At 67.2% G+C, this 113,209-nt stretch carries 107 protein-coding genes and 1 tRNA gene (1 of these 108 cut by a window edge); 68 read left to right on the forward strand and 40 right to left on the reverse strand.

All coding sequences use genetic code 11. The annotated features are described in order from the left end of the window. Positions 1-37 precede the first annotated feature (37 nt). Positions 38-114 (forward strand) — tRNA-Met (locus HZY97_RS16055). 150 nt (positions 115-264) lie between these two features. On the opposite strand, the gene HZY97_RS16060 is transcribed toward HZY97_RS16055, so the two are convergent. Beyond that, positions 265-531, reverse strand: coding sequence for a hypothetical protein (locus tag HZY97_RS16060; protein ID WP_180146011.1), 267 nt, complete (start codon positions 529-531; stop codon positions 265-267). Between the two features lie 290 nt (positions 532-821). Between HZY97_RS16060 and HZY97_RS16065 the strand changes: the two genes are divergently transcribed. Further along, complete coding sequence (locus HZY97_RS16065; RefSeq protein ID WP_180146013.1) at positions 822-1,661, forward strand: sialate O-acetylesterase; 840 nt, start codon at positions 822-824, stop codon at positions 1,659-1,661. A gap of 187 nt (positions 1,662-1,848) precedes the next feature. On the opposite strand, the gene HZY97_RS16070 is transcribed toward HZY97_RS16065, so the two are convergent. The 14 genes from HZY97_RS16070 to HZY97_RS16135 form a co-directional block, all read right to left on the reverse strand. Beyond that, positions 1,849-2,184, reverse strand: coding sequence for a hypothetical protein (locus HZY97_RS16070; RefSeq protein WP_180146016.1), 336 nt, complete (start codon positions 2,182-2,184; stop codon positions 1,849-1,851). Next, the gene (locus HZY97_RS16075; RefSeq protein ID WP_180146020.1) at positions 2,181-2,357 is read right to left on the reverse strand and encodes a hypothetical protein; all 177 of its coding nucleotides are present in this window, start codon (positions 2,355-2,357) and stop codon (positions 2,181-2,183) included. The genes HZY97_RS16070 and HZY97_RS16075 overlap by 4 nt, the downstream gene beginning before the upstream one ends. Next, on the reverse strand, positions 2,354-3,802 hold the full coding sequence (locus HZY97_RS16080; protein WP_180146022.1) for a hypothetical protein: 1,449 nt from the start codon (positions 3,800-3,802) through the stop codon (positions 2,354-2,356). The genes HZY97_RS16075 and HZY97_RS16080 overlap by 4 nt, the downstream gene beginning before the upstream one ends. A gap of 32 nt (positions 3,803-3,834) precedes the next feature. Then, entirely contained in the window at positions 3,835-4,578 is a 744-nt protein-coding gene (locus HZY97_RS21140) for a DUF4326 domain-containing protein (RefSeq protein ID WP_218943123.1), read from the reverse strand. Positions 4,579-4,599: 21 nt separating this feature from the next. After that, entirely contained in the window at positions 4,600-4,899 is a 300-nt protein-coding gene (locus HZY97_RS16090; protein WP_180146025.1) for a hypothetical protein, read from the reverse strand. A gap of 38 nt (positions 4,900-4,937) precedes the next feature. After that, positions 4,938-5,090: a hypothetical protein gene (locus tag HZY97_RS16095; RefSeq protein ID WP_180146028.1), complete on the reverse strand. Its 153-nt coding sequence runs from the start codon at positions 5,088-5,090 to the stop codon at positions 4,938-4,940. An 11-nt stretch (positions 5,091-5,101) separates the two neighbouring features. Further along, a complete protein-coding gene (locus HZY97_RS16100) occupies positions 5,102-5,596 on the reverse strand; it encodes a hypothetical protein (protein WP_180146030.1) in 495 nt (164 codons plus the stop codon). Beyond that, on the reverse strand, positions 5,596-6,045 hold the full coding sequence (locus HZY97_RS16105; RefSeq protein WP_180146033.1) for a hypothetical protein: 450 nt from the start codon (positions 6,043-6,045) through the stop codon (positions 5,596-5,598). The genes HZY97_RS16100 and HZY97_RS16105 overlap by 1 nt, the downstream gene beginning before the upstream one ends. Next, positions 6,042-6,917, reverse strand: a complete 876-nt coding sequence (locus tag HZY97_RS16110) for a hypothetical protein (RefSeq protein WP_180146036.1) — start codon at positions 6,915-6,917, stop codon at positions 6,042-6,044. Before HZY97_RS16110 ends, HZY97_RS16105 begins: the two co-directional genes overlap by 4 nt. Further along, entirely contained in the window at positions 6,914-7,093 is a 180-nt protein-coding gene (locus HZY97_RS16115) for a hypothetical protein (protein WP_180146039.1), read from the reverse strand. Before HZY97_RS16115 ends, HZY97_RS16110 begins: the two co-directional genes overlap by 4 nt. Then, positions 7,090-7,416, reverse strand: a complete 327-nt coding sequence (locus HZY97_RS16120) for a hypothetical protein (protein WP_180146042.1) — start codon at positions 7,414-7,416, stop codon at positions 7,090-7,092. The genes HZY97_RS16115 and HZY97_RS16120 overlap by 4 nt, the downstream gene beginning before the upstream one ends. Positions 7,417-7,525: 109 nt before the next feature. Continuing rightward, entirely contained in the window at positions 7,526-7,765 is a 240-nt protein-coding gene (locus HZY97_RS16125) for a hypothetical protein (protein WP_180146045.1), read from the reverse strand. Continuing rightward, positions 7,762-8,136, reverse strand: coding sequence for a hypothetical protein (locus HZY97_RS16130; RefSeq protein ID WP_180146048.1), 375 nt, complete (start codon positions 8,134-8,136; stop codon positions 7,762-7,764). The genes HZY97_RS16125 and HZY97_RS16130 overlap by 4 nt, the downstream gene beginning before the upstream one ends. Positions 8,137-8,273: 137 nt before the next feature. Beyond that, entirely contained in the window at positions 8,274-8,618 is a 345-nt protein-coding gene (locus HZY97_RS16135; protein ID WP_180146051.1) for a helix-turn-helix domain-containing protein, read from the reverse strand. Positions 8,619-8,731: 113 nt separating this feature from the next. Here HZY97_RS16135 and HZY97_RS16140 point away from each other — a divergent pair, with 113 nt between their 5' ends. The 7 genes from HZY97_RS16140 to HZY97_RS16170 all read left to right on the forward strand — a co-directional run bounded on the left by HZY97_RS16140 (position 8,732) and on the right by HZY97_RS16170 (position 15,241). Continuing rightward, positions 8,732-8,941 carry a hypothetical protein gene (locus HZY97_RS16140; RefSeq protein WP_180146054.1) on the forward strand — a complete coding sequence of 70 codons (210 nt, stop codon included), beginning with the start codon at positions 8,732-8,734 and terminating at the stop codon, positions 8,939-8,941. Further along, positions 8,941-9,207, forward strand: a complete 267-nt coding sequence (locus tag HZY97_RS16145; RefSeq protein WP_180146057.1) for a hypothetical protein — start codon at positions 8,941-8,943, stop codon at positions 9,205-9,207. Before HZY97_RS16140 ends, HZY97_RS16145 begins: the two co-directional genes overlap by 1 nt. Then, a complete protein-coding gene (locus HZY97_RS16150; RefSeq protein ID WP_180146060.1) occupies positions 9,204-9,872 on the forward strand; it encodes a hypothetical protein in 669 nt (222 codons plus the stop codon). Before HZY97_RS16145 ends, HZY97_RS16150 begins: the two co-directional genes overlap by 4 nt. A 155-nt stretch (positions 9,873-10,027) precedes the next feature. Then, positions 10,028-10,366 (forward strand): hypothetical protein, encoded by a 339-nt coding sequence (locus tag HZY97_RS16155; RefSeq protein ID WP_180146063.1) that lies wholly within the window; start codon positions 10,028-10,030, stop codon positions 10,364-10,366. Positions 10,367-10,620: 254 nt separating this feature from the next. Then, positions 10,621-12,006 carry a toprim domain-containing protein gene (locus HZY97_RS16160; protein WP_180146065.1) on the forward strand — a complete coding sequence of 462 codons (1,386 nt, stop codon included), beginning with the start codon at positions 10,621-10,623 and terminating at the stop codon, positions 12,004-12,006. Continuing rightward, entirely contained in the window at positions 12,003-13,148 is a 1,146-nt protein-coding gene (locus HZY97_RS16165; protein ID WP_180146068.1) for a DNA cytosine methyltransferase, read from the forward strand. Before HZY97_RS16160 ends, HZY97_RS16165 begins: the two co-directional genes overlap by 4 nt. Further along, positions 13,145-15,241 carry a hypothetical protein gene (locus tag HZY97_RS16170; protein WP_180146072.1) on the forward strand — a complete coding sequence of 699 codons (2,097 nt, stop codon included), beginning with the start codon at positions 13,145-13,147 and terminating at the stop codon, positions 15,239-15,241. Before HZY97_RS16165 ends, HZY97_RS16170 begins: the two co-directional genes overlap by 4 nt. Here HZY97_RS16170 and HZY97_RS16175 read toward each other — a convergent pair. The 3 genes from HZY97_RS16175 to HZY97_RS21035 all read right to left on the reverse strand — a co-directional run bounded on the left by HZY97_RS16175 (position 15,238) and on the right by HZY97_RS21035 (position 16,386). Then, the gene (locus HZY97_RS16175) at positions 15,238-15,378 is read right to left on the reverse strand and encodes a hypothetical protein (RefSeq protein WP_180146075.1); all 141 of its coding nucleotides are present in this window, start codon (positions 15,376-15,378) and stop codon (positions 15,238-15,240) included. The genes HZY97_RS16170 and HZY97_RS16175 overlap by 4 nt on opposite strands. 215 nt (positions 15,379-15,593) lie before the next feature. Next, positions 15,594-15,833 (reverse strand): hypothetical protein, encoded by a 240-nt coding sequence (locus HZY97_RS16180; protein ID WP_180146078.1) that lies wholly within the window; start codon positions 15,831-15,833, stop codon positions 15,594-15,596. A 418-nt stretch (positions 15,834-16,251) separates the two neighbouring features. Further along, on the reverse strand, positions 16,252-16,386 hold the full coding sequence (locus HZY97_RS21035; protein ID WP_257215133.1) for a hypothetical protein: 135 nt from the start codon (positions 16,384-16,386) through the stop codon (positions 16,252-16,254). 595 nt (positions 16,387-16,981) lie between these two features. On the opposite strand from HZY97_RS21035, the gene HZY97_RS16185 reads away from it, so the two are divergent. The 27 genes from HZY97_RS16185 to HZY97_RS16315 all read left to right on the forward strand — a co-directional run bounded on the left by HZY97_RS16185 (position 16,982) and on the right by HZY97_RS16315 (position 43,802). Next, positions 16,982-17,548, forward strand: coding sequence for a hypothetical protein (locus HZY97_RS16185; RefSeq protein ID WP_180146081.1), 567 nt, complete (start codon positions 16,982-16,984; stop codon positions 17,546-17,548). Positions 17,549-17,876: 328 nt separating this feature from the next. Next, on the forward strand, positions 17,877-19,526 hold the full coding sequence (locus HZY97_RS16190; protein ID WP_180146084.1) for a hypothetical protein: 1,650 nt from the start codon (positions 17,877-17,879) through the stop codon (positions 19,524-19,526). Beyond that, positions 19,523-19,852: a hypothetical protein gene (locus HZY97_RS16195; RefSeq protein ID WP_180146087.1), complete on the forward strand. Its 330-nt coding sequence runs from the start codon at positions 19,523-19,525 to the stop codon at positions 19,850-19,852. Before HZY97_RS16190 ends, HZY97_RS16195 begins: the two co-directional genes overlap by 4 nt. Continuing rightward, the gene (locus HZY97_RS16200; RefSeq protein WP_180146090.1) at positions 19,849-20,085 is read left to right on the forward strand and encodes a hypothetical protein; all 237 of its coding nucleotides are present in this window, start codon (positions 19,849-19,851) and stop codon (positions 20,083-20,085) included. The genes HZY97_RS16195 and HZY97_RS16200 overlap by 4 nt, the downstream gene beginning before the upstream one ends. Positions 20,086-20,096: 11 nt before the next feature. Beyond that, positions 20,097-20,984 carry a hypothetical protein gene (locus HZY97_RS16205; protein ID WP_180146093.1) on the forward strand — a complete coding sequence of 296 codons (888 nt, stop codon included), beginning with the start codon at positions 20,097-20,099 and terminating at the stop codon, positions 20,982-20,984. 48 nt (positions 20,985-21,032) lie between these two features. Next, on the forward strand, positions 21,033-21,293 hold the full coding sequence (locus tag HZY97_RS16210) for a hypothetical protein (RefSeq protein WP_180146096.1): 261 nt from the start codon (positions 21,033-21,035) through the stop codon (positions 21,291-21,293). 219 nt (positions 21,294-21,512) lie between these two features. Further along, positions 21,513-23,168, forward strand: a complete 1,656-nt coding sequence (locus HZY97_RS16215; protein ID WP_180146099.1) for a portal protein — start codon at positions 21,513-21,515, stop codon at positions 23,166-23,168. Then, complete coding sequence (locus HZY97_RS16220) at positions 23,169-23,471, forward strand: hypothetical protein (protein ID WP_180146102.1); 303 nt, start codon at positions 23,169-23,171, stop codon at positions 23,469-23,471. It abuts the gene before it with no gap. Then, positions 23,461-24,429 (forward strand): hypothetical protein, encoded by a 969-nt coding sequence (locus HZY97_RS16225; RefSeq protein ID WP_180146105.1) that lies wholly within the window; start codon positions 23,461-23,463, stop codon positions 24,427-24,429. Before HZY97_RS16220 ends, HZY97_RS16225 begins: the two co-directional genes overlap by 11 nt. Further along, complete coding sequence (locus HZY97_RS16230) at positions 24,429-24,680, forward strand: hypothetical protein (protein WP_180146108.1); 252 nt, start codon at positions 24,429-24,431, stop codon at positions 24,678-24,680. Before HZY97_RS16225 ends, HZY97_RS16230 begins: the two co-directional genes overlap by 1 nt. 255 nt (positions 24,681-24,935) lie before the next feature. After that, positions 24,936-25,871, forward strand: coding sequence for a phage capsid protein (locus HZY97_RS16235; protein ID WP_180146112.1), 936 nt, complete (start codon positions 24,936-24,938; stop codon positions 25,869-25,871). 79 nt (positions 25,872-25,950) lie between these two features. Continuing rightward, positions 25,951-26,400 carry a hypothetical protein gene (locus HZY97_RS16240; protein WP_180146115.1) on the forward strand — a complete coding sequence of 150 codons (450 nt, stop codon included), beginning with the start codon at positions 25,951-25,953 and terminating at the stop codon, positions 26,398-26,400. A gap of 103 nt (positions 26,401-26,503) precedes the next feature. After that, on the forward strand, positions 26,504-26,917 hold the full coding sequence (locus HZY97_RS16245; RefSeq protein WP_180146118.1) for a hypothetical protein: 414 nt from the start codon (positions 26,504-26,506) through the stop codon (positions 26,915-26,917). A 21-nt stretch (positions 26,918-26,938) separates the two neighbouring features. After that, positions 26,939-27,136, forward strand: a complete 198-nt coding sequence (locus tag HZY97_RS16250) for a hypothetical protein (RefSeq protein ID WP_180146121.1) — start codon at positions 26,939-26,941, stop codon at positions 27,134-27,136. 20 nt (positions 27,137-27,156) lie between these two features. Then, positions 27,157-27,807, forward strand: coding sequence for a hypothetical protein (locus HZY97_RS16255; RefSeq protein ID WP_180146125.1), 651 nt, complete (start codon positions 27,157-27,159; stop codon positions 27,805-27,807). Continuing rightward, a complete protein-coding gene (locus tag HZY97_RS16260; protein WP_180146128.1) occupies positions 27,804-30,056 on the forward strand; it encodes a hypothetical protein in 2,253 nt (750 codons plus the stop codon). Before HZY97_RS16255 ends, HZY97_RS16260 begins: the two co-directional genes overlap by 4 nt. Further along, on the forward strand, positions 30,053-30,514 hold the full coding sequence (locus HZY97_RS16265) for a hypothetical protein (protein WP_180146131.1): 462 nt from the start codon (positions 30,053-30,055) through the stop codon (positions 30,512-30,514). Before HZY97_RS16260 ends, HZY97_RS16265 begins: the two co-directional genes overlap by 4 nt. Next, complete coding sequence (locus HZY97_RS16270) at positions 30,514-30,966, forward strand: hypothetical protein (protein WP_180146135.1); 453 nt, start codon at positions 30,514-30,516, stop codon at positions 30,964-30,966. The genes HZY97_RS16265 and HZY97_RS16270 overlap by 1 nt, the downstream gene beginning before the upstream one ends. Further along, positions 30,966-32,990, forward strand: coding sequence for a hypothetical protein (locus HZY97_RS16275; protein ID WP_180146138.1), 2,025 nt, complete (start codon positions 30,966-30,968; stop codon positions 32,988-32,990). The genes HZY97_RS16270 and HZY97_RS16275 overlap by 1 nt, the downstream gene beginning before the upstream one ends. Then, positions 32,987-35,680 (forward strand): hypothetical protein, encoded by a 2,694-nt coding sequence (locus tag HZY97_RS16280; protein WP_180146140.1) that lies wholly within the window; start codon positions 32,987-32,989, stop codon positions 35,678-35,680. Before HZY97_RS16275 ends, HZY97_RS16280 begins: the two co-directional genes overlap by 4 nt. Then, entirely contained in the window at positions 35,677-38,205 is a 2,529-nt protein-coding gene (locus HZY97_RS16285; protein WP_180146143.1) for a hypothetical protein, read from the forward strand. The genes HZY97_RS16280 and HZY97_RS16285 overlap by 4 nt, the downstream gene beginning before the upstream one ends. After that, positions 38,202-40,712 (forward strand): hypothetical protein, encoded by a 2,511-nt coding sequence (locus HZY97_RS16290; RefSeq protein WP_180146146.1) that lies wholly within the window; start codon positions 38,202-38,204, stop codon positions 40,710-40,712. The genes HZY97_RS16285 and HZY97_RS16290 overlap by 4 nt, the downstream gene beginning before the upstream one ends. Before the next feature lie 25 nt (positions 40,713-40,737). After that, on the forward strand, positions 40,738-40,986 hold the full coding sequence (locus HZY97_RS16295; RefSeq protein ID WP_180146149.1) for a DUF6127 family protein: 249 nt from the start codon (positions 40,738-40,740) through the stop codon (positions 40,984-40,986). Between the two features lie 77 nt (positions 40,987-41,063). Next, a complete protein-coding gene (locus HZY97_RS16300) occupies positions 41,064-41,429 on the forward strand; it encodes a tlde1 domain-containing protein (protein WP_180146152.1) in 366 nt (121 codons plus the stop codon). Positions 41,430-41,433: 4 nt separating this feature from the next. Beyond that, the gene (locus HZY97_RS16305; RefSeq protein ID WP_180146156.1) at positions 41,434-41,682 is read left to right on the forward strand and encodes a hypothetical protein; all 249 of its coding nucleotides are present in this window, start codon (positions 41,434-41,436) and stop codon (positions 41,680-41,682) included. Continuing rightward, positions 41,679-41,897: a hypothetical protein gene (locus tag HZY97_RS16310; RefSeq protein ID WP_180146159.1), complete on the forward strand. Its 219-nt coding sequence runs from the start codon at positions 41,679-41,681 to the stop codon at positions 41,895-41,897. The genes HZY97_RS16305 and HZY97_RS16310 overlap by 4 nt, the downstream gene beginning before the upstream one ends. Positions 41,898-42,158: 261 nt before the next feature. Then, positions 42,159-43,802, forward strand: coding sequence for an MFS transporter (locus HZY97_RS16315; RefSeq protein ID WP_180146162.1), 1,644 nt, complete (start codon positions 42,159-42,161; stop codon positions 43,800-43,802). 3 nt (positions 43,803-43,805) lie between these two features. On the opposite strand, the gene HZY97_RS16320 is transcribed toward HZY97_RS16315, so the two are convergent. Next, a complete protein-coding gene (locus HZY97_RS16320) occupies positions 43,806-45,155 on the reverse strand; it encodes a sigma-54 dependent transcriptional regulator (RefSeq protein WP_180146165.1) in 1,350 nt (449 codons plus the stop codon). Then, the gene (locus HZY97_RS16325) at positions 45,155-46,939 is read right to left on the reverse strand and encodes an ATP-binding protein (RefSeq protein ID WP_180146169.1); all 1,785 of its coding nucleotides are present in this window, start codon (positions 46,937-46,939) and stop codon (positions 45,155-45,157) included. The genes HZY97_RS16320 and HZY97_RS16325 overlap by 1 nt, the downstream gene beginning before the upstream one ends. Positions 46,940-47,155: 216 nt before the next feature. Between HZY97_RS16325 and HZY97_RS16330 the strand changes: the two genes are divergently transcribed. The 13 genes from HZY97_RS16330 (at position 47,156) to HZY97_RS16390 (ending at position 64,543) form a co-directional block, all read left to right on the forward strand. Continuing rightward, on the forward strand, positions 47,156-48,499 hold the full coding sequence (locus HZY97_RS16330) for a dicarboxylate/amino acid:cation symporter (protein ID WP_180146172.1): 1,344 nt from the start codon (positions 47,156-47,158) through the stop codon (positions 48,497-48,499). Then, a complete protein-coding gene (locus HZY97_RS16335) occupies positions 48,496-51,570 on the forward strand; it encodes a TonB-dependent receptor domain-containing protein (protein WP_180146175.1) in 3,075 nt (1,024 codons plus the stop codon). The genes HZY97_RS16330 and HZY97_RS16335 overlap by 4 nt, the downstream gene beginning before the upstream one ends. Then, the gene (locus HZY97_RS16340; protein WP_180146178.1) at positions 51,570-52,496 is read left to right on the forward strand and encodes an alpha/beta hydrolase; all 927 of its coding nucleotides are present in this window, start codon (positions 51,570-51,572) and stop codon (positions 52,494-52,496) included. The genes HZY97_RS16335 and HZY97_RS16340 overlap by 1 nt, the downstream gene beginning before the upstream one ends. Positions 52,497-52,592: 96 nt before the next feature. Further along, positions 52,593-53,513: a complex I NDUFA9 subunit family protein gene (locus HZY97_RS16345; RefSeq protein WP_180146181.1), complete on the forward strand. Its 921-nt coding sequence runs from the start codon at positions 52,593-52,595 to the stop codon at positions 53,511-53,513. A gap of 40 nt (positions 53,514-53,553) precedes the next feature. Next, the gene (locus tag HZY97_RS16350) at positions 53,554-54,360 is read left to right on the forward strand and encodes an undecaprenyl-diphosphate phosphatase (protein WP_180146184.1); all 807 of its coding nucleotides are present in this window, start codon (positions 53,554-53,556) and stop codon (positions 54,358-54,360) included. A 122-nt stretch (positions 54,361-54,482) separates the two neighbouring features. Continuing rightward, positions 54,483-55,919: an NAD(P)-dependent oxidoreductase gene (locus HZY97_RS16355; protein ID WP_180146187.1), complete on the forward strand. Its 1,437-nt coding sequence runs from the start codon at positions 54,483-54,485 to the stop codon at positions 55,917-55,919. Positions 55,920-55,936: 17 nt separating this feature from the next. Next, positions 55,937-56,626 (forward strand): DUF2059 domain-containing protein, encoded by a 690-nt coding sequence (locus HZY97_RS16360; RefSeq protein ID WP_180146190.1) that lies wholly within the window; start codon positions 55,937-55,939, stop codon positions 56,624-56,626. Next, positions 56,626-57,366: a hypothetical protein gene (locus tag HZY97_RS16365; protein ID WP_257215134.1), complete on the forward strand. Its 741-nt coding sequence runs from the start codon at positions 56,626-56,628 to the stop codon at positions 57,364-57,366. Before HZY97_RS16360 ends, HZY97_RS16365 begins: the two co-directional genes overlap by 1 nt. 116 nt (positions 57,367-57,482) lie before the next feature. Next, entirely contained in the window at positions 57,483-58,034 is a 552-nt protein-coding gene (locus HZY97_RS16370) for a hypothetical protein (protein ID WP_180146193.1), read from the forward strand. Then, entirely contained in the window at positions 58,031-62,551 is a 4,521-nt protein-coding gene (gltB, locus tag HZY97_RS16375; protein WP_180146196.1) for a glutamate synthase large subunit, read from the forward strand. The genes HZY97_RS16370 and gltB overlap by 4 nt, the downstream gene beginning before the upstream one ends. A gap of 169 nt (positions 62,552-62,720) precedes the next feature. Beyond that, positions 62,721-63,143: a hypothetical protein gene (locus HZY97_RS16380; RefSeq protein ID WP_180146199.1), complete on the forward strand. Its 423-nt coding sequence runs from the start codon at positions 62,721-62,723 to the stop codon at positions 63,141-63,143. A 68-nt stretch (positions 63,144-63,211) separates the two neighbouring features. Then, positions 63,212-63,883: a glutathione S-transferase family protein gene (locus HZY97_RS16385; protein WP_180146202.1), complete on the forward strand. Its 672-nt coding sequence runs from the start codon at positions 63,212-63,214 to the stop codon at positions 63,881-63,883. A 45-nt stretch (positions 63,884-63,928) separates the two neighbouring features. After that, on the forward strand, positions 63,929-64,543 hold the full coding sequence (locus HZY97_RS16390) for a YbhB/YbcL family Raf kinase inhibitor-like protein (RefSeq protein WP_180146205.1): 615 nt from the start codon (positions 63,929-63,931) through the stop codon (positions 64,541-64,543). A 179-nt stretch (positions 64,544-64,722) separates the two neighbouring features. Here HZY97_RS16390 and HZY97_RS16395 read toward each other — a convergent pair whose 3' ends face one another. The 4 genes from HZY97_RS16395 to HZY97_RS16410 form a co-directional block, all read right to left on the reverse strand. Beyond that, entirely contained in the window at positions 64,723-65,574 is an 852-nt protein-coding gene (locus tag HZY97_RS16395; RefSeq protein ID WP_180146207.1) for an SDR family oxidoreductase, read from the reverse strand. Positions 65,575-66,092: 518 nt separating this feature from the next. Then, positions 66,093-67,109 (reverse strand): GGDEF domain-containing protein, encoded by a 1,017-nt coding sequence (locus tag HZY97_RS16400; protein WP_180147439.1) that lies wholly within the window; start codon positions 67,107-67,109, stop codon positions 66,093-66,095. A gap of 133 nt (positions 67,110-67,242) precedes the next feature. After that, a complete protein-coding gene (locus HZY97_RS16405; RefSeq protein WP_180146210.1) occupies positions 67,243-67,791 on the reverse strand; it encodes a peroxiredoxin in 549 nt (182 codons plus the stop codon). A gap of 30 nt (positions 67,792-67,821) precedes the next feature. Further along, positions 67,822-68,889 (reverse strand): phospholipase A, encoded by a 1,068-nt coding sequence (locus HZY97_RS16410; RefSeq protein WP_257215135.1) that lies wholly within the window; start codon positions 68,887-68,889, stop codon positions 67,822-67,824. A 65-nt stretch (positions 68,890-68,954) separates the two neighbouring features. Here HZY97_RS16410 and hisN point away from each other — a divergent pair, with 65 nt between their 5' ends. Next, positions 68,955-69,752 (forward strand): histidinol-phosphatase, encoded by a 798-nt coding sequence (gene hisN, locus HZY97_RS16415; RefSeq protein ID WP_180146213.1) that lies wholly within the window; start codon positions 68,955-68,957, stop codon positions 69,750-69,752. A gap of 220 nt (positions 69,753-69,972) precedes the next feature. On the opposite strand, the gene HZY97_RS16420 is transcribed toward hisN, so the two are convergent. Beyond that, positions 69,973-71,127, reverse strand: a complete 1,155-nt coding sequence (locus HZY97_RS16420; RefSeq protein WP_180146216.1) for a VWA domain-containing protein — start codon at positions 71,125-71,127, stop codon at positions 69,973-69,975. 3 nt (positions 71,128-71,130) lie between these two features. After that, entirely contained in the window at positions 71,131-73,278 is a 2,148-nt protein-coding gene (locus HZY97_RS16425) for an AsmA family protein (protein WP_180146219.1), read from the reverse strand. Between the two features lie 165 nt (positions 73,279-73,443). Between HZY97_RS16425 and rpmI the strand changes: the two genes are divergently transcribed. From rpmI to HZY97_RS16450, 5 genes are all read left to right on the forward strand, one after another. Then, positions 73,444-73,647 (forward strand): 50S ribosomal protein L35, encoded by a 204-nt coding sequence (gene rpmI, locus HZY97_RS16430; protein ID WP_056616276.1) that lies wholly within the window; start codon positions 73,444-73,446, stop codon positions 73,645-73,647. Positions 73,648-73,662: 15 nt separating this feature from the next. Beyond that, entirely contained in the window at positions 73,663-74,028 is a 366-nt protein-coding gene (gene rplT / locus HZY97_RS16435) for a 50S ribosomal protein L20 (RefSeq protein ID WP_180146221.1), read from the forward strand. 106 nt (positions 74,029-74,134) lie between these two features. Further along, positions 74,135-75,235 carry a phenylalanine--tRNA ligase subunit alpha gene (gene pheS, locus HZY97_RS16440; protein WP_180146224.1) on the forward strand — a complete coding sequence of 367 codons (1,101 nt, stop codon included), beginning with the start codon at positions 74,135-74,137 and terminating at the stop codon, positions 75,233-75,235. Continuing rightward, positions 75,232-77,598 (forward strand): phenylalanine--tRNA ligase subunit beta, encoded by a 2,367-nt coding sequence (pheT, locus tag HZY97_RS16445; protein ID WP_180146227.1) that lies wholly within the window; start codon positions 75,232-75,234, stop codon positions 77,596-77,598. The genes pheS and pheT overlap by 4 nt, the downstream gene beginning before the upstream one ends. A gap of 133 nt (positions 77,599-77,731) precedes the next feature. Next, a complete protein-coding gene (locus HZY97_RS16450) occupies positions 77,732-78,466 on the forward strand; it encodes an SDR family NAD(P)-dependent oxidoreductase (RefSeq protein WP_180146230.1) in 735 nt (244 codons plus the stop codon). On the opposite strand, the gene HZY97_RS16455 is transcribed toward HZY97_RS16450, so the two are convergent. Continuing rightward, positions 78,463-79,755 (reverse strand): acetamidase/formamidase family protein, encoded by a 1,293-nt coding sequence (locus tag HZY97_RS16455; RefSeq protein WP_180146233.1) that lies wholly within the window; start codon positions 79,753-79,755, stop codon positions 78,463-78,465. The genes HZY97_RS16450 and HZY97_RS16455 overlap by 4 nt on opposite strands. A 97-nt stretch (positions 79,756-79,852) precedes the next feature. Here HZY97_RS16455 and HZY97_RS16460 point away from each other — a divergent pair, with 97 nt between their 5' ends. Beyond that, a complete protein-coding gene (locus HZY97_RS16460) occupies positions 79,853-80,719 on the forward strand; it encodes an aldose 1-epimerase family protein (RefSeq protein WP_180146236.1) in 867 nt (288 codons plus the stop codon). Between the two features lie 17 nt (positions 80,720-80,736). After that, a complete protein-coding gene (locus tag HZY97_RS16465) occupies positions 80,737-82,308 on the forward strand; it encodes a peptide chain release factor 3 (RefSeq protein ID WP_180146239.1) in 1,572 nt (523 codons plus the stop codon). A gap of 135 nt (positions 82,309-82,443) precedes the next feature. Here HZY97_RS16465 and HZY97_RS16470 read toward each other — a convergent pair whose 3' ends face one another. Next, entirely contained in the window at positions 82,444-83,712 is a 1,269-nt protein-coding gene (locus tag HZY97_RS16470; protein WP_180146241.1) for an MFS transporter, read from the reverse strand. Between the two features lie 75 nt (positions 83,713-83,787). Continuing rightward, a complete protein-coding gene (locus HZY97_RS16475) occupies positions 83,788-86,136 on the reverse strand; it encodes a TonB-dependent receptor (protein WP_180146244.1) in 2,349 nt (782 codons plus the stop codon). A gap of 112 nt (positions 86,137-86,248) precedes the next feature. Between HZY97_RS16475 and HZY97_RS16480 the strand changes: the two genes are divergently transcribed. Together HZY97_RS16480 and HZY97_RS16485 are read left to right on the forward strand one after the other, a co-directional pair. Further along, a complete protein-coding gene (locus tag HZY97_RS16480; RefSeq protein ID WP_180146246.1) occupies positions 86,249-86,905 on the forward strand; it encodes a TetR/AcrR family transcriptional regulator in 657 nt (218 codons plus the stop codon). 44 nt (positions 86,906-86,949) lie between these two features. Then, the gene (locus tag HZY97_RS16485) at positions 86,950-87,429 is read left to right on the forward strand and encodes a hypothetical protein (RefSeq protein WP_180146249.1); all 480 of its coding nucleotides are present in this window, start codon (positions 86,950-86,952) and stop codon (positions 87,427-87,429) included. A 10-nt stretch (positions 87,430-87,439) separates the two neighbouring features. Here HZY97_RS16485 and HZY97_RS16490 read toward each other — a convergent pair whose 3' ends face one another. After that, the gene (locus HZY97_RS16490) at positions 87,440-87,991 is read right to left on the reverse strand and encodes a DUF177 domain-containing protein (protein ID WP_180146252.1); all 552 of its coding nucleotides are present in this window, start codon (positions 87,989-87,991) and stop codon (positions 87,440-87,442) included. Continuing rightward, a complete protein-coding gene (locus HZY97_RS16495; RefSeq protein WP_180146254.1) occupies positions 87,988-88,497 on the reverse strand; it encodes a ubiquinol-cytochrome C chaperone family protein in 510 nt (169 codons plus the stop codon). The genes HZY97_RS16490 and HZY97_RS16495 overlap by 4 nt, the downstream gene beginning before the upstream one ends. 133 nt (positions 88,498-88,630) lie before the next feature. Here HZY97_RS16495 and HZY97_RS16500 point away from each other — a divergent pair, with 133 nt between their 5' ends. Continuing rightward, positions 88,631-89,113, forward strand: coding sequence for an outer membrane protein assembly factor BamE (locus HZY97_RS16500; RefSeq protein WP_180146257.1), 483 nt, complete (start codon positions 88,631-88,633; stop codon positions 89,111-89,113). 178 nt (positions 89,114-89,291) lie between these two features. On the opposite strand, the gene pbpC is transcribed toward HZY97_RS16500, so the two are convergent. Beyond that, positions 89,292-91,376, reverse strand: a complete 2,085-nt coding sequence (pbpC, locus tag HZY97_RS16505) for a penicillin-binding protein 1C (RefSeq protein ID WP_218943140.1) — start codon at positions 91,374-91,376, stop codon at positions 89,292-89,294. A 164-nt stretch (positions 91,377-91,540) separates the two neighbouring features. After that, a complete protein-coding gene (locus HZY97_RS16510) occupies positions 91,541-97,300 on the reverse strand; it encodes an alpha-2-macroglobulin (protein ID WP_180146260.1) in 5,760 nt (1,919 codons plus the stop codon). 163 nt (positions 97,301-97,463) lie between these two features. On the opposite strand from HZY97_RS16510, the gene HZY97_RS16515 reads away from it, so the two are divergent. Together HZY97_RS16515 and HZY97_RS16520 are read left to right on the forward strand one after the other, a co-directional pair. Then, positions 97,464-98,849 (forward strand): glycosyl transferase family protein, encoded by a 1,386-nt coding sequence (locus tag HZY97_RS16515; RefSeq protein ID WP_373684401.1) that lies wholly within the window; start codon positions 97,464-97,466, stop codon positions 98,847-98,849. A 32-nt stretch (positions 98,850-98,881) separates the two neighbouring features. Continuing rightward, positions 98,882-99,838: a hypothetical protein gene (locus tag HZY97_RS16520; protein ID WP_257215136.1), complete on the forward strand. Its 957-nt coding sequence runs from the start codon at positions 98,882-98,884 to the stop codon at positions 99,836-99,838. Between the two features lie 3 nt (positions 99,839-99,841). On the opposite strand, the gene HZY97_RS16525 is transcribed toward HZY97_RS16520, so the two are convergent. From HZY97_RS16525 to HZY97_RS16540, 4 genes are all read right to left on the reverse strand, one after another. Next, the gene (locus HZY97_RS16525) at positions 99,842-101,512 is read right to left on the reverse strand and encodes an ATP-binding protein (RefSeq protein WP_180146268.1); all 1,671 of its coding nucleotides are present in this window, start codon (positions 101,510-101,512) and stop codon (positions 99,842-99,844) included. Positions 101,513-101,579: 67 nt separating this feature from the next. Continuing rightward, entirely contained in the window at positions 101,580-102,341 is a 762-nt protein-coding gene (locus tag HZY97_RS16530; protein WP_373684402.1) for a TIGR02186 family protein, read from the reverse strand. After that, positions 102,338-103,252, reverse strand: a complete 915-nt coding sequence (locus HZY97_RS16535; protein WP_180146271.1) for a sulfite exporter TauE/SafE family protein — start codon at positions 103,250-103,252, stop codon at positions 102,338-102,340. The genes HZY97_RS16530 and HZY97_RS16535 overlap by 4 nt, the downstream gene beginning before the upstream one ends. 301 nt (positions 103,253-103,553) lie before the next feature. Continuing rightward, a complete protein-coding gene (locus HZY97_RS16540; protein ID WP_257215137.1) occupies positions 103,554-105,035 on the reverse strand; it encodes a M23 family metallopeptidase in 1,482 nt (493 codons plus the stop codon). A 252-nt stretch (positions 105,036-105,287) separates the two neighbouring features. On the opposite strand from HZY97_RS16540, the gene HZY97_RS16545 reads away from it, so the two are divergent. The 6 genes from HZY97_RS16545 (at position 105,288) to HZY97_RS16570 (ending at position 110,828) form a co-directional block, all read left to right on the forward strand. Next, complete coding sequence (locus HZY97_RS16545) at positions 105,288-107,765, forward strand: helicase-related protein (protein WP_180146274.1); 2,478 nt, start codon at positions 105,288-105,290, stop codon at positions 107,763-107,765. Next, positions 107,758-108,060 carry a S4 domain-containing protein gene (locus tag HZY97_RS16550; RefSeq protein WP_180146277.1) on the forward strand — a complete coding sequence of 101 codons (303 nt, stop codon included), beginning with the start codon at positions 107,758-107,760 and terminating at the stop codon, positions 108,058-108,060. Before HZY97_RS16545 ends, HZY97_RS16550 begins: the two co-directional genes overlap by 8 nt. 59 nt (positions 108,061-108,119) lie before the next feature. After that, the gene (fdxA, locus tag HZY97_RS16555; protein WP_180146280.1) at positions 108,120-108,458 is read left to right on the forward strand and encodes a ferredoxin FdxA; all 339 of its coding nucleotides are present in this window, start codon (positions 108,120-108,122) and stop codon (positions 108,456-108,458) included. Between the two features lie 247 nt (positions 108,459-108,705). Beyond that, positions 108,706-109,239: a CarD family transcriptional regulator gene (locus HZY97_RS16560; protein WP_180146282.1), complete on the forward strand. Its 534-nt coding sequence runs from the start codon at positions 108,706-108,708 to the stop codon at positions 109,237-109,239. 115 nt (positions 109,240-109,354) lie between these two features. Further along, a complete protein-coding gene (locus tag HZY97_RS16565; protein ID WP_180146285.1) occupies positions 109,355-110,086 on the forward strand; it encodes a head GIN domain-containing protein in 732 nt (243 codons plus the stop codon). A 37-nt stretch (positions 110,087-110,123) separates the two neighbouring features. Beyond that, positions 110,124-110,828, forward strand: coding sequence for a GIN domain-containing protein (locus HZY97_RS16570; protein ID WP_180146288.1), 705 nt, complete (start codon positions 110,124-110,126; stop codon positions 110,826-110,828). On the opposite strand, the gene pdeM is transcribed toward HZY97_RS16570, so the two are convergent. The 3 genes in view from pdeM to HZY97_RS16585 are tightly spaced (at most 41 nt apart) and all read right to left on the reverse strand, a layout consistent with a single transcriptional unit that may run on beyond the window. Beyond that, a complete protein-coding gene (gene pdeM / locus HZY97_RS16575) occupies positions 110,825-111,487 on the reverse strand; it encodes a ligase-associated DNA damage response endonuclease PdeM (RefSeq protein WP_180146291.1) in 663 nt (220 codons plus the stop codon). The genes HZY97_RS16570 and pdeM overlap by 4 nt on opposite strands. A 32-nt stretch (positions 111,488-111,519) precedes the next feature. Then, positions 111,520-111,954 (reverse strand): hypothetical protein, encoded by a 435-nt coding sequence (locus HZY97_RS16580; RefSeq protein WP_180146294.1) that lies wholly within the window; start codon positions 111,952-111,954, stop codon positions 111,520-111,522. Positions 111,955-111,995: 41 nt separating this feature from the next. Beyond that, on the reverse strand, positions 111,996-113,209 hold the 3' portion of the coding sequence (locus HZY97_RS16585) for a M20/M25/M40 family metallo-hydrolase (protein WP_180146297.1). Its footprint extends 184 nt past the window's final position; the window shows 1,214 of its 1,398 coding nt (coding positions 185-1,398); its start codon lies off the right edge, out of view; its stop codon occupies positions 111,996-111,998.

Here is a 113,209-nt window from a genome sequence, read left to right on the forward strand (position 1 = left end):
CGGGATCAAAACCCATTCACAATGCACACCCGTTTGGCGCGGGATGGAGCAGCCCGGTAGCTCGTCAGGCTCATAACCTGAAGGTCGCAGGTTCAAATCCTGCTCCCGCAACCAACGCGCCTTAACAAAAAACCCCGCAAGTCTCGCGACTTTAGCGGGGTTTTGTTTTGTCTGGCGTCCGTGAACGCGGCTTGCGTTCCGACTTCCTCCAAGTCGGAATTCCGACTTTCCCCGGTGTCAATAGCGCGCGGCGCGTCTCGTGCATCAAGTCAGGTCGACCCAATCGGGCATCGCTGGCGGATCGACGCGCTGATCGCGGCCACCGGTTACGCCCCATTCTCCATTCGCGCGGAGCTTCGGGTATTGCCTGCAGATCCTGCACCGCAGGCGGCGCTCGCCGTCCTCGATCGTCGCCTCTATCCCGAGCCGCTCGATCAGCCAGATCGCACTGACAACCCGCACGGTGGTGCAGCCACATCGGATGTCGACTTTGGCCGGATGGCCGATCAGATGGGCAATGTAGCGCTGCATTGTTCGCGGTATGTTCCGCCGGGGCCGAGTCGGTCAAATCCCGGGCTTCCTGCGGGAGTCCGCGGGTGGTAGATTGGCGCCAAGCCATCCTCGCGGCCTGTCAACCGGGGACCCCTATGCGACCGCTATTTTATCGAGCCCTATTGCCGGCCCTTGCCACCCTCCCTGCCTGCTCGAGTGGGGGTAGTGGCTCGGGCGGCGCGGTGGTAGTTCCGCCGGTGGCGCCGGCGCCGCCGCCGACGCCTAGTCCATCGCCGAGCCCCAGCGCATCACCCGCCCCCGGCACCACTGTGGAGCTGGTGCTGCTGCTCGGCCAATCGAATGCCAATGGCTATGCGCAGACGGCGCAGCTGGCGAACGCGTTGAACCCCGGTTATGTGCTCAATCCCGCGAAGGTGCACATCTACTACAAGGACGGGCGCGCCAACCCCGATCTGACTGCCGACAACGGGCAGTGGCAGGATTATCGCGCGGGGACCAATTCGGACACCAATGCGAGCCCCAAGGATCAGTTCGGCCCCGAGCTGGCGCTGGCAAACAGACTGGTCGTGGCGACAGGCAACGAGGTCTATGTCATCAAGGGGACGCTGAACGGTACAGGCTTGGCGCCCAACGCGCCGACGATTTCGCCCGGCACCTGGACCGACGCCACCGCCGGCATCACCATGAATTACTTCTACAAGCGCGCGCTCCGCGACCTGAAGACGGCGCGGCCGGGGGTGACGATCCGCTTTCGTGGCGTGCTGTGGTGGCAGGGAGAAGCGGATGCTGCCGGCGGCATTCCGGGCGCGGATTATGCTCATTACTTCAAGAGCATGCGCGGCTATGTCGACAGCATTGTCGGCGCGGATTTCACCGGCTATCCTTGGGCATTGATCGGCGTGAATTATAGCGCCACCCCCGAGGAAGCGGCGGTCAATGCCGAGCTGTGCGGGATCGCGGCGGCCGATGCCAAGGCATTCTACTTCCCCTCGCTCGGGCAGTTGCGCAACATCGAGCTGTCGCCGGCACAATCTGCGCCGTTACCCGTCGATCCGAGCGACAAGCATATCGGGTGGATGGGACAACTGGTTGTCGGTGAGGAAGCGGCGGCTATCTTCCTGGGGAATGGCAGCGACAGGGGGTGCTAGTCAGGTCGATCACCGCGGCCATTCCGTGTTCGCCTTTTCGTGATGCGCTGCATCCATGCGGATATCGTGGAGGCGCTGGGCGCAATAGGCGTCCACCTCCTTCGTGCCATGCTTCGCGATAAACGAGCGGACCTGCAGCAGGGCCTGGCGCTCACCTTTTTTCGAACTCGGTAAACATCCGGGTCCCTCACCCCTGTTGCTCTGGTTGGGGATAAAAGATGATCGGGTTCGCCGCCAGTTTGAGCTCTTTCGTCGCCAGCTTCTCATAGTAGTCGCGTTCGGCTCGAACCGCCCGCAGCTCCGCATTCTCGGCGTAGAGCTTGCCATAGGCGAGAAGCACCGCCTCGATCGCGATCTCGAACGCGTGCTGGCCCGCGCGATCCGGATTTATCGGCCCGTGATCATGCATCGCCGCCGCGACGATACTGTGGACCGTCGCGTGGATGCGAGGATCCTCGTGGTAGAGCGCGGCCGCTACCTTGAGATGTTCATGCTGCTGAACGGCGAGCTCGACGTCGATCATTGTTGTGTCTCCTTCGCTCGCGTAAATAGTCCGTCGAGCGCCTTGCTAACGGCGCTGTGCACAGCGAACGCGATGCGCGCCTCGTGATCGTTGATGGCGCCGGCTCGGGTAAACGCGTCCGTGATCGCGGTACCGATAGCCTGGCGGATAGTTGCCTCGCTAGGTTCGTTCATGCGCTGCCTTCCTTCTTCGCATCTGCCCGCCGCTGCCGCTCCGCGCCGAGCAGGGCGACGATGCCGCGGCCGGCCTGGGCGGCGGTGCGCACCAGATAGGTTTCGATGATCCGCTCCACCGTCTTGATGCTGTGGCCGGTGATCGCGGCGATGGTGGGCACGGACATGCCCAAATTGGCCAGGCGCGTGACGCAGGTGCGGCGGGCGTCGCGAAATTCGAGCGCTTCGAGCGCGGCGGCGAGATCCTCGTTGCCCGCTGCGCGCGCCGTGGCGGCGGCGTGGTCGCGGATCTGGCCGAACTTCTCGATGAAGTCGCGCTGGCTCCACGGCGTGCCGGTAAGGTCGCCGTGGCGCGATTGGGCGCCCGCCCTGCCGCCGGCGGCAGCTGCCCGTTGCAGCGGCGTGGCGCTGCCCGGCAGCTGGACGGTGAGCGTGCCGGTGCGATCGCGCACGATCAGGTTGAGCGCGCCGATCGGCACGGGCTGGCCAGCCTTCACCGCATCGGCGGCGCGCTTGCGGGCCTGGGCGATCCGCGCCTCGACGCGATCGCGCATCTCGCCCGCGATCGGCACGGCGTTGCGCACGCGCCCCTTGTTCTGAATATGCGAGAAACCCATGACCTTGCCCGCATCGGGGCCGCGATCACTCGCCAGCGCATCGTGGAGATCGCGCTGCATGTCGAGCTCGGCGAGGGTGAGCTGGCGCCAGTTGCCGGTGTGAACCTTGAGGATGTCCGCCTCGCGCTGGCCCCAGATACATGCCAGTTCGAGCGCGAACCCGATCGATGGCAGGCCCAGCTCGTCCGCGGCGGCGACGAAGGCGGCTTCTGCCTCGTAGCTCCATAGCTGGTCGCGGGCAGGCGGCTTGGGCAGATCGAAACGCTCGAACGGATTGGCGCGAGGCTGGCTGTTCTCCGGGTGATCGTTCCACCAGCTGAGCACCTCGCGCCCCTTCGAGAGCAGCTTGAACGCCTGGCTGTGGCCGGGGATGTCGCGCACGCCATCGCGGATCAGGCGCGGAACCCTGTCTGCATCGGGGCAGATGGCGAGCTTGAGCGCGCGGACGCGTGCACGCGTGATCCATTGCAGTGGCTGCTTGCCCGCCCAGTCGCGCAGATAGTTGAGCTGCGTCTGATCGACCCGCTGGCTGCTTTCGGCCAGCGCCACCAGCTTTTCGCGCTCGTAGCGATCGAGGACGGCGCCGAAGGTCTGTGGGGCGCTATAGGCCTTTACCTCGCGGGGGCGCTCGCCGCCCTGCTTCCACCTGGTGAGCTTCTCGTCCTGGTTCTTCCATAGACCGAGCGCTGCGATCAGATCAGGGGCGTCAAGCTTGACGGATTTCCAGCCCGCCTTGCGCTGGCGCGGGTTCGGTTCCCAGCCATAATACATGCCCGAGGCCAAGGGCTTCATGACGAAGCCGGGGTAGTTTTCCTTGCCGATCTTCATGGGCGGTTCCCGGGTGAGGCGGGGCGGTGAAACTATCGCGCCGGTGGCGGCGCGGCAAGCGGGATGGGTGGCCGGGCGTTGGCTAGGCTGAGTAGCACATCGGCATGACACCATGCCGATGTGGGTGTGCACCAGCATTGCAGGTTCCTGCCTGCGAGCGCCGGGAGCCGGGAGAGCACGCGTTCGCGCCACCGGCGGAGGGCGTCGATCTCCGCGTCGCTGAAGCCTGCGGCCAGCAGCACGCGCGGGGTCATGTCGCCTTCGAGCCAAGATCGATACAGGATCACGCTCCGGGCATGGCCGATGCGGTTTCGATCCGAGAATGGGTTCCCCCAGAGCGTCGGGCGGCCGACATACACGGCGCCCATGGGCGTATATGCGTTCCGCTTGCGCGTTCGATGCAGGCGGCGCGGGACGGCATTGATCGGAGGGGCGATTCGCCCCTCCGATCCGACGGCGAGAGAAGGAGCCGGCGGCATCTGGTCAACCGTAACCGTCACCGGAACCGGAACCGTCACCGTCACCGGAACCGTAACCGTCACCGTCACCGGAACCGTCACCGGAACCGTAACCGTAACCGTCACCGTCACCGTAACCGTAACCGTCACCGTCACCGTCACCGGAACCGTAACCGTAACCGTCACCGTCACCGTCACCGGAACCGTAACCGTAACCGTCACCGGAACCGTAACCGTAACCGTCACCGGAACCGTAACCGTAACCGTAACCGTCACCGGAACCGTAACCGTCACCGTCACCGGAACCGTAACCGTCACCGGAACCGGAGAGCCCGCCGGTCACCGCACCCATGTCGCGCTCTCGATGCTCGCGACTGCCTCGGGGGTGCAGTCGATAATCTCGATCGCCTCGGTGAGGGTGATGGTCACCGGATCAGCGACACGGCTCTTCTTGGTATCGAGCCCGCCGGTGGCGAGGCCGCTGCAGCTGTTCGCGCCTACCCAATAGTGGATGCGGCGGCTGCGCTCGAGATCGACTTCCTTGCCGTCGCGGCGGGCCAGGTAACCGAAGTGGACGCCCGCGGAATAGGTGCGAACGATTACGGGCTTGAGAGCGGCGCTCTCGGCAGTGTCAGCCATTTCAATCTCCTTGGTTGGCTGGGTTGAAACTTGTGCGGTCACGCGCGCGCAACCGGGATCAGCACACCTGCCGACGGCGGGCGCCGCGTAGGGTGATTGGGCTGGATCGCGATCAGGCGCAGGACTTCCCCATTGGGACCGTTCAGCGCGGCACGGACCCGCTGCTCGTCAAAACGTTTGGAGGTGGGCATCACGCATTCCGTCAGAAGGGAAGCTCGGCCGCGAGGTGCGGCTCGATGAAGCAGATGCCGCGCTCGAAGGCGCCGTGAGCCGGGCCGTGCGCATGCGCGGCGACATGCGCGCCCAGGGCCTCGCCGGCACCCGGGCCGAGCTGGCCGATGCGGACGATCGCGGCATAGGCGATGGCGGCGACCTGGTCGGCGGCGGCGCCGTCTATGATCTGCTCGATGTGATCGAGCTCGGGGCTGTGCATGCTGGTGCTCGCGGGTTGGCCGCCAATGGCCTCGACACTGGCGGCTGAGGGGGTAGAGGCGTTGCCGGATGCGATACCGAGGGGTTCGGCAACCGAGGCGCGCCGGAGGTGGGCAATCGGCCGTTCGGCCAGGGCTGCGGCGTTGGTGAGACCGAGCCAGAGCGCGAAGCGCTCGTCGAGATGGAGGAAGCGAAAGGCGTTGTTCGGCCCGACCAGCACCGGGCGGCCACTCGCGTGATGCACGATGATGGGCGGGTGGGGCATCAGAACGGGTAGTCCGCTTCATTGCCACCTGCCTGTGGCATGGTGCCCCCGCCCTCAACCGTCTTCGGCGTTGCGGGGATAATATAGGCTTCGGGCTCTCCTCCGAGGGCGATGCAGGCGCCGTCCCATGCCGCCTGCCAGAGTTTTGCTGTGGTGCCCCCGCACGAGTAGCTGCGCTTGCCGTCGCGATACGCTGGGACCACGCGATCGGCGATGTCCGTGCAGCGCTTGGCGAGGGGGTCGTTGCGCTGATCGGGCGTGTGCTTGACGACTTGCCTCAGGATCGCGCCTGCCATCTCCTGCGCTTCGATGGTGTTCAGCCCGACGGCGGATCCGCCCCTTGCGCCAAAGATCGAAATACCGATTGGCAAAGCCGGGTTGCCGCGACAATCGGACACGACAAGGCTCAATCCTTCCTTGTCGGACCGGAAGTGGTCGTCACTGCTCACGCGGCAATCTCCATCGGGTTGAGTGGTTCCCTGGGGCCCCAGAGACGGTCCAGGCGGCCGATCCAGCGTTCGAGCTGGGCGACGATCAGCTCAGCTTCGAGCTTCGCGCGGAGCTCGGTGCCGGCCTGCGTCTTCTGGCTGGCCTCGAGCGCGAGGATGACGCGGTTGGCGGCGGTGCGGTGAAAGCGGCGGAGGGTGGCGGGGGCCACCACGTCGAGCACCTGGGCGCCGCTGCTCAGCCTGCGCGCAAGGTGGGCCATGCCAGCCCAGTCCTGCCCGGGATCGACGGCGCCGCCTTCGCCCGCCTGGTCGCGCCATTCGGGGCCGCGCGCACGGGCGGCCTCGCGATCGGCGATCATGGCGATGCGGCCCTCCTCGCTGTCGCTCCACCCGGCGAAATAGACCCAGTAGAGCGCGTGCAGCGCGTCCCAGCATTCGAGGATGCGCCGCGCGGCGTCCTCGGTCATCGGATTGGTGGGGCTCGCCGCATATTTGGGGAGCGATCCGCGCTTGATGTTGAGCTCGGTGCGGATCTCCGCAACCTTGGCGTCCCAGGTGCGGTTCGGCCCCTCGCGCTTCGGCTCGGCCGGCGGGGTGATGCCGCTGGCGACCGCGATGTTGTGACGGAGCATCCAGGTGCGCGCCATCAGGTCGTCGCGGATCGCGGAGAGCGCGGCGATGCGCCCGGCGGCGGCCGCCTCGGTCATCGTCGCCTTTTCGATCAGCCGGGCATAGCCGGTGGGCGCATTGCGCCGGGCGAGCTCGCCTTCCACTTCGACCAATATGTCGAGCTCGGGCACGCTATAGTCCGGCGGGCGAACGCTGAGCGGCGAGCGCCAGGGGAAATCGCTGGCGAGGGGCGCGCGGGTCACCGGGCGCGCTCCGGCAGGTGCTCGAAGTACCGCTGGTCGTCCTTGCAGGTCGCGCAGGCGCGGACCCGGGCAAAATAGGCGCTTTGCTGCTCGCTCGACATTTCGCGAAGTGCGGCGGCGGTAGTGGAAACCTCCCCGCAACCGCAGCTATGGTCCCATGCTCCAGTCTGGCTCATTGCATCCTCGCAAGTCTAGCGCAGCGGGCGGCGTCGAGACGCTCGAACAGGTCGCGCTCGCTGGCGTTGAGGTAGGGCGGGGTCTGGCGGCGCGCGGCGAGTGCCGCCCACATGGCGTTCTGCACGCGCGGCGCCGGCAGGCGCCCGATCTCGAAGCCGAGCTGCAGATCGGGCCATGCCTGGCGCGAGATCTCCGGCTGGCGGTTAGACCTACCAGTGACCCGAGCGGCGCCGTTTTGGGCCGGCGCCGCTCGGGTTTGGCGCCGCCCGGGCGGCACATCACCGGAGCCTTGCGGTTCGGTGAACAGGAGGGGCTGCATCACCAGCGGCCCCAGATGCGATCGGAGATCCGCTGCCAGATGTGGCGATAGTCGCGCGTCAGCGTGATCGCGGCCAGGCCGAAGGCGAAGGCGAAGGGCATGTATTGCCAGCTCATGCCTTGCCGCGCGCTTTGGCTAGGGTGTTCCGCGCGACGCTCGACCATGCTCCGCCGCGTGAGGCGATCAACTCAAGGGTCGAGAGTATGGCGGGGATGGCCGCGATCGCCTGCGCATCCTTGAGCTCGGCGATTGGGCTGGCAACGACGCGGTGGCTGCCGTCATCGACAATGACGAAATTCTGGCGGTCCCGGCGGTGCAGGCACCAGTTTGGGGATGCTTTGGCGTCCATCACGCCGACACCCCCACGCCATGCGCGCGGGTGCGCCCGACCATGCGGGCGGCGACCATTGCGGCGGCTTCGTCCATGTCGTCGTTGGCGGCGAGCTGGCGGCCGGCTTCCTCGGCCTGGGCGGCTTCGGGTGGCAGGCGATCGTGAAACCACTGGTCGACCGCCTGGCGTTGCCAGCGGCTGTGGGTGGTGACGGCATCGATCAGGGCCGCGCCGCGCATGTTCGGCAGCGGCGCCGGAAAGCCCTGTTCGCCGATCAGGAGATTGATGAAGCGGAGCTGCCAGCGATCGGAGTGATCCTCCTTGCCGAGCTCGGCCATGATGTAGTTCAGCCCCACTGTTGGGGCGCGATGTTCGGAAAACAGGGTAGCCACGCCGTTACCTCCGGGCCGATGAACGGCGCGGAAAGTAACACCACGTGTTACTACGTCAAGTGGGAAAGTTGCATATGGCGTTACAATCGCGAACGCAAGGCGAACGCGGCGAGGCCGATTGCATCAAAATAATTTGGTCAGGCGGCTTCCTCGCCCGGTGGGGCGCCATAGGGAATGACCGCATCACTCACCCGATCGAGCATTTCGCGCTGGCCCTCGTCGGCAACGCGATACCGAAGGAGCTGTTTCCGCTCCGCCTGGTCGCGGGCTACATTGGGATTGTCACGTGTCGGGAGCAGGTCTGCGGCGTAAACCTCTAGCTGGTCAGCGATGTCCTGCAGCTGCTGTAACGTGATCGCCTGCAGACCGCGCTCCATGCGCGACATGCTCATCTTGGTCACGCCGATGGCCTTGCCCAATGCCTCCTGGCTTACGTCGCGGCGCCTGCGCCACTCGTAAATCCGGTTCGGATAGTCCTCCATGCGAAGGAAGGCTATGACCTGAGCTGTCACCCGGCTAGCTACTCGTGGCGTTACACCCACTTGTCAAGAAGTAACATGTGGCGTTACGTCGTTTCATTATGAAGCGATCGCCCATGATGCTCCGCCTCTGGCAGCGCGAGAGAGGATATTCCGACACGGATGCGGGGGCGCATTTCGGTGTCACCCGGCAAACCTGGCTCCGCTGGAAGGGCGGCGCGGTGCCCGGTCCCGCGCACATGATCGAGCTGTTCCGTGACGGCGTGGCTCAGCCCAATGACTTTTACGACCTGCCGGAGCTGGTAGCGCCAAGGAAGGCCGCCTGATGCCCAAGGGCGCCTGGAAGGATCGCACCAAGCGATCGGCGGCGGCCAAGAAATCCGCTGCGCATCGGCCGAACAAGCCGCGCGGCCCCTATGGCATGCGCGTGCTGCCCGAGGACGTGAAGCTGCGCATGCGCGCGATCGCGGAGCGGCTCGAGGCGGGCAATCCGCTGGCGCCGGCGGACGGGCCGCTGCCCACGCCGGGCGAAGTCGGCGCGCGGATCGACGCGGTGCTGGGGAAACTCGACAAGCGGGAGACGGTGGGATGAACCAGGCATCGGCGATCAAGGCGATCGAGGCTGTGATGGGTGAGCGCGCTCGGCAGATCGATGCCGAGGGCTATACCGCCGAGCGTGACGACGGCTATTTGCAGGGTGAGCTGCTGCTCGCCGCCGATTGCTATGCCGAGCATGCCCGGGGCCGCAACGGCGAGGCGGTGCCTGCCACCTGGCCTTGGGATGCGGCATGGTGGAAGCCGAAGCATCGCGCCCGCGATCTCATTCGCGCCGGTGCTCTCTATGAGGCTGAGATCGCGCGCCTGAAGCGCGCGGCGGCGCGGGCGGGTGCGCGCGACGACGATCCTTGCTGGGCTGCCGTCGCCGATGTCCAGCGCCTCTATGAGGGTGTGATCCGCGATATCGCTGCCGGTTGTGACGAGCCCCTGGGCGAATGGGGATGGTATTTAGGCGTCGATGTCGACGACGACGAAATGGGGCTCGAGGGTACGCGGGAAGCGGCGATCAAGGCGGGCCTGGGCCAGCACGAGCCGGGTGGATGCTTCTGGATCATCGAGGCGCGCATGCGGCTCGCGGACGAGGATGCAATGGGTCGCGGTGAGGCCGACAGTGCGCCTTTTGCCGAGAGCCGCAATGGCGCCTGGATCACGGTAGGCGAGGACGGCACCGCGCTTGAGAGCGCGGAGGCTGGCGCATGAGCAGCCTGTTCATCCCGGTGAGCCTCCCGCTTGGGGGGGGGGCGCCCACTCGTAAAGGTCGGCGGTCGCCGGTTTCGCCAGCACGGGCTTGCGTGGGCGCGCAACTGGCGGGCGCGGATGAAGCCGCATTTCGACGCGCTGTACGGGCCTGAGTGATGCTCGGCCCGATCCCCTTCGTGCTGGACTTCACCAGCGGCCCGCCTTCGAACGGTGCGCACATGCTCGCCTGGTGGGGCGGGCAGGACGCGGATCGCTGGGACCGGTTCGGCGCGGCGCTCGCGGAGCGATCGGGCTGGATCGAGGATCTGCTGCTCGGCGATGTCGAGCCCAGCCCGCGCATGGCGCAGAGCATCGCCGGCATGACGCAGGGCGTGGTGCCCGCCGAGCAATGGGATTGCGGCTGCTGCCTGGACTGGCGCGACAAGCCGCTGGGCTGGGCGGGACCGCCCGGCAGATATGCACCCTGCGCGCCGGCTTCCGCGGGGGAAGCTTGACATGCGCGGGGGGGATGAAATCGGTAACGGATCGGCGGGGTGTCACTCCCCCGCTGTGGCGGGCGACCTTGCCGACCCCCGGCGGCCCGTCGACCTGGGCCGCGCCCTGCCCCTAGAGGGGCGCGGCCCACTTTACCTGCAGTTCTGCAATCCGGGCGCGGACAGCTATTGGAGCGGCTGGTTCGGCGCTCGGCCCGCGACGCCAGCAGAAGAGATCCGGAGCCTGGAGGGTAGCGGGCTCGTCTGGTGGCCCAATGCTTGAGCATCCCGCCACCACCGCCGCCAGCGCCGACGCGGTGATCCTCTCGCATTGGGATGCGGGGCACTCGATCGAGCGGATCCTGCAGGAAACCAGCTTCTCCCGTCGGCGGGTGGAGGTGGTGATCAACAGCTTTCACATCGGGCCGAGCCCCGCCGAGCTGGATATCCGGCTGGGGCTGGGCGCGGCCAATGCCGAGCATGCCCAGCGCCTGATCGCGCTGCAGCGGCGCATGGCGAAGGAAAAGGAACAGGCCATGGCGCGTGAGCGGCAGCGGCGCGACAGCTCCGCCGAGACGCGCGAGCTGAACGACGAACTTTCCGCGCAGATCGAGGCGGTGTGCAAGAAATACCTGCCCAATGGCTGGAAGGAAGGGAACGAGTGGGTCACCTCCAACATCCATGACGACGGCTCGGGCTCGTCCAGCCTCTCCGTCAGCCTGAAGGGGCCCCGCCAGGGCGTGTGGGTGGATTTCGCCAATCCGGCGCACAAGGGCCTGCCGCTCGGGCTGATCTGCGCGGTGGAATGCGGCGGCGACTGGAAGCTGGCCTATGCCGAGGCGCGCGAGTTTCTGGGCAAGGACGATCCGCGCCAAGCCAGCGACGATCCCGAGGTGCGCGCGCGCATCGCCGCGGAGAAGGCGGAGCGTCAGGCCGCGCTGGCCGAGCTGCGCGCGGCGCGCGAGGCCGAGGATGCCGCGCAGGCGGCGCGGATCCTGAAGAGCGCGGTGGCGCGGTGGCAGGAGGCCAGGGTGCTGGCGGCCGGCGATCCGGTCGATGCCTATCTGCGCGCGCGCGGGATCGACCTGGGGGCGCTCTATGCGCTGACCGGGCAGCGGCCCGGGGCGATCCGCTACAATCCCAGCCTGCAATATGGCGCGAGCCCGCCGAACGGCCCGCCGGCACCGCGCTTTCCGGCGATGGTGGCGATGGTCACCGCGCTGGACGGCACGCATATCGCGACGCACCGCACCTGGCTGGATCCCAACGCGCCGGCCAAGGTGCCGCCGTCGCTGCTGCCCGGCGGGAAGGGTGCGCAGAAGAAGGTGCTCGGGCTCTACAAGGGCGGGCACATCCCGGTGTGGAAGGGCGCGCATCGCTGCCCGCTGAAGGACATTCCGGCGGGCACGGACGTGTGGGTATCCGAGGGCGTGGAAGACGGGCTGACCGCCGCGTGCGCCAAGCCCGAGCTGCGCGTGATCGCCGGCATCAGCGTGAGCAATTTCGCCGAGCTGCATCTGCCCGAGCAGATGGGGCGGCTGATCATCCTGCGCCAGAACGATCCGCCCGGCAGCGATGCCGATCGGGCGGTGCAGTCCGCCGCCGCCGCGCATCGCGAGCGGGGGCGCAAGGTGGGGTTCGTGCGGGTGGGGCAGGGATGAGGGCGCTCGATTTGTTCAGTGCTGCGGCCGGCGGCTGGTCGCTGGGCCTTCACCGTGCCGGTTTCAGAACCGTCGCCGCCTGCGAGGCGGTGGACTGGCGCCGCGCGCTCTATGCCGAGAACAATCCGGGGGTCCCGATCTATGACGACGTCTGCACGCTCACCGGCGAACGCCTGTACGCCGACCTCGGCATCCTCCCCGAGCTCGTTGTCGGGAGTCCTCCCTGCCAAGACATCAGCCCCGCCAACACCGGCGGAAAGGGCGTCGAAGGCGCGCGTTCCGGTCTCTATTTCGAAGCAATCCGTATCATCGGAGAGGTCCGTCCTCGTTGGTTCGCTCTTGAAAACAGCGCTAATCTCCGAACTCGGGGCGCTGACGCCGTGCTCGCTGCACTGGAAGGCCTCGGCTACTCCTGCTGGGCGTTCGTGGTTCGTGCTGGCGACGTTGGCGCCAATCACGAGCGTCCCCGGAGCTGGCTTATCGGCTGCGACCTCGAGCAGGTTGCCGACACCCATGGCGATGGACGGACAGCGGAATGGGGCAGGTGGCGGCGCGGGTTCGACCTATCCGATGCGGATGATCCTGACGAGTGCTTCGGCCAGTCTGCCGACGCCGCGGAAGAGCGACGCGCGGCATGGTCCGGAGATGACAAAGGCACGGGGAGTGAAGCGCACGGGTATGAACCTTCGCACTCTGTTGCATCCACCAGCACTTCTCGAAACACTCCCGACCCCGACCAAGCGGGACAAGCGGATGGATGCTTGGTCCCCGGCATACGACAAGCGCAAATCGCCCACGATGGACGCGGTGATGTCCGGCGCGATGATGTCGTTGACGCCAACGGCGACGGGCAACCTTCTCTCCCCCAGCATGCAGAAATGGGGGGGGGCGAGAGCTCTGGCGGCGCTTCTTCGGAGCCATGGGCTGAGTGGAACCTCGGCCTTGCCGGTCACCTACGGCTGGATGATGGGCTTTCCGCCTGGGTGGCTGGCGCGCGCATTGCAGTCGGCGGTCCAAAGGGGACAGCTGCAGCTGCGCTGCTCGTCGAAGCCTTCGGCGACGCGGTAGTCCCGCAGATCCCGGAGGCGATAGGGCGCGCGATCTTGCGCGTGGAAGCCGCACTCGGCGCCGTCGCAGCATGACCGGCGAGCCGCTCAAGGACATCAACGATCTCGCCCAGGCGCAGGGGCTCGATGCCGTGCGCAACGCGCTGGACAACATCACCGACGACATCGACGCGCCGCCGCCCGACTATGACAGCGATCGCGGCGAGGAAGAGGATTATGTCGGCGGCGCCGGCTGGGCGGGATCGCGCGAGGCGCGGCCGCCACGCTACATGCCCGACGACTGCCCGGTGATCCCGCTGGGCACGATGGACGGCATATTCTATTTCCTCACCGCGCTGGGGGAGTTGCGCGGCCTGCCCGCCGACAAGGTAGCGAACAAGCACATCGTGGCGATGTTCGCACCGGACAGCCTGTACCTCGAGGATCAATGGCCGCGGAAGCGGCTGATCGCGCAGACCGACGATGCCGGCGTGGCGGTGAAGGACAAGGACGGCAACACCCTGAAGGAATGGGTCACGATCGGCTGGAATACCGAGATCGTTACCACGCTGCTGATGGACTGCTGCGCGCGCAAGGGCGTGTGGGACGCGCGCGAGAAGGTGCGCGGGCGCGGTGCCTGGCGGGCCGACGACGGCAGCCTGGTGTTGCATTGCGGGAACACGATCCTGACCAACGGGCGCTGGCTGGCGCCCGGCGAGCACGGCAAGATGGTGTATCCGGCGCAGGCGCCGATCCCCAAGCCCTTCGAGGCCGGCCATTCGACAGCGGAGCAGCTGATGCCCCGGCTGGTCGCTACCTATCGCGCGCGCGGCATGAAGATCACCGGCGTGGGCGGCAGGGAGATCCCGCTGGGCGGCGTCACGCCCGCGCGCTTCCTGTTCGAGATCCTGAAGACGTGGAATTGGGACCGATCGCTGATCGATCCGATGCTGCTGCTCGGCTGGATCATGCTGGCGCCGTTCGGCGGGGCGCTCGACTATCGCCCGATCCTGTGGCCGACGGGCGGGCGCGGCACGGGCAAATCGGAGCTGCTCGAGCTGATCGCCGCGCTGTTCCAGAACGCGCTGCTCGTCTCGCCCAAGGCGAGCGAGGCGGGCGTGCGCCAGGTGATGGGGCAGCAATCGCTGCCGGTGAACCTGGACGAGAGCGAGGCGGGCAAGGACAACAGCAAGATGTCTGCGTTGATCGAGCTGGCGCGGCTGGCCGCGACCAGCCAGGGCAACATCATCAAGGGTGGGCAGAACCACCAGGCGAGCGAGTTTCGCGCGACCAGCTGCTTCCTGTTCACCTCGATCCTCGTTCCCCCGCTCGAGCCCGCCGACAAGAGCCGCATGGGCATATTGGAGCTCAACCGGCTGCCCGCCGGCGCGCGCAGCGTGGGCTTCAAGAATTATGTCGATGAGATCGGCCGGCTGGGCGCGTGGATGCGCAAGCGCTTCTGCGACAATTGGGGCCGGTGGGACGAGCTCTATGGTGTGTGGAGCGAAGCGCTGATGGATATCGGCGAGCAGGGCAGTCGCGCCGCCGACCAGTTCGGCTCGCTGCGCGCGGCGGCCGAGCTGGCGCTGTTCGACGGCATGCCCGAGGCGGAGGATGTGGCGATGTGGGCTGAGATGCTGAGCCTGCGGAACCTCGCCGAGACCAGCGACGCGCCCGAGGAAGGTGAGATTTGCCTGGGGAAGATCCGATCGAAGCCGGTGCAGCTCGATTTTCGGCGCGGGCAGCGGCTGGTGAGCGAATGGCTGGTCGATCACATGAAGCCGATCGGCAAGGATCAGTACGGCGCGGAGGATCAAGAGGACAAGCAGCGGCGCGAAACTGCCGAGGTCGCGTTGGGGCGTATTGGGCTCAAGGTGGTCCGTTATGGCCCGAATGACCGCGGTAAGAACAAGCCGCCACCTGAAATCTTTGGAGAGTGGTTGGCGGTTGCTTCCAGCCATGACGGGCTCGAGCAGCTGCTGCAGGGTACTAAGTTTGGCGAGGGCGTGTGGAGCCAGGCGCTGGCGCGCTTGCCCGGCGCGATCAAGGCGAGCGTCAACAAGCGCAACATCCGGTTCAATGGGCATCAAAGCAAATGCACGCTGATCCCGCTCGCCGTGGCGCTGCCGCCCGGGGACGAGGATGACGAGGAGGATGCCGGCGCGGTGCCGGAGCGTGCGCGGGCCTAGCGCGGCGGCTTGAGGGGGGTGACCTGGGCGCAGCGCGGGCTGGTGACGGCGCGGACGAGCTGGTCCGCGAGATCCAGCGCCGCGGCCGGCGTGTAGACGCGCTCGCAGACCGGCTTTCCGTTGCTGAAATCGATCACGATGTAGTGATTGCCTTCCCGCTTCGCGGTCGCTTGCTCGCATAGGTACACAGTACACGCCCCGGCCATCCGCTATCCCTCCCCTGGCGCGACCCGCGGCGCTTTTGCACCATTCTGGACCTGAAACCCTATTCGACTTCGGCGGGGGCGCAAGCGAATGTTACAGCTGCGTCACATTCCGATCCGTGATAAGGCGCGTGAGTCGTTGCGAGCAATTATCGATTGTTGTCGCCATGCCGTGCAATTCGTGCGCCGAGCAGTTCCAGATCCTCGACGCCGCCTGGGCCGGCCAGCGCCTCGATCGCGATCATGAGCTGGCCGATATAGGTGGCGCGCGACATGGCGCGTTCGCGCGTCTTCCCGTTGATCGTCTCGCGGATATGGAAGGTGTCGCCGCCATCGGGCGTGTAGATTTCCGCCAGGCCGCGCTGCCAGAATATGGGGTGTTCGGTCACGGTTGTGCTCTTGTTGCCCGCGGTGCGACCCGCGCCCGCCGAGGCATAAGCTGTTGAGGATGAACGCAACACTTACGTAGCATTGCGGGGTGACGCTACGGAAGACGCTGGCAGGGGTGCCATTCTGGGTCATCGCGACACGGCGCCCCGACCCCGCGCGAGGTGGGCAGGATTTGCGGTGGGGCTCGCGGGTGTGGCATGGGCGCGGCTTCCAGGGAGACCGTTGATGCTATTGGTAACTCTTTTGCTGATCGCCCAAGACGAACCTGAGACTTCGCGGATCGCGCGGGCGTGGAGCGAGTGCGTGATCGGAAAGGCGGCCCGATGGAGCGCACAGACCGAGGCGGCGCGCGCTTTGGCATCGGTCGCGGTTGCGGCATGTTCAAGCTACCGAGATGATTGGAAGCGTGCAGCATCTTTAGCGGCCGGCCTGGTCCCTGGGCGAGATGATGCGATTGTCGATCGAGAAACAGCTCAAATCGAACAGGGCATCGCGGACAAAGCGGCTGAAGTGGTGCTTGAGCTGCGCGCGCGCCGGGCTTTCAAATAGCATCGCGGCCAGCATTCGACGCGCAGGGCGCGTCGGATGTGGTGCGGCCGCGTCATAATCCCCGCGCCATTGGCGCGGTTTCTTCCTTCGCCGATGATCCTGCAACCCTGCTGCGGATCGCTTCGCGCCCTCGCGCCCCGACCCTGTTGCGGCAGCACGTGTTGCGCCCCAACCCTTTGGTTGGTAAACAGTGAAATAGCCCGCGATTGCTGCCCGCTACCGCTAGGGTCAGGGGGAAGTAGCGGCCTAGGTAGCAGCTGAACGTAGCGGCTAACATCCTGAAATCACTAAACTAATCGCGCGGTGCTACGTGCTACCTCGCGTTTCGCGCGCGGGTTATGCACATACGCGCGCGGGCGCATACGCGCGTATAAAGGGAGGGGTATAAGGGTAGCACGTAGCACCATATATATAAGTCTTTATAATCAATAGGTTAGCCGCTACGTTCGGCCTGCTACGCGGTTTCAGCGTCAACGTAGCAGGTAGCAGCGCCCGGCGGCTGATTGGACGCGGCGCTTTCCGATGCGATAGATGCGCAGCCCTTCCTCACGGTGGGGTGCGCTCGTGGTCGCTGGGACCAATAAAATATGGGGCGGAAATGGCTGACGGGGGCACCGGCCTTGCGTCGGCCGTTGGCCAGGCGATCGAGCGGCGCGGCGAGATGATGTTCGCCGATCCTGAGCAGGTCGAACTCGCGCTCGAAGCCGCCGGCGGGCTGCGCGATCTCCCCGCGGTGAAGGCGGCGGTGGTCGAGGTGCGCAAGGCCGGTCGGCCGAAGAATTCGCCGAACAAGCGCACCGGCAAGATCCGCGACTTTCTCCTCTCCCAGCACCGGCATCCGCTGCACACGCTCGCGATGATGCAGGACCAATCGCCCGACGTCCTGGCGGCCCAGCTCGACTGCTCGAAGCTCGAGGCGGCGCGCGTGATCGTGGCCGCTGCCGGCGAGCTGGCGCCGTACTGCGAGAGCCGCATGCCGATCGGCATCGCCAACGCGGGCGAGGGCCACATGATGATGGTCCTGGGCGCTGGGGCGCCGATCGTCGCCGCGTTACAGGGCGGTGCGTCGATCGATCGCGCGACCGGTGCGCTGACCTTCGGACCGCCACCGGAAGTCGCTGATTTTACTGAGGTTTCCGATGACGAAGCGGGAGCGTCGGAATGATGCAGTCGGAACGCATGCGCTATCGCACTGAGAAAGTGCGGAAATCCGGCACAGCGCGTCAGGTTGTGCAGCTTCTTCGCCGGGTGGCCAGCGCCGCCCAGGCGGCCCTCCCGGCCGGTGGTGAGACGCAGCGCCGGGCAGGGGGGGGTGTCGTTTTCCGGGCGGCACCCCCGCCCCCCCCCAAGCCGGGGACGAACGTCCAGCCGGGTTCGTCGCACGACATATTCGCATTTTTGGGGGCGGATCTCGCCCCTTATGCCCTGTTTGCCCAGCACCCGGCTCGCGAATATCTCGCGAACCTCAACTCCATCGATACGGGGTTGGGGGTATGAGCGCCGCCGTCTCACTCATGCTGGCGTCGGGGCCGGTGGGCGCGGCCTTCCGCGCCTGCCTGGCGTTCCTCACCCTCGTCATGGGCCCGGTGGGCAGTGGCAAGACCACGGACTGCATCGCCAAGGGTGTTCAGTGCGGGGCGATGCAGGAGGCGGTCTGGGACCAAACCCGGCTCGGGGGTAAGGGATGCTTCGTGCGCAAGTGCCGTGGCGCGGTGGTGAGGGACACCTATCCTAACCTCGATCGCACGGTAATCAAGTCGTGGTGGAAGTGGTTCCCCAAGAACATGGGCCACTGGTCCGGTGAGGCGCCGCGCACGCACCGCTTCACGCTCGACATGTGGGACCATTCGGACCCGGCCAAGCCGTTCTTCTTCCAGCTCGACATGGAAGTGCTGTTCATCGCGATCGGCGACAATGCGGTGGAGGATGTGCTGCGCGGGCTTGAGCTTACCTGGCTCTGGCTGAACGAAACCGATCTGCTTTCGCGCGCGATCATCGAGATCGGTATCGGCCGCGTGGGCCGCTATCCCTCGGGCAAGGACGGGCGCTGCCTGTTCCCCCAGATCTTCTGCGACATGAACGCGCCGGAAGAAGATAACTGGACGGTTCCCCTGTTCATCGAAAAGCAGCTGGATCCGGCGGCCAAGGCTGCGATCGAAAAGCGCATGCGTGAGGTGGCCAACGATAATGGGCCGGTGCGCGAGGTGATCGGCTTTTACCGGCAGCCGGGCGGGCTCGAGGACGGGGCCGAAAACCTGCAGAACCTACCCGGCGGTCGCGGCTATTACGAGCTGCAGGTCGCGGTGATGGCAGCGGACAAGGCCCGGCGCATGGTGCACAACCGCATCGGCCCGGTGCGCAAGGGCACGCTGGTTTATCCTGAGTTCGTCGACGATCTGCTCTACGACGATGAAAAGGGCGCGCAGACCGGGCATGTGCGCGAGTTCGACGTGAACCCGCGCTGGCCGGTTCTGATCGGTGCCGATCAGGATGTCTGCCCAGGGCTCGTCTTCGCCCAGCTCGATCCGCAGACCGACCAGCTGATGATCTTCGACGAGCTGGCGCGCATCTTCGAGAACGAGGATGGCAACATCGTCGTCAGCCAGATGGGCGGTGAGGCATTCGGCCGGCAGGCGGCGCTCCACCTGGCGACGCATTACCCCGCGCTGAGCGTGGGGCTGGTGACCGCCGATCCCGCCGGCAGCAACGGCGAGAAGGCGATCGAGGGCACAAGCTGGCGGCGCCAGTTTCAGAAGGGGCTGGGCGTGAACGTGCGCAAGTGCACGGTGCCGGGCAATTCGATCGAGCTGCGCACCAAGGCGATCCGCGACCGGCTGGGCTCCAAAATTCCGGGAAAGCCTCAGCTGGTCGTTCATCGGCGCTGCACGATCCTGCGGAAGGCTTTCACTTCCCGTTACGTGTTCAAGCGGATTGCGGCGGGCGGTGCGGTGGACAGCGGCAAGTTCGCGGACGCCCCCGTGAAGGCCCAGGGCTACTCCGATGTGATGAACGCCGCCGAGTACCTCGCCTTCGAGGTGAACAAGGGGCTGAGCTTCTCGGCCGTGGGTCCGGCGGCGACGCGCGGACCGGGGCGGCAGATCGTCAACGACAGCGAATATGAAATGTTCGGAAGGGTCGGATGACCGCCGCCGCCCCGATCTTGCCGGAAAACCGGCAGACCCCGCAATCCGGGCAGTCGCCGGAAAAAGGGCAGTCGCGCCTGGCGGAGCGCGCCAAGAAGCTTGGGGCGCTCAATCGCGCGGGAGCGCTGATGGGGTGCGCGAAACTCGCGCGCGAGATGGGCCAGAGCGACCGCACGATGCGCGCCTATGCCGCCTGCGAGATCGCGCTGCCCGACGCTGTGCTGATCGGCGCCGCGGGCGCGCTCGAGCGCGAGGCGCAGGCCATGATCGATCATGCCGCGAAGCTGCGCGCGCTCGCGGCGCAACCCAGGGGAGACGGGAAATGAAGACGATCGGCGGTCTCGTCACCGCGCCGCTCAAGGCGCTGGGCATCATTCCTTCGGCGCCGCCGCAACTCCCCGCGCCGACGATGACGCCGACGCGCGATGCCGCGCGCGATGCTGTTGCCGCATCGGACGAGATCCGGCGCCGCCGCGGTGGCGCGGCGGATGTGCTCACCTCGCGGATGGGCGCCGAGGCTGATGCCGGCGCCACCGGCAAACAGACCCTTGGAAGTTGAAAGGAACGGAAATGAGCGATGAAAGCGCGGGCGCTGGCCCGAACGAGGATGTGGGTGTGGTGGCGGTCGACGCGGTGACTGGACTCGATGCGCTGCTCGCGCTCGATCCGAAGCCCGAGACCGTGCTGATCGCTTTCGATCTGGCGGGCGTATTGGTGGCTGCGCACGCCGAGAGCGAGCGCCAAGCCGATCTGATCAGCGGCTTCCAGGCAATGCGCGGGCATCTGGTCACGGGTATGCAGGCGCTCGGGCTGCTTGCCGCCGAGGCCGACGCGCCGGAGAATGCCGATCTCGCGGATCTAGCGCTGCTGACGCTGGGCAATGCCGCCGAGGCAGTGAAGCGCTGCGAGGCGGATTTCACCGAAGTCTCGCGCCAGCGCGAGACGCTGCAGGGCCGTGTCGACGGGCTGGAAAAGGCTGCTGCCGGGCATGACGCGGCGCTGACCGCGGAGACGCAGCGCGCGAATGCGCTGCAGGGCGAGGTGACCGAGCTCAAGGCCGAGTTGGGCCGAGCGAAGAAAACGGCGGCGGCCAAGGTGGTTCCCGCGCCCAAGGCCCACAAGCTGCGCGACACGGCGCAGATGACGGAGAACCCCAAGCCCGAGGATCTGCTCGAGCGGCTGGCGGTGGCGCCGCACATCCTCGTCTTCTCCGATGGCGAGCGCGAGATCGTCGCGCTGGAAGCGGTGCAGATCGAGGGCGGCGCGGCGTGGATGCGGCGCGGCGGCCGCGTGCTGCTGCGCGAGCCGGTGCGCGTGAAGCCCAATGTCAACGTGGAGCTGGCGGGCTTTGCGCTGTTCGACCGCAAGGGAAAGCAGATTGCCTGGTCGGCGCTCGCCCAGCCCTTGCGCATCGCGGCCGGACAGGACGTGAAGTTGGACGGGCAGGCACTTTTCTGAGGCGCGGCGGGCGCGGCGCGGTGCTGCGCCCCGATGTGGGAGGGTGACATGCGAAAGACCTATCTTCGACTGCTGGGCAGCTCGGCGCTGGTGTCGGCCGCGCTGCTCGGCGGCTGCACGCCGCGGCAGCTGGACGATGTGTGCAAGCGCGAGGTGTCCGCCCGTGCCGCGCTGGACGCGAGCGAGGCTCGGGCGCTGGCGATCACGGACGGCGTGAAGCGCGAAGCCGCGCTGGGCGCGATCCGCACCGCCCGCGCCGCGCTCGATAAGTGCCCGGTGGCCGCGCCGCCGGCGGGAGCGGTCCAGTGAGCGCGAGCCGCTGTGGCGTGCTCGGCCGCTTCGTGCTGGCCTGCGCCGCGGCGTTGCCCGTGGCGATGATCGCGATCGGTATCGCCGTGCAGCTTGGCGTGCGGATCGGCTGATGGGGAAGCGCATCGCCCAGGCGTGGATCGTGGCGGGCTTCGCGGCCCTGTGCCTCGTCATCCTCGCCTGGGCGGTGCTTTCGGCGGGTAGCGGGGAGATAGTGCGGTGACCGACAGCCTGCAGAACGAGACCGACGTGAAAACCCTGCTCGATCACCAGCGGATGATGGAAGGCGAGCGCATGCTCTATGAGCCGCTGTGGCGCGAGCTGGACGAGCGCGTCGATCCGCAGGCGGCCGGCGGCTTCGACAAGCGCACGCCGGGGGGTGACCGCGGCAATGGTAATTTCGACGCGACCGCGACCACCGGGCTGGACAATTACACCGCGGCGATCGCGGGCCTGACGATCCCGACCGGGCAGACCTGGGCATCGCTGACCACGCCCGACAAGGATCTTAACAAGCTGCCCGAGGTGCAGCGCTGGCTCGAGCATGCCAACGACCGGCTGTTCGCCTGCCGCTATGCGCCTGGCGCGGGCTTCGAGGTGCAGGCGACCGCGGATATCCGGCAGGGCGGCAAGTACGGCACCGCGCCGCTCTGGGTGGACGAGGTGGTGGGCCGTGGCCTGTTCTATCGATCGATCCATATGAGCGAGGCCTGGATCGACCTGGACTTCACGGGCCGCGTCGACACGTTCCACCGGAAATATGAGCTGACGGCGCGCCAGGCCGCGCAGAAGTTCGGCCGTGATGCGCTGAGCGACAAGATGCTGTGCTGCCTGACCGACGACAATCCGGCCAAGCAATATGAGAAGTTCGAGTTCCTGCACGCGGTGCGGCCGAACGGCGACTATGAATATGGCGCGCCGGCGCATCTGGGCATGCCCGACATGGGCTGGACGATCGCGGTCGACGAAAAGGCGCTGATCCGCAAGCTCGGTTATCACAGCTTCCCGGTTCCCACCTCGCGCACGATCGTGACGCCCGGCGCGACCTATGGCCGCTCGCCGGCGATGAAGGTGATCGGCACGATCCGTGTGCTGCAGGAGATCGCCAAGACGATGCTGCGCGCGGCGCACAAGTCGGTCGATCCCGCGCTCGCCTTTTTCGATGACGGCAACATCTCGCGGCTGGCGACCAAGCCTGGGGGCTTCAATCCCAATCTGGTGGATGAGATGGGAAACCTGCTCGTCCATGCGATCCCCGGTGGTGGCGACCTGAGCTGGGGCCTGAAGGTGCAGGAGGAAGAGCGCCAGGTGGTGCGCGATGCGTTCCTCGAGCGCATTTTCCAGCTGCTGTTCGATCCGACCGACCGGATGACCGCGACCGAGGTGCTGGAGCGCGCGCAGAAGGAGGGCCTGCTCGTCGGCCCGTACCGCGCAACGCAGGAGACCGAGAAGCTGGCGCCGATGACGACGCGCGAGCTCGATATCCTGATGCGCGCCCGCCAGATCGACCCGATGCCGCCGGTGATGCGCGAGGCCGGTGTGCGACAGCCGGTGGCCGAATACCAGAACGGGCTGGCGCGCATGGCGCGGGCCGAGGAAGCATCGGGCTTCATGCGCCTGGTGGAGATCACCGCGCAGGTATCGGGCTTCGATCCCGGCGCCGCCGATCACATCAATTTCGACCGCGCCGTGCCCGGCGTGGCCGAAGTGCTTTCGGTGCGGCCGAGTTGGCTCAACTCGCCCGACGAGGTGGCGGCCAAGCGCCAGCAGCGCGAGCAGGCGCAGGCGATGCAGTCGCTCACCGAAAGCGCGCCCGCCATGGCCGGCGCGGCGCTTGACCTGGCCAAGGCCAATGACGTGGCGGCGGCGGCATAGATGGGCGCGCTGCTCGATCAGGCGCAGGCGCTCGCGCGCAATCTGCTCCGGAAACGGGCGGTGGTCCTTGGGCTGCACTATCGGCGGCTGTTTACGCCGGACGCTGGCGTGGATCGCGACGCGGAAATCGTGCTCGCCGATCTGCGCGAGTTCTGCCGCTATTCGCGGACGAGCTTCACGCCCGACCCCTATCTGACCGCGCGAAACGAGGGCCGTCGCGACGTGTTCCTCCGGATCGTCGGCCTGATCGAACTTGACCCCGCCCAGGTGCGGCAATTCATGGAGCTGGAAGATGATTTATAACCGACGTCCGGCGCTGGCCGGCATTCGCATCACCGCCGCCGAGCGCCGCATGGGGCGGCTGATGCGCGCGCCTGACGGGCACGGCGATGACGATGGCGGCGGCGGTGGTGGTGACGGCGGCGGTGATGATCTCGCGGATCCTCCGGCAGATCCGCCCGCCGATACGCCGCCCTGGTATGGCGATCTCTCTGCGGACGCGAAGGGCAGCGCGCCGTCGGATCGTGACTGGATGACTGGCAAGGGCTTCACCGATCCGGCGGCGATGGTGCAGGGCTATCGCGCGCTCGAGACCAAGCTGGGCGAGCGCAAGGGGATCGAGATCCCCGGCGACGACGCGACGGACGAGGCGAAGGCTGCCTATCGCGCGGCGATCGGCGTGCCCGACAGTGCCGAGGGTTATGCGGTCAACATCCCCGAGGGCTGGGAGGCGGATATGGCGATCCTTGGCCCGCTGAGCCAGGACGCGCATGAGATCGGCGCGCCCAAGGCGGTGTTCGATGCGCTTGCCGAGAAGATGATCTCGCGCTTCGTCGTTGCGCATAATGCGCTGGTGACGCAGCATGATAGCGAGCGCGCGGCGGTGGAGGCCGGCTGGGGCGGGCAGAAGGCGCATAATCTCGAGCTGTATCGGCGCGGCATGGTGGCCTTCGGTTTCACCGCCGAGGAAGCTGAGAAGATGCAGGTCGCGCTGGGCGAAGGCGGCACGCGCAAGATGATGGAGGCCGGGCTCAAGCTTGGCCAGCTCTCCAACGAGGACGGCTTTATTCCGGGCAGCCGCCGCGACTTCGGTATCACGCCGGACGCGGCACGGATCAAACTGGCCGAGCGGGAGAAGGATCGCGAGTGGGTCGCGCGATTGCAGGCGAAGGATCCTGCCACCGTGGCTGAGCATGCGCGTCTGGTTGCCGTGACCTCAGAAGATGACGAGCGCAAGGCGCGCGAGGCGCGGGCGGCATAGTGGCCAGCCTGCCGCCCGACCTGTCGGTCGTGCGCCTTCATAGCGAGGCGATGGCGGCCGATATCGTCGGCTCGCTTCGGCGCGCGGCTGACAACATCGCCGCGGAAGGTGAAGCGGATGATCGCACTGTGGCCGTTGTCGCCGTCTCCGTCAGCGAGTCGGGTGAAGTCGCGCTGTATGGCTGGGGGCGGTGCTCGGACCGGTTCACCGTGATCGGCATGCTGCACGCGGCGATCGTCCAGCAGGGCTAGGGAACAAAAGACTTGACAGCACGATTTCTCCATAGGAGAAATCGACACCTCAGCAAGGCGGCCTCGGGGCGGAATTCCGGGCCGCCGCGCTCGCTTCAGCGGGCAGGCTGGCGCCGGACAAGGCCGCTTCCGTTGGCGGCCCCCGGCCCCTGATGCGGACGCATCCGCTTGCCGCGAGCGCCTCCGCGGAAGAGGTGGCCCGGCAACTCCGACAAGCCCTTCGAAACCCAACGCAACGTGGTTTTGGAGGCGAGAATGTCGGACATTCCGAAGACTTACGTAAACACCTACGCCAGCAACATGCGCATGGCGCTGAACCAGCAGGACAGCAAGCTGGCCTCGGTGGCGATGCGTCAGCCCGGCAAGGGTGAGCTGCAGCAGCTCGACAACATCATCGGCAACGGCACGGTGAAGAAGTCGAACAACCGCAACGACACCGTGAACGTCGATCCGCCGACGCACGACAAGATCTGGGTGCCGGCGCCCGGCATCACCTATGACGCCGACATCGTCGCCACGCTCGACAAGGTGAAGTCGGGCATCGACCTGCAGGGCGGCTATGTCATGAAGCATGCGGGCACGATCCGCCGCGGCTATGATGGCATCTTCCTGGGTGGCGACGACGGCACCACCGGCTTCTACGGCAACATGTACCAGGGCAAGACGGGCGGCACCGCCGTTCCCTTCGCCAACGGCAACATCGTGCCGGCGGCGACGGGCGCGAGCTCGGCGACGGGCATGAACCTGGCGAAGCTGCTCGAGGCACGCACGATCCTTGTCGGCGGCTATGCGGCCGAGCAGGACGAGCAGTGGTTCCTGGGTGTCACCTCGGACGAGGTGAAGGACCTTTTCAACCAGGTCGACCTGACCAGCAGCGATTTCGAGAAGACGTACAAGCCGCGCGTCTCGGCGGACGGCAAGCGGCTGCTCGGCGCCTGCGGCTTCGACTTCATCGAGATCGAGCTCGATAACCCGCTGCTGCCCAATTACGACCTGACCCGGGACGGCTCGAACTACCAGAAGAACCCCTTCTGGACGAAGAGCGGCATGGCGATGGTCGACTGGCTGGAGCTGACGTCGACGATCGACCGGTTGCCGCAGAACTTCAACAACATCCAAATCCTCAGCCAGTTCATGGCCAACGCCTCGCGCACCGACAATGCACGGTGCGGGATCATCCTGAACGCCTGACCGCACCTAGAGCGGCGGAGCTTCGGCTCCGCCGCGACATGATGCGGCCATTGCGCCTGCACCCTGAAGGAGACGTGCAATGACGACTTTCTTTGCTGCGCAGCTCGACGACGTAGCCGACGGCACCATCCCGGCGATCCCGGGCGATGTGGCGTTCCTCGGCGGCAAGGTTCACGCGCTGATCAACTATATCGACCTGGGCGCGAATGCCGTCGCGGTCGCCGACGTGATCGTTTGGGGTGAGCTGCCCAAGGGCGCGGTGCCGATCGTCGGCCTGCTCGTTACCAATCGCTCGCTCGGCTCCTCGACGATCGATGTCGGCTATCAGGGATCGGCCGCCGCGCTCCGCGCCGCCGGCACCTTCACCGCGACCGACACGCCGACGCTGTTCGGAAAGGCGGCCAACATCGCGACCGCGCTGACCGCCAAGAAGCGGCTTCAGTCCGTGGTCGCGGCGGCGAACATGCCGAACAACTCGGGCGACCGGCTGGTCTGCGTCCAGTTCTACACCATGGCCTACGGCAACTGAGAAGGGGGCGTTCGCGGCGGGCTCCTTCCAGCGCCCGGTGCGGACCGGCCCGGGGCGGCGGCCTTGCCCGCTGCCGCCCCGGTTCTGAACCGGAGGGGATGACATGACTTTGGTGCCCGTTGCCGCCACCGCCGCCCACCTCGTCGTGCTTGCGACGGGTAATCCGGGTGAAGTCCCCGTGCCGATCGGCGCCGACGGGGCGCTGCCCGTACGCACGGCGGGAGGCGCGGCCATCGCCGTCGAGCCCGAAAGCGCGCCCTGGCAGCTCGGCGCGGACGGCGGCGCGGACGGCGACTGGCTGGGTGCGCTGCTGATCGTGCCGCTGACGACTTCGCCGGGCCTGGTCTCGATCTCGGACGGCGGCGGCGACGCGATCCCGATCTTCGCCGGCGGCGCGAACAGCGTTGGCAACCTGCTTCCGGTCCATGTGCCGCTGGGGATGACCAGTGCCGCGGGCGGCTGGGAGGTCACCACCGGCGCGAACGTGAACATCGTGGCCATCGGCAATTTCACCTGATCGAGCGAAGGGAGACCAGTCATGGCGACGCAGTGGAAACTCACCATTCACCAGGGGCAGACCAGCGAACAGGTGGTCCAGGCCAGCGGCACGACGATCAGTGGCGGCAACGGTATCGAGGTCAATATCGACCAGAACGGGATGACGCAGCGCGAATGCGTCAACGCGCTCGGCGAGATCATCAAGAAGATCCTCGAAAGCCCGTACCCGGCAGCCTGAACCCCTGAGGAGCGGCGCCCGTGGCCGAGATCGACATCACGCTGGCCAACATGGCCCTGCAGAAGATCGGCGCCACCGACACGGTGTCCGATCCCGCGCAGGAGAGCGAGGCTGCGCGTTCGATCCGCAATGCCTGGGGCGAGGTGCGCCGCGCGACGATCCGCGGCACGCCGAAGGTAAAGCCCAAATGGAACTTCGCGCGGCGCTATTTCGAGCTCGCGGCGCGCGCGGCTGATCCGGCCTGGCCGGTGCCGCATGGCTGGTCCGCGCTCTATCCGCTGCCCGCCGAAAGCCTGCGTTTCCTCGAGATCGCGACGCCGCATTCGGCGCGGGACCGGTTCGACCTGATCATGGGGCCGGCGGGCGAGGAGCTGGCGGTGTGTACGGCGGGCGTGCTGGGCATCTGGTGCCTGGTCGACGTGACGGATCCGGCGCGCTGGGACGCGATCTTCCGAAACGCCTTCGCTGCGCGGCTGGGCTTCCAGATCGCGGATCGCATCACCGGCGATCGCGGGCGCAAGCAAGATTGCTGGGCCGAGTTCATGGCGGAGATCACCGGAGCGGCCGGCGCGGACGGCGCAGAGGGCGCACCGATCGAGCCGCAGGAAAGCGACTGGGTGCTGGCACGCTACGGTTGTTTCGGCTCCGATGACTGGGGGCGCCCGGTATGAGCGCTGCCGCCACGCCCATGGTGACCAGCTGGAACGGCGGCGAGCTTTCCCCGCTGATGGTGGGGCGCACCGATACCGCGATCTACGCGATCGGCGCCGAGGCGATCGAGAACTTCTTTCCGATCGTCGAGGGTCCGCTGGTCAAGTGCCCGGGCTTCAAGCGCATCCGCGCCGCGGCGCTGAGCTCCAGCTGGCTGATCCGCTTTGTGTTCAACACGACGCAGGCCTATGTGCTCGAGTGCCTGGACCAGAAGCTGCGTTTCTATACCAATGGCGGCCGGATCGAGACCGATGTGGACACGCCCTATGAAGTGGCGGCGCCCTATTCCGCGGCGGAATGGCCGCGCGTTTCGACACAGCAGAGCTATGACGTGCTGTACATGGCGCATGGCGCGCATCCGCCAGGCGAGTTACGCCGCAGCGATGCGGACACGTTCGCCTATGATCCGCTCGAGCTGAAGAACGGGCCGTTCAAGGACGGCAACAGCGATGAAGGCGTCACGATCGGCGTCTCCGGCACGCTGACGGTGGGCGGCGACGTGACGCTGACCGCGTCCGGCGGTGACGTGTTCAAAGCCGGCCATGTCGGCGGGATATTCCGCCTCGAGGCCAAGGACTTCAGCGACATCCCGGCATGGCAGCCGGGGATCGACGAACAGCATAGCGGCACCACGTATAAGCGCAGCGAAGGACATGTGTACCTCGCGGCCTCGAACGGCACCACCGGCCCGATCCAGCCCGTGCACACCGAAGGCACGATGTGGGACGGCGACAGCGGCCCGGGCAAGGACGTGAACGGCGACGGGCCATACGGCGTAAAATGGACCTATCTCTACGACAGCTTCGGCGTGGTGCAGATCACCGCGGTGACCGATGCGCAGACGGCCACCGCCACCGTACTGCGCCGACTGCCGCAAAGCCTGACGACCGCACCGAGTTGGCGCTGGGCGCATGGCGCGTTCAGCACGGCGGAGGGCTGGCCCCAGCTCGTGTTCATCTGGGCGTCGCGCCTGTGCTTCTGGAAGGATTTCACGCTCTATCGCAGCGTCGTCGGCGATTATCGCAACTTCCAGCAATGGGTTTCGAATGATCGCCTGACCGACGACCTGGGCGACAGCTTCACGCTGGCGGCCAGCGATCCGCCGCTCTGGGTTGTGGTCGACGGCGATGTGCTGGTGGGCACGGCGAGCGCGATCTATCCGATCGGGCGGATCAATGGCGGGCAGACGCTTTCGAGCGTGAACCTGGAAGTGAAGCGCCCGCTGCGCCGCGGCAGCCTGCCGGTGTGGCCGGCGCAGCCCGACACGCGCACGGTTTTCGTGGAACGCGGCGGGCGGATGCTGCGCGAGGCGTCGTACAATCTCGGTTCCGATCGCTACGAGGGATCGAACATCTCGCGCTGGGCGCGGCATATCGGCAAGAGTGGCTTCGTGCAGCTGGGGCAGCAGGCGGTGCCCGAGGAATTGCTGTTCGGCGTGCGGGGCGACGGCCAGCTGGTGCTGCGCAGCTATGATCCCGAGCAGGAGATCAAGGGTTTTTCGCGTCGCGTGCCGGGCGGCGACGGCGCGGTGGTCTCCGCGGTGAGCGTTCCTAGTGAGGATGGCGGCCGGGACGAAATTTGGGCGCTGTGTGACTGGGGTGGTGCCCGTTCGGTACAGCAGATGCAGCAATGGTGGGTGACCGGCGAAAGCGCGATCGAGGATGCGTTTTTCGTGGACGACGGGTTGAGCGATAGCCTCGATGTGGCGAGCGCGACGGTGACCGGGTTGCAGCACCTCGCCGGGACCGAAGTTGCGATCCTGGCCGATGGTGCCGTTTGCCCGCGCCAGCTCGTGCCGCTGAGCGGGGTGATCACGCTGCCGTTCGCCGCGCGCAAGCGGACAGTGGGGCGGCCTTATACCGCCTATGTGCGCACTTTGCCGATCGAGGCGCGCGACCCGAGCGGCCAGACTGCCCAGGGGAAAAAGGCGCGCGTGGTAAATCTGATCCTGCGCCTGCTCGATACGATGCTGGTAAAGGCACGTGTGAAGGCCGAGGCGGTGGCGGCGGCTTATCGCGACGAACAGTTGCTCGATCGGCCCAATGCAGCGACCATGGATGCGCCGCCTCCGCTCTACACCGGCGACACGGACGGCCGCGCGATCGGCGGCGACTGGGGCCGTGATGGGCGCTTCGCGGTGGTGAGCGACGATCCGGGGCCGTGTACAGTGATCGCTGGTATGCCGCGCTTCCTGGTGAGCGACCGGTGAGCGTCGCCTTCTTCCCCTTTTCCGCGCGCGACGCGATGCGCATCCGGCTGCAGGAGAGCCAGCGGGTGGAGATGGGCATCGACAGCACCGCCGGGCTGACCATGGCACAGGCGCTGGATCTGGAGCAGGGCGCCGCCTGGACGGCGCGCGAGGTGCGGCAGGGTGCCGTCGGCCGGATCCTCTGTTGCGCCGGCTTTCGCGAGATTTTCACCGGTCGGCAGGGATTGGCCTGGGCGATGCTGGCCGACGGGCTATCGGCGACGCAGTTGCTGTCGGTCACCCGCTTTGCCCGCGCGCGCATCGCGGCGAGCCCGCTCCGGCGGATCGAATGCCTGACCGCCGATCGCGCGCCCGAGCGGCAATGGGCCGAGCTGGTGGGCATGCGCTTCAACACGCTGCTGCATGCCTATGGCGCCGCGAGCGAGACGGTGTGCCTGTATGAAAGGGTGAAGGGCTGATGCCGCTACCGCTGCTCCTTATCGCGGCCGGGATCAAGGCGGCCGGCAGCATCGCCCAGGGCAATGCCGCGCGCGCTTCGGGTGATGCACGCAACCGCATGGCGCAGTGGGAAGCGCAGGGGATCGAGCGCGACGCCGCGGCGCAGGCCGCAGGCGTGCGCGACGAAGTGCGCCGCACCATGGGCACGCAGATCGCGGCGCAGGGTGAAAGCGGCTTCGAACTCGGCACGGGCTCGGCGCTGGATGCGCTGATGTCGAGCCAGGTGGAGGGCATGCTCGATCAGATGAACGTGCGCGCGCGCGGGCACGCCCAGGCCGATGCGCGGCGTTATCAGGGGCGTGTGGCGCGCATGGAGGGCATCGCGGGCCAGCGCGCGGGCTTCTATGGCGCGGCATCGGCACTGGTGGGCGGGGCCTCCGATTACGCCAAATTTGCCGGGGCTGCCGGCTGATGGGCGTGGCTCCCCGCCCCTATCAGGCGCAGGTGGCTGCCGGCGGCACCACGGCGGATCTGGGCAGCATCTCGCCCGATGCATTCGGCGCCGGCGTCGGCCGCGCCGTGGAAGAGTTCGGCGGCGCGGTGGGCCGCTATGCCGAAGTGAAGATGGACGTGGCGCGCAATGAAGCCTGGTCCGACTGGTCGCTGAAATTCGAAGAAGCCAAGGCCAAGGCGCGCGACGACGCGCTGAACCGGCGCATGGGCGCCGGGGACACCGCGGACGCGGGCTGGGCCGGGCACGCCGATATGGTCGGCGGCGAGACCGACGCGCGGATGAACCAGCTGCTGGAGGGGCTGAAGGATCCCGTGCTGCGCAAGCAGGCGGGCCTGCGCGTCACCGAGTTCCGCAACGACCTGGTGGGGCAGGAGCGCACCTTTGAGGCGGGCAAGCGGCTGGCCAAGCTGGGCAGCGACACCAGGCAGATCGGGATGCTGGCGGCGCAGGGGGTGCTCAACAGCACCGCGATCAGCACCGACCTGCCCAAGGCGGTGGAGGATCTCGACAGTTATATCGGCAATCTCGACGTGGCGCCCGACATCAAGGAAGGGCTGCGCCGCGAGCTCGCGCCCGGCCTGCTCGATGCCGGCGTGCAGAACCGGATCAATGCCGGCGATCTCGATACCGCCGAGAAGATGGTCAAGGCGCCGGCCTTTGCCGAGCTGGGGCCGGATCGCTCGCAGGCGCTGCTGAACGAGATAGAGGTTGAACGCCGCCGGCGGGAGAGCGCGGCGCGCGCCGAGCAGGCGGCGGCGGTCTCGGCGGCGAAGGAAGGGCTGGCGACGCAGAAGGCGCTGCTCGATACCGGCGCCGGCACGCCCGCCGACTGGGAGAAGCTGGCGACGGGCTATGACGCGATCGGCGATACCAGCGCCGCAGTGGAGGCGCGCGCCAAGGGCGGCGAGATGACCGCGGTGCAGGGATCGCGCGATTACACCGTGCCGCAGATGCAGGCCGAGATCGCCCGGCTGGATGCCAAGGCCGCGAAGCCGGGCGGGCTGACGCCCGGCGAGGCGACGCTTCGCACCGGGCTGAATACGCAGCTGACGCAAAGCCAGGCGCGGCTGGGCCGGACGGGCGGCGCGCTCGAGCAATATCAATACGCCACGAGCAAGCCGATCCCGGGGATCGATTTCAACGACCCGGCGAGCCTGCGCCAGCGCGCGACCTATGCCGCCGCCGCGGCGCAGAAATATGGCCAGATGTCGGTTCAGCCGCTGCTCGACAGCGAGTTGCCCGGGCTGCGCCAGCTGACGGAGGGCGGGCCGGCGGACAAGATGCGCGCGCTGGAAGCGATCGCCGGCTTCGGTGATCCGCGCGCGGTGGAAGGTGCTGGGCGGCAGCTGGCGGGTGCGGGCGACGAAGGCGGGTTCCGGATCGCCGCGACGCGCATCCTGACGCCCGGCGGCCGGCAGGTGGCGCGCGATATCCTGCGCGGCGGCGATGCGCTGAAGGCCAACCCGTCACTGTTCAACGACAAGGAAGCGCGCGAGGCGTTCGCCGCCTATGGCCCGGCGCTGCAGGGCCTGGGCCCCGATTTCGCCGCCGACACCTATGTCGCCGCGCGCAACCTCTATGCCTCGCGCATGGCCGCCCAGGGGCTGACGGGATGGAGCCCGGGCGAGTTCCGCACCGCGATCGATGCCGCGCTGGGCGGCTATCACGAGGGCGCCTATTACAAGGGTGGCAGCTGGACGTTCAAGAACCAACGCGTGGTGATCCCGACGGGCTGGACGGCCGACGGCGTGTTCCGCCGGATCGCGCGGATGACCGGCGAGGATCTGGGCAACGCCAAGGTGACCGGTGCTGGTCGCTGGCCCGACGGATCGCCGCTCTATACCGGGCAGCTGCGCGAGATGATCCCGGTCTTCATGGGCGGGACGCGCTACGGCTTTCGCGATGCCCGCTCGGGCCGGCTGCTGCCTTCCGCCCAGGGCGGCCCGTTCATGCTCGACATGGCGAAGGTGCCCTGGCGATGACCGACAATCGCGGCGCCCCCCCCGAGCAGGACGTAACCTCCTTCTATCGCAACGATCCCCGCACCGTGCCGCTGATGCGCGGGCCGGAGGACATGCCGGCGACCACTACCGGGGGCGAGGCGTTCGGCGCCGGCTGGCGCACGGCACAGGACGACTGGCCGGGTCGCGCGGGTGACGTGCTGAATGCAGCTTATGGTCCGGTGATCGAGGCCGTCCGTGCCAAGACGGGCAAGCCGATGTCCAGCTACGTCTGGATCGGCCAGGGCCATGCCGGCGTGAACGAGCAGGCGGTTTGGCGGGATATCGTGAATATCCGCGCGCGCGATGCCGACTTCCTCAACGATCTGCCCGCCGACCAGGAGGGGTTCAGCAAGAAGGTGACGGCGCGCACGATCGAGCGCCGGCAAGCCGACTTCGTGAAGATGTCTCGGGCGGAGGGCGGCGCCGGCTGGGCGCGCTTCGGTGGGCAATTGGCTGGTGCGGCGTCCGATCCCTTTAACCTGATGACCCTTCCGCTTGGCGGCGGTGAGACGATCGCTGGCCGCATTCTGGCGCAGGGCTTGATCGGCGCGGTTACGGAGGCTGCCGAGCAGCCGATGGTCGCGGCGGAGCGCGCGAAGCGTGGCGAGAAGCTGACCTTCACCGAAGGCCTGGCAAATGTCGGCATGGCCGGGATCGGCGGCGCGGCGATGCAGGGCGTGATCGTCGAGCCGCTTGCCGCGATCTTCAAGCGCGTCGTCGGCTTGGGCCGGGCGACCGAGGACGAGACCGCCGCGCTGAACGTGCTCGATCGCGAAGCCGAGGTGTCGGCGACCAGCCCCTATCAGCCCGGGCCGGGCGCGGAGGCGCATAGCGAGCGCCTGGCCGCCGCGATGGCGGCTATAGGCGCGGGCGACCCGCCGACGATCAGCACGCGTGCGCAGCTGGCGGCAGGATCGGCGATGAGCACCCCGGTTCCTCGTGAAACATTGCCGGCGCATGCCGATGTTTCACGAGGAACCACGGCGCCGATGGCGCGCCAGCAGTTCATCGCGATGGTGCGCGGGGCGGAGAGCAGTGGCAACGACCTGGCCGCCGCCGAGACCAGCACCGCGTTCGGGCGCTACCAGTTCACCCGGGGCACCTGGCTGAGCTATTACAAGCGGCGCTATGGCGCGGGTGGGCTGAGCGACGCGCAGATCCTGGCGAAGCGTGCGAACGGCGCGATCCAGGACCAGCTGATGGGCGACCTGACCGCGGACAATGCCGCGGCGCTGGCCCGCATCGGCGCCTCCGAAACGCCGGGAAATCTGTACCTGATGCACTTCGCCGGGCAGGGCGGCGCCACCAAGGTGTTGCGCGCCGCCGAGGGCACGCCGGTGCGCGATCTGCTCAAGCCCGACGCGATCGAGGCGAACGCCTTCCTGAAGGACTGGACGGCGGGCGAGCTGCGCGCCTGGGCCGACCGCAAGATGGGCGGCAAGGGCGAGGCCGGCCCGGTGGTGCGCCGCGACCTGTTCACCGACGATGCCAATGGTGACGCGCTGTGGCGCGAAGCCCAGTCGGCGAGCGAGGCGGCGGACCTCGAGCTTGCCGCGATCCGGCGCGAGCGGACGGGGTTCGGCGAGGATGGCGAGCCGGGGATCGCGCTGGGGCGCGATGTCGTCGAGGACGGCGCGGGCGTTCCTCGTGAAACAGGCGTGGAACCGGAAGCGGTGGTGGGCATGGATTGGGAGCCGGCTATGGTGCCGGTCAGGGCGCCTAACTCCGTCGCGCCCGAACCTCCGCATATCAGCGAGCAAGTCGCAGGGATGTTGCGAAGCGGCGGCTTCGCGGATGCCGCTGGTGGCTTCAGTCGATCGGTCGCCAATATGGCAGAGGCAGGGACGATCTCCGACGGATCGAGGCAACTGATCCTGAAGATGGATGACGCTGGTCGCTGGCTCGAACGGCATGATGCCGGGCTTGGTGTGGTGAAGGACGTCGATATGCGCGACTTCCCCAACGATCCCGCTGGTGCGTTGCGCGCCGTGCTTGGGGAAGATCTGGCTTCACGCCCAGAGGTGGCGACGATGCTCGCGGGGCCAAACCGCTCGCATCTTAATGCGCTCGAGGAAGGCCTGGTGCGGGAGCGTGCGCGGTTGGCGGATGCCAGCACGGAGGGTGAGCGGGAGACACGCCGCGTGTGGGTTGCGCAGCGGGAGCGCGAGATCGCCGGTGAACGGAAGTATCTCGGATTACCGGAGGCGGATCATCTCGATGATCTTAGCGATGATGATCTGCTCGCTGAATTGTCGGGGCTTGGTGAGCCCACCAACATCCTCGCCGGCTATGGCGGTGAAGCGGGGCTGCGCGATCGCCAGGCGGCCGGCAGTGAAGCGGCGGCTTCCGCCGACACCCGCCCGCTGCCGAGCAGCATGGCGATTGCCGGGCAGGCGGCGCTGCGCGATGCCGATATAGGCAAGGCGACCGAAGTCGCGCGGATGTTCGACGATCCGCATGGCTCGGCGTCGGTGCAGATGGCCGACGGGCTGACGCATGACGTGCGCCAGTCTCTCGACGCCGGCGAGCTCGGCGACGTGCCTTTCGCACTTTCGGGGGTGACCGATGCGGAGGGTGGCGCGGTGCCGGTCTATGAAGGCGCCGCCGCCGCGCTCGGCCGGTTGGACGCCGAGGATGCCGCGCTCGCCGCGCTGAGGGCCTGTCTGTGAGCGCCCGGCAGTGCATCCTCGACTTGTTCGAGCAGGGTAAGCTCGATCGCGAGCAGCGCGACCGCTACACCGGTGAGCTCGATCGGCTCGAGGCGGCGTATCGCAAGCGGTTCAGCGCCGGCGGGGCGGCCGAGATGGCATCGGCCGAGCTGGTCGACCGGCTCGGCAAGGACGCCGCGGAGACGCGCCGGCAGACGCTGCTCCAGCTCTCGACGCAGAAGAGCGTGCTCGAAGGTCTGGTCGCGCATGTGAAGGGCGGCGGCAAGGCGGGGCAATATGCCATCGCGCTGTTCGATCATCACGAGGCGATCCCCGGGGTTTCGAACATCTCGAACCGGCACGCGGCGCTGCGCCAGCTCGCCTGGTCGCGCATGGGCGATTACCTGCTGAAGTTCGGCCGCGGGCTCGACGGGCGGCTGCGCAACAGCGCCGATGCGCTCGACATGGTGCGCGAGCTGTTCGGCCAGAGCACGGGCAATGCCGATGCGCGCGAGCTGGCGCAGGCATTCCGCGATACCGCCGACTGGCTGCGCCAGATGTTCAACGCCGCCGGCGGCCATATCGCCAAGCTGGATGGCTGGGGACTTCCGCAGGCGCACGATGCGATCAGCGTCGCCCGCGCCGGCTTCGAGACCTGGCGCGACTTCATCAGGCCGCTGCTCGATCCCGCCAGGATGATCGACGGCGCCACGGGGCGCAGCTTCGACGATGCCGGGCTGGGCGAGGCGCTGGAAGGCGTGTGGCGTTCGATCAGCAGCGAGGGGCTCGACAAGCTCGAGCCCGGCCAGATGGTCGGTTCGAAGCTGGCCAATCAGCGCGCCGACAGCCGCTTCCTCGTGTTCAAGGATGCCGACAGCTGGATCGCCTATCACGAGCGCTTCGGCGCGGGCGATCCGTTCAACGCGATCACCGGCCATATCGACGGCATCACCAAGGACATTTCGTCGATGCAGGTGCTGGGGCCCAATGCGGGCCTGACGGTGCGCTGGCTGGGCGACATGCTGCGCAAGGGCGCCGCGCCGACGATCGAGGGCGGACGGACGGTGAAGCTGGAAGCGGCTGCCGCCAAGGCAGCGCGCGAGACCGACCGCATGTGGCGCTTCTATCGCGGCGAGCTGACCATGCCGGAGCCGACCGATCGCGGCGTGGCGCGCTTCTTCTCGGGCCTGCGCAACTGGAATGTGGCGACCAAGCTGGGTGGTGCCTTCCTGAGCGCGTTCGGCACCGATCCGGTGTTTGCGGCGATGACCGCCAAGTTCAACGGGCTCGACACCACCAAGGTGATGGGCGCCTATCTGCGCGGCTTCAATCCGCTGGATGCTGGGCACCGCGCTGCCGCGGTCCATGCCGGGCTCGTCTTCAACGAAATGACGGCGCGCGCCGAGCGGTTGTGGCGCGAGGATACGGCGATGCGCGTCAACGTGCATGAAGTGAGCCGCCGGCTGGCGGACGGCGTGCTGCGCGGCTCGCTGCTCTCCCCGCACACCGTTTCGATGAAGCAGGCGACCGGCCTGGGCTTCATGATGGATTTCGCGCGCCACGCCGACAAGAGCTTCGAGCGGCTGGACGCGGCCGATCAGGCTCGCTTCGCCCGCTATGGGATCGACGCGGCGGACTGGGACTATATCCGCGCCACGCCGGTGACCGAGGAAGGCGGGTACAAGCTGCTGCGCCCGGGCGACGTGGCGAGCCGGGAAGACGGCTTCAAGGGCCCGGCGATGCGCAACGCGATGAAGCTGTTCGAGATGATCGACAGCGAGACCAAGTTCGCGACGCCCGGCGAGCTGTTGCGCGCGCAGACCATGCTGGCGCTGGGCGGCAAGGGCACCGCCTTCCAGCGCGGCACGATCCTGGGCGAAGTGGCGCATTCGGCGACGCAGTTCAAAACCTATTCGGTGATCGCGCTGATGACGCATATGCAGCGCGCTATTTACGGCAATGGCGGGGTGAACCGCGCGACCTATGCGCTGATGCTGCCGCTATTCCTGACGCTGGGCGGCGCGATGGTGCTGCAGCTCAAGAGCATCGCGGCGGGCAAGGATCCCGAGCCGATGACCGGTGCGAAGTTCTGGGGCCGCGCCTTCATCCAGGGCGGCGGCGCGGGGATGCTCGGCGATTTCGTCACCGCCGGGCTGGCGGGGCGATCGCGCACGGGCGGCACGCTGGCGGGCTATATCGCCGGCCCGACCATGTCCGGCCTGATCGATCCGGCGATGGATCTTGTACTCGGCAATCTCGGCAAGGGCGCCGAGGGCAAGAAAACCACGGTGCAGCACGAGCTGGTCCAGCTCGCGGAGAACAACATTCCGGGCATGTCGACCTGGTATCTGAGCACCGCCGCGCACCGGGCGATGCTCGATCAGCTCAATCGCTCGATCGACCCGAACTACCAGCAGAGCTGGAAGCGGATGGAGCATCGCGCGGCCGAGCAGGGATCGCAATATTGGTGGGCGCCCGGCGACCCCACGCCCGATCGCGCGCCGAATTTCGAGAACGCAATGCAGCAAGGGGGCAACCAGCCATGACGATCGCGACCACTGCGCGGACGGTGATGTATGCCGGCAACGGCGCGACGGTGACCTTTGCGGTGCCCTATCAGTTTCGTGACACCGCGGACCTGCGTGTGACCGCCATCGCGGCGGACGGCGCGGAGACGGTGAAGACGCTATCGACGCACTACATGGTCACCGGCGGCGGCAGCCCGCCAGCGCCCGGGAGTGTGACCATGTTGGCGGCGCCTGCCTTGGGTACGCAGCTCCTTATCGAGGGCGCCAGGACGATCCGGCAGGCGCGCGAATGGGCCGCCGGCGACCGCTTCCCGGCGGCGGCCACCGAAGGTTCGGCCGATGACGACACGATCGTCGCCCAGGAACTGCGCCGCGACCTAGAGGATCTGCGCCGCCACGCGCTCACCACGCCGCGGGGCGAAGATGCGCCGTCGCTGCCAAGCCTGGCTGGCCATGACGGCGAACTGATGTGGCTGAAGGATGGTGTGCTGCAGCCGCTGGCGAAATCGCCGTTCGCGGGCATGTTCTATGGCGGTGGGGCGGATGGTGCGCCCGTGCCCCTAAGCGGCACGGGCGCCGATGTCGCGCTGCGCGGCGACCTGGCCGGCAACAGCGGCATGGCGCTGGTGGGAAACCGGCTGTCGCTGACGGGGGCGAACAAGCGGGTCCTCGCCGAGCTCGATCGGCGCATCGTTTCGGTGGAGCATTTCTATCCGCAGGGTGTGAACCTGGCAGCGCTGACGCCTGCACAGCTGGTCGGCGCGATAACGCTGGCGATCGCGTCTGCGATCGCCGAGGGGCATGATATCTATTTCCCGGCGGGGCTCTACAATCTCGGCTCGAACTATTTTCCGCTCCGGCAGACGGCCAATCCCAACGACCTGACCGACTTTCTCGATGCCAATAACCTCACGATCTACGGCTCGGGGCCGCGCAGCACGGTTTTCAAGACGGTTTCGTCGATCGGTTGGGACGTGTTCCAGCTCAACGGCGTGAAGAACGCGCATTTCCGCGACTTCATGATCACCGCCGAGTTGACGGCGACCGATGCCTCGGGCTCGAACGGGATGAGCTTTACCGGTGGTCTCGACAATATCACGGTCAAGAACGTCCATTTCCTGAACCTGCCGAGCATCGATCGTTCGGACGCGGAGAGTGGCCCCTTCATCGATGGCGGCAAGGCACTGACGGTGCAGTGTGACGGCGCTCCGCTGGAAGTGGGTTTCCTTCAGGCCGACATTTGCGTCTGGGGTTGCGCCCAGGCGTTCGCGATCGAGGCGGGGCTGACCAATTTCCTCGACAAGCGCACGATGATGGAGATCGACGTCTATGCGGAGGATTGCTTTTCCGCGGTTTCGATCAGCGCGGCAGAGGCGGACGGGCCGGTGCCCGCCGATACGCATTTCGGCATCCGGGTGCGATCGCAATCGGTGAATTGCCAGAAGGATGTTCAGCTCGGCCGCGCGCATGGCGTCGACGTGCGAAGCATGGTGCGCTCGATCAAGAGTGTGGCCGAGTTGCGCAAGAGCCCCGACGACATCAACTGGTATGAGGAAGACCTGGTGGTGGAGGCGCTTCACTGCGCTTATGCCAAGAACAGCACCGTGGTGGTGATCGGTGAAAAGCAGCACTGCGATTACAAGGCGCAGATCGGCGGCACCGGCGCGGGCGCAAGCGGGTTGCTCGGCGCGACCGAATGGTGCGAGATCACCCTGTCGATCGGCGGCACCGCGGCGTTGCAGGACATCAGGGATCTGGATGTCGGCGGCAACCTGATGAACTACAGCACGCTTTCCGTCACGGCCGCCACCGGCGTGATCCCGCCGGCCTTCTATCTCGCGTCTCGCTTCAACATCCTGTTTTCGGGGGATGGCCGGGTGCGCATGCCGCTGCAGGGATATGAAGCGAGCTCGGCAGATGTGCCCAAGGTCGCCGACTTTGCCTGGCGCAACCAGGGATCGGTGACGGCGGCGGACACCGCGACTTCGCTGGTGCTGACCGGCGACGCGGACGGCGAGCTGCACTGCCTGGTCGAAGCGGCGCCCGCGCCACCCTTCAGCCGCTATCTGCGCGGCGACATCGTGATGCAGGCCACCAGCGCCGCGAATGTCAATCTGAGCGCCGAAATCCTGCTGCTGGCGCGAAACAGCGTCAACTCGCGGCTGGTGACGTTCCGGCTGATCCGCGAGCGGCTGGCGGGCACGGAGGTGGGGCAGGCGGATTTCCGCGCCAACGTGAGCAACTGGACATCGGAAACCGCGGCGGACTCCTTCGCCGTGACCGACCGCCACGACGTGGTGCCGTTCAAATGGGCGCGCATGGATGTGACGGCTGGCGGTAACATGGAGTTCTACGTCTCGCATGACGGGCGCTCCTGGGTGGGCCTGGGCACCGTCGCGATCAGCGCCTTCCTAACCGCGACCGGTGGTGGCGCGCTCAACCAGGTGGGCTTCGGCATCCGATCGATAACTGGAACGCCTTGCACCGCGTTCATCCAGAATTTCAGCGGCAACGCCCCGTCGTGAGCGGCGGAGCAACGGAGGGAGAGGCATGACGACGATGGAACAGGTGGCGCAGGACGCAGCGGAGCAGGGTGCGCGCCTGGCGCTGGCGCGGCTTGGACTGGACGACGAGCATGCGGGCAAGGACATGGCGGAGCTACGCCAGCTGCTCGGCGCCTGGCGCGACGCGAAGAAATCCGCGGTCAAGAGCGCGATCGGCTGGCTCATCCGCTGGGCGCTGAGCCTGGTCGTGATCGGTATGGCGGTGAAGCTGGGGTTTGGCGGCTGGCTGAAATGATCGACGCGCTGATCGCTGGACTGGCTGAAGGGTCGGCGGCGATCGGGGCGGTGGCGAGGATTTATCAGGAGGCATGCATGGGATGGAAATGGGATCAGTCGGCGGGCGAGCTCTGGTACCAGGGTAAGCTAATCTCCACGGGCTATGCCGGCAACGGACGCGGCAAGAACAATCCGGCGATGCAGGCAGCGGTGGGCGTGGGCCCGATCCCGCGCGGCTGCTGGCGGATGACCGCGGTGCGCGACAGCGCCAATACCGGACCCTTCAGCATCGTGCTCGAGCCCGAGCCCGGCACAGCTACGTTCGGCCGCTCGGCGTTTCGCGTGCATGGCGACAGCGTGCGCAATCCCGGCACGGCGAGCCATGGCTGCATCATCCTGCCGAGGGCCATCCGCGAGAGGATGTGGCGCAGTGGCGAGAAGCTGCTCGAGGTGGTGGAGTAGAGCGATGGTCGACCGGCGGGATCAGTTCTGGGCATTCATCGCGCTGCTGTTCGTGATCGGCACGCTCGGCATCGCGCCAGTGGGTTATGCGCTGTTCTGGGGCAAGGCGCTGCCGCCGGAGACGCTGGCGACGGTGGACAAGACCGTGAGCAGCCTGGGCGGGGTGCTCGGCAGTGTGGGCACTCTCCTGTTCGGCGGCCGGGTTCTCGCGCACCGCGCCCGCCAGCGTCGGGCCAAGGCGGCGTCGAAATGAGGCGGATGCAACAGGATGTGCGCCGGCTGCTTCCGGCGCTCGCCACACCTAGCGTCCCTGTGGCTGAAGGCGCCGCGTCGATCTCGGCCGCGAGCACGAAAAAGGCGGCGGTGAGCGCGTTGGTGGATGCGGATCTGACGACGATCAATCCCGTGCTTGAAGAGAAGCTGCGCCAGCTCAACGACCGGATCGAAGCGCTTGAGCCGCCGATCTAGGCTTTCCGACGGTTCAACCGGAACTGGTGATTGTCGGAAAATTCTGGCAGGTTAAGTTGTTGAAATATCTAGAAACGAGTTAGTCTCATAACCTGAAGGTCGCAGGTTCAAATCCTGCTCCCGCAACCAACGCGCCACACACAACCCGTCTGTCCACCAGGGCCGGCGGGTTTTTTATTGCCCAGCGAAGATCCAACGCGCGTCCGCGCAAGATCGGCATTGTCTCGGGATCGACTGCGGCGGTATCGCATTTGACTGCTGATGACCGCTGCCCCTGACTCCCCCTTTCGACTGAAGCTCTACCGGGCGGTGTGGATCGCCAGCCTGTGTTCCAATTTCGGCAGCCTCATCCAGTCGGTCGGCGCATCGTGGATGATGGCGGGGCTGGGGGCCTCGGCGCAGATGGTCGCGCTGGTCCAGGCATCGACCAGCCTGCCGATCATGCTGCTCGCGCTTTGGGCGGGTGCCGTCGCCGACAATCTCGACCGCCGTCGCGTGCTGCTCGCCACGCAGAGCTTCATGCTGCTCGTGTCCGCGCTCCTCGCGCTGGCGGCGTGGTTCGGGCTGATCACGCCGTGGCTGCTGCTCGCCTTCACCTTCCTGATCGGCTGCGGCACCGCGATCAACGGTCCGGCCTGGCAGGCCTCGGTCGGCGACATGGTGCCGCGCGCGATGCTGCCGAGCGCCGTCGCCTATAACAGCATGGGCTTCAACATCGCCCGCAGCGTCGGTCCGGCACTGGGCGGCGCGATCGTCGCCGCGGCGGGCGCCGCCACGGCGTTCCTGATCAATGCGTTGAGCTATGTCGGGCTGATCGTCGTGCTCAAGCGCTGGCAGCCCGACCTGCCGCCGCGCAAGCTGCCGCGCGAACGGCTCGGCGTCGCGATGGCCGCCGGCGTTCGCTATGTTCGCCTCTCCCCCCAGATCCGCACGGTACTTGCCCGCGCCACGCTGTTCGGCCTCGCCGCGAGCGCGCTCCAGGCACTGATGCCGCTGGTCGCACGCGACCTGATCGGTGGCGGGCCGCTGGTCTATGGCACGCTGCTCGGCGCGTTCGGGCTTGGCGCGGTCGGCGGCGCGTTGCTCAGCCGGCGCGTGCGCAACCGCCTCTCCACAGAGAATATCGTCCGCGCCGCGTCGGTTGCGCTGGCTGCCGGCGCAGCGGCAACCGCCACCGGCGCGATGCCGCTCGCGCTGCTCGGGCTCGCCGCTGCCGGCGCGGGCTGGGTGCTGGCGCTCTCCACCTTCAACGTCAGCGTGCAGATGGCCTCGCCGCGCTGGGTCGTCGCGCGCGCGATCGCGCTCTACCAGATGGCGGCGTTCGGCGGCATGGCCGGCGGCTCCTGGCTGTTCGGCGCGGTGGCGAGCGAGCACGGCGTGGCGATCGCGCTGCTGGCCGCCGCCGGCGTGCAGCTGCTGAGCGCGGTCGCCGGCTTCGTGCTGCCGCTCGCCGGGATCAGCGACCTCAACATGGATCCGCGCGACAGCTGGGTCGAGCCGCATACCGCTGTGCCGGTGGAGGGGCGCAGCGGCCCGATCGTGATCACGGTCGAGCACCGTATCGCCGAAGAGGACATCGCCGCCTTCCTTACCGTCATGCACGAACGCCGCCGCATCCGCCGGCGCGATGGCGCGCGCGACTGGGCGCTCAGCCGCGATCTTGCTGAACCTGACTTGTGGGTCGAGCGCTTCGATTTCGCCACCTGGCTCGACTATGTCCGGCACAATGAGCGGCGTACGCATGCCGATACCGCCAATAGCGAGGCGCTGCACGCGCTGTGGATCCCGGGAAGCGATGCAGTGGTGCACCGCCGGATCGAGCGCCAGACCAGCTCGCTGCCGATCGTCCGCACCCCCGATCCGCGCGAACTCGATCCGATGACCGACGCGACCCGCTCGAGCTGACGCCTAGCGCCGCGCGCGCTTGATCTCCGCCAGGTCGATGCCCAGCCGCGCGATCTTGTCGTAGAGCGTCTTGCGCGGCACCCCGAGCTGGACCAGCGCCCGCGATACCCGCCCCTCGTGCCGAACCAGTGCGTCGCGGATCAGGCTTTCCTCGAACCTAGCCAGCCGGGTCGGCAGATCGGCTTCGCCATCCGCGTCGCCAAGCTCGGCAAAGCTGCGGCCTGCCGCGACTTCAAAGGCGAAGTTCTTGAGCTCGCGGACATTGCCCGGCCAGTCATGGCTGGCGAGCCGCGCATGCACCGCCGGGTTGACCGCGATCTCGCTCACCCCGAGCTGCTGCTTGGCTTCCTCGACAAAGGCGGCGAACAGCAGAAAGGCATCGCCCCTGCATTCGCGCAGCGCCGGCACGCGCAGCCGCATCGCCGCGAGCCGGTAATAAAGATCGGCGCGGAACCGCCCCTCGGCCACCGCGGTGGCGACATCCGCCTTGGCGGTCGCGATGATCCGCAGATCGACCGATTCCGGATGCTCGGCGCCGATCGGATGGACCTCGCGCTCCTCGAGCACGCGCAGCAGTCGCGCCTGCATCGCCAGCGGCATCGAATCGATCTCGTCGAGCAACAGCGTGCCGCCGTTTGACGACGCGATCCTCCCGACGCGCGACAGCCGGGTATGCGGCACGCTGTCCGCCGCGTGGCCGAACAGCTCCATTTCGGCGAGCCCCTCGGACAATGCCGCGCAATTGACCGCGACAAAGGGCTTGCCGCGCCGGCGCCCGCGACGGTGGAGCAGCCGCGCGACCAACTCCTTGCCGGTGCCGGTCTCGCCCTCGACCAATATGTCGACATCGGTCTCGGCGAGCTGGTCGATCGTCGCGCGCAGGCGGACCATCGGCGCGCTTTCGCCGATGAGCGGGCTTTGCTCGAGCGCGGTCGTCGCGGCGGCCGCCCGCAGGCGACGATTCTCCATCACCAGCGCGCGGCGATCGAGCGCGCGGCGGAGCGCGACGAGCAGCCGGTCAGCGGCGAAGGGCTTGGCGAGAAAGTCGAAGGCGCCGTCGTGCAGCGCCGCCACCGCCATCGGCACATCGCCGTGCCCGGTCACCAGGATCACGGGAATGTCACCGTCGATCGCGCGGATGCGGGTCAGCAGCTCGAGGCCGTCCATTCCCGGCATGCGGATGTCGGAGACGACCGCGCCGGGGAAGTCCGGCGTCAGCCGCGCCAGCGCCGCCGCGGCCCGCTCGAACGCCAGCACGTTGAGCCCGGCCAGCTCGAGCGTCTGCACCGTCGCCAGCCGTAGCTGCTCGTCATCCTCGACGAACATCACCGTGGCATTGTCGAGCGCGAGCATCAGGCGGTCCTCAGCGACAGATGGAAGACCGCGCCGCCGGCGGGGTTCGGCGTGTGGGCGATGTCGCCGCGGAACTCGCGCGCAATGTCGCGGGCGATCGCGAGCCCCAGCCCCAGCCCGCCCGGCTTGGCGGTGGTGAAGGGCGAGAACAGCGTGTCGGCGATCTCCGGATCGACGCCGGGTCCGTTGTCGATCACCGAGATGCGCACCAAGTCGCCATCGCGCGCCCCCTCGACGATCACCCGCGCCTCCTTTGTCGTCCCCACCGCGTCGAGCGCATTCTGGAGCAGGTTGATCAGGATCTGCTCGAGCCGGATCCGGTCCCCTCGCACGGCCACTGCCCGCAAGGGCTTCGAGACTTTCAGCGTCACCACCCCGCGCGCGCGTTCGCCGAGCAGCAGCAGTGTGCCGTCGAGTACCGAGCCGAGCGCGGCATTGCCCTCGGCAGGCGTCTTGCGCCGGGCAAAGGCGCGCAGCTCGGCGGTGATCGTGCCGATCCGCTCGGTCAGCGAGACGATCTGCTTGAGGTTGGCGCCGGCCTTGTCGGGCGCGGCGCGCTCGAGAAAGGTCGCGGCATTCTCGGCAAAGGTGCGGATCGCCGCCACGGGCTGGTTGATCTCGTGCGCGACGCCCGCGGTGATCTGGCCGAGCGAGCCGAGCCGGCTTGCCTGGGCGAGTTCCTCACGCGCGGCGCGGTAGCGGCGATCGGCCTCGATCCGCTCCTCCGATTCGACGATCAGGAGGGCATTGGCCTCGCGCAGCTCGGCGGTGCGGCGCTCGACTTCGGCCTCGAGCCGCGCCTGATGGTGGCGCATGAGCCGGCGCTTCTCCGCCGCGCGCAGCGCGAAGACCGCAAGCAGGCCCGCGGCGAGCAGGATCGCCAGCACGATCAGCAACGCCTGGGTACGCGCCGCGGCGAGCGGCGGTTCGAGCGGCGCGAGATGGATGAGGTGCGCGCCCGCCAGTGGGGCCGGCTCGGCAGCGGCGCGGTAGCGCTGCGCCTTGCCGTCGGCACCGACGCTCGCCGTTGCGCCCGCGATCGTCACCGGTGCGCGCTTGGGCGGCTTCGGGCCGAATTGCAGCGTGCGCCGCGCATCGGCCAGCGTCGCCACGTCCAGCGCCCGCGTCGTCTGGAAGCGCCAGCCCGGAATCGAGGTGACCAGGATCACGCCGTGCGCGTCGGTGACGATGGTAATCCCGGGCGCCCGCGCCCAGGCCGCCTCGACATCGTCAAACTCCACCTTCACCACCACCACGCCGAGCGCCAGCCCGTCGCGATCGACCCGACGCGCGAGATAGAGGCCCGGGCGACCGCTGACCGTGCCCAGCGCGAACAGCTCGGAAGCACCACGCTCCATCGCATCGCGGAAATAGGGCCGGAAGCCATAGACCTGGCCGACAAAGCTGGTCGGCAGCCGCCAGTTGCTCGCCGCCACTGTCCGGCCCTGGCGATCGATCACATAGATCACCGCGGCATCGGTGCGTGTGGCGAGCAGCTCGAGCGTTGCGTTGAGCCCGCGCTGCGCCGCTGGATCGCCGCCGCGCAGCGCCGGGGCGATTTCCGGATTCTCGCTGAGCACCAAAGGCAGCAGGCGGAACTTCTGCAGCTCCGAATTGAGCAGCCCGACATGCGCGCGCGCCGTCTGCTGCGCCACGGCATCGGCCGATCCGCGCGCCTGCCCCGTCGCCCAGCGGCTGCCGGTCCATGCGAGCAGCAGGATCACGGCGAGCGTGAGCGCTGCGGTCAGGATGCGCTGACGAGTGAAAGGGGCGCCGCTGCTCATTTGTGCGGATTATCGCACATTTTGATGGAATGCCGCGCGAAATTTCACATGGTTTGGTGTGGTCGGGGGCGCCCCTCCGCGAGTGAAATATAAATAACTCAAATACTTATCCCGGAAAATCCGAAGTGGTGGAGGGACGCTGCGAGAGGAATATGGTGCACGCCCAAGGCCCCAGCACAAGAGGCCGCGCGCCGCCCGGGCGCGACAGAGGAGAGTATGATCATCCAGCCGATCCCCGACGGGCAGCCTTTGGCTGCGCGCAAGCCCTTTTACCGGCACCTCTATTTCCAGGTGCTGGTGGCGATCGCGTTGGGCGTGACGATCGGCCATTTCTGGCCGCATGTCGGCGAGGCGCTCAAGCCGCTTGGCGAAGGCTTCATCAAGTTGGTCAAGATGGTGATCGCGCCGGTGATCTTTCTCACCGTGGTCAGCGGCATTGCCGGCATGCGCGAACTCGGTTCGGTCGGCCGCGTTGCCGCCAAGGCATTCGGCTATTTCCTGTTCTTCTCCACGCTCGCACTTATCCTCGGCCTGATCGTCGCCAATGTCGTTCAGCCCGGCGCGGGCATGAACATCGATCCGGCCAGTCTCGATGCCGGTGCTGTCGCCGATTACGCGCACCAGGCGCATGAGACGACGGTCACCGGCTTCCTGATGGGGATCATCCCAACGACGCTGGTTTCCGCGCTGACCGAAGGCTCGATCCTCCAGACCCTGTTCGTCGCGGTGCTGTTCGGCATCGCCATGGTATTGGTCGGCAAGCCCGCCGAGCCGGTGCTCGATTTCGTCGAGAGGCTCGCGCTGATCGTCTTCCGCGTCGTCGGCATCCTGATGCGCGTCGCCCCGATCGGCGCGTTCGGTGCGATGGCCTTCACCATCGGCAAATACGGCGTCGAATCGCTCGGCAACCTCGCCTGGCTGGTCGGCACCTTCTACGCGACCTCGCTGTTCTTCGTGCTGGTGATCCTTGGCGCGGTCGCCCGGCTCAACGGCTTCTCGATCCTGAAGCTGCTGCGCTATCTCAAGGCCGAGCTGCTGCTCGTGCTCGGCACCTCCTCGTCCGAAGCCGCGCTGCCAAGCCTGATGGCCAAGCTCGAGGGCGCCGGCTGCGAAAAGGGCGTGGTCGGGCTGGTCGTGCCGACCGGCTATTCGTTCAACCTCGACGGCACCAACATCTACATGACGCTCGCAGCGCTGTTCATCGCACAGGCGTGCGGCGTGCATCTCAGCTGGGGCGAACAGATCCTGCTCGTGCTGGTCTCGATGCTCAGCTCGAAGGGCGCGGCGGGCGTGACCGGCGCCGGGTTCATCACGCTGGCGGCGACGCTCTCGATCGTGCCGAGCGTGCCGGTGGCGGGAATGACGCTGATCCTCGGCGTCGATCGCTTCATGAGCGAGTGCCGCAGCCTCACCAATTTCGTCGGCAACGCGGTGGCGGCGATCGTCGTCGCGCGCTGGGAAAACAAGCTCGATCGGACGGCGCTCGACGCCGCCCTCTCGGGTCGCACCATTTCAAAATCACAAGACCTAGAACAAATGAATCAGGGAGAGAGGGCATGAAGAAGGGGTACAGGCAGATCGCCTTGACCGCAGGCAGCGCGCTGAGCGTGCTGATGATCGCGCAGGCGCATGCACAGGAGGTTCCGGCTCCGGCCGCTGCCGAGCAGGAAGCGCCGGCCGAGAAGACCGACGAGATCGTCGTGGTCGGCACGCAGATCAAGGGCGCCAGCACCACCGCCGCGCTTCCCGTCACGGTGATGGACGCGAGCCAGATCGACGCCACCGGCGCGCTTTCGGGCGACGAGCTGTTCCGCGCGATCCCGCAGGCCGGCGACGTGACCTTCAACGAATCGAACAACCCGCAGACCAGCAACGCGGCGCGCGGCGACGTCAATTCGATCAACCTGCGCAACCTCGGCGTCGGCAACACGCTGGTGCTGCTCAACGGCCGCCGCCTGGTCAATCACCCGACCAGCCAGGCCGGTGACGGCAATGTGCCGGTGCTTGGCTACAACGCCAATTCGCTGCCGGTCGCCGGTATCCAGCGCCTCGAGATCCTGCGCGACGGCGCCGCCGCCATCTATGGCTCGGACGCGGTGGCCGGCGTGGTCAACACCGTCACGAAGAGCAACATCAACGGCGGCTCGCTCGATTTCCGCATCGGCGGCGCCGAGGGCACGCATCGCCGCGAATATCAGGCGACCGGCACCGTCGGCGCCAATTTCGCCGAGGGCCGCGGCAACATCTCGCTGTACCTCGACTATACGCACCGCACGGCGCAGCTGGCCGAGGACGAGCCCTATACGGCGACGGACAACCTCATGTCCTATTTCGCCAATGATCCCGCTTTCGCAGGCAATCTGACCGCGGACGGCCGCGCGACCCAGTCGCCCTGGGCGAACCTCGCCGTGGTCGGCGGCCCCGGCACGATCCGCCGCAGCCCGGGCAACCAGGCGCTGACATCCTCGGCGGGCGCCTTCCATATCCAGTCGCTCGCAAATGCCGGCTGCCTGGTCACGCTCAATGCCGATAGCTGCCTGGGGAGCGGCACGCGTGCCACCGCGACGACACTGCGTTCGGAGCGCTTCGACACGCGTCCCGGCACCACGGTGTCGCCGAGCATCGATCGCTACAACAGCTTTGCCAGCGCGCATTACGACATCTCGGACAAGCTGACCGTCTATGGCGAGGCCGGCTTCTATTATGCCGAGACCACGCGCATCCAGCCGCCGACGATCAACCTCAATGCGATCGTGATCCCGGCTTCCAACTATTGGAATCCGTTCGGCCCGACGATTCTCAACGGCGCCGCCAATCCGAACCGCATTCCCAACCTCACCAACGTCCCAGCCGCCGGCCTAGCCGTACGCCTGTCGACCTATCGCTTCGTCGATGCCGGCATGCAGGAAGTGAAGGTCGCCAACTGGCAGTCGCGCTTCCTCGGGGGGCTGAAGGGCGAGATCGGCACTTTCGATTTCGACACCGCGCTGCTCTATTCGGCCGCACAATCGACCGACGTGTCGAACGCGATCAACATGACCGCGCTGCAGAAGAACCTCGCGCTGTCGACGCCCGAGGCCTACAATCCGTTCAGCGGCGGCTGCAACGCGACGCCGAGCCTGGGCGATTGCTCGCCCGCCTCGGCCACCACGATCGACTCCTTCCAGTTCGATCTGAAGCGCCGTTCCAAGACGACGCTCGCGCTCGCCGATTTCAAGATGTCGAACGCGCGGCTGCTCAGCCTGCCGGGCGGCAATCTCGGCGTGGCCTTCGGCATCGAGGGCCGCCGCGAGACGCAGCGTGACGACCGCGATCCCAATCTCAACGGCGATATCGGCTTCGTCGACATGGTGACCGGCGAGACCAACCTGTCGAACGTCGCCGCCGTCAGCCCGACGCCGAGCACCCAGGGCGGCCGCACCGTCCTCTCGGCCTTTGCCGAGCTCGCCGTGCCGGTGGTCTCGCCCGACATGCACATCCCGCTGGTCCATCGTCTCGATGTCCAGCTGGCCGGGCGCTACGAGCATTACAGCGACTTCGGCTCGGTGGCGAAGCCCAAGGTCGCCGCGGCCTGGGACCTGGTCGATGGCTTCCGCATCCGCGGCTCCTGGTCGCAGGGCTTCCGCGCGCCGAACCTCGAACAGACCAACACCGTCGCCTATTCGCGCCTCGGCTCGAACAACGACTATTATCGCTGCGCGGTCGACCTTGCCAAGGCCGCCATCTCCAACATGGGCGCCTGCGCGCGGAGCAGCAGCTATTCGATCTTCGTCAGCGGCAATCCGGACCTCAAGCCCGAGAACAGCACCAACTGGACCTTGGGCACGGTGATCCAGCCCAAGTTCATTCCCGAAAGCGCCGGCCGGCTGACGCTCACTGCCGATTTCTGGTCGATCCAGCAGACCGGCATCGTCGGCCAGTTCGGTCCGCAGAACGCGCTGGTGCTCGACTATCTCCTGCGCCTGCAGGGCTCGAGTAACCCGAACGTGGTGCGCGCCGCGGCGAATGCCGATGACGTGACCTTCTTCAACGGCAGCGGCCTCGCCCCGGTGGGTGCTGTGACGCGGATCAACGACCAGTTCGTCAACCTGCTGCCGCAGACGGTGCAGGGCATCGACCTGGCGCTACTCTACAATGTCCGCACCGGGCTGGGTAAGTTCGACCTGGCAATCAACGGGGCGCGGCTGACCAAGTTCTCGCGTGATACTCCGCCGGCGGTGCAGGAGCTGTTCGATGCGCGCTCGGCAGGCGATATCGACGCGGCCACGCCGCTCACCGATGCGAGCAACCTGATCCAGCAGCGTGGCAAGCCCAAATGGCGCGTCACCGGATCGCTCACCTGGTCGCTCGACGGCTGGCAGATCGGCGCGTTCAGCAACTATATCAGCTCGGTCTACGACACGAACTTCCTCGATGCGAACGGCAACCCGTACAAGCTCGACGGGCAGACGACGTATAATCTCTACGTCCAATATCGCTTCAAGGGCGGCGTGCTCGATGACACGCGCATCCGCCTGGGCGCGCGCAACATCTTCGACAAGCAGCCCCCGATCACTGCCGACGGCTATCTGGGCTCGCTCTACAACCCCTATGGCCGCTATCTCTACATGACGATCGGCAAGAGGTTCTGATGCGCCTTTTCTTCTTCTCCCTCCTGGCCGCGGTTCTCACCGCGGCCAGTCCTTGTTTCGCCCAGGATGGGCTGGGCAAGCCCGAAGTCTATGCCGTCTGGCCCGGCGACCCGCCCGGCCATGGCAGGCCCTCGGGACCGGAGAAGATCGGCAACGAAGGCGGGCAGACCGGCTCGTATTCGAACATCTCGACGCCGCGCTACGAAGTCTACCGGCCCAAACACCCCAATGGCGCGGCCGCGCTGCTGCTTGGCGGGGGCGGCTATTTCCGCATCCAGATCGGCTCGGCCAAGGATGTCGCGGCCAAGCTGGCGGCCGCCGGCATCACCCCGGTGATCCTCTATTACCGCCTCCCCGGCGACGGCTGGAACGCCGATGCGCCGTTCCAGGATGCCCAGCGTACGCTGCGGTTGCTCAAGGCCGGCGCCAAGCGCTGGGGCCTTGATCCGGCGCGGATCGGCGTGGTCGGCATGTCGGCCGGCGGACACCTGGCGGGCATGATGGCTACGCAGGGCGGGCATGATTTCTACACTCCCACCGACGAGGCGGACAAGCTCAGCGCCGTCCCTGCCTTTGCCGGCATGATCTATCCCGTCGTCTCGATGCGCCCGCCGATCGACACGACACAGACGCGCAAGAAGCTCTCGGTCCTGCCCGGCTATCGCGACTTCTATTCAGTCGAGGCGCAGGTTGGGCCGGAGACACCGCCGGTGTTCCTCGCCCATGCCGCCGACGACCCCATCGCCAATGTCGAGCATAGCCTGCGCATGTTCGCCGCGATGCGCGCCGCCGGGCGGCCGGTCGAGATGCACATCTTCGAGAAGGGCGGGCATAGCTGGGGCGCCGGCAAGCCGGGCAGCCTGGTCGCGGCTTGGCCCGATCTCTTCCTCGCCTGGCTGCGGAGCCACCAGATCCTGCGCGACTGAGCCTTTGCCCTTGATCCTGTGCTTGCCTCCCCGCGTCGCGCGCGGCATGGGAGACGGCTCAGCCGGCAGGCAAATTCAGCTTCCAGGACCAAGGGCATGAAGGACAAACTCATCGTGTTGATCGGCGGCGGCGGGTTCGTCGGCCGCTATGTCGCCCAGGAGCTGCTCGCCAGCGGCGCGCGCGTGCGTGTCGCCCAGCGCCGCCCGCGCGATGCCTGGTTCCTGAAACCCTTGGGCGGCCTCGGCCAGACCCAGTTCGTCGCCGCCGACGTCACCCGGCCAGAGACGATCGCCGCCGCGCTGGTCGGCGCGGACGCGGTGGTCAACCTCGCCGGCGTGCTCAAGGGTAATTTCGACGGTGTGAACGCCGATGGCGCGCGCGTCGTTGCCGCTGCCGCAAAGGCCGCCGGCGTCGAATCGCTCGTCCATTTCTCCGCGCTCGGCGCCGAGCCCGATTCGGCCTCCGCCTATGGCCGCTCCAAGGCGCAGGGTGAGGCCGCTGCCCGCGGTGCCTTCCCGCGCGCGACGATCCTGCGCCCCTCCTTCGTCTTCGGGCGCGAGGACCAGTTCACCAATCGCTTCGCCGGCCTGGTCGGCGCGGGACCGGTGGTGCCGGTGCTGCGCCCGGACGTGCGCTTCCAGCCGGTCTATGTCGTCGATGTCGCCAAGGCCGTGGTCGCGGCGCTCGCCGATCCCGAGGCGCATGCCGGCAAGACCTATGCGCTGGGCGGTCCGGACACGCTGACCATGGCTGGCCTGTTCCAGTGGCTCGCCGGGGCGACCGGGCACAAGCCGGCCTTTGCCGAGCTGCCCGATCCGATCGGTGCGCTGATCGCGGCGCTGCCCGGCACGCCGATCACCCGCGATCAGTGGCGCATGCTCCAGGCGGACAATGTCACCGGCGCCGCGCCGGGGGTCGCCGCGCTCGGCGTCGTGCCGACGCCGCTGGCCAGCGTCGCGCCGACCTGGCTGGTGCGCTATCGCCGCCATGGCCGCTTCGGCAAGCTCGCCGCCTGAACGCCTTTCCCGCGCCGCGGCGCATCGGAGCTAGCCAAGCATGAGCGAAACCCTCGTCGCGATCCTCCTCGGCATTGTCGAGGGGATCACCGAATTCCTGCCCGTCTCGTCGACCGGCCATCTGATCCTCGCCTCCGAGCTGCTCGGCTATGACTCCGCCACCTGGGCGATGTTCAACGTCGTCATCCAGCTCGGCGCGATCCTGGCCGTGGTGGTGCTCTACTGGCGCACCTTCTGGGCTGTCGCGATGGGGCTGCTGCAAGGCAATCCGGTGTCGTGGCGCTTCCTGCGCAATCTGGTCGTCGCCTTCATCCCCGCTGCAGTGATCGGCCTGGCGCTCCACAGGCATATCGAGGCGCTGCTCGGGAAGCCGATGGTGGTCGCCTGGGCACTGGTGATCGGCGGCATCGCCATCCTCGTCATCGAGCGGCTGGTGAAGGCCGCGACGATCCACGGCATCGCCGAGATCCCGCTGGTTCGCGTGATCGGCATCGGCTTCATCCAGTGCATCTCGATGATCCCGGGCGTCAGCCGCTCGGGCGCGACGATCATGGGTGCGCTCAGCCTGGGCGTCGAGCGGCGCACCGCCGCCGAGTTCAGCTTCTTCCTCGCGATCCCGACGATGCTCGGCGCAACGGTGCTCGAACTCGCCAAGAACCATGATGCGATCACCACCGGCCGGGTTGGCTGGAGCGAGATCGGCATCGGCTTCGTCACGGCCTTCCTCGTCGCGATCGTCGTGATCAAATGGTTTGTCGGCATTGTCTCGAAGCATGGCTTTGCGCCCTTCGCCTGGTATCGAATCGTCGCAGGGGTCGGCGCGATCGCATGGCTTTCGCTGCGGTAAGTCCGTATCGGCCCTATAATCGCGCAATATTCTTTCAAATTTGCGCGATTTGAGCCGAAAAAGATAATAAAGGTCAGTGTTGCTGCCTTTTATCGACTCGCTTGCGGCGGTAGCGCGACCGCATGGCGGAAACGATGCTCAAATTCGTTGGAACGGCGCAGGCTTATCCGGGCAAGCGCGAAGCGGAACTGCGTGCGGAAGACTTCCGCGAGATCGCGGATCGCTATGCCGTGCCCTCGGCAGAGGAGCAGGCGAGCCGTTGCTCGCAATGCGGCGTGCCCTATTGCTCGGTGCACTGCCCGCTGCACAACCATATTCCCGATTGGCTGCGCCTCACCGCTGAAGGGCGGCTGCGCGAAGCCTATCAGCTGTCCAACAGCACCTCGACCATGCCCGAGATCTGCGGCCGCATCTGCCCGCAGGACCGGCTGTGCGAAGGCAATTGCGTCATCGAATTCTCGGGCCACGGCGCCGTCACCATCGGCTCGGTCGAGAAGTTCATCACCGACACCGCCTGGGAAGAAGGCTGGGTCGAGCCGGTTGCGGTCGGCCCGTCGCGCGGCCAGTCGGTCGGCATCATCGGCGCCGGCCCGGCCGGCCTCGCCGCCGCGGAATATCTGCGCGAATATGGCTATGACGTGCATGTCTATGACCGGCACGACCGTGCCGGCGGCCTGCTGACCTATGGCATCCCGGGCTTCAAGCTCGAGAAGCAGATCGTCATGCGCCGCATCGAGCGGCTCGAGCAGGGCGGCATCGTCTTTCACCAGGGCTTCGAGGTCGGCCGCGAGGCGAGCCTCGACGATCTGCGCAAGCGCCACGACGGCATCCTGATCGCGACCGGCGTCTACAAGGCGCGCGGCATCCAGGCGCCGGGCGTCGGCGCCGAAGGCGTGGTCGAGGCGCTCGACTATCTCACCGCGTCGAACCGCAAGGGCTTTGGCGATGCCGTCCCGGCGTTCGACGACGGCAGCCTCGACGCGAACGGCAAGCATGTCGTGGTGATCGGCGGCGGCGACACCGCGATGGACTGCGTGCGCACCGCCGTGCGCCAGGGCGCCACCTCGGTGAAGTGCCTCTATCGCCGCGACCGCGCCAACATGCCGGGCTCGCAGCGTGAGACTGCCAATGCCGAGGAGGAAGGCGTCGAGTTCGTCTGGCTCTCGGCCCCGGAAGCCTTTGATGGCGGCGACAGGGTCACCGGCGTGCGCGCAACGCGGATGCGCCTCGGCGCGCCCGACGCGACCGGCCGCCGCGCCCCCGAGCTCGATCCGGGCGGCGCCTTCCAGCTCCAGGCGGATCTGGTGATCAAGGCGCTCGGCTTCGAGCCCGAAGACCTGCCGCGCCTGTTCGGCGCCGCCGAGCTTGGCGTGACCCGCTGGGGCACGCTGCGCACCGATGGCCGCACGATGATGACCAGCCTCGACGGCGTGTTCGCTGCGGGCGATATTGTCCGCGGCGCGAGTCTGGTGGTCTGGGCGATTCGCGACGGCCGCGATGTCGCGGCGCATATGCATGCCTGGATGCGCGCCCGCGCCGATGCGGCTCGGGCTGCTTGAGAAGGTTGCCGAAGCCGATGAAGTTCCTTGCTGCCCTTATGCTGAGCGCCGCCGCGCTGGCCCCCGCAACGGCGTTCGCCGCGGCGCCGGTCGCCGCGCCGGCCGCCGATACCAATCTCGACAAGCTCGTCGCGCTGATGGCGCCGGAGGATTCGATCGGCCGGCTCGCCGGCAAGGCCTTCGATGCCGGCATGGACCAGCAGGTGGCTGCTGATCCGAAGATGAAGGCGACCTTCGATGCTAATCCGGGCCTGCGTGATCAGGTCGGCGGGCAGCTGCGCACGCAGTTCACCGACATTCTCGTTGCGGCTTTGCCGTCGCTGCGCACCGAGATCAGCGGGATCCTCCAGCAGGAGCTGACCGCGACCGAAATCGCCGACACGCTTACCTTCTTCGCCAGCCCGACCGGCCAGAAGCTGCGCGCCGAAGTCTATGAGACGATGGGCGGTGCCCCCGGCCAGTCGCCGCAGGAGATCCAGCAGGCGGCGATTGCCGCGGTGATGGCGAAGATGACCGCGGATGATTATCCCGCGCTGATGGCGTTCGGCGCGAGCCCGGCGGCGCAGAAGATGAGCACGATCAATCCGAAGATTCAGGCTGCCAGCCAGGCCTGGGCGACGAAGCTGGTCGAGGCCAACCGTCCGAAGATGCAGGCGCTCGCCGTCAAGCTGACCAGCGAGTATCTCGCCAAGAAGGGCGCCAAGTGATGCGCCGCGCGCTCTCCGTCGCGACGCTGCTGCTTGCCGGGATTGGCTCTGCCCATGCGCAGGGCAATGCCAGGGCGGCGCCGCCCGCCCAGGCCGTGCCCGCCGATCCCGCGCGTTCGGCAGTCGCCGAGCGCGTCGTGGCGAAGCTGGTGCCCCCGGGCATCTACAAGAAGATCTTCGACACCGTCTTCACCGAGATGATGGACCAGATGTTCGGCCAGATCGGCCAGATGCCGATCGGCCAGATCGCGAAGCTGGGCGGACTCAGCGAGACGCAGGCCAAGGGGTTGGGCGATACCAAGCTGGGCGAGATCATGGAGATCTATGATCCGGCCTGGCGCGAGCGCCAGAAGCGCATGATGCAGGCCTTTGCGGGCGGCATGGGGGACATCATGGTCAAGATGGAGCCGGCAATGCGCGCCGCGCTCACGCGGGCCTATATGCGCGAGTTCAGCACCGAGGAACTCGCGGATCTCGATCGCTATTTCGCCACGCCGGCTGGCGCGCATTATGCGGCCCAATCGCTGGTGATCTCCATGGGCCCCGAAATGACCAAGGCGGCAACCGACATGATGCCCGAGATGATGTCGGCCATGCCCGTGCTGATGCAGCGCGCGGAAGAAGCCACTGCGGACCTGCCGCCGCAGCGCAAGATGGACGATCTTTCGCCCGCCGAACGCAAGAAGCTCGCCGAGTTGCTCGGCGTCGATCCCGAAAAGCTTGAAGACGACGCGACGTGATGCGGGCGGGCTGGGTCCTTTGCGCAAGCTTGCTCCTTTGCGCGTCGGTTGCGCGAGCCCAGTCCGTCGCCGCGCCGCTCACTTCGGCCACGGCGGACGCACTTGCGCGCTTGGCGGTGCCGGACGAAACGGTCGATGCCAGGCTCGCGGCTGATCGCGCCTTTTTCGAGCAGGGCTGCGCCGACCCGCGCATGGTCGCGCTGGAGCAGCAGCGCCCCGGTATCTGCAAGGCGATAAACACGGTTTCGCTAGAGGAATCGGGCGCCATCTATCGTGAGGCCCTGGCGCCGATGCGTGCTGACGCGGCGCTTCTGTTTGCGAACGTTTACAGCGAGGCGGATGGGCAGCAGATGATCGCACTGCTCACATCACCCGCCGGGCGGAAGATGACCGGCGCCTTCGTGCGAACGGCAGCGGTTACGCGTTCAGAGAATGCCGCCACCGTGAGCGCAGCAGCCGGGAAGGGCGCCGAAGACAGCCTCACCGCACAGGACAAAGCGAATCTCGATCGGATGGAAAGCAGAGCGCTTCGTGCCAAGCGCCTCTCCTTGCAAGGTCCGATGATCGATCTGGCAAACAAATATGCAGAGCGGCTTCGGGCCGAGAAGAAGGCGCGTATCGGGCCACGGGTCCGCGACGTGCTGGTGAATTTCAAAGGTGACCAATGAGCAATGATCGCGCGCTGAACGAGCGTATCCGTCTGGCCCGTGAGGGCATGTACCGTCCCGAGTTCGAGGGAGATGCCTGCGGTGTCGGCATGGTTGCCGCCACCGACGGCCAGCCCTCGCGCCGCGTCGTCCAGTCGGCGATCGACGCGCTGAAGGCGGTGTGGCACCGCGGCGCGGTCGATGCCGATGGCAAGACCGGCGACGGCGCCGGGCTGCATGTCGACCTGCCGGTGCGCTTCTTCGACGATGCGATCGCCGCCGGCGGCCACCGCGTCATGCCGAACCGGCTGGCGGTCGGCATGATCTTCCTGCCGCGCACCGATCTGGGCGCGCAGGAAGCCTGCCGCACGATCGTCGAGTCCGAGATCATCGAGGCCGGCTACACCATCTATGGCTGGCGCCAGGTGCCGGTCGACGTCTCGGTCATCGGCATGAAGGCGCAGGCGACGCGCCCCGAGATCGAGCAGATCATGATCGCCGGCCCGCAGCCGGACGCGATGGATGCCGCCGAGTTCGAGAAGGAGCTCTATCTCGTCCGCAGGCGTATCGAGAAGGCCGTGATCGCCGCACAGATCAACGGCTTCTACATCTGCTCGCTGTCGACCCGCTCGATCATCTACAAGGGCCTGTTCCTCGCCGAGAGCCTGTCGGACTTCTATCCCGACCTCAAGGACGAGCGCTTCACCAGCCGCGTCGCGATCTTCCACCAGCGCTATTCGACCAACACCTTCCCGCAATGGTGGCTGGCGCAGCCCTTCCGCTGCCTGGCGCACAATGGCGAGATCAATACGATCCGCGGCAACAAGAACTGGATGCGCAGCCACGAGATCAAGATGGCGAGCATCGCGTTCGGCGAGCGCTCGGAGGACATCAAGCCCGTTATCCCGGCCGGCGCGTCGGACACCGCCGCGCTCGACGCGGTGTTCGAGGCGATCTGCCGTTCGGGCCGCGATGCGCCGACCGCCAAGCTGATGCTCGTGCCCGAGGCGTGGGACGAGGCGACGCCGGCCAACCATCTGTCGATGTACAAGTATCTCGCCTCGGTGATGGAGCCGTGGGACGGCCCTGCCGCGCTGGCGATGACCGATGGCCGCTGGGCGGTTGCCGGCGTCGACCGCAATGCGCTGCGCCCGCTGCGTTACACCCAGACTTCGGACGGCCTGCTCATCGTCGGCTCCGAGACCGGCATGGTCCAGATCCCCGAATCGACCGTGGTCGCCAAGGGCCGGATGGGCCCGGGCCAGATGATCGCCGTCGATCTCGACCAGGGCGTGCTGCTGTGCGACCGCGAGATCAAGGACCAGATCGCCGGCGAGCATGACTATGCTGGCATGATCGGCGAGTTCATCACGGTGCAGGACCTGCCCGAGCCCGATCTCGCGCCGCTGCGCTTCGAGCGCGCCGAACTCACGCGCCGCCAGGTCGCTGCCGGCCAGACGCTCGAAGACATGGAGCTGATCCTCGCCCCGATGGTCGAGACCGCGAAGGAAGCGATCGGCTCGATGGGCGACGACACGCCGCTTGCCGTCATCTCGGACAAGCCGCGGCTGATCAGCCAGTTCTTCCGCCAGAATTTCAGCCAGGTCACCAACCCGCCGATCGATTCGCTGCGTGAGCGCCAGGTGATGACGCTCAAGACGCGCTTCGGAAACCTCGCCAACATCCTCGATGCGGATGGCGGCGGCTCGAAGGTGCTCGTGCTCGACAGCCCGGTGCTGACCAATGGCGACTGGGAGCGGCTGCGCGCCTATTTCGGCGGCCAGTGCGCCGAGATCGACTGCACCTTCCCGGTCAGCGACAATCCCGAGGACCTGCGCGAAGCGATCAAGCGCATCCGTTATGAGGCTGAGCAGGCGGTTCGCGCCGGCTGCACCGAGCTGTTCCTCACCGACGAGCATGTCTCGGCCGAGCGCGCAGCGATCGCCGGCGTGCTCGCTGCCGCGGCGGTGCACACGCATCTCGTCCGCCGCGGCCTGCGCAGCTACGCCTCGGTCAATGTCCGCAGCGCCGAGTGCCTCGACACGCATTATTATGCGGTGCTGATCGGCGTCGGCGCGACCACGGTGAACGCCTATCTCACCGAAGCCTCGATCGCCGATCGCCACGCGCGCGGCCTGTTCGGCGACGTCGCGCTCGACGAATGCCTCAAGCGTCACCGCAAGGCGATCGACGAGGGCCTGCTCAAGATCATGTCGAAGATGGGGATCGCAGTGATCTCCTCCTATCGCGGCGGCTATAATTTCGAGGCGGTCGGCCTCAGCCGCGCGCTGGTCAACGACCTGTTCCCCGGGATGCCCGCCAAGATCTCGGGCGAAGGCTATGCCTCGCTCCACCTCTCGGCGATGATCCGCCACCAGGCGGCGTTCGATCGCGGCGTCGCGACGCTGCCGATCGGCGGCTTTTATCGCCAGCGCCACGGCGGCGAGACGCATGCCTATTCGGCGCAGCTGATGCACTTGCTGCAGACCGCGGTGTCGACCGACAGCTACTCGTCCTACATGGCCTTTTCGCGCGGCGTGCGCGACATGCCGCCGGTCTATCTGCGCGACCTGCTCGAGTTCAATTTCCCCGACCAGGGAATCCAGATCGACCAGGTCGAGGCGATCACCGAGATCCGCAAGCGCTTCGTCACCCCCGGCATGTCGCTCGGCGCGCTGTCGCCCGAGGCGCATGAGACGCTGGCGATCGCGATGAACCGCATCGGCGCCAAGGCCGTGTCGGGCGAGGGCGGCGAAGACAAGCTGCGCTACACGCCCTATGAGAATGGCGACAATGCCAACTCGACGATCAAGCAGATCGCCTCGGGCCGTTTCGGCGTCACTGCCGAATATCTCAACGCCTGCGACGAGATCGAGATCAAGGTCGCCCAGGGTGCCAAGCCCGGCGAAGGCGGCCAGCTGCCCGGCTTCAAGGTCACCGAGTTCATCGCCAAGCTGCGCCATGCGACGCCCGGCGTGACTTTGATCTCGCCGCCGCCGCACCACGACATCTATTCGATCGAGGACCTGGCGCAGCTCATCTACGACCTCAAGATGATCAACCCGCGCGCCCGCGTCTGCGTGAAGCTGGTCAGCTCGGCCGGCATTGGCACCGTCGCGGCGGGCGTCGCCAAGGCGCATGCCGACGTCATCCTGATCGCCGGCCATGTCGGCGGCACCGGCGCTTCGCCGCAGACCAGCGTGAAGTACGCCGGCACGCCTTGGGAAATGGGCCTGACCGAAGTCAACCAGACGCTCACGCTCAACGGCCTGCGCGGCCGGGTGCGGCTGCGCACCGATGGCGGCCTCAAGACCGGTCGTGACATTGTCATCGCCGCGATTCTCGGTGCCGAGGAGTTCGGCATCGGCACGCTTTCGCTGGTCGCGATGGGCTGCATCATGGTCCGCCAGTGCCATTCGAACACCTGCCCGGTCGGCGTCTGCACCCAGGACGAGAAGCTGCGCCAGAAGTTCGTCGGCACGCCCGAAAAGGTGATCAACTTGATGACCTTCATCGCCGAGGAAGTGCGTGAGATTCTCGCGCGCCTCGGCTTCAAGAATCTCGACGAAGTCATCGGCCGCACCGAGCTGCTCCGCCAGGTCAGCCGCGGCGCCGAGCATCTCGACGATCTCGATCTCAACCCGATCCTTGCCAAGGTCGATGCCGACGACGCCGAGCGCCGCTTCAGCCTGTCGACCTTCCGCAACGAAGTGCCCGACAGCCTCGATGCGCAGATGATCAAGGATGCCGCCCCGGTCTTCGCGCGCCGCGAGAAGATGCAGCTGACCTACAACGTCCGCAACACCCACCGCGCGGTCGGCACCCGGCTCTCCTCGGAGATCACGCGGCTCTACGGCATGTCGACGCTCGCCGACGGGCATGTCCATGTCCGCCTGCGCGGCTCAGCCGGCCAGTCGCTCGGCGCCTTCCTGTGCAAGGGCGTGACGCTCGAAGTGTTCGGCGACAGCAACGACTATGTCGGCAAGGGCCTGTCGGGCGGCACCATCGTCGTGCGCCCGCTGGTCAGTTCGCCGGTCGAAAGCTGGAAGAACACGATCATCGGCAACACCGTGCTCTACGGCGCGACCTCGGGCCGGCTGTTCGCCGCCGGCCAGGCGGGTGAGCGCTTCGCGGTGCGCAATTCGGGCGCCGAAGTGGTGGTCGAGGGCTGCGGCGCCAATGGGTGCGAATATATGACCAACGGCACCGCCGTAGTGCTCGGCGGCGTCGGCGCGAACTTCGGCGCCGGCATGACCGGCGGTATGGCCTTTGTCTATGACGAGGACGGCAGCTTCACCGCCCAGGCCAATCCCGAAAGCATCATCTGGCAGCGGCTTTCGTCGGCGCATTGGGAAGCCAGGCTGCGCGGCCTGGTCGAGGCGCATGTCGCCGCGACGGACAGCAAATGGGCCGCCGGCCTGCTCGATGACTGGGATCGTGCGTTGGGGCATTTCTGGCAGGTCGTGCCGAAGGAAATGCTGACGCGCCTACCGATGCCGCTCAATGACGACGACGTGGAGGCGGTGGCGGCGGAGTAAATTTCTTACCCCGGCGAAGGCCGGGGCCCAGACTTGAACGTGACAACGCTTAGTCTGGGCCCCGGCCTTCGCCGGGGAGAAGCTTAAGCACGGCTCGTCGCAACCGCTGCATATCTCTCAACCATCTGTGCTATAAGGCTTTCCGGAATTGCCGACTCCGGAGTCTGCCATGCGTCTGATCCTCACCGCCGCCCTGCTCTGTGCCGCCGCCACGCCGGCGCTCGCCCAGTCGGAACCCCAGCGCCAGCCGGACAAGGCCGAGGCGGTCGTTCAGGCGCTGCAGAACCCATTGGTTCAGGCAGGTGCCGCGGCCATGCTCGACAATCTCGCCGGCGCGCTGCTCGATACCCGCGTCGGCCCGGCGGCACAGTATCTCGATCCGACGATCGGCGCGCAGGATACGCTGGGCGACATCCAGCGCCGCCGCGATCCGAACTTCGACAGGAATCTTCAGCGCGATACCCGCACCGCAGTCGCCGCCGCCGCGGTACTGGGCAAGAACGCGCTCGAGATGCGCGCCTCGCTCGACGATACCGCCGCGCGTCTTCGCGCCGCGCTTCAGCCGCTGCGCGCGGCCTTGGCGACCAAATAGTCGCCTTTTATCCGCTGCCCGTCGGCAAGCGCTTTACGTGGGCGCTGGGCGAGTCCTAAAGCGGCCCCATGTGGCAGCTCTATCAATTCCCCCTATGTCCCTTCTCGCGCAAGGTCCGGCTGCTGCTGGGCGAGAAAGGCGTGGGCTATGAGCCGGTGCGCGAATCCCCCTGGCTGCGGCGCGACGAGTTCCTCGATCTGAACCCTACCGGCCAAGTGCCGGTGATGGCCGATACCGAGCGCGGGGTTACGCTGATCGATTCGCAGGTGATCTGCGAGTTCTTCGAGGAGACGGTGAACAAGGCGCCGATGCTCAACGGCACCGCCACCGATCGCGCCGAGATCCGCCGGCTGGCGATCTGGTTCGACACCAATTTCTATGCCGAGATCACTGCGCCCTTGCTCCATGAGCGGATGCTCAAGCGCATCGTCTACAAGCAGTCGCCCGATGGCCAGGCGCTTCGCACGGCGATGAAGGCCGCGGTCAACCATCTCGATTATATCGATTATCTGCTCGATCACCGCACCTGGCTCGCCGGCCCGACGATGAGCCTGGCCGATCTCGCCGCCGCGGCGCAGATCTCGATCGCCGACTATCTGGGCGGCATCGACTGGAAGAGCCATGAGCAGGCCAAAGGCTGGTATATCCGCATGAAGAGCCGCCCGAGCTTCCGCCCGCTGCTCAGCGAGCGGATGGAAGGCATCCCGCCGCCCGCCGATTACGAGAAGCTCGACCTGTAGGGAGCTTCGCGCGCCTTCATCGGTTCATGGGAGCAGGAGGCGCACATGCTCGAACATCTACCCCATTGGCTCGGCAAGGCGCTGAGTTCGCTGCGTGCCGGCGCGGACAAGCTGGCGATCGTCCGCCTCGAGTTGGCCGGCGAAGGCGTGATCCATCTCGCCAGCCCGGCCTTCACCAATGGCGGCCGCCTGCCCGACCGCTTCACTGCGGACGGCGATGGCGTCTCGCCGCCTTTGTTCTGGACCGGCGTGCCCGAAGAGACCGTGCGGCTGGTCCTGCTCGTCGAGGATCCCGACGCGCCAACGCCGCAGCCGATGGTCCACGCGATCATCTGGGGGCTGCCGCTGGCCGGCGACCTCAAGGAAGGCGAGATCCAGCCGGATGGCGAGGGAAGCGCGGATGGCGAGGATGTCGGCCGCAACAGCGGCTTTGCCGAGGGCTGGCTGCCGCCCGATCCGCCCAATGGGCATGGCGAGCATAATTACGCCTTCCAGATCTTCGCGCTGAGCGAAGGCCCTGAGCCGGGCGACAATCCCGGCCGCGGCGAGCTGCTGCGGGTGATGGAAGGCCGGGTGCTCGCCGCCGGGCTGCTCACCGGCACCTATTCGCGTGGTGAGGAAGCGCCGGTCGGCCCGGTGGGGGCGGGCGCGGTCGCCTGAGCTTGCAATGTAGGATTTCGCATGTTGCTGTACGGCGGTCGGGTCAGCGCCCGGCCGCTCTTTGCACCGTTGATAGTCCGGCAGTGGGTAATGCGGCACTTCGCGCGCGTCCGATACCGGCCTGGTGTCGCCCCGCGCGCGCGTGAGTGTCGTGACTTTCGTGACTTTCGGGCCTTCGCTCAGCCGTTGACGATCGTCCCGCCATTGGGGTGGAGGACCTGCCCGGACATGTAGCTGGCGTCGTCGCAGGCGAGGAACAGGAACGCCGGCGCCACTTCATTGGGCTGGCCAGGCCGGCCCATCGGCGTCGCCTCACCGAAATGCGCGAGCTTCTCGGGGGAAGCGCCGCCCGACGGATTGAGCGGCGTCCAGATCGGCCCCGGCGCGACGGCATTCACACGGATGCCCTCGCCGACCAGATTCTCCGACAGGCTGCGCGTGAAGGCCGTGATCGCGCCCTTGGTGCTCGAATAGTCGAGCAGCTCCTTCGAGCCCTGGTACATCGTCACCGAGGTGCAGTTGACGATCGCGGCGCCCTTTTTGAGATGCGGGCGCGCGGCCTGGGTCAGGAAGAACATCCCGAAGATGTTGGTCTGGAAGGTGCGGCGAAGCTGTTCTTCGGTGATGTCGGTGATGTCCTTGTCGGGATGCTGCTCACCGGCATTGTTCACCAGCACGTCGATCCGGCCGAACTTGCCGATCACCTGGGCGACGGCCTGGTCGCAAAACGCCTTGTCGCCGACATCGCCGGCGATGGTCAGCGCTTCGCGGCCCTCGCCGCGGACGATTTCCGCGGTCTTGGCGGCATCGTCATGCTCGCAGAGATAGAGGATCGCCACATCGGCGCCCTCGCGCGCATAGAGCGCGGCGACGGCGCGGCCGATGCCGCTGTCGGCGCCGGTGATCAGCGCGACCTTGCCCTCGAGCCGGCCGGAGCCGCGGTAGCGCGGCTCCCAGTCGGGCTTGGGTTCCAGCACTGCCTCATGACCAGGCAGCGCGTCTTCGTGGATCATGTCTTCGGTTTCGCTCACGGGCATCCTCCTGGAATGCCTGGGGAAACCGGTAGGGCCGGCGGGGGTTCCGCCTTGCCGGTGCCGCCGGGGCGGCCTGCAGGGTCAGCCGAGGAGGCCGGAACCCTGCATGCCGCTCGCGGCGATCATCGTTGCGGTGAGTGCGAAGGACATCACACCGACCATCAGGCTGCGTACCATGTCTATTCTCTCCCTTCCGTCAGGTCCGCCCCGGATCACGCGAACGGAACCGAGGGGGCCGAGAAGAGGACGATGGCATAGGTGAAGAGGACGGCGCCGACGACGGCGACACTGTGCTGAAGCGAGCTGATACGGACGGCCATTTGATTTACTCCCTGTGTCGGACTTGCCGGACCATCCGGCTGCCGATGCCAGATACTTTGCAGGGAGCGTGCCAGTTTTCTAAGTGATTGATTTTGCTAGAGGCGCGTTAGAAAGTTACGCGGGGTTGGGAAATTTCACGCCAAGCAATGGCGTATTTCACCAATCATAAGCGGACAGTGACTGTCCGATTCCGGTCAGTCGATGCGGATGCAGTTCCGGCCGCCATTCTTGGCGGCGTAGCAGAGCTGGTCGGCACGGTGGAACACGGTGCCGAACACTTCGCCCTGCACCGCGGGGCTGAGCCCGGCGGAGAAGGTGATCTCGCCGAGCGGCGCGTCGGTCTCGCGCAGGCGGTAGCGCTTGGCGGAGACGGCGATGCGCGCGCGCTCGAGCACATCGCGCGCGGCCTTGATGTCGAGCCCGGTGAACAGCACGACGAACTCCTCGCCGCCATAGCGCGCGACGAGATGGCCCTTGCAGGTGTCCGACAGCGCTTCGCCAAGCGCCTTGAGCACCCGGTCGCCGACGACATGGCCGAACCGGTCGTTGACCGACTTGAAATAGTCGACGTCGCACACCGCCATGCTCATCCGCGTGCCCTTGGCGGCCTCGGCGGCATAGGCCTCTTCGAAGGCGCGGCGATTGGCGAGGCCGGTGAGCGGATCCTTGCGGGCGTTGTCGCGGGCTTCCTCGAGCTTGGTGCGCAGCTCGTTCGCTTCGCGGTTCGCGGTTTCGAGCCGCTCCTCGGCATAGCGGACGCGCTCGAGCATCGTCGCGGTGAGCTTGGTGACTTCGAGATCATCGCCGCCCGAGCGGCGCATCGCCTGCGCGCTGGCTTCAAGGTCGCGGCCGAAGTCCTTGGCATCGGCGCGCATCGCCGTGACGATGTCCTGGAAGCCTTCGACCTGCATCTGGGTCTGGGCGACCAGGCCCTGGGCCTTCTCGATCGTCGCGGTGGCGGTGCCGGCGACGGGGGCGTCGCAGCCCAACGTCTCGATGTCGCGCCGGGTCAGGCGGACGCCGCCATCGGTGAGCATGTGGACCGCGCGGGCCAGCGGACCGTCGGGATTGGCGAGAAGCTGATAGGCAAAGGCATAGTTCGCGGGATCAGGGTCAAGCCGCTGATCCACCAGGAACTCACCGATTCGGTCGTACAGGCCACGCGCGGCCTGGGAACCGCTTGCCACCCGAACGGCCTTCGCCGCGACCATCTGCCTCAATTCCTCACCGAATGTTGGTCCAGTCGGCGCCCTCAACACCGTCTTGCCCGGCACCCTAGGCGCCAACTGCTAACATCCGATGAGTAAAACGCGGCTGGCGGTGAAAATGCCAGCCGCGCAGGGCTCAGTGTTTGTGCGTAGCCTTGTACTTCTGCACGGCATCGAGGGTCAGGCGGATGTGATCGGCCGGGCTCATGTTCGAATGGGCGAAGATCACCTTGCCGTTCGGCGCGATCACATAGCTGGTGCGGCTGGTGATCTTGGTGACGGTGCCGTCCGCCTTGGTCAGGCGCACGTCATAATCCTTGATGATCTGGTCGCTCGCCGCGGCGACGGCGAACTTGCCGGCGCACTTTTCGGCCGAAAAGGCCTCGAGCTTGTCGATATTGCCCGCGGTCATCCCGATCACGCTGGCGCCGGCCTTCTGGAAATCGGGCAGCGCCTCGGCGAACGCATGCGCCTCGGCATTGCAGCCATCGGTGAAGGCGGCGGGGAAGAAATAGAGGACCACCGGACCCTTCTTGAGCGCGGTCTTGAGGTTCACGGAGAAGGGCTTGCCCGCCATCGCGCCGGGCGCGGTGAAGTCGGGCGCACGCACGCCGGTGTTGAGCGCGGCGGTGGCCGGCAGGGCGAACGCCAGGGTAGCGGCGGCGGCGATCAGCAATTTGCGCATGGCGATCCTCTTTCCTTCAATACCGTCCGGTCAGCGCGTCAGGGCGATGCCGATCCGGGCATGGGTGTCGTTCTTGCGATAGTTGTCCAGGGCTTCACCATAGCCGGTAAAGGCCTGGCCGAAGAGATAGAAACCGACGCCCTTGGCGATCCGCGCCAGGGGATAGGAGACGAACAGCTCGGCGGCGCCCTTGCGCGTGTTGAAATTGCCGCGGCCGGTGAGTGAGAGCTTCAGCCCGTCCTGCTGGCCGATCGCCGCGGTGAGGCTGGTATAGCCGAAATAGTCCTTCACGTCGGGCGCGGTGCCGAGCTGGCCGACATAGAACCAGGCTTGGGGCGCGACATCGAGATGCCAGTCGCCGCCCAGGTCAAAACGCTTCTCGGCGCGCAGGAGCACCCGGTTGAGATCGACCGAGTCGAGCGCGCCACGCCCGTTCGAATCGTGGCGATAGCCAAGCGCGACCTTGGTGGTCTCGTTGAACGGGATGTCGGCGTAGATTTCGGGGCTGTAATTGGTCGAGCGGAACGGCCCCGACGGCTCGTTCAATGCCCAGAACATCGTCTGGGTGTAGGCGAAGCGGAGGTTGCCGAGCTTGAGCGGGGCGTTCTCGGCGAAGGGGCGGAAGGCGAAGCTGACCTGCAGCTTGCCACCCGAATCCTGGACGCCGAACGCGCCGTAGATCGGCTCATGCGGCTCGAACCGGTCGACGAACGCCGCCGAGCTGCCGGTCGAGCTCTGAACTTCGGTCTCGCCCTCGGGGATCTCGGCGGCGGCATGCTGTTCGGTGGGCGGTACCGCGCGGCCGGCGACGCTGACCGGCACATAGCGTGCCTTGGCGAAGCCGTGCGGGGTGACCGTCACCGTCGGGCCCGGTGCGCGCTCCAGCACCAGCCTTGTGCCGTCAACCGCGGTGATCTCGATCGTGCGCGGGCCGGCATCGGTGACCGGCACTTCGCCTTCGTTGATCAGGAACACCTCGACGCCGCGCAGCGCCTCGGTCTCGGAGGCGGGCTGGGCGGGCACGGCGCGCAGGCTCTGCGCCGCGGCGGGCGTGGCGGCGAGCAATGTGACGGGGATCAGCAGGCGGCGCATGGGCATGGGCGGGTGGAGTGACAAAGGTTTGTGACCTTGGCGAGTCAAAATCGGATCGCTAGGGCAGGCGCATGCCAGTGACCTCCGCCGACATCGCCCTTGCCGAACGCCTTGCCGATGCGGCGGGTGCGGCGATCCTTCCCTATTTCCGGGCCGAGCACGGCGTCGAGGCCAAGGACGACCAGTCCCCGGTGACGCTCGCCGACCGCGCCGCCGAAGAGGCGATGCGCAAGCTGATCATCGCCGAGCGGCCGATGGACGGCATCCAGGGCGAGGAGTTCGGGGTGCGCGAAGGGACCAGCGGGCGGGTCTGGGTGCTCGACCCGATCGACGGCACTCGCGCCTTCATCGCCGGCCGTCCGATCTTCGGCACGCTGATCGCGCTGATCGAGGGCGGCTGGCCGCTGCTCGGCATCATCGACCAGCCGGTGACCAGGGAGCGCTGGCTCGGCGTGATGGGCCGCCCGACGCTGTTCAATGGCAAGCCCGCCGAGACCCGCCGCTGCCGCGACCTCAAGGATGCGATCCTGGGCACGACCAGCCCGGCGCTGTTCGAGGACGACCAACTCCACGCCTTCGAGCATCTCGACGCGGCAGTGATGAGCGTCGTGCTGGGCGGCGACTGCTACAACTACGGCTGCGTCGCCAGCGGCTGGATGGACGTGGTCGTCGAGGCCGGGCTCAAGCTCCACGACTTCGCGGCCCTGGTGCCAATCGTCGAGGGCGCGGGCGGGCGGATGTGCGACTGGCAGGGCGACCCGCTGCACGCCGGCAGCAACGGCGAAGTGATCGCCGCGGGCGATCCGGCGCGGGTCGAGGAGATCCTCGAGGCGCTGGCATGTCGGGGCGATCACCAACACGGGCATTGAGTTCGCGACTCGAAAAGTCACAAAGGTCGCACCAATGGCAGGTTTCGCGCGCGCTCGATTTCCCCATTTGCCCGGTAACGCGCACGATCTCGCAAGCTTGTTGCGCGAGGCTTTTCCTATATTTCCAACATTTTAAAGAGCGGCTGGCTGTGAAGCCGGCCGCGGAAGCCAAGCAGGCGAAATCCTACATTGCAAGCCCGGCATGCATTTGCGCGCCGATCTAGCGGACCGCATTGGCCGCCGCGTCAATCGTGTCGCGCGCATGGGTTTCGTCGCCCTGCAAGCGCGCCTCGTAGCGCTTCAGCCGCGCCTGCATGGCATCGTGGCGCGCTTTCAGCAGCTTCAGGGCAGTGCGCTCGAACGGCGGGGACTCGCCCCGAAGCCCCCGAGCGGACAGGTCGTTGCTCATTCTGAGGCTTTCGCTGCTGTCGATGTTGCTGATGCACAGCGCGGCGCTGCTAAGCGCGTTCGAGGTGCGCAAGGCATTGCCCGAGACGGCGTTGCTCTGGCGCAGCGAGTTGCCGGACTGGCGATTGGATTCGCGCAATGTCGCGAGCGTCCGGTCATAGTCGGCGCGGGTGTTGACGTTGACGAAGCTGCCGCCGCCGGCATCGGAGACCGACTTCAGCGCCGCCGCCTCGCTCGACGGCAGGCCGAAGCCGATGATGTTGACGATCGCCCGGGTCTTGCCGCTGTTGATCCGCCGGGCGACCGCGACCGGATCGCCGCCGCACGTCTCCTCGCCATCGGACACCACATAGATAACCTGCTCTCCTGGGGTGGACGAGGCGGCGAGCAGTGCCTCGGCCCTGGCCAGGCCCGCGGCAAGCGGCGTCCAGCCCACCGCCCGAACCCGGGAAACCGCCGCCCCCAGCGCCGCGCGATCGTTCGACATCGGCGCAAGCAGGGCGACGCCCGCGCAGGACCTGGTCTTGCCCGCCTCGCTGTTGTCGCCCTGCTGCCCGAAGACGAGCAGCGAGGCCTGCACCGATGCCGGCAGCCCGTCGATGAAGCGCGTGGCAGCCTCGCGGGCAAGATCGAGCTTGGTCTGTCCGCCGATCTTGCCGGCCATCGATCCGGAGCCGTCGATCGCCACGACGACGCGCACCGGCGGAACGCTCGGCCCGATTGCATCGGGCGTCCGCCCCTGCAGTGCCGGCTGGGTCAGTGCGACTTCCCGGAAGCAGCGATCCGGATTGTTGGTGGTGAACTGGTCGACATAAGCCTGGGCCTGCGCGACCTCGCCCGTGCTCGCGCCGTTCAGCGCCGCCGAGGCGTTGTCGCTGGTGCTGTTTTTGGAACCACCGCATCCGCAGACGGCCAGTGCCAGGAGACCGGAAACGCAGCTGTGGGCGATATTCCGGCACTTTTCCACGGCTCAATCCTTCTTCTTGAACACCTTGCGCTGATCCTTGCGCTCATCCTTCGAACGCTTGCCGCTTTCGGACTTTGCGGTCGTGCCCTTGCCGACATCGTCGCGCGGCTTGCCCTTGGTCGTCCGCTGGGCGGCGGCGCGTGCGCCTTCGAGGACCGGGCCGCACGCCGCGGCCTTGGCATCGCCGACATCGACGAAAGCGAGGATCGCCGCGAACGGGCTGGCGAAGATACCGAGACCCAAACCAACACCGGCGCGCGCGACCAGCTCGGGCGAGATCACGTTGAGGCCGGGCCGGGCGAAATAGCCGTTGAGGCCGACGGGCGACTGGCCGGAGAACAGGCTGAACTTCTTGCTGTCGGCGCGCACTGCCAGGTCGATGCTTTCGTTGCGGAAGCTGAATCCGCCGCGGCCAAGGACCACGTTCTTCTCGGTGTCGATCAGGATCGGGTCCGCCGCGGCGATGCCCCGGCGCACAGTGAAGCCGATCAGGCCGCAATTGATCTGGACCGGCTCTTTCAATTTTTTCTCGAACATCTTCTGGACGAAGGTGCCGATATCGATCTCGGAAAGCTGGACGTTGCGCGTCCACAGTGTGCCGCGCGGAATGATGATCGCGATACGGCCATTCGAATTGGCCAGCGATTCGCGCACGCTGTCGCCCGTGCCGGTCATCTTCACGCGTGCCTTGACCGTGCCGCTGGTGCCGCTCTGCTCGACGCCCCAGCCGGCGAGCAGCGTGCCCATCGGGGTGGGCGAGAGGCGGATGTCATAATCGGTGAAAACCGGCTGTTTGCGCGCGTTGATTATGATGTCCGAAGTCACCGTGCCGCGCGACATGCTGAAGTTGAGCGGGCTCAGCTTGAGCAGCATGTTGTCGAGGTCGAGGCCCAGCTCGATATGCGAGACCGGGAAACTCGGCGCGCGCACGTCGCGAACGGTCCAGTGGACCTTGGCGTCAAAGTTGCGAAGGGCGTCTACGCGGAGTTTCGCGTCGGGCAGGAGGCGCGGCGTGCCGGCGACCTGGGTGACCGCGCCGGCCGCGCCTTTGGCCGCCAGCGTGTTGGGGTTATAGCCGATGAACGGCCCGGCATCGACGATGTCGAGCGTGTCGGTGGCAAGCTCCGCGGTAAGCAGCAGGCGCGGGCGCGTCATCTTCACCACCATCTTGCCGGCGAGATCGGAGTCGCCGAACCGGCCCTTGAGCCCGGTGAAGCGCCATTCGTCGCCAAGCTTGGTGAGCGCCGAAGTGAGCCGGTAGCTGCGCGTATCGGGCACGGCGATGCCGGCGAGCATGAAGATGTCGGCCAGGTTCTGGCCGCGGATGTTCATATGGAGGTCGGCGCCTTCGATCTCGGTGGCGCCGGGCAGCGTGCCGCTCACATCGACTTGGGTGCGCACGCCCTCGGCGTGTAGCTGGAGCTGGTTCTTGCCGCCCGAGACGGTGGCATTGGGAGTGAGCAGCGCACCGTTCAGCACGAAGCGGGTGCCGCGCGCGGTGCCGCTGCCGTCGAAGCGGATCGTCGAGGCGAACTGCGTGTCCTTCGCCTCGACGGTATGGACGCGGATGCCGGCCTCGATCTGCATCCGCGGATCGACATAGCGGATCATCGTGCCCTGGACGAGCGCGCGGCGGATGATCGGCAGGTCGAGCGGTTCGCCCTTTTCCTCGCTGAAGGTCCAGGTGTTGCGCTTGCCCGCCTTGTCCCATTGGAGATCGACCTCGCCATTTTCGAGGTTGAGCCAGTTCACCCGGCGCTTGCCGGTGATCAGCGACCAGGTGGAGATGCGCGAATCGATGCGCTTGGCCTCGAAGAAATTGCCCTTGCCGGCCCAATCGGGGTTGGCGATGTGGATCCGCTCGGCGACGAACTTGACGTTGATCGGGTTGAAATAAAGCTGGAAGTCGCCCTCGACCTTCACGTCGCGGTGCGTCTGGCCGGCGACGATGCGCTCGAAGGTGTGCTTCAGGAAGCGTCCCTTGGTAACGAACAACACCGTCCAGGCGAGCACCAGGACGCCAAGGAACGTGGCGGCCACGGCGATGACGCTGGCAAGTGGGGTGCCGAGCGCGCGCAACGGCCGCGCCGGGGCGTCACTCGGCGGGGGTGCCGTGTCGGCGGCGGATATGGGAACGTCGCGATCGGCCATCGGATGAAAAAGCCTCGCAGACGGAATGAGTTCCGCCGAAGCGCAGACTCCGGTTGCGCTGCACTAAGCTTTGGGTTAGGGGCCCCGCTTTCCGCGATCGAGGGATACGCCGGCTAATAGGGCTGCCGCGCGCATTCGCAATCGTCGAACCATAAGGAGACGAAAATGCCCAAGCTCAAGACGAAGAGCGGCGTCAAGAAGCGCTTCAAGCTCACCGCCACTGGCAAGGTGAAGCACGGAGTCGCCGGCAAGCGCCACCGCCTGATTTCGCATAACGCGAAGTATATCCGCCAGAACCGCGGCACCTCCGTGCTCGCCGACGCCGATACCGCCCGCGTTATCGCGTGGGCGCCGTACGGCCTGAAGTAAGGAGGGCCTGGAAAAATGGCACGAGTTAAGCGTGGTGTAACCACCAAGGCCAAGCACAAGAATATTCTTGAGCAGGCAAAGGGCTATCGCGGCCGCCGCAAGAACACGATCCGCATCGCCCGTCAGGCCGTCGAAAAGGCCGGCCAGTATGCGTATCGCGACCGCAAGGTTAAGAAGCGGACGTTCCGTGGCCTCTGGATCCAGCGTATCAACGCCGGTGTCCGCGCCGAGGGCCTGACCTATTCGCAGTTCATGCACGGGCTGAAGCTCGCCGGCATCGAGCTGGACCGCAAGGTCCTGGCCGATATCGCCATGCATGAAGGCGAAGCCTTTACCGCCATCATCGCGCAGGCGAAGGCGGCTCTGCCCCAGGCCGCCTGAGCGACCTGACGCGAGCACGAGAAAATGGGGCGTCGGTGGCAACACCGGCGCCCTTTTTCTTTGGCCGCGTCACCGCTAGAGGCTCCCTCGACGAAATGAGGATTTGATGACGACCGATCTGGACCAGCTGCGAACCGACCTGCTCGGCTCCATCGATGCCGCCGCGGGGCTCGACGCCGTCGAGGCCATCCGCGTGCACGCGCTCGGCAAGCAGGGGGCAGTGACCGGCCTGCTCAAGACGCTCGGCGGGATGAGCCCTGAGGAGCGCCAGGACGTGGGCCCGCGCATCCACGGGCTGCGCGAGGCAGTGACCGAGGCGCTGGTGGCGCGGAAGAGCGCGCTGGAGAAGGCGGCGCTCGATGCGCGGCTCGCCAGCGAGACGCTCGACATGACGCTGCCGGTCGACGGCGTGCCGGCGGGGTCGGTGCATCCGGTGAGCCAGGTGATGGACGAACTGGCGGAGATCTTCGCCGATCTCGGCTTCGCGGTCGCCACCGGTCCCGAGATCGAGGACGACTGGCATAATTTCACTGCGCTCAACATCCCCGAGACGCATCCGGCCCGGGCGATGCACGACACTTTCTATTTCCCGCCCGAGGCGGACGGGACGCAGAAGATGCTGCTGCGCACGCACACTTCGCCGGTGCAGATCCGCACGATGATGCAGGGCAAGCCGCCGATCCGGATCATCGCGCCGGGCCGCGTCTATCGCTCGGACTCGGACGCGACGCACACGCCGATGTTCCACCAGATCGAGGGGCTGGTGATCGACAAGGGGATCACGCTCGGTCACCTGAAATGGACGCTTGAGACTTTCCTCAAGGCGTTCTTCGAGCGCGACGACATCGTGCTGCGGCTGCGCCCGTCCTATTTCCCGTTCACCGAGCCGGGCGCAGAGGTCGATGTCGGCTTCACCTGGCAGAACGGCAAGCGCGTGATCGGCGGCGATCCGCGCAAGAGCGACAATGGCGGCTGGATGGAAGTGCTCGGCTCCGGGATGGTCCACCGCAAGGTGATCGAGAGCTGCGGCCTCGATCCGAACGAATGGCAGGGCTTCGCCTTCGGTACCGGCGTCGACCGGCTGGCGATGCTCAAATATGGGATGGACGATCTGCGCGCCTTTTTCGACGGCGATCTGCGCTGGCTCAAGCATTACGGCTTCTCGGCGCTCGACGTGCCCACGCTGAGCGGGGGAGTGGGCGCATGAAGTTCACCCTGAGCTGGCTCAAGGAGCACCTCGACACCAATGCCTCGGTCACCGACATCGAGGAGGCGCTGACCCGCGTCGGCCTCGAAGTGGAGGGCGTGGAGAATCCCGGCGAGAAGTTGAACGGCTTCCGCGTCGCCAGGGTGCTGACGGCCGAGCGGCATCCGCAGGCGGACAAGCTGCAGGTGCTGACCGTCGATACCGGCGAGCAGGTGCTGACCGTGGTCTGCGGCGCGCCCAATGCGCGCGCCGGGCTGGTCGGCGTGCTCGGTACGCCGGGTGCGGTGGTGCCGGCCAACGGCATGCAGCTGAAGGTCGCCGCCGTGCGCGGGGTCGAATCGAACGGCATGATGTGTTCGACGCGCGAGCTTGAGCTTGGCGAGGATCATGACGGCATCATCGAGCTGCCGGCGGACGCGCCGGTCGGCACGGCGTTCGCCGACTATGCCGATCTCAACGACCCGGTGTTCGACGTCTCAATCACGCCGAACCGCCAGGACTGCATGGGCGTGCGCGGCATTGCGCGCGACCTCGCAGCGGCGGGTCTCGGCACGCTCAAGGACCTCGCTGCCGATCCGGTGGCGGGCGAGGGCGCCGGTCCGGAGGTGAAGATCGAGGCGCCCGAGGGGTGCCCGGCCTATTTCGGCCAGACGGTCTCGGGGGTCACCAACGGCGCCTCGCCCGACTGGATGCAGCGCCGCCTGAAGGCGATCGGCCAGCGTCCGATCTCGGCGCTCGTCGACATCACCAACTATGTGATGATCGACCTCGGCCGGCCGCTGCACGTCTATGACAAGGCCAAGCTGTCGGGCGTGCTGACCGTGCGCAAGGCGAAGGCCGGCGAGCAGGTGCTCGCGCTCAACGAGAAGACCTACACGCTCGACGAGAGCATCACCGTGATCGCCGACGCGAATGGCGTGCACGATATCGGCGGCATCATGGGCGGCGAGGACACCGGCGTGTCCGAGACCACCACCGACGTGGTGATCGAATGCGCCTATTTCGAGCCGGACCAAATCGCCCGCGCCGGCCAGAAGCTCAACCTGACCAGCGATGCGCGCTCGCGCTTCGAGCGCGGCGTCGATCCGGCGTTCCTCGAGCCCGGCATCGCGATCGCGACGCGGCTCGTGCTCGAATTGTGCGGCGGCAAGGCGAGCGAAGTGACGCGCGTCGGCACGCTGCCCAAGGTGGGTGCGACGGTCAGCTATGATCCGAAGCTCGCCGAGACGCTGGGCGGGCTTGCGGTGCCCGAGGCGCGGCAGAAACAGATCCTCGAGAGCCTCGGCTTCACCGTCGGCGCCGGCTGGAACGTCACTGCGCCGAGCTGGCGCCGCGATGTCGATGGCCCGGCTGACCTGGTCGAGGAAGTGATCCGTATCGAGGGCATCGACAATGTCCCTTCGACGCCGCTGTCGCGCGAGCCGGGCGTGGCCAAGCCGACCGCGACCGCCGAGCAGAAGATCGAGCGCAAGCTGCGGCGCAATGCTGCGGCGCGCGGGCTCAATGAAGCGGTGACCTGGAGCTTTGTCTCCGAGTCCGATGCCGCACCGTTTGGCGGTGGCGCCTGGACGCTGGCCAACCCGATCAGCGAGGACATGAAGGTCATGCGTCCGTCGCTGCTGCCGGGCCTGCTCGGCGCGGCGGAGCGCAACCTCAAGCGCGGCGCGGCCTCCGTCCGCCTGTTCGAGCTGGGCCGGCGTTACCTTGCCGATGGCGAGCGGGTGACGCTCGGCGTGTTGCTGGCGGGTGCGAAGACGCCGCGCGGCTGGCAGGGTGGCAAGGCTTCGGCCTTCACCGCCTATGATGCCAAGGCCGAGGCGCTGGCGTTGCTCGAGGCGGCCGGCGCACCGGTGGCGAATTTGCAGGTGATGGGTGAGGCGGGCGAGGTCTGGCATCCCGGCCAGTCGGCGACGCTGCGGCTCGGGCCCAAAACGGTGCTCGCCGCCTTCGGCATGCTTCACCCGAGCGTGCTCAAGGCGTTCGATCTCGACGGCGATGTCGCCGCGGTCGAGCTCTATCTCGATGCGCTGCCCGGCAAGCGCGGCGGGACCGGCTTCATGCGCACCGCCTATACGCCGCCGGCGCTGCAGGCCGTGACGCGCGACTTCGCCTTCCTGGTACCGGCTGAGCTGGCCGCGGGCGATCTCGTCCGCACCGTCAAGGGCGCGGACAAGGTGGTGATCGTCGATGCGCGGCTGTTCGACGTCTTCACCGGCACCGGCGTACCGGAGGGGCAGAAGAGCCTCGCCGTGGAAGTCACGCTCCAGCCGGGCGAGAAGAGCTTCACCGACGAGGAGCTGAAGGCAGTGGCCGACAAGGTGGTCGCGGCGGCGGCGAAGCTGGGCGCGGTGCTGCGAGGCTGAGCCCCCTCGTCACCCCGGCCTTGTGCCGGGGTCCACTGGGAGGCAAGGGCGAAGCTTGAGTCGTGAGGTTGAAGCTCGCGGCGTAGTGGTCCCCGGCACAAGGCCGGGGTGACGGTTCGGAGGATCGAAGGACATGCCCACCGCACTCATCACCGGCGCAACCGCAGGGATTGGCGAGGCCTGTGTCCATGCCTTTGCCGATTCGGGCTGGAACGTCGTCGCCACCGGACGGCGGGCGGATCGGCTCGAGAAGCTAAAGCGCGACAATGTCCACACACTCGAATTCGATATCCGCGACGAAGCGGCGCGTGACGCGGCGCTGGACAGCCTGCCCGAGGCCTTTCGCGACATCGATCTGCTGGTGAACAATGCCGGGCTCGCGCTCGGGCTTGAGCCGGCGCAGCAGGCCTCGCTCTCCAACTGGAAGACGATGATCGACACCAACATCACTTCGCTGGTCTCGATCACCCACAAGCTGCTGCCCCAGCTGATCGCGCGCAAGGGCGCGATCATCAACCTGTCCTCGGTGGCGGCGACCTATCCCTATCCGGGCGGCAACGTGTACGCCGCGACCAAGGCGTTCGTCCGCCAGCTGAGCCTGGATCTCCGCGCCGACCTGCACGGCACCGGGGTGCGCGTCACGTCGATCGAGCCGGGCATGGTCGAGACCGAGTTCACGCTGGTGCGCACCGGCAGCCAGGAAACCTCGGACAAGCTTTATGGCGGGGTGAACCCGATGACCGGCGAGGACATCGCCGAGACGATCCTCTGGGTCGCGACGCTGCCGCCGCACCTCAACATCAACACGATCGAGCTGATGCCGGTCAACCAGAGCTGGCAGGGCTTCGCGGTGCACCGCGAGGGCTAGTCCCTGCGCGGCGGCAACAGCTTCTTGTCGATCCGCGCTGCGACACCGACGCTGCGCCCGGCGAGATTGGGCACGCTGTAGCGCATCGCCGTGCCGAGCACCTGCGCGGTTTCGGAGAGCGTCAGGCCATAGTCGCGCTGGAGCCAGGCGGTGAGGCCGGCGCTTGCCGCCTTGAGCGCTTCATCGAGCGAGCCGGCTTGCCCCAGCACCATCAGCTCGGTCGGTGATTCGACGCGGGGGCTGCCGATCGGGCGGCCCTTGATCAACTCGACGCGGAATTCGACGTCCATCGACGTCTCGAGCGCATATTGCGAGGTCTCGCCATCGCCCTGCAGCGCATGCGCATCGCCGAGATAGAGAAGCGCGCCGGGCTGCTGGACGGGCAGGTAAACGGTGTTGCCCGCGACCACTTCGGGGAAGTCCATGTTGCCGCCGGTACGCGCCGTGTCTCCGGTCGAGAGCGGGGCGGAGCCGAAGCCGGGCGCCACGCCGAGCCCGCCAAGCATCGGGCGCAGCAGCACGGCATAGTCCTTCAGCCCGCCCTCCGCCTTGGCCGGGCGCGCGACGCCCTTTTCGCGGTCGAGCGTCCAGCGCACCGGTTTGCCGAGCTCGCCGGCCTGGGCGACGAACGGCCCGCCGAGCGCGCGGCCAACGATCGTGTCGAGGCTGTCCGCCCAGTCGCGATTGGGGGTCAGGCGGACAATGTGTACCGCCAGCGTGTCGCCCGGCGCGGCGCCGGCGATGAAGAAGGGGCCGGTCTGCGGATTGCCGAACAGCGCGCGCGTCACATCCTTGTCGTCGACGCCGCCCGAATCGATCGTGCTGGTCCGCACGCTGTCGCCCGGCCAGATCGTCAGCACCGGTGCGCGATCGGCGCTGAACAGGTTGGAGAAGCTGGTGGGCGCATAGTCCCAGGTCTTCGGGCCGCCGGCCGGGCGCTCGGGCAGGCGGCGCGCAGTGAAGCGGTGCGCGATGCGGACGCCGGCGTGATTGGAATCGGGCATGTCGGCGTCGCCTGCCATTGCCTCGCCGGCGAGCGCGCCGGCATAGCCATAGACGGTACCCTTGCTGTCCCTGGCGGTGAAGCGGATCGCCTTGCCGCGCACGGTGCCCTCGAGCGGATCGCCGTCGAGCGTGCCCGTCAGCGTGTCGCCGGTACGGGTTATATCGAGCGTCGACCAGGCGTTGGTGCCCCACATGTCCGTCGCAAGGACCCAGTGCTCGATATGCGCCTCCTGCGCGAGCGCCGGCGTGGCGAACAGCAAGGCGAGCAGGCTGAGCAGGCGCATTCGTTTCCCCTTTTGCGGCGCTACATTTGTAGCCCTACCAGCCCGCTTAGAGGAACGCGACATTGCCGTACAGGGAGCGGGGCTCTAATCCGGGCATATGATCGAGATCGCTTCCGGGCAGCTGAGCGCCGCCATCAATCCCTTCGGGGCCGAGCTCTCCTCGCTCAAGGACGGCGACGGTCGCGAGCTGATGACCGATGCGGACCCCGCCTTCTGGTCGGGCCGCGCACCGTTACTCTTCCCGATCGTCGGCAAGCTGAACGAGGATAGCTATCGCGTTGACGGCCAGAGCTATTCGTTGCCCCAGCATGGCTTTGCGCGGAAGCAGATGTTCCTGCTCACCGAAAAGCTGCCCGATCGCGCGCGCTTCCTGCTGACCGACAATGACGAGACGCGCGCCGTCTATCCCTTCGCCTTTGCGCTCGAGGCAGCGTTCGTGCTGGAAGGCGCGACGTTGGTGATGACGATCACCGTCACCAATCGCGATACGCGGCCGATGCCGGCGAGCTTCGGCTTCCACCCGGCCTTTGCCTGGCCGCTGCCCTATGGCGCGCCGCGGTCCGCACACCGGATCGAGTTCGCGCATGACGAGCCCGCGTCGCTGGCGGCAATCGTGCTCGGCGGGACGATCGCGGCGGAGCGCTGGCCGAGCCCGCTCGACGGGCGGAAGCTCGAACTCGACGATGCGCTGTTCGCGCGCGATGCTTTGGTATGGGACGAACTGGTCAGCCGGTCGCTGGTCTATGGCCCCGAGCAGGGCGCGCAATTGCTCATCGAATTTCCCGACACGCCGATGCTCGGCATCTGGACCAAGCCGGGCGCGCGCTTCCTTTGCATCGAGCCGTGGCACGGCATCGCCGACCCGCACGGCTTTACCGGCGAGATCTGGGACAAGCCGGGGATCCTGCGCTTCGAACCGGGCGAAGCGCGCAGCTTCGTGATGCGAGTGACATTGCGGCCCTAAGCGGCTAGGGGGCCGCGATGTCTTCCCCCTCCGACCGCCGCACCTTTGCGATCATCTCCCATCCTGACGCCGGCAAGACCACGCTGACCGAGAAGCTGCTGCTGTTCGGCGGCGCGATCCATCTCGCCGGCGAAGTGAAGGCGCGCGGCCAGGCGCGGCGCGCACGTTCGGACTGGATGAAGATCGAGCAGCAGCGCGGCATCTCGGTGACCAGCTCGGTGATGACCTTCGAGCGGAACGGCATCACCTTCAACCTGCTCGACACGCCGGGCCACGAGGACTTCTCGGAAGACACCTATCGCACGCTGACCGCGGTCGATTCCGCGGTGATGGTGATCGACGTCGCCAAGGGCATCGAGAGCCAGACGCGCAAGCTGTTCGAGGTTTGCCGCCTCAGGAACGTGCCGATCATCACCTTCGTCAACAAGGTCGACCGCGAAGGCCGGCACGTGTTCGAGACGCTCGACGAGATCGCCGATCTCCTCGCGCTCGACGTGTGCCCGATGACCTGGCCGGTGGGCATGGGCGGCACGTTCGAGGGGATCTTCGACCTCGCCACCAATCGCCTGCTGCTGCCCGAGGGCGACAGCCGAGAATTCCATGGCAAGGTAATCCAGACCAGCGGCCTCGACGATCCGCAGCTCGACGACATAATCTCCGCCGAGAACCTCGCCAAGCTGCGCGAGGATGTCGAGCTGGCGCAGGCCGGTTACCCCGCGTTCGACGGCGAAGCCTATCGCCATGGCGATCTGACCCCGGTCTATTTCGGATCGGCGCTCAAGGAATTCGGCGTCGACTCGCTGATCGAGGCGATCGCGACGCACGCACCGCCGCCGCACGCGCTGCCCGCCGAGCCGGCGCCGGTCTCGCCCGATGCGGGGCAAGTCACCGGCTTCGTGTTCAAGGTCCAGGCGAACATGGATCCCAATCACCGCGACCGCATCGCGTTCATGCGGCTGGTCTCGGGCACCTTCAAGCGCGGCATGAAGCTCACGCCGACCGGGCATGGCAAGCCGATCGCGATCCACTCGCCGATCCTGTTCTTTGCGCGCGAGCGCGAGCTCGCGGACGAGGCCTTCCCCGGCGACATCATCGGCATCCCGAACCACGGCGTGCTGCGCGTCGGCGATACGCTGAGCGAGAAGGCCGATGTGCGCTTCACCGGGCTGCCGAACTTCGCGCCCGAAATCCTGCGCCGCGTGGTGCTCAAGGATCCGACCAAGACCAAGCAGCTGCGCAAGGCGCTGGACGACATGGCCGAGGAAGGTGTGACTCAGGTCTTCTATCCCGAGATCGGGTCGAACTGGGTGATCGGCGTGGTCGGGCAGCTGCAGCTCGACGTGCTGCTCAGCCGGCTCGATGCCGAATATAAGGTCGCGGCGGGGCTGGAGATGGCGCCGTTCGAGACGGCACGCTGGATCAGCGCGGAGAATCCCAAGGATCTGGAAGAGTTCGTTTCGCTCAACCGCGGCGCGATGGCCAAGGACCGTGACGGCAACCCGGTGTTCATGGCCAAATCGAACTGGGAGGTCGGCTATATCGCCGATCGCTATTCGAAGGTGAAGTTCGCGGCGACACGCGAGCGCTAGGCGCGAAGAGGCCGGGCAGTTTCCCGCCCGGCCTCCAAAGTTCCGCAAGACCCATCCTCGGAACGCCTGCGTAATCGTGCAAATATCGTTGCATCGCGACTACGGAATCCGCCGCGTACGTAATTTGCCGGAGCTCTAGTCGACCCAGCCCTTGCGGACATGCCGCGCGGCGAGGAGCGCGAGCACGCCGGCGAGCACGTAGAAGCCCATGCAGAACACTGCGCCATAGCGCAGTGCCTCGGTGCCGTAGCTCGATTTCAGCTCCTCGGAGAGGAAGCCCATCAGCAGCGGGCCGACGCCCAGGCCGATCAGATTGTTGATCAGCAGGAAGCTGGCCGAGGCAGTGGCGCGCATCTGCTGCGGCACCATGTGCTGCACGGCGGTGGTCACCGGGCCGAGCCACAGGATGTTGAGCCCGTTGGGGATCAGCAGCAGCGCCCAGGCGAGGCGCGGATCCGTGGTGAGCAGGCCGAGTGCGAACAGCGGCGCCGTGATCAGCCAGGCGATAGCGGGCAGCCACGCATACCAGGCGCGGTCGCCCTTGCCGAGCCGATCGGCGAACCAGCCCCCGGCGAACACGCCCGCCGTACCGCCGATCAGCAGCAGCGAGCCCATGAACTGGCCGGTGGTGATCAGGTCGAAGTTGAAGTTGCTCATCAGCACCGAGGGGACCCACAGCGCCAGGCCATAGCCGCACAGCGAACTGCATGCGGCGCCGAAGGCGAGCAGCCAGAAGGCGGGCTTGCGCGCGAGGATGCCGAAGACGGCGCTGACCGGAACCGGCGGGACGTCGCTCTTCACTACCGGCGCACGCGGCACGTCGCGGACCACCCAGCGGAAAATCGGCGCGATCGCGACGCCGAGCACGCCCATGGTGATGAACGCCGCGCGCCAGTCGACCAGGGCGGCGATATAGGCGCCGAGCAAAGTGCCGAGGGCGAGCCCGATCGGGATGCCGAGCGAATAGATGGCGAGCGCGCGAGCGCGGCGCTCGGGCGGGAAATAGTCCGAGATCACGGCATAGGACGGTGCGACGCCGCCCGCCTCGCCGACACCGACTCCGAGGCGGAACAGGAAGAGCTGCCAATAGCCGGTGGCGATGCCGCACAGGCCGGTGAACAGGCTCCACACCGCCAGCGACGCGGCGATCACGCCCGATCGGCTGGTCCTGTCCGCGAGATAGGCCAGCGGCACCGCGAGCACCGAATAGAGCAAGGCGAAGGCGAGCCCGCCGATCGCGCCGAACTCGGTGCGGGTGAGATGCAGGTCCTCCATGATCGGCTTGGCGAGAATGCCGAGAATCTGCCGGTCGAGGAAGTTGAACGTGTAGACCAGCAGCAGCATGGCCAGCACGACGCCACGGTAGCCGGGACGGCTGGCGGGGTTTGCAGCGGAAGCGTTCATGACCATACCTCGACATCAAAAGAGCCGGACGTCAAGCGACGCCCGGCTCCAAAATTTAGGTGCAGTGCAGCGTACTCAGAATTTGACGCTGAACGATCCAAAGATCTGGCGCGGATTGCCGTAAAAGGCCGTCGCGACACCTTCCTTGCCCAGGGTCGGCGTGTAGCCGCCGGTCGGCGTCAGGATCGGTACGCCGGCGATCGTCGCGTTGATATACTGGTATCCGGCGGTCTTGTAGCGCTGGTCGGTCAGGTTCTTGCCGTGGATGCCGATCGAATAGCGCCCGTCGCCGAACGTGTAGACGAGGTGCGCGTCGAGCAGCGTGTAGCCCGGCTGATCGAGGAACGGGCTTGCCGTCTCGAACTGATGGGTCAGGCCGCGATAGGACAGCGTGCTGGTCGCCGAAAGGTCGCCGCCGGCCACCGGCAGCGTGGCACCGAGCGTGCCGGCCAGCGTCCAGTCCGGCGTGTTCTGGAACACGCGCACCGCCGAGACATCGACGCCGGTCGGGCCGATGAAGCGCTTATACTTGGCGTCGATATAGCCGACCGCGCCCTGGAAGAAGATATTCGAGCCGGGCCCGGCAAAGCCGCGTGCCAGCGTCGCGGTGGTCTCGAGCTCGACGCCCTTGATATCGGCCTTGGCGGCATTGGTGGTGATGCCGCAGAAGCTCTGCACCGCGCCGATAAGGCAGCCGACCGAACCCGGGATCTGGACGTTGGAATAGTCCGAATAGAAGCCGTCGAGCGCCCAGGTCAGGCGGCGGTCGAACGCAGCGCCCTTCCAGCCGATCTCATAGCTCTTCACCGTCTCCGGATCGAAGGAGAGATAGTTGTAGATGTCCTGATAGGTGCGGCCCGCCGCCGGACTGCTGATCGGCGCCGAGGTGCCCGAACCGCGCGGATCGAAGCCGCCGCCCTTGAAGCCTTCCGAATAGGACGCATAGACCATATGGTCCGCGCTCGGCTTGAAGCTGAGCGTGGCGCGCGGGGTGAAGCGCTTGAAATTGGCGGTGCCGCGGAAATCGGTGGAGGGTGCGCCGACCGGGATCGGGGTGCCGCCGAAATCCGGGGTCAGGCCGAGATAGCTGGCCTTGAAGACATAGCTCTTGCGCTGATCCCAGGTGTAGCGGCCGCCAAGCGTGAGGCTGAGCTGCGGCGTGATGTCATAGGTGAAATCGCCGTAGATCGAGCTGGTCTCGGTGCGCACATCGCCGGCGGTATAGGCGTTGAACCCGGCCAGCGTGGTCGAGAGCAGCACGCCGAAGCCGGTCGTCGCCTTCGCGCCCAGATAATAATAGCCGATGATGCCGTTCAGCTTGTCGCTGTGGATCAGCGCCTGGAATTCCTGGCTGGTCTGGTTGTTCTTGTAATAGGCCGGCACGTCGACATCGACCGAGGGCGTCGAATCGAAGTCGATCGGCGTGTACGAAGTATCCTCGCGATAGGCGCTGATGCTGCGCAGCGTGATCAGGTCGCTGACCTCGGCGTTGATCGTCATCGAGATGCCGCCGGCCTCGACATCGTTCTTCGGGTTCGCGAGCCCGGCATTGGTATCATAGACATTGGGCAGCGAAGGCGAGCCGGTCAGCAGGCCGGCGAACAGCCGGTGGCCGTTGCGCGCGTTCGACTTGTCATGGGTGTAGTCGCCGGTGATGCGCACCGACATCTTCTCGTCGGGCGTCTCGAACTCGAGCGTGGCGCGGCCGGCCCAGACGTTCTTGTTGTAGTTATCGATGTGGAGATTCTTGTTCTCGCCGAAGCCGTCGCGCGTAAGCCGCGCGCCCGAGATGCCGAACTTGAGCATCGAGCCGATCGGCGTGGAGGCGCTGACGATCAGGTCTGTCTGGTTGTACGAGCCGTAATTGCCCTTCACCGACAGGGTCGGCTTGTCGTCGAGCTTCTTGGTGACGTACTTCACCGCGCCGCCGATCGTGTTGCGGCCGTAGAGCGTGCCCTGCGGCCCGCGCAGCACTTCGATCCGCTCCACATCATAGATGTCGAGCACCGAGGCCTGGGGGCGGTTGAGATAGACGTCGTCGAGATAGATGCCGATGCCGGCCTCGAAGCCGGGTACCGGATCCTGCTGGCCGACGCCGCGGATGAAGGCCGCCAGCGTCGAGTTGGTGCCGCGCGCGTCCTTGAGCGTGGTGTTGGGAGAAGCGATCTGCAGGTCGGTCAGGTCGACGGCGCCGGCCTGTTCGAGCTGCGCCGAAGTGAGCGCGGTGACCGCGGTCGGCACGTCGAGCAGCTTCTCTTCGCGACGGCGTGCAGTGACGACGATCTCGCCATTGTCGCCGAGCGCGGCGTCCTGCGCCTCGGGCGCCGCCGGTGCGGCTTCCTGCGCGAAGGCGGGGGCGACGGTGAGTGCAGTGAAGGCAGCGCCTGCGAACAGAATCGCACGGGCGGAATTCAGGCGTGACATGCAGTTATCCCCTCTCCTCGAACCCGTCATTTGTCGCGGGTTGCACGTTGTTGCCCGAGGCTATACTGAAACCTGAACCAAGTTTCAACTTGGATCGACAGGGGGAGATGCAATGGCTAGAGTCCGTGGCATGAACGCCACAGCATCGGACCTGCAGGGAAGCGACGCGGCCAGCGCGGGCAAGGAACCGCGCACTGCGCGTGGGCGCCGCACGCTGCGCCTGATCCTCGATGCGGCGGCCGAGGAGTTTGGCGAGAAGGGCTTTCACGAAGGCTCTGTCAGCGGGATCACCCGCCGTGCCGGCGTCGCGCTGGGCAGCTTCTACACCTATTTCGATTCGAAGGACGAAGTATTCCGCGCGCTGGTGCGCGACATGAGCGAGCAGGTGCGCGAGCATGTCGCCCCGGCGATCAAGGGCGCCACCGGCGGCCAGATCGCGGCGGAGCAGGCGGCTTTGCTCGCCTTCATCCGCTTCGCGCGCGAGCACAAGGAGATCTACCGGATCATCGACGAGGCCGAGTTCGTCGATCCCGAGAGCTTCCGCATGCACTATGCGACCACCGCCGATCGCATCGCCAAGCGGCTCCAGGCCGCGGCGGGGCGAGGTGAAGTGCGCGACGACGTCAACGAGATCCACGCCTGGGCGATCATGGGAATGAACGTGTTCCTCGGCCTGCGCTACAGCGTGTGGCAGGAGGACGTGAATCCCGAGGCGATCGCCGAGACGGTCGCGACGATGCTCGCGCGCGGGATCGGCACCGGGAAATAGCGCCCGCCATTGCGGCGCGGCCTGCGGAGCCCCATCAAGGGCGGATGGACTTCAGCGATTGGCATGCGGCGCGGGCAAGGGCGCTGTTCACGGTGCTTGCCGAGCGCCACGGGCTGCGCGTGCGCGGCGCCGATGCGGGGCCGGACTATCTCGAGCTCGAACTGCCGGTGCAATATGGGCTGCGCATCGCGCTGCGGCTGATCTGGGCGCGCGACACGCTGACGATCCAGAGCCCGTTATTCTCCGCGGACTATTATCTCGATTCGGATGCCGAGGCGGAGGCGAAATTCATCGAGATGCTCGCCGGGCTGGTGAACGGCGAGGTGCGGCTGCACTTGTTCTACTGGCCCAAGGCGAAGCGGCCGTACAAGACGTTGCTTCAGCGCGCCGAGGGATCGGGCGAGGATGCCATGTGGCGCACCGTCTATACCTGGTTCCGCTGGCTGCCCTGGTCGCCGGTCGCGCGCGAGGAAGTGTTCATCAACAGCCGGGCGCCGCACCTGCACGTGGTGGGACACGCCTGAGGGCGGGCGCTCAGTTGCCGCCGAGCTTGTCCCGAAGCCCCGCCAACCCGCCGAACGGGCCGCTTTCCTCGGCCTGGCGCTTCGCCTCTTCCTCGCTGATCACCCCGGCATCCTTGAGCGCGGCTTCGGCGCGCGGGCTGCGCGGATAGGGGTCGAGCGCCAGCGCCAGCGATTCCGCCGCTGCTTCGCCCAGATCGATCGCGCTGCCCGAATAGAAGACGATATCGCATTCGTCCTCGCTCAGCTCGGTCTCGTCGTCGCCGCCATCGCCTTCCTCCTCGGGGAGGAAGCGGATGGCGAAATCCTCTTCGATCACGGCGGGCACGGGATCGTCGGTGATCACGCAGGCCTGAGTGACCCTGGCCGAGAGATGGCCGGTGGCGATGATGCCGCGGGCATCGCGGCGGATGGCATAGTTCGCCTTGAGGCCGTCGATCGCCTTCAGCCCGAAGCGCGCCGCCAGCGCGGTGCGCTCGCCGGGCTCGGCCTCGACCTGGACCTGATTCTCGCCGGCGCCGATCGTGTCGAGCCGCTGTGGGCGGTTGAATTCGCTCTGGATCATGCCAGCGCTCCCGCGAGCAGCGTATCGACCGAAGTGTCGGCCAGGCGCGCGTGCTGCGCGCGCAGCGCGGTCTCGACGTGCGCAAGCGCTTCGGGCGCCGGTGCGTCGCCCCGATAGAGGTTGCGGACCAGCGCCTCGCCCAGCGTGCCCGCCGCCAAACCATCGCGATAGGCGCCGAGCCGGCCGCCGAGCATCCCCATCATCTTGCCGACATGCTTGCCCACTACGATGTCGCCGATGCCGATCTGGCGGAGCTGCCCGTCCATGTCGTCGATGAACACTTCGGTGAGCTGGGTGCTGAACGGTATCGCTTCGGATGCCTGTTCGAGGCGGAGCAGAACGAGGCTCATCACCGCGGCGATCATGTCGAACCGGCCGTCGATCGTGTCGGGCACGGCGCCCGCTTCATACCAGTGCGGCTCGCGTCCGCGCGCGACGATCGCGGCATAGAGGAGCGGCGCGGTGCCGCGATCGGGGGTCTGGAAAAGCCGCTGGAGCAAGCGCATGTGCCGGTTCGGGTCCTGCAATATGGAGCGCGACCTTGTTTGGCCGCATTTTGCCGCATATTGAGGCGAATGGCCCGCGATGCAATGCAAGCAACGCGTCGGGGCGCCAGTACGCGTTTGCCTGGAGACCTTAATGCCGATTCCCGCCCGCGCGCTTGGCGCCGCCCTGCTGGCAGCCGCGCTTGGCACCTCTGCCTGCGTGCCCGTGCGCACGCACCAGGGCTATATCATCGACAAGGAGCTCGTCGATTCGGTGCAGCCGGGCATCGATACGCGCGAATCGGTGCTGCAGACGCTGGGCCGCCCGACCTTCACCAGCCAGTTCAACGAAGGCGAGTGGTATTATGTCTCGCGCCAGAGCTCGAACCTTGGCTATCAGAGCCTGAAGCCGCGCGACCAGACCACGCTGCGCGTCCGCTTCGATGCGACCGGCAACGTCGTCGCGGTCGACCGGATGGGCAAGGAGCTGATCGCGTCGGTCGATCCGTACGGCAAGACCACGCCGACGCTGGGTCACAAGCGCGGCTTCTTCGAGGATCTGTTCGGCAATATCGGCACCGTGGGTGCGCCGGGTGCCGGCGGACCGGGCGGTGGCGCGGGCGGCAACGGCCCCTAGTATCGGGGCCGGCTGAACGCTCGCTTCGGCTTTTCATTTAGAAATAATGGCTTCGGCCGCGCTGTTCTTAGGCAGCGCGGCCGGTGCCGTTGGGCACGGTCCCGAAAGGGGTAGAAGGGACCGCGGCATGAACGCGTGATCTAGCGTTTCGCTCCCTCAACAGTCCCCATTTTGACGACTATCTTATGGTGAACAGCACCTGGTCGATCACCTTGCCGTCGAGGTCGACCAGAGCGAGGCGATGCTTGCCCGGCGGCGCCAGAATCAGGGGCCGCGAATCGGCAGTGCCGAGGTCGCGCTTGTCGAGGATCAGCCGGTGGCCAAGCGCCTGGCCGGACACCGAAATCGCGAGGCGCTGATTGTCCACCGGGATATCCGGGTCGAGCGCATAGACGCTGCCGCCGACTGGATTGGTGATGCGCGGCCGGCGCGATTCAGGCGGCGCGAAGGCGACGCGGTCGAGCCCGGTGCCCTTGAGGAAATATTCGCGGCGCGGCTGTTCCATGCCGGCAGCGAAGCGGATCTGGCGCTCCTCGATGCCGTCGGGGCGCGGCGGCGCCTTGCCGGGATCGCTTTCGTTGAGCGCTAGCATCACGTCGCGCCACACCGGCGCCGCGCCGCTGGTGCCCGAGACGGCGCGCATAGGATCGCCCTCGAGATTGCCGACCCACACGCCGACGGTGAACCGGTCGGTGAAGCCGATGCACCAATTGTCGCGCATCGCCTTGGAGGTGCCGGTCTTCACCGCCGCCCAGAAGGGCAGGCGCAGCGCCGAATCGACGCCGAAGGTGCCGGCGCGGGCATTCGGGTCGGCGAGCATGTCGGCGACGATCCACGCGGCCTGGGGGCTGGTGGTGCGGCGCGGGGTGTCGGTGGCCGCGTCCATTGTCAGGCGCAGCGGCGACCAGCGGCCTTCGAGCGCGAGGCTGCGATAGGCATCGACCTGCTCCATCAGCGTCACTTCGGCCGAGCCGAGCGCGAGCGAATAGCCATAATATTGGCCGTCCTCGACCAGCCCGCGATAGCCGGTGTCCCATAGCCGGTCGCGAAAGGCATCGACCCCGGTCAGCAGCAGCGTGCGCACCGCGGGCACGTTGAGCGACCCCGCCAGCGCGATGCGTGCCGAGACCGGCCCCTTGAACGCCTTGTCGTAATTTTGCGGGACATAAAGGCCCGAGGCGGTGTCGAGCTGGACGGGCGAATCGTCGAGGATCGAGGCTGCGGTGAGATAGCCCTTCTCGATGCCCATCGCGTAGAGGAAGGGCTTCAGCGTCGACCCCGCCTGGCGATAGGAGGACGCGCCGTCGACCGCGGGCGCAGTGCTCTCGCCGCCGATGCCGCCGACATAGGCGAGCACGTCGCCCGAGGCATTATCGACCACCACCACCGCGCCGTCACGCGCCCGGCTGCCACCCAGTCCCTGGAGCTGGCGTTTGAGCGCCGTGATCGCGGCGCGCTGGATGCCGGCGTCGAGCGTCGTGGTGATCTTCGCGCCGGGCTTGGTGAGCAGTTCGGCGGAGAGATGCGGCGCGAGCCCCGGATCGAGCGCAAGGCTGCGCGCCGGGCCGAGCATCGACGCGGCGGCGCCGGCAAAGCGCGTGCAGTCGGTCTCGCGGCTCAAGGCGCAGGCGCGGCGCGCGACTTCGAAGCTGTTGGCGCGGGGATCGGGCAGCAGCGCGGCGAGCAGCAGCGCATCGTCGCGGGTCAGTGTCGCGGGCGTCTTGCCGAACAGGCCGAGCGCGGCGGCACCGATGCCCTGCGCCTCGCCGCGGAAACCGGCGAGGTTGAGATAGGCTTCGAGGATCTGGTCCTTCGACCAGCGCGATTCGAGGCTCCACGCCGCGCGCATCTGGCGCAGCTTGTCGCGGAACCCCCGGCTGCCCGGCGCGGAGAGGTCGGGGGCGAGATAGGCCGCGACCTGCATCGACAGCGTCGAGGCGCCGCGGCCGCGCTTGCCTTCGATCCGGTCGCGCGCGGCGCCGGTCAGCGCCATCCAGTCGACGCCGCCATGGTCGCGGAAGCGCCGGTCCTCGGCGGCAACGAGGATGTCGCGCGCGACCGGGGAAATATCCTTGAGCGGTGTCCAGGCGAGGCGGCGGGCCTGATAATCGACGCGGCTCGAATCGATCAGCACCCCGTGCCGGTCGTAGAGCCAGGCTTCGGACGGATGCCACCCGGCGCGGACGGCGCCGTAATCGGGCAGCGCGGGGGGGAGCGTTACCCACCAGAAGCTTGCCGTGAAGGCGAAGACCAAGGCGAGCAGCGTGCCGACGACGCGCGGCGGGGTGATGACGCCGCGCCAGCCCTTTTCCTTCCAGATCGCACGCTCGCGGCCCAGCCAGGCACGCGCCGCCTCGGGCGCGTCGTCGATACGCTTCGTCCAGCGGCGGGCGAAGGCGAGGAGGTGGGTAAGTGCCTCCTTCGCCGTCACCGCTGCGCCACGGTCATCACGGCATTGGGCAGCTGCGCGCGGATCTCGGGCGCGTACATCGCCTCGACCCGCGTCGCCGGCAGGTTGAACTTGCCCGCCGCATCGAGCCGCATCACGTAGGAGACGGTGAAGTTGCCGCGCGGCACCCAGCCGTAGAAAGCGCGCCAGCTGTCATTGCCGCGCTCGATATAATTGGGCGACACGCCTTCGCTGGTGCCGGCATCCTTGGCGAGCATCTCGGACTGGCCGCCCAGATTGCCCATGATCGTCGCGCCCGCCGGGATCGGATCATTGACCACCACCCAGTTGCGCTCGGCCGAGGCCTCGACGCTGATCGTCACCTTGACGACGTCGCCGCGCGACCAGCTGCCCGGGACGGCCTGCTTGACCGCCTCGATCTTCTTGCTCGCCTTGTAGCCGGCCATCAGCGGCTGGGTGAGCGGCACCGCTGCCTTCACCCGGACGAACGCCCAGGGCCCGGCGCCGCCCGACTGGTTCAGCACCAGTGGGGTGGTCTGCGCCGGCAGCGGGAAGCTGAAGCTGCGCTGCGGCTCGGCGAGCGGCCAGCTGAGGCTCACCGGGCTGAAGCTGCTGAACGTGGCATTGGTCACGCCCGCGATCGACTCCGCCGGGTAGAGCGTCATGAAGCGCCGCGCGAGGATCGTGCCCCAGGCATTGGCGGTGGTGGTGTCCCAATGCCCGCGCTGCTGGCGCGAGGCGATGCCGACCATCAGCTTGGCCGAGTCATTCTCCCAGCCGGGGCGGCCGAGCGTGGCGAGCAGCGCCTTGATCGCTGCCTCGTCGTCCGACGACATCAGCCACCAGGCCATATGGCCCTTGTCCGACAGGTCGACACGCGTGCCTTCATAGACCAGGCGCGTGCGCAGCGTCTTCTCGGCATCGAGACGGAGCTGCGCGCCATTGGCGGCACCCTGTACCTTGCCGAGCGCCATCGCATAGTCGGAGAGCGTGGCGGTCGGCATCTCGGCCGGAGTCATGCCGATCTGGCCGAGCATCGCCGAAGTCGCCGCACCCTGCCGCGCCAGCGCAGTGAAGGCGGCGACGCGCTGCAGGCGGACATCGCCATAATCCTCGTGACGCAGGCGCCCGTCGAGAACGGCCTTCATCGCGTCGAGCATCTTGGCCTTGGGGCCTTCCGGAAGCGGCAGCCCCGCTTCGGCCGAGACCGACAGGATATAGGCAGTCAGCGCTTCCGAACCGGGCCAGTCGCCGGGCCAGTAGCGCAACAGGCCGTCGCCGTCCTGATAGGCCGGGATGTCGCTGGCGATCAGGTTCCACATTCCCGTGTCGCCCAGCGCGATCGCCCGCGAGGTGCGCTGCTCGAGGCAGTTATACGGATAGGCGGTCATGTAATCGCGCACGCCCGAGAGCGGCGGGGCGAGGCTGTCGGTCAGCGTCACATCGACCGTGCCGAAGCCGGGCAGCGCGCCCGCCGGCGGGGCGATGGTGAACTGTGTGCCGGTGCCGACGCGGCCGAGCGTCGCCGCCCAGGTCTCGACCGGCACCGCCGGCGCAACCGCCTGTGCCACGGTGACCTTGTCGACCGACTTGCCGTCGGCGGTCTTGGCCGACACGGTCCAGCTCAACTTGCCTTCGCGCGGCGGGGCGGTGAGGTTCCACACCACCGGCGCGGCGCCGCCGGCCGGGATGTCGACGGTCAGCGGCTTGCCGGTCGCATAGGCCGGGCTCAGCGCGACGGTCGCCGTCACCTTCATCGGCTTGGTCGAGCCGTTCCGCAGCGTGAACATCGCGCCATATTGGTCGCCGGTGCGCACCAGCTGCGGCACGCCCGGATAGATGGTCAGGTCCTGCGACGAGCGAATGCTCGCGCTGCCCGAACCGAACAGCTGCGGACCCGACGTGGCGATCGCGACGAGCTTGAACGAGGTCAGCGCATCGTTGAGCGGCACCGCCACCTTGGCATGGCCATTGGCGTCGAGCGCGACCTTGCCCTTCCACAGCAGGACCGGCTGGAAATTCTCGCGGTTGAGCCCCGAAAGGTCACCGCCGCCGCCACCGCCGCCGGCTTCCACGGCCTTTTTGCCGTAATGCCGCTTGCCGACCACCTGGGTCTGCGCGGTCGAGGTGAGCACCGAGATCGGGCGATCGCCCATCATCGCGTCGAGCAGGTTCCAGCTGTCGTTCGGGGCAAGCTGGAGCAATGCCTCGTCGACCGCGACAAAGGCGACGTCTGCCGATGCGGCGGGCTTGCCGTCGGGCGTCTTCACCGTCACATCGACCTGCGCATTGTCGCGCGCGGCATAGCTCGCCTTGTCGGCCTTCACCGCCACATCGAGCTTATGGCCTTCCCAGCCGACCTTCACCTTGGCGATGCCCAGGCGATAGGCGGGCTTGGCGAGGTCGACCGTCGCGGTCGGCTCGCCGCCGTCCTTCGACCAGGGCGCACCCCAGTCGCGCGCCATGTTCGAGCGCCAGTTCTGCCAGCCCGAGACGCGCCCGCGCACTGCCATGACCGAGACGAACACGTCCGGCGCATAGTCGCCCGGCATCGGCACTTCGATCACCGGGTCCTTGCCGGTGAGGCCGACGACGAAGCTCGATAGCACGCCCTCGCGCTCCACGGTGACCAGCGCGGTCGCGTCGCGGAAGGGCATGCGGACCTGGAATTTGGCGGTCTCGCCGGCCTTGTACTCCAGCTTCTCGGGAATGACGTCCATGCGGTCGCCATTGTCGCCGCCGAACCACCAGTCATCGTCACCGACCAGCCACACCGACTTGGTCGCGCGGGCGATATTACCATTGGCGTCCTTGGTGGTCGCCACCGCATAGACTTCGCCCGACACGCCCGGATTGAGCTGGCAGCTCGCCAGGCCCTGCGCATCGGTGGTCGCCGAGCAGGTCGCGCCCAGCTTGGTCGTCTTCATCTGGTTGTCGTACGCATAGAAGCCGCCGATCAGCCGGCGCCGTGCGGTCAGGATCTCGCGGCTGTAGAGCTCGACCGAGACCGCCTGGTTGGCGAGCGGCTTGCCATTGGTGTCGAGCGCGACGAAGCGCAGGCGCAGATCGTCCTGCTTCATCAGCCAGCCGTCGCTCTTGACGCCGAGCTGCACCGCGGAGGTGAAGATCGGGATGCGCCGCGACGAGGTCAGGATCTGGCCGTTGGCGTCCTGATAATCCATCTCGACCAGCATCGTGGTGTTCTGCTCGAGCGTCTGCGGCACTTCGGCATTGAGGCGGGTGGTGCCGTCGGCGCCAAGGCTGGCGGGCAGCGTCTGGGTCGGCGGCAGCTGGACCTGCTCGTCCTCGCCCTCGCCGTCCATCGGCTTGGTACCCTCGGCCATCGCGCGGCCGCCGAAGCTGTAGCTGTCATAGCCGTCGGGGGTCGGGAAATCGCCGAAATAGCCGATGCGCGTCTCGACCGGCAAATTGGCGGCGCCGCCGCCCGAGAGATAGCCGACGAACAGGTCAAGCGGCAGCACGCCCGGGCGCACCGCGGCGTCCTTGGGCCCGGCGACCGAGGCCTTCATCGTCGGGAGCTTGTATTCGTCCACCTTGAACGACTGGCCGGTATAGTGGACCGTCTCCGAGGTGCCTTCCTTGGTGACGAACTGGACGTCATAGTCGCCCATCTTGGCGCCCTGCGGCGCAGTCCATTCGGTCTCGCCGGTGCCGTTGGCGTCGATCGTCAGCGGCAGGTCATATTGCGTGTCCGAGCCGCGATGGCTGAGGCGGAGCGTGCCGGTGAAGGCCGGCGAGGCGGCGAAGCCCGCGGCCACGGGCGTGCGGACGATGTGCTTCATGTGGATCGTCTCGCCCTGGCGGACGAGCGAGCGGTCGAACACGGTGTGGAATTTCTGTTCGGGCGCCGACCAGCCATAGTTGAGGTCGAAGTCGAACGGGCGGATGCCCTCGCCCCACTGGGTGAGCGTGAAGCTGAAGTCGTCGGCCTTGCGCGCCGAGACCATCAGCGGGCTCGAATTGCCGTTCTCGCAGCTCGAATAGGTTTCGGGCTCGGGCAGGCCGGCGGGGACGCCGAGGCGGCCCGAGGCGTCGGTCTTGCCCTTGGCGAGCAGTTCGCCCGAGCAGCTGTCGGTGATGCGCACCTCGGCATCGCCGACGCCCTGGCCGCTGTCGAGCGCGGTGACCCAGACCAGCGACTGGTCGCGGCCCCATTTGAAATGGACGCTCATGTTGGTGACGAGCGCGCCGGTGGCGACATAGCGCGGCGCCTTGCGCCCGAGAAGCGCCTCGCCGAGCCGCGGGCTGGCGAGCTCGACGATGTAGAAACCGGGCTGGCTCAGCGGGATGCCGACCACCTCGAAGTCCTTGCCCTTGCCGGGAAGGCCGATCTTGAGCGGTTTGCCGGTGGCGGGCGTGAGCAAAGGCTTGGCGCCGGTCTGGTTGATCCGCACGGTTTCCTTGCCGCGCGTCACTTCGTCGGACTTGTCCTCGGCCGCATCGGCGAGCGCGCGGAACCACTTGGCGATCTCGCCGTCGCCGCCCTCGACCTTCAGGCTCTGACCGTTGACCGCCATCTGCGTGCCCTGGAGCTCGGGCTCGACATTGCGGACCGAGACCGGCAGCACGCCGCCTTCCTTGGCCTCCAGGATGCCGAAATTGCCGGCAAACTTCACCAGCGGCGGCGGCGCGTCGAACTTCACGTCGAGCGGGAAGCGCTCGGCATTGGCGAGCGCGCGGCCGCTCTCGTCCTTCACATTGGCGGGGAACACCACCTTGGCGGTGGTGTCGGCCGGCAGCGGCGCCTTGAACTTGAGATCGGAAACGGTCGCCTTGTTCTTGTCGTCATCGCCGAAGATCGGGGTCAGTTCCTTGCCGTCGGCGGTCCTGATCCGCACCGCCTCGGCCTGCGCCTTCGAGATCGGGGCGGAGAAGCGCACCCAGGCATCCTGCACCGGGCTGCAGCCCGCGGTCGGGTTGACGCGCGAGCATTCGAAGCGGGCGCTGAATTCCTTGCGGACGGTGAAGTCGAAGCGCTGGTCGGTGCCGGCGGCGCGGCCCGAGGCGCTCTTGATGTCCTTGCCCCAGACCAAAGCCATGTCGCGCCCGGCGGGCAGCGGGCGGCGGCACTTCACCGCGACGACGCTGGCGAGCGACTTGGCGCGGTCTTCCGCCTTGGCGGGAAGCGCCTGGGGCAGGCCGGCGTCGTTGAGGAAGCTCTGCACTTCCCAGCGATCGGTGCCGAGATCGGCGAGAAGCTTGGGCGCGACATCGCCCGCGAGCACGTCGACCGGAATCTTCTCGCCCAGGCCATCGACCGCGCAATAGGCATTGGCGGCGACCGAAGCGGGATCGGGCGCGAGGTTCGCCGCGATGACGAAGACCTGGTCCTCCTCGATCTCGCTGCCATAGCGGCTGGGGAGCACGGCGCGGGCGATCGGGCCGCCCGAATCGACGCTGAATTCCTTTTGCCCCTGCAGCGCATAGCCCGACAGGCTCTTCAGCCCATCGCGCAGCGTGAACTTGCAGGTGACGCCGCCGGGGAGCGGGCTGGCGAATTCGTGCACGAACGTCTGCTGATCGACCCAGCGGCCCTGCCCGCCGACCGGGCAGTCGACCTTGAAGGGCGATTCGGCGCGCGGGTCGCCGAGCGGGACCATCGCGACATTGAAGCGAGCGGTGAAGCGCTCGATCGCGCCGTCGCCGACGCCGGGCGTCGCCATCTCCACCTGGGGACTATTGTCGCCGAATGCAGTGACGGCGCCGATGGGCGCCAGGACCAGAGCCAATACGCCAAGTCGTGCAACGAGCTTCATGGCAACCTTCCCCCCTCGGGCAGCGGCGGGCACGATAGCCGGGCTCTGTTACGAGTCCAGCAGCGAATTAACCGCCTCCGATTCGGAGTTAAATGCGCCATTCCGCTTGATCGTTCCGAGGGCGGCACGGCTTAATTGCCCGTCCGAATCGGAGGGGAAGGCGGTGCCGGCAGGGGAGGCGCTGATTGCCGCGCTCGACGCGGTTGCGCGCGAAGCGACCCTGTTCGCGGCGCTGTGGTTCGTCGTCGGCGGGATCGACGACCTGCTGGTCGACCTGATCTACGTTGCGCGGCGGGTACGGGGACGATGCGAGATGCTGCCCGCGCTCGACAGACCGGTGCCGGCCGGGCGGATCGCGATATTCGTGCCGGCCTGGGATGAGTCCGCGGTGATCGGCAGGATGCTGCGGGCGGCGCTCGCGCGCTTCGAGCATCCCGATTACCGCATCTATGTCGGCACCTATCCCAATGATCCGGCGACGATCGACGCGGTCGCCGAGGTGGCGCTGGAGGACGCGCGAGTGCGGCTGGTGATCGGGCCGCGCCCGGGGGGCACGACCAAGGCGGATTGCCTCAACACCTTGTGGCGCGCGCTGCTGCGTGACGAGGCGGCGGAAGGCTTCACTGCCAGCGCCGTGGCGCTGCACGATGCCGAGGATGTCGTGCATCCGCTCGAGCTTCGGGTCTATGCGCACGGCCTGATCGAGCACGCCGCGGTGCAACTGCCGGTGCTGCCGCTTGCGCATCCGCATTCGCGCTTCTTTGCGGGGCATTATCTCGATGAGTTCGCGGAATCGCACGGCCGATCGCTGGTCGTGCGCCAGGCGGTGGGGGCGGGCTTGCCCTTTGCCGGAGTCGGTTGCGCGATCCGGCGCGACGTGCTGGGCCGGCTGGCGGCGATGCGTAACGGAGCACCGTTCGACGCCGCGAGCCTGACTGAAGACTATGAGCTCGGCCTGGCGATCGCGGCGATGGGCGCGCCGGCACGGCTGGTGCGCGTCACGGAAGCGCCCGGCGGGCCTTTGATCGCGATACGCGCCTATTTTCCGAGCACGATCGATGCGGCGGTGAAGCAGAAGGCACGCTGGATGATCGGCATCGCGCTGGCCGGCTGGGACCGGACCGGCTGGGGCGGGCTGCTTCAGGTCGGCGACAACTGGATGCGGATGCGCGACCGGCGCGCGACGCTCGAGATTCCAGTGCTGGCGCTCGCCTATCTGTCGATCCTGTTCTGGGGATTGTCGCTCGGCGCGCATCTCCTCGCCGGCACGCGCCTGCCCGCGCAATCGCCGCTGATGCAGACGGTCCTCTGGACCAACCTGGCGCTGCTGCTGTGGCGGCTCGCGGTGCGGGCGGCGTTCGTCGGCCGAGCCTATGGCTGGCGCGAGGCCTTGTGGTCGGTGCCGCGCGTGCTTTCGAGCAATGCCGTCGCGCTGCTCGCCGCGCGGCGGGCGTTGTTCGACTATGTCGGGATGCTGGGCGGCGCGGCGCCGCGCTGGGACAAGACGGCGCACCAATTCCCCGATCTTGCGAAGGAGCCCGGCGGTTGACCGGTCGCGGGCGGCCGCTCCGGTTCTTTGCGATGGTGGTCTTCGCCTGGGTGGGCGCGCGTGTGGCGATGCTCTGGCCGAGTGCCGGTTCGCTCCCCGCCGCGATCCAAGCGGCATTGCCGATCGCGCGCGCCGAGCCGCACCTATCGGCGCCGGTAGCGGTGCGATCGCGTGTGGCGGCGGCAACCCGTCGGGGCGTGCCGATGCAGGTGTCGCCGGTCTATCGGTTGCCGCTGGGCGATGACGATCCGCGCGTGCAACTCGCGCTGATGGGGCTGGTCCAATATGGCGAGCCCGGATGGGCGCCGCTCTTCTCGACGGACTATAGCGCGTTGCCGGCGCGTGCCGTGCCGTCACCCGAGCGGCTCGATCCGCTGCCCGATCGCTGGTCGCTGAGTAGCTGGATAGTCGTGCGAGGAAGTGGCGGGGCGGCGGCGGCGCCTGGTGGGCAGATTGGCGGCGGGCAGGCGGGAGTGCGGGCTGCCTGGTTGCTCGCGCCGCGCCAGCGCCTCGCCGCCTATGGCCGACTCACCGCGCCGTTGCAGGGCAAGGGCCGCGAGGCCGCACTCGGCCTCGAATGGCAGCCGACCCGCGTGCCGGTGCGGCTGATCGCCGAGCGGCGCTTCGGGCTGGACGGCAATCCGGGCGGCACCGGGCTCGGTGCGATCACCGGCGTGGACATCGAATCGCGTGGCTTCCGGCTCGAAGCCTATGGCCAGGCCGGCGTGGTGCTGCGCCGGCGGGCCGACCCCTATGCCGATGGCGCGGCGCGCGGCGTGCGGATGGTGGCGGCGAGCGGGCCGGTGCGGCTCGGGCTCGGCGCCGGTGCCTGGGGCGCGGCGCAGCGCGATGCCCAGCGGCTCGACCTTGGCCCGTCGGCGACGCTGGCGGTGCGCAATCTGCGCCTCGCGCTCGACTGGCGCCAGCGCGTGGCAGGCGAGGCGAGACCCGGCTCGGGCCTCGCGCTCACTTTGGGTGCCGATTTCTAGCGGTTACTTCCCTTGCGCGCGCCAGCGGCGGATCGTGCGCTCGAGGATCTGTTCCTCGCCGCCGGTATCGCGCCACAGCTCGGAGAAGAGCGGATCGTCGGATGCCGGCCGCTTATTGTCCTCGAGGCTGTCGAACAACAGGCGGATCGGCGTGGCGACGCCTTCGCCCACCGCGATGCATTCGCGATTCCGCAAGGCCGGGATCGAATCGAGGAAGCCGCGCGCGCCTTCGGGCATCGCCGCCTTCACGAAAGCCTGGTCGCGCTCGTTGTTGAGGCGCATCGACAGGATCGTGCCGCACTGCGAGAGCACGCCTTCGGCAAGGTCCGACGGACGCTGCGTGATCAGGCCCAGCGACACGCCATATTTACGGCCTTCCTTGGCGATCCGGCTGAGGATCCGGCCGACCGAGGAATTATCGGCATTGCGCTCGTTGGGCACATAGCGGTGCGCCTCTTCGCAGACGAGCAGGATCGGGCGCTTGCTCTCCCCGCGCGACCAGATCGCGAAGTCGAACACCATGCGGCTAAGCACTGCGACCACCACCGAGGTGATTTCGCTCGGCACGCCCGACACATCGATGATCGAGATCGGCTTGCCGTCGCCCGGCAGGCGGAAAACGCGCGCCAGGAAGCCCTGCATCGTATCCGCGACCAGCATGCCCGAGAACATGAAGGCGTAGCGCGGATCGGCCTTGATCTCGTCGATCTTGCCGCGCAGCCGCAGATAGGGCGCCGTATCGGTCGCCTTGTCCATCTTGCCCATTTCGAGCTGCAGGATCTGGGTCAGGTCCGAAAGCAGATAGGGAACCGGCGCATCGACGGTGAGCTTGCCGATCTCCGCCGCGAGCCGGTTCTTGCCCTTGGCGAGCAGGATGCACTTGGCGAGGATGTCCGCGTCCACCTGCCGGTCCGAGCCGGAGGTGGTGAGGAACACTTCGCAATGCTCCTCAAAGTTCATCAGCCAGTACGGCATCTGCAAATTGGTGACGTCGTACAGCGCGCCGGTGGTCTTGAACGCGCTGGCATATTCGCCGTGCGGATCGACCATCACGATATGGCCCTGCGGCGCCAGCTCGCAGATCCGGTGAAGGATCAAAGCGGCGGCGGTCGACTTGCCGGTACCGGTCGAGCCCAATAGCGCGAAATGCTTGCCGAGCATCGCGTCGACATAGAGCGCGGCGCGAATATCCTTGGTCGGATAGACATTGCCGATCTCGATATGCGCGCGGTCTTCGGCGGCGTAAATCTGCTTGAGGTCCGCGGTCGAGACCGGGAACACCGGCGCACCCGGCGTCGGGTAGCGCGTCACGCCGCGGCGGAACTTGTAGAGCTTGCCGGTCAGCCGCTCCTCATCGCCTTCGCCGAGGAAGTCGATATAGGCGGCGATATGCTCGCCCTGGAGCTTGAGCGAACGCACGTTCGCGATCAGCCAGGTCGCGCCTACGCGCACCTTCACTTGGCTGCCAACGCCGCCGGCATTGGCGACGGTGGAGTCGCTGTTGCCCGCCAGCGCATTGAGCGCGGCCGGATCGATCAGCACCTGGCTCGACGAGCCGGCGATCTCCAGCACCACGCCGATCGGGTCGACCGGCGCGCGCGAGGGCAGGCCCTCGGAAGATGAAACTGACGGCGCTGCGTTTTCAAACCCGCGCGCGCCAAACTGGCCGTCCATCGGCTGCTCCCCGTTAACGCTCCCAATTTGCCGATGGGAGGTAAATATTGGGTGAGTTTCAAAGCCTTCAGAAACGTTTCCAGATCACGCCGGCGCCCCAGCCAAACAAAATCGAGAGCGCAACGGCGATAAGTCCGTAGAGTATTGAATAATGTTCGGCTGAATGCGCGACGAAGCGCTCGAAGCCCGATTTGCGGATTTCGATGGGGCGGACGGCGGCGGCGAGCACGCGCCCGTCGCGAATCAGGAAGGTTTCGGCAGTGAACCGGCCGATGGGGACGCGCGCGGGAATGGCGAGCCGGGCGCGATAGAGCACGCCGTCGGTGATCTCCACGGCGCCGGGCGCCTGGTAATAGAGGCCGGCGCGGGTGCGCAGATCCTCCATGCCCTCGTCGAAGCGGGTCTGCACTTCGGGCGCGGCGCTCGAAGCGGGCGAGAGCTGGAGACTGTCCACGCCGAGTTCGTAGATCGCGCGGGTCCGCTCATCGACGATCTTGGCGATCGGGCGGGACGAGGCGATCGCGTAGAAGCTCGGTGCCGAGCGATAGCGCATCCGCTCGGCATTGACCCAGATGCCGGCGACCTTCTCCTTCTCGCGCACGAGCACCGATTGGGTGGGGCCCTTCACCACCACCACGATGTCCGCCGGCTTCTCGTCGCGCCCGGGCGTGCGGCCGCCCGGATAGATGATCGCGCCGAACAGCAGCAGCTCGGCGCCGGTGAAGCTATAGGCGATCTCGATGTCGCGCTGGGAGACGTCGGGGACGAGCGTCGGCTTGGCCTGACCCATCAGCAACGGCGCCAGCAGGATCAGCGCCCCGCGCTTCACAGCAATTCGACCGAATAGATCTCGTCGGGCTGCCAGGCGAGGCCGAGCAGCATGCGGACGGCGACGAGCAGCACGATCACGGCGAGGATCAGGCGCAGATATTCCGCCTTCACCTTCATCGCGAAGCGTGCGCCCATTTGCGCGCCGACCACCGAGCCGAGCAGCAGCAGAGCGGCGAGGACGATGTCGACTGCCTTGGTCGTGGTCGCATGCACCATCGTCGCGGCGGCGGTGACGAACAGGATCTGGAACAGCGACGTGCCCACGACCACCTGCGTGCCCATGCCGAGCAGATAGAGCATCGCCGGCACCAGGATGAACCCGCCGCCGACGCCGAGCAGCACAGTGAGGATGCCGGTGAACACGCCGAGCAGCAGCGGCGCGAGCGGCGAGATGTAGAGCCCCGAGGAATAGAAGCGCCAGCGCAGCGGCAGCATCGCGACCAGCGGATGGTGGCGTCTTTTTCGAGGCCGCGGCGGGCGGGCGCCACGGGTCACGCGGATCGATTGCACCGATTCATGCAGCATCAGCCCGCCGATCGAGCCCAGCATCAGCACATAGAGTATGCCGATCACCACATCGATCTGGCCGCTCTTCTGCAGCACGGTGAACAGCATCGCGCCGAGCAGGCTGCCGATGATACCGCCGAAGACCAGCACCACGCCCATATGGACGTCCACTCCGCCGCGGCGGAAATGGGCGATCACGCCCGAGACGCTGGCGCCGGTCACCTGGCTGGCGGCCGAGGCGGCGGCGACGGTGGGCGGGATGCCGTAGAAGATCAGCAGCGGCGTGGTGAGAAAACCGCCGCCGACGCCGAACATGCCCGACAGCAGCCCGACGCCGAAGCCCAGCGCCACGATGACGAGCGCGTTGACCGACAGGTTGGCGATCGGGAGGTAAAGATCCATTGTGCCGCAGCGATACCGCGTTTGCGGTGCAGTGCAAAAGGCGATCTCAATTCCCGGTCGCAGGAGCTGCCGGCCTTGCAATGTAGGATTTCGCCTGCTTGGCTCACGCTGCCGGGTCTGGTGCCCTGCCGCTCTTTGTCTTGTTGGAAAAATAGGATCCCGCGCACGCAAGGATGTTGCGAGACGCGCGCCGTTTCCCCGAATTGAGTCAAGCCAAGCGCCGGGAAAACCGGCTCTTGGGGTGTCCTTCATCTACTTTGGCGAGTCGCTTCGCGATGCGCTGTAGGAAGGCCAAAACGGCTTAGTCTTCCGCGTCCTTCACCGCGCCGTGGCCGACGGGCACGGCGAGCAGCCGGTTGATCTGCGCTTTGAACGCACCGAGATCGCCGCCGGTCAGCTGCTGGGTCGATGTGAACGACACCGAGCGCGGGTTCACCGCCACGCCGTTCTTGTAGAGCTCATAGTGCAGGTGCGGGCCGGTCGACAGGCCTTCATTGCCCACCGCGCCGATGCGCTGTCCGCGCCGCACATGCTCGCCGACGCGCACATAGATGCGGCTGAGATGGCCATAGCCGGTGCCATAGGCGCCGCCGTGGTTGATGCGGATCAGATTGCCATAGCCGCTGGCACGCCCGGCGGCCTGGACGACGCCGTCGCTGGCCGCGAACACCGGCGAGCCCCAGGGCGCCGCGATGTCGATGCCCTTGTGCATGCGGACATAGCCGAGGATCGGGTGGCGGCGCATGCCGAAACCCGAGGAGAAGCGGCCATTGGCCGGCATCGCCATCGAACCGGTGCTGCCACCCTTGCCGCCGCCGTCGAACCAGGTCGTCTTGCCGCCCTGCTCGAACGGCGCGAGGGTCACGTCGCTCGCGCAGCCGCTGACACGGGCGAGCATCAGGTTGCCGAGCTGGACTTCGCCGGTTTCGGCGCGGGCCTGGCCGAGAATGATGTCGAACTTGCAGCTCGAGCCGAGCCGCGAGACGGGCACTCGGCTGGCGAGCGTGCGGATATAGCTTTCGACCGCCTTGGCCGGTGCGCCGGCGGCGCGGGCCGAGCGATAGAGCGACGAGCCGATCGTGCCCTGGATGCGCAGCGGCGTCCGGTCGATCGCGATCGGAATCTGCTTGAGCGAAAGCCCCCCGCCGTTGCGGGCGACTTCGAGCTTCAGGTCGAAGCGAGCGCGCATCTCGAGCTTCTCGAGCGGGCGCGGCTGCGACTTGTCGGTGCGGCGGCCGAGCGTGTAGTCGAGCAGCGTGTTGGGCTGGATGTCGCCCGAGGCGACTGCCTTGGTGATCAGCGTGTCGACGGCGTTGGCGTCGGTCTTGCCGATGCCCGAACGCATCAGCGTTGCCAGCAGCGATCCACCCGAGGCGAGCTTCGCAGTGCCCTCGAGGATCGGCCGCTCGGGCGTGTCGGTGAGTGGGGTGACCAGGCTGGTCGCGGCAACGCGGACGCCGGTGGCGCCGCCCATGCCGAGCGGCTTGATCGCCTGCGCCTGGGTGGCATCCCATTCGGCGCCGGAGAGCGGCGCGGGGACCGAGCCGTAGATCGGGTTCTCGAAGCCCGGCGCCATCAGCAGCGCGGCGGCGATCAGGCCGACACAGGTCGCGGCACCGCGATACCAGGTCAGCGAGCCGATGCGCGATCCCAGGTCCGGTGCGAATTCGAAGTCGGCGAAACGCTCGCTCAGGCGGGCAGCGAAACCATGCGCAGGAGCGGTGACGCGCGCAGATGCTGCGCCGCCGCCGAAGCTTTCTCCATGGTCACTACGCAAATACAAGGCGCAACGCCCCCCAAAAGGTCGTCGATGTCGTGCCGTAAACCCCCGGCTACCGACCAGATCAGTGTGGAACGCAGGACTTAAAGTCAAATTAAGTACCCTGTCTGGAGCCGACTCGTGCGGCGAGTTGTGCCACCTCGCGGATGAAGCGAAGCTTTCAGCATATTCGGCAGTAATTCCAACATGGTTAAGCCGAATCGCCAATTCGGGGGAGTTGCTTAAGGGGCGACTCGGAACGATCTTGGACTCACAATGAGTCGTTTCGCGCGTTCCGAGATCACCGCGGTGCTGGGGCCTACCAACACCGGCAAGACGCATCTGGCAGTGGAGCGGATGGCGGGTCATGCCAGTGGCATGATCGGCTTCCCGCTGCGCTTGCTGGCGCGCGAGGTCTATGACCGCGTCGTCCGGATGAAGGGCCGGGCGGATGAAGTCGCGCTGATTACCGGCGAGGAGAAGATACTCCCGCCCAAGGCCAAATGGTTCCTGTGCACCGCCGAATCGATGCCGCTCGAGCGCGAAGTGGCATTTGTCGGGCTGGACGAGGCGCAGCTCGGCGCGGATCCCGAGCGCGGCCATGTCTTCACCGATCGGCTGCTGCGCGCGCGCGGCTTTGCCGAGACGATGATCCTCGGCTCGGACAGCCTGAAGCCGATGCTCAAGGCGCTCGTCCCCGAAGCCGAAGTGATCGGCCGGCCGCGCTTCTCCACGCTGAGCTATGCCGGCGCGAAGAAGCTTTCCCGACTGCCGCGGCGCAGCGCGATCGTCGCGTTCAGTGCCGAGGAAGTCTATGCCGTCGCCGAGGCGCTGCGCCGGTTGCGCGGCGGTGCCGCCGTGGTGATGGGGGCGCTGAGCCCGCGCACCCGCAACGCCCAGGTCGACATGTTCCAGGCGGGTGAAGTCGATTATCTCGTCGCCACCGATGCGATCGGCATGGGGCTCAACATGGACCTGCACCATGTCGCCTTCGCCTCGCTCAACAAGTTCGACGGGCGCCGCCAGCGCCGGCTGACCGTGGCCGAGATGGCGCAGATTGCCGGCCGCGCGGGACGTCACCAGAAGGACGGCACCTTCGGCGCGCTACACGACCAAGGCCCCAATGCCTTCACGCCGGAGGAAGTGCTGGCGATCGAGGCGCACCGCGTGCCGAAGCTGGAAAAGCTTTACTGGCGTGAGGGCGATCCCGATTTCGACAGTGTCGAGGCGCTGGTCGCCAGTCTCGAGGCCAAACCGCACAATGAGGTGCTGCGCGCCGCGCCCGAGGCGGTGGACTTGGCAGTGCTAAAGCGGCTGGCCGAAGAGGATTGGGTGCGCCAGCGGGTGCGCTCGCCGTTGATGGTCAAGCGGCTCTGGGCGGCGTGTGGCCTGCCCGACTTCCGCAAGCTTGGCGTCGACCCGCACAGCCGTTTCGTCGGGCGCCTGTTCGGGCATCTCTCTGAAGCGCAGGGCCATGTGCCCCACCAATGGTTCGCCGACGAGATCCAGCGGCTCGACAATATGGGCGGCGATGTCGAGACGCTCGCCGGGCGCATCGCCGCGGCGCGTAGCTGGGCCTATATCGCCCACCGTGCCGACTGGCTGGAGGACCCGATCCACTGGGCCGAACGTACCCGCGCGATCGAGGAGAAGCTCTCCGACGCGCTCCACGCCAGCCTTACCCAGCGCTTCGTCGACAAGCGCACCACGGTGCTGCTCCGCCAGATCGGCGCCGACGCCTCGAACCTGCCGGTGACGATCGGGCCCGAGGGCGAAGTGAGTGTCGAGGAGCACCCGCTCGGCACGCTCACCGGCTTTCGCTTCACGGTCGCGCCCGAGGCGCGCGCGGCGGACAAGCGGATGTTGCTCGCGGCGGCGGAGAAGCGGCTGGGGAGCGAATATCGCAAGCGCGGGCAGGCGCTGATCGAGTCAACCGACGAGGAATTGCAGCTTGGGGCGGGCAAGATGGAATGGCGCGGCACGGCCGTCGCCGATCTCAAGCCGGGGCCCAATATCGCGCGTCCCCGGATCGTGCTGGATCGCGCGCTCGATGTCCTCGATCCGCCGGCCAAGGTCGCGGTGCAGGCGCGGCTGGAGCGCTGGTTCGCCGATCAGATCGCCAAGCGCCTCACCGTGCTCGGCAAGCTCGACGAGGTGACACGCGATCCGCAGGCTGGGTCGCCGCTGCGCGCGCTTGCCAATGCCTTGCTCGAGGCTGGTGGCCTGCTGCCGCGCCGCGCCGCCGCGACACTGATCGAGGCGCTTGACAATCCCGCCCGCCAGCGGCTGCGCAGGATCGGCGTGACCATCGGCACGCTCGACGTTTTTGCGCCTGCCTTGCTCAAGCCCGGCGCCGCGCGCTGGCGGCGTGAGCTGATGGGGCTGAGCGCGGTGCCGGCCGAGGGCGCCACCGTGTTGCCGCGCGGCGCGCCTGGCGCCGATCTGCCCTACGGCTATCGTCCGCTGGGTGCCCAGGCGGTGCGCGTCGACCTGGTCGAGCGGATCGCGCGCGCCGCACATGACGCGCGGCAGGGTAGGAAGCCCTTCGCGCCCGATCCCGCGCTCGCTACGTCGATGGGCCTCACGCCCGAGACGCTTGCCCGGCTGATGGCCCAGCTCGGCTTTCGTACCGCGCGCGTTGCGCCGGGCGAACCACAGCGCTGGATCTGGCAGGGGCTGGTCGCGCCGCCCAAGCCCAAGGCGCCGCCGCGCGATAACGCCTTTGCCGCGCTCGCGGAGCTGAAACATGGCTGAGGGTCCGACGATGCGGGTCGACCGCTTCCTGTGGTGGTCGCGCCTCGCCGCGACGCGCTCGGCCGCGCAGGCGATCGCGGAAAAGGGCACGCTGCGCATCGATGGCCGCCGCATCGAGCGCAGCGCCGCCTCGGTGCGCGTAGGATGCGTCATCGCCTTCCCGCTCTACGGCAAGGTGCGCGTCGTCCGGGTCGAGCAACTGCCCGTGCGGCGCGGCCCGCCGGACGAAGGGCGTGCCTGCTATCAGGACCTTAGCGTCACTGAGAACGTCTCGCAGGAAGCGCCATTTGATTGACGTGTGGAATCGACGGGCATAGCAGGGCCGACAGTTCGTCGTTCAAGGGGCCAGTTTCCATGACCTATGTCGTCACCGACGCCTGCATCCGGTGCAAGTACATGGATTGTGTCGAGGTCTGTCCGGTCGATTGCTTCTATGAGGGCGAGAACATGCTCGTCATCAATCCGAGCGAATGCATCGACTGCGGCGTGTGCGAGCCGGAATGCCCGGCCGAGGCGATCCTGCCGGATACCGAGAACGGCCTGGAAAAGTGGCTCGAGCTCAACCGCGCTTACTCGGAGACCTGGCCGAACATCACGCAGAAGGGCGATGTGCCCGCCGATGCGGATGCGATGAAGAACGTCGAGGGCAAGTTCGAGCAGTATTTCTCGGCGGAGCCCGGATCGGGCAGCTAGGCTTACCCGATTTGGCGGTTAAGCCCGCGAAATCCACACGAACCCGCGGGAAACTGCATTTTTGCGCAGACAAACGGTGACGTTTGGCTGGTAATTTTATTGCAAGCGTGTTAAATGGGGCACGACGGAGGAAGACTCACCTCCGCCCGGAGAAACAAAAAGAAGTCGCCCCGACCAGCCCGCCCTGCATTCCGCCAGGGTGGACACCGCGCCCGTCGGGGCCGGTTACACGAAAGGTTCCTCGCACATGGCTGCAAAGGCGCTGTCCTTCGACGTCGGCGATTATGTCGTTTACCCCAAGCACGGCGTTGGCCGTGTTATCGAACTCCAGAAGTCTGAAATCGCGGGGATGCAGCTCGAACTCTACGTGCTGCGTTTCGAAAAAGAGAAGATGACTCTCCGCGTTCCCACCAACAAGGCGGAAAGCGTGGGCATGCGCAAGCTCTCGAGCGACAAGACGCTCAGGGAAGCGCTCGACACGCTCAAGGGCAAGCCCAAGGTCAAGCGGACCATGTGGTCGCGTCGCGCCCAGGAATATGAAGCGAAGATCAATTCGGGCGACCTCGTGTCGATCGCCGAAGTGGTCCGCGACCTGTTCCGTGCCGATGACCAGCCCGAGCAGAGCTATTCCGAGCGTCAGATCTTCGAAGCGGCCGCAAGCCGCCTCGCCCGCGAACTCGCGGCGATGGAAGAGATTGACGAGCCGGCCGCGCTCGAGAAGATCCTCGACATCCTGCGCAAGTCCGCAGCGGTGTGGAACAAGGACAAGGTTCCGGCCTGATCTCGATCAGCTTTCGGACCTGAGGATGGGGGCGGCCTTGAAAACCGCCCCTTTTCCTTGTCTGATCGATAGTGTATTGCTACGGCAACACACATCGTTTCGGGAGGAAAGTTTCATGCGCAACGCCCTGATCGGCCTGGCCCTTGTGCCGGCCCTGGCCATTACCGGCTGCCACGCCAGCTGGGAGAAGGACGGCAAGACCGTGCCGCCGAGCGGCACCGGCGCCACCCGCAACTTCGCCGCCAACGGCTTCACCAAGGTCGATCTGCGCGGCCCCGACGATATCGACGTGAAGAACGGCGCCCAGTTCGCGGTCATGGCCGAGGGCGATGCCGCGACGCTCGACAAGCTCGAGATTCAGGTGGTCGACGGCACGCTGCGTGTCGGCCGCAAGGATCATAGCGGCTTCTCGATGTCGAGCGATCACGGCGTGAAGATCCATGTCACGCTTCCCACGCTGGACGGCGCGGCGGTGAGCGGTTCGGGCAACATGACCGTCGACAAGGCGCAGGGCGACTTCCACGGCGCGATCTCCGGCTCGGGCAACCTCAGCATCGCCGCCCTGGCCGCCAGCGATACCGACCTGTCGATCGCCGGCTCGGGCGATCTCGACGTCGCGGGCACCGCCAACCGCCTCAAGGCCTCGATCGCTGGTTCGGGTGACCTCGACGGCAGCAAGCTGACCGCCAAGGGCGCGAGCATTTCGGTGGTCGGGTCGGGCAGTATGCGCGGCATCGTCAATGGCGGGGCCTCGGTCTCGATCGCCGGCTCGGGCGATGTCGACCTGACCGGCGGCGCGAAGTGTTCGGTCAGCGCGGTCGGCTCGGGCGAGGCGCACTGCTCCTGAGCTTGCGCGTCAGGTGAAGTGGCGCGAGGGTAGGCCGATGCACCGGCTTGCCCTCACTCCGCTCCTGCTGCTTCTCGGTGCCGCCGCGCCCGGCGACGAGCGCGTGGTGATGGTCACCGGCTTCGACCGGCTGCGCGTCGACGGGCCTTTCACGGTGGAAGTCGTCCCCGGTTCGCCGGGCGTGACGATCAGCGGCGACCGCGCCGCGATCGACCGGGTGGGCGTGCGCGTCGAGGCGGGCACGCTGGCGATCAATGCCGGCACGGCTGGCTGGCAGACATCGGCGGGCAAGGCGGCGAGCGGTGCGCGCATCCGCGTCTCGGTACCCGGGCTGCGCGTGGTGCAGACCAATGGTGGCACGGTGATGAAGGTCGCGGCACTCGTCGGCAACCGGATCGACGTGTCGCTCAACGGCAGCGGCCGGATCGACGTCGCCAAGGTCGATGCGCAGGAACTGAGCGTGACGATGGCTGGCGGCGGCGCGATCGCGCTGGCCGGTGCCGTGCTCCATTTGCGCGTTCGCCTCTACGGCAGCACCAGCCTCGATGCCGAGAAGCTGACCAGCGCCGACGCCGTGCTCGTCTCGGGCAGCAGCGGGGCGCTGACGGTGGGCGTGCGCTACAATTCGCAGGTCAGCGCGACGTCGAGCGGCCCGGTCCGCGTGATCGGCAACGGCAAATGCGCGGTGGTCGGGCAGGGGCCGGTCGAGTGCGCCAATATCGAGGCGCTCCGCGCGGACTAGGCCGCCAGCGGAAAGCGCAGCAGCCGGTCCTCAAGCGCGACCAGCGCCTGCGCGCTGCGGCCCATGGCACGCATGATCTCGGGATGATGCGCGTCGAGCCCGCCGGTAAGCGCGCCGAACGCGGGCAGGATCAGCTTGGTCGAGGAGGCGACGAAGCAGCGCCGTGCCACTTGCCGCCCGCGGATGCGCAGCCGCAGCTTGGGGTGGAAATGGCCCGACAGCTCGGGGCGGGGATCGCCGGGCTCGGCTTCGTGGCGCAGGATCAGGCCGTCGACTTCGGCTTCTTCAAGGATCGTGCCGCCGCAATGATCGACCAGCAGGCTGTCATGATTGCCGGTGATCCAGCGCCAGTCGAGCCGGGTGGTGAGGTCGGTGAGCAGTGCGCGCGCATCCGCCGGCAGCCGCTCGCAGCCTTTCGAATCGTGAAAGCTGTCGCCGAGGCACCAGAGCTCGCGCGCCTCGGTCCGCTCGGCCAGCGCCGACACGGCATGGAGCGTCGCGATCGAATCATAGGGCGGCAGCATCTGCCCGCGCTGGGCGAACCAGCTGCCCTTCTCGAAATGAAGGTCGGCGACCAGCAATGCCCTGCGCGCCGGCCAGTAGAGCGCGCCCTCGGGCAGCGCCATCAACTCGTGGCCGGCGAACGAAAGGGGAACCATGCGTTCCGCTATCGTCCGCGCGGGGCCCGCCGTCAACAGCGCAGCATCGGCACCTTGCGGCCCTGATAGGTGATCGTGCCGTGATCCTGATCGGTGCGCTCGACCGTGTAATCACGCGTCTCGGGCGGGTTCACCTTTTGCGCGCCGTCGCTCTCGGCGCTGTCATAGCGCTCGCGGATCGTCTCGGTGATCGTGTTGCCCGCCAGCGTCCAGCCGCCAATCTCGCCACTGTTATCCAGTGCACCATCGGCGCCGTAATGCGCGATGAAGTCGCTCGCGCAGCTCGACTCGAACGACCAACTGCCGACCAGCCAGTCATGGAGCGGCGCATTGACCGCAGCGGTGGGCGCGGGCGCGGCGGGCTCGCTCGCCTCGGCCTTTTGCACCGGCGTGGGCGCATCGGCCTTGCACGCCGCCAGCGCCGCGCAGCCGAGCATCAACAGCGTGAATCGTGCCCCGTTCCCCATGGCCCGAATCTACCCCAGGCGGGCGATTCGGGCCAGCGGGTTCAGGCCGGGACCTTCGCCATTTCGCCGATCTTTGCGAGGATTCGAACCCAGGAGCGGATGCCCTTGTGGAAGCTCTTCAGATCGTATTTTTCGTTGGGAGAATGGATATTGTCGTCGGTCAGCGCGAAGCCGACCAGCACGGTGTCCATGCCGAGGATCTTCGAGATCGACGTGACGACGGGGATGCCGCCGCCGCAGCCGATCAGCGCGGCCTTGCCCCATTCGGCGTCGAGCGCCGCGCGCGTCGCTTCGAGCGGCGGACTGTCGCTGGAGACGGTGACTGCCGGGCTGCCAGGGCCGCGCCCGGTGAACTCGACCGAGCAATCGGCGGGCAGGCGGCTGCGGACATGTTCCTCGAACGAGGCCCAGATCTTCTCGGGGTTCTGGTTGCCGGTCAGGCGGAAGCTGACCTTGGCGTGCGCCTCGGCAGGGATCACCGTCTTGAAGCCTTCGCCGGTGTACCCGCCCCAGATGCCGTTGACCTCGGCAGTGGGGCGCGACCAGATCTGCTCGAGCACGTCATGGCCCTTCTCGCCGGCGGGCACGCTCAGGCCGATCTCGCCGAGGAATTCGCCGGCGTCGAAGCCGAGCGCGTCCCAGCTCGCGCGGACGGCAGGGTCGAGCGCGGGCACGCCGTCATAAAAGCCGTCGAGCGTCACCCGGCCATCGGCATCCTTCATCTCGCCTAGGATCGAGCAGAGCAGCTGGATCGGGTTGCGCGCCGCGCCGCCATACAGGCCGGAGTGCAGGTCGCGCGACGCCGCGCGCACCGTCACCTGGCCGGCGGCCATGCCGCGGAGACCAATGGTGAGGCCCGGCGTCTCGGTGTCCCACATCAGCGTGTCGCAGATCAGCGCGAAATCGGCCTTCAGCTCTTCGGCATTGGCGTGGAGGAAGGGCTCGAGGCTCTTCGAGCCCGATTCTTCTTCGCCTTCGAACAGGATCGTGACCTTGCACGGAAGCCGGCCCTCGGTTTCCTTCCAGGCGCGGCAGGCCTCGACGAAGGTGCGCAGCTGGCCCTTGTCGTCCGAAGCGCCGCGGCCGACGATCTGCTTGGCGCCATCACCGCGCGTCTCGATCACCGGATCGAAGGGGTCGCGCTTCCACAGATTGAGCGGATCGACCGGCTGCACGTCGTAATGGCCGTAGAACAGGATGTGCGGACCATCACCGTCGTGATGCGCGACGACCATCGGGTGGCCGGGCGTCTGCG

The sequence above is a fragment of the Sphingomonas sp. R-74633 genome, from assembly GCF_013416555.1.
GTDB lineage: Bacteria > Pseudomonadota > Alphaproteobacteria > Sphingomonadales > Sphingomonadaceae > Sphingomonas.

What these genes read in the sequence shown, in the direction of transcription:
- HZY97_RS16165 (WP_180146068.1), top strand. Translation starts at nt 12,003, where the DNA reads ATGAGGGCGCTCGATTTGTTCAGTGCTGCGGCCGGCGGCTGGTCGCTG.
- HZY97_RS16160 (WP_180146065.1), top strand. Translation starts at nt 10,621, where the DNA reads ATGCTTGAGCATCCCGCCACCACCGCCGCCAGCGCCGACGCGGTGATC.
- HZY97_RS16405 (WP_180146210.1), bottom strand. Translation starts at nt 67,791, where the DNA reads ATGCGCAAATTGCTGATCGCCGCCGCCGCTACCCTGGCGTTCGCCCTG.
- HZY97_RS16365 (WP_257215134.1), top strand. Translation starts at nt 56,626, where the DNA reads ATGCGCCGCGCGCTCTCCGTCGCGACGCTGCTGCTTGCCGGGATTGGC.
- HZY97_RS16305 (WP_180146156.1), top strand. Translation starts at nt 41,434, where the DNA reads ATGGTCGACCGGCGGGATCAGTTCTGGGCATTCATCGCGCTGCTGTTC.
- HZY97_RS16355 (WP_180146187.1), top strand. Translation starts at nt 54,483, where the DNA reads ATGGCGGAAACGATGCTCAAATTCGTTGGAACGGCGCAGGCTTATCCG.
- HZY97_RS21035 (WP_257215133.1), bottom strand. Translation starts at nt 16,386, where the DNA reads ATGCTATTTGAAAGCCCGGCGCGCGCGCAGCTCAAGCACCACTTCAGC.
- HZY97_RS16115 (WP_180146039.1), bottom strand. Translation starts at nt 7,093, where the DNA reads ATGAGCCAGACTGGAGCATGGGACCATAGCTGCGGTTGCGGGGAGGTT.
- HZY97_RS16310 (WP_180146159.1), top strand. Translation starts at nt 41,679, where the DNA reads ATGAGGCGGATGCAACAGGATGTGCGCCGGCTGCTTCCGGCGCTCGCC.
- HZY97_RS16450 (WP_180146230.1), top strand. Translation starts at nt 77,732, where the DNA reads ATGCCCACCGCACTCATCACCGGCGCAACCGCAGGGATTGGCGAGGCC.
- HZY97_RS16465 (WP_180146239.1), top strand. Translation starts at nt 80,737, where the DNA reads ATGTCTTCCCCCTCCGACCGCCGCACCTTTGCGATCATCTCCCATCCT.
- HZY97_RS16455 (WP_180146233.1), bottom strand. Translation starts at nt 79,755, where the DNA reads ATGCGCCTGCTCAGCCTGCTCGCCTTGCTGTTCGCCACGCCGGCGCTC.
- HZY97_RS16260 (WP_180146128.1), top strand. Translation starts at nt 27,804, where the DNA reads ATGAGCGCTGCCGCCACGCCCATGGTGACCAGCTGGAACGGCGGCGAG.
- HZY97_RS16210 (WP_180146096.1), top strand. Translation starts at nt 21,033, where the DNA reads ATGCGAAAGACCTATCTTCGACTGCTGGGCAGCTCGGCGCTGGTGTCG.
- HZY97_RS16150 (WP_180146060.1), top strand. Translation starts at nt 9,204, where the DNA reads ATGAACCAGGCATCGGCGATCAAGGCGATCGAGGCTGTGATGGGTGAG.
- HZY97_RS16390 (WP_180146205.1), top strand. Translation starts at nt 63,929, where the DNA reads ATGCTCGAACATCTACCCCATTGGCTCGGCAAGGCGCTGAGTTCGCTG.
- HZY97_RS16145 (WP_180146057.1), top strand. Translation starts at nt 8,941, where the DNA reads ATGCCCAAGGGCGCCTGGAAGGATCGCACCAAGCGATCGGCGGCGGCC.
- HZY97_RS16570 (WP_180146288.1), top strand. Translation starts at nt 110,124, where the DNA reads ATGCACCGGCTTGCCCTCACTCCGCTCCTGCTGCTTCTCGGTGCCGCC.
- HZY97_RS16485 (WP_180146249.1), top strand. Translation starts at nt 86,950, where the DNA reads ATGGACTTCAGCGATTGGCATGCGGCGCGGGCAAGGGCGCTGTTCACG.
- HZY97_RS16220 (WP_180146102.1), top strand. Translation starts at nt 23,169, where the DNA reads ATGGGCGCGCTGCTCGATCAGGCGCAGGCGCTCGCGCGCAATCTGCTC.
- HZY97_RS16510 (WP_180146260.1), bottom strand. Translation starts at nt 97,300, where the DNA reads ATGAAGCTCGTTGCACGACTTGGCGTATTGGCTCTGGTCCTGGCGCCC.
- HZY97_RS16245 (WP_180146118.1), top strand. Translation starts at nt 26,504, where the DNA reads ATGACTTTGGTGCCCGTTGCCGCCACCGCCGCCCACCTCGTCGTGCTT.
- HZY97_RS16250 (WP_180146121.1), top strand. Translation starts at nt 26,939, where the DNA reads ATGGCGACGCAGTGGAAACTCACCATTCACCAGGGGCAGACCAGCGAA.
- HZY97_RS16280 (WP_180146140.1), top strand. Translation starts at nt 32,987, where the DNA reads ATGACCGACAATCGCGGCGCCCCCCCCGAGCAGGACGTAACCTCCTTC.
- HZY97_RS16480 (WP_180146246.1), top strand. Translation starts at nt 86,249, where the DNA reads ATGGCTAGAGTCCGTGGCATGAACGCCACAGCATCGGACCTGCAGGGA.
- HZY97_RS16315 (WP_180146162.1), top strand. Translation starts at nt 42,159, where the DNA reads ATGACCGCTGCCCCTGACTCCCCCTTTCGACTGAAGCTCTACCGGGCG.
- HZY97_RS16460 (WP_180146236.1), top strand. Translation starts at nt 79,853, where the DNA reads ATGATCGAGATCGCTTCCGGGCAGCTGAGCGCCGCCATCAATCCCTTC.
- HZY97_RS16525 (WP_180146268.1), bottom strand. Translation starts at nt 101,512, where the DNA reads ATGGACGGCCAGTTTGGCGCGCGCGGGTTTGAAAACGCAGCGCCGTCA.
- HZY97_RS16270 (WP_180146135.1), top strand. Translation starts at nt 30,514, where the DNA reads ATGCCGCTACCGCTGCTCCTTATCGCGGCCGGGATCAAGGCGGCCGGC.
- HZY97_RS16275 (WP_180146138.1), top strand. Translation starts at nt 30,966, where the DNA reads ATGGGCGTGGCTCCCCGCCCCTATCAGGCGCAGGTGGCTGCCGGCGGC.
- HZY97_RS16090 (WP_180146025.1), bottom strand. Translation starts at nt 4,899, where the DNA reads ATGGCTGACACTGCCGAGAGCGCCGCTCTCAAGCCCGTAATCGTTCGC.
- HZY97_RS16500 (WP_180146257.1), top strand. Translation starts at nt 88,631, where the DNA reads ATGCCGATTCCCGCCCGCGCGCTTGGCGCCGCCCTGCTGGCAGCCGCG.
- HZY97_RS16170 (WP_180146072.1), top strand. Translation starts at nt 13,145, where the DNA reads ATGACCGGCGAGCCGCTCAAGGACATCAACGATCTCGCCCAGGCGCAG.
- HZY97_RS16550 (WP_180146277.1), top strand. Translation starts at nt 107,758, where the DNA reads ATGGCTGAGGGTCCGACGATGCGGGTCGACCGCTTCCTGTGGTGGTCG.
- HZY97_RS16565 (WP_180146285.1), top strand. Translation starts at nt 109,355, where the DNA reads ATGCGCAACGCCCTGATCGGCCTGGCCCTTGTGCCGGCCCTGGCCATT.
- fdxA (WP_180146280.1), top strand. Translation starts at nt 108,120, where the DNA reads ATGACCTATGTCGTCACCGACGCCTGCATCCGGTGCAAGTACATGGAT.
- HZY97_RS16200 (WP_180146090.1), top strand. Translation starts at nt 19,849, where the DNA reads ATGAAGACGATCGGCGGTCTCGTCACCGCGCCGCTCAAGGCGCTGGGC.
- HZY97_RS16495 (WP_180146254.1), bottom strand. Translation starts at nt 88,497, where the DNA reads ATGCGCTTGCTCCAGCGGCTTTTCCAGACCCCCGATCGCGGCACCGCG.
- HZY97_RS16385 (WP_180146202.1), top strand. Translation starts at nt 63,212, where the DNA reads ATGTGGCAGCTCTATCAATTCCCCCTATGTCCCTTCTCGCGCAAGGTC.
- pheS (WP_180146224.1), top strand. Translation starts at nt 74,135, where the DNA reads ATGACGACCGATCTGGACCAGCTGCGAACCGACCTGCTCGGCTCCATC.
- rplT (WP_180146221.1), top strand. Translation starts at nt 73,663, where the DNA reads ATGGCACGAGTTAAGCGTGGTGTAACCACCAAGGCCAAGCACAAGAAT.
- HZY97_RS16190 (WP_180146084.1), top strand. Translation starts at nt 17,877, where the DNA reads ATGAGCGCCGCCGTCTCACTCATGCTGGCGTCGGGGCCGGTGGGCGCG.
- HZY97_RS16060 (WP_180146011.1), bottom strand. Translation starts at nt 531, where the DNA reads ATGCAGCGCTACATTGCCCATCTGATCGGCCATCCGGCCAAAGTCGAC.
- hisN (WP_180146213.1), top strand. Translation starts at nt 68,955, where the DNA reads ATGCCAGTGACCTCCGCCGACATCGCCCTTGCCGAACGCCTTGCCGAT.
- HZY97_RS16475 (WP_180146244.1), bottom strand. Translation starts at nt 86,136, where the DNA reads ATGTCACGCCTGAATTCCGCCCGTGCGATTCTGTTCGCAGGCGCTGCC.
- HZY97_RS16070 (WP_180146016.1), bottom strand. Translation starts at nt 2,184, where the DNA reads ATGATCGACGTCGAGCTCGCCGTTCAGCAGCATGAACATCTCAAGGTA.
- HZY97_RS16325 (WP_180146169.1), bottom strand. Translation starts at nt 46,939, where the DNA reads ATGAGCAGCGGCGCCCCTTTCACTCGTCAGCGCATCCTGACCGCAGCG.
- HZY97_RS16335 (WP_180146175.1), top strand. Translation starts at nt 48,496, where the DNA reads ATGAAGAAGGGGTACAGGCAGATCGCCTTGACCGCAGGCAGCGCGCTG.
- HZY97_RS16135 (WP_180146051.1), bottom strand. Translation starts at nt 8,618, where the DNA reads ATGGAGGACTATCCGAACCGGATTTACGAGTGGCGCAGGCGCCGCGAC.
- HZY97_RS16410 (WP_257215135.1), bottom strand. Translation starts at nt 68,889, where the DNA reads ATGCCCATGCGCCGCCTGCTGATCCCCGTCACATTGCTCGCCGCCACG.
- HZY97_RS16350 (WP_180146184.1), top strand. Translation starts at nt 53,554, where the DNA reads ATGAGCGAAACCCTCGTCGCGATCCTCCTCGGCATTGTCGAGGGGATC.
- HZY97_RS16290 (WP_180146146.1), top strand. Translation starts at nt 38,202, where the DNA reads ATGACGATCGCGACCACTGCGCGGACGGTGATGTATGCCGGCAACGGC.
- HZY97_RS16320 (WP_180146165.1), bottom strand. Translation starts at nt 45,155, where the DNA reads ATGCTCGCGCTCGACAATGCCACGGTGATGTTCGTCGAGGATGACGAG.
- HZY97_RS16340 (WP_180146178.1), top strand. Translation starts at nt 51,570, where the DNA reads ATGCGCCTTTTCTTCTTCTCCCTCCTGGCCGCGGTTCTCACCGCGGCC.
- HZY97_RS16100 (WP_180146030.1), bottom strand. Translation starts at nt 5,596, where the DNA reads ATGCCCCACCCGCCCATCATCGTGCATCACGCGAGTGGCCGCCCGGTG.
- HZY97_RS16300 (WP_180146152.1), top strand. Translation starts at nt 41,064, where the DNA reads ATGGGATGGAAATGGGATCAGTCGGCGGGCGAGCTCTGGTACCAGGGT.
- HZY97_RS16155 (WP_180146063.1), top strand. Translation starts at nt 10,028, where the DNA reads ATGCTCGGCCCGATCCCCTTCGTGCTGGACTTCACCAGCGGCCCGCCT.
- HZY97_RS16235 (WP_180146112.1), top strand. Translation starts at nt 24,936, where the DNA reads ATGTCGGACATTCCGAAGACTTACGTAAACACCTACGCCAGCAACATG.
- HZY97_RS16380 (WP_180146199.1), top strand. Translation starts at nt 62,721, where the DNA reads ATGCGTCTGATCCTCACCGCCGCCCTGCTCTGTGCCGCCGCCACGCCG.
- HZY97_RS16580 (WP_180146294.1), bottom strand. Translation starts at nt 111,954, where the DNA reads ATGGGGAACGGGGCACGATTCACGCTGTTGATGCTCGGCTGCGCGGCG.
- HZY97_RS16205 (WP_180146093.1), top strand. Translation starts at nt 20,097, where the DNA reads ATGAGCGATGAAAGCGCGGGCGCTGGCCCGAACGAGGATGTGGGTGTG.
- HZY97_RS16195 (WP_180146087.1), top strand. Translation starts at nt 19,523, where the DNA reads ATGACCGCCGCCGCCCCGATCTTGCCGGAAAACCGGCAGACCCCGCAA.
- HZY97_RS16185 (WP_180146081.1), top strand. Translation starts at nt 16,982, where the DNA reads ATGGCTGACGGGGGCACCGGCCTTGCGTCGGCCGTTGGCCAGGCGATC.
- pdeM (WP_180146291.1), bottom strand. Translation starts at nt 111,487, where the DNA reads ATGGTTCCCCTTTCGTTCGCCGGCCACGAGTTGATGGCGCTGCCCGAG.
- HZY97_RS16490 (WP_180146252.1), bottom strand. Translation starts at nt 87,991, where the DNA reads ATGATCCAGAGCGAATTCAACCGCCCACAGCGGCTCGACACGATCGGC.
- HZY97_RS16075 (WP_180146020.1), bottom strand. Translation starts at nt 2,357, where the DNA reads ATGAACGAACCTAGCGAGGCAACTATCCGCCAGGCTATCGGTACCGCG.
- HZY97_RS16400 (WP_180147439.1), bottom strand. Translation starts at nt 67,109, where the DNA reads ATGGTCGCGGCGAAGGCCGTTCGGGTGGCAAGCGGTTCCCAGGCCGCG.
- HZY97_RS16095 (WP_180146028.1), bottom strand. Translation starts at nt 5,090, where the DNA reads ATGCCCACCTCCAAACGTTTTGACGAGCAGCGGGTCCGTGCCGCGCTG.
- gltB (WP_180146196.1), top strand. Translation starts at nt 58,031, where the DNA reads ATGAGCAATGATCGCGCGCTGAACGAGCGTATCCGTCTGGCCCGTGAG.
- HZY97_RS16140 (WP_180146054.1), top strand. Translation starts at nt 8,732, where the DNA reads ATGATGCTCCGCCTCTGGCAGCGCGAGAGAGGATATTCCGACACGGAT.
- HZY97_RS16520 (WP_257215136.1), top strand. Translation starts at nt 98,882, where the DNA reads ATGGTGGTCTTCGCCTGGGTGGGCGCGCGTGTGGCGATGCTCTGGCCG.
- HZY97_RS16225 (WP_180146105.1), top strand. Translation starts at nt 23,461, where the DNA reads ATGATTTATAACCGACGTCCGGCGCTGGCCGGCATTCGCATCACCGCC.
- HZY97_RS16545 (WP_180146274.1), top strand. Translation starts at nt 105,288, where the DNA reads ATGAGTCGTTTCGCGCGTTCCGAGATCACCGCGGTGCTGGGGCCTACC.
- HZY97_RS16360 (WP_180146190.1), top strand. Translation starts at nt 55,937, where the DNA reads ATGAAGTTCCTTGCTGCCCTTATGCTGAGCGCCGCCGCGCTGGCCCCC.
- HZY97_RS16425 (WP_180146219.1), bottom strand. Translation starts at nt 73,278, where the DNA reads ATGGCCGATCGCGACGTTCCCATATCCGCCGCCGACACGGCACCCCCG.
- HZY97_RS16470 (WP_180146241.1), bottom strand. Translation starts at nt 83,712, where the DNA reads ATGAACGCTTCCGCTGCAAACCCCGCCAGCCGTCCCGGCTACCGTGGC.
- HZY97_RS16080 (WP_180146022.1), bottom strand. Translation starts at nt 3,802, where the DNA reads ATGAAGATCGGCAAGGAAAACTACCCCGGCTTCGTCATGAAGCCCTTG.
- HZY97_RS16345 (WP_180146181.1), top strand. Translation starts at nt 52,593, where the DNA reads ATGAAGGACAAACTCATCGTGTTGATCGGCGGCGGCGGGTTCGTCGGC.
- HZY97_RS16295 (WP_180146149.1), top strand. Translation starts at nt 40,738, where the DNA reads ATGACGACGATGGAACAGGTGGCGCAGGACGCAGCGGAGCAGGGTGCG.
- HZY97_RS16535 (WP_180146271.1), bottom strand. Translation starts at nt 103,252, where the DNA reads ATGGATCTTTACCTCCCGATCGCCAACCTGTCGGTCAACGCGCTCGTC.
- pheT (WP_180146227.1), top strand. Translation starts at nt 75,232, where the DNA reads ATGAAGTTCACCCTGAGCTGGCTCAAGGAGCACCTCGACACCAATGCC.
- HZY97_RS16240 (WP_180146115.1), top strand. Translation starts at nt 25,951, where the DNA reads ATGACGACTTTCTTTGCTGCGCAGCTCGACGACGTAGCCGACGGCACC.
- rpmI (WP_056616276.1), top strand. Translation starts at nt 73,444, where the DNA reads ATGCCCAAGCTCAAGACGAAGAGCGGCGTCAAGAAGCGCTTCAAGCTC.
- HZY97_RS16560 (WP_180146282.1), top strand. Translation starts at nt 108,706, where the DNA reads ATGGCTGCAAAGGCGCTGTCCTTCGACGTCGGCGATTATGTCGTTTAC.
- HZY97_RS16330 (WP_180146172.1), top strand. Translation starts at nt 47,156, where the DNA reads ATGATCATCCAGCCGATCCCCGACGGGCAGCCTTTGGCTGCGCGCAAG.